The 112,109-nt window shown below is 70.9% G+C and carries 110 protein-coding genes, 1 tRNA gene and 3 pseudogenes (2 of these 114 cut by a window edge); 63 read left to right on the forward strand and 51 right to left on the reverse strand.

Going from position 1 to position 112,109, the window contains the following annotated elements:
- A protein-coding gene (locus tag M8H82_RS19585; protein WP_250075860.1) for an SDR family oxidoreductase crosses the window boundary here: on the reverse strand, positions 1–701 show its 5' portion. 52 nt of this gene lie to the left of the window's left edge; 701 of the gene's 753 nt are visible here — the first part of the coding sequence; the start codon lies at positions 699–701; the stop codon falls past the left edge of the window.
- An 84-nt stretch (positions 702–785) separates the two neighbouring features.
- Between M8H82_RS19585 and M8H82_RS19590 the strand changes: the two genes are divergently transcribed.
- The gene (locus M8H82_RS19590; protein WP_250075862.1) at positions 786–1,415 is read left to right on the forward strand and encodes a TetR/AcrR family transcriptional regulator; all 630 of its coding nucleotides are present in this window, start codon (positions 786–788) and stop codon (positions 1,413–1,415) included.
- A gap of 410 nt (positions 1,416–1,825) precedes the next feature.
- Positions 1,826–3,292 (forward strand): sensor histidine kinase, encoded by a 1,467-nt coding sequence (locus M8H82_RS19595; protein WP_250076147.1) that lies wholly within the window; start codon positions 1,826–1,828, stop codon positions 3,290–3,292.
- 263 nt (positions 3,293–3,555) lie between these two features.
- Here M8H82_RS19595 and M8H82_RS19600 read toward each other — a convergent pair whose 3' ends face one another.
- Together M8H82_RS19600 and M8H82_RS19605 are read right to left on the reverse strand one after the other, a co-directional pair.
- On the reverse strand, positions 3,556–3,813 hold the full coding sequence (locus M8H82_RS19600; RefSeq protein ID WP_003992873.1) for a WhiB family transcriptional regulator: 258 nt from the start codon (positions 3,811–3,813) through the stop codon (positions 3,556–3,558).
- 318 nt (positions 3,814–4,131) lie between these two features.
- Positions 4,132–5,100, reverse strand: a complete 969-nt coding sequence (locus tag M8H82_RS19605; RefSeq protein WP_250075863.1) for a diacylglycerol kinase family protein — start codon at positions 5,098–5,100, stop codon at positions 4,132–4,134.
- A 146-nt stretch (positions 5,101–5,246) separates the two neighbouring features.
- On the opposite strand from M8H82_RS19605, the gene M8H82_RS19610 reads away from it, so the two are divergent.
- Entirely contained in the window at positions 5,247–5,687 is a 441-nt protein-coding gene (locus M8H82_RS19610; protein WP_250075864.1) for a hypothetical protein, read from the forward strand.
- On the opposite strand, the gene M8H82_RS19615 is transcribed toward M8H82_RS19610, so the two are convergent.
- The 3 genes from M8H82_RS19615 to M8H82_RS19625 all read right to left on the reverse strand — a co-directional run bounded on the left by M8H82_RS19615 (position 5,688) and on the right by M8H82_RS19625 (position 7,723).
- Positions 5,688–6,773, reverse strand: coding sequence for an RNA polymerase sigma factor SigF (locus tag M8H82_RS19615; protein ID WP_250075865.1), 1,086 nt, complete (start codon positions 6,771–6,773; stop codon positions 5,688–5,690).
- Positions 6,774–6,790: 17 nt separating this feature from the next.
- Positions 6,791–7,204: an anti-sigma regulatory factor gene (locus M8H82_RS19620; protein WP_004925829.1), complete on the reverse strand. Its 414-nt coding sequence runs from the start codon at positions 7,202–7,204 to the stop codon at positions 6,791–6,793.
- A 258-nt stretch (positions 7,205–7,462) separates the two neighbouring features.
- The gene (locus tag M8H82_RS19625) at positions 7,463–7,723 is read right to left on the reverse strand and encodes a UBP-type zinc finger domain-containing protein (protein WP_186284718.1); all 261 of its coding nucleotides are present in this window, start codon (positions 7,721–7,723) and stop codon (positions 7,463–7,465) included.
- An 86-nt stretch (positions 7,724–7,809) separates the two neighbouring features.
- Between M8H82_RS19625 and M8H82_RS19630 the strand changes: the two genes are divergently transcribed.
- On the forward strand, positions 7,810–9,405 hold the full coding sequence (locus M8H82_RS19630; RefSeq protein WP_250075866.1) for a Na+/H+ antiporter: 1,596 nt from the start codon (positions 7,810–7,812) through the stop codon (positions 9,403–9,405).
- 6 nt (positions 9,406–9,411) lie between these two features.
- Here M8H82_RS19630 and M8H82_RS19635 read toward each other — a convergent pair whose 3' ends face one another.
- Positions 9,412–10,305 (reverse strand): 1-aminocyclopropane-1-carboxylate deaminase/D-cysteine desulfhydrase, encoded by an 894-nt coding sequence (locus M8H82_RS19635; RefSeq protein ID WP_250075867.1) that lies wholly within the window; start codon positions 10,303–10,305, stop codon positions 9,412–9,414.
- Positions 10,306–10,543: 238 nt separating this feature from the next.
- On the opposite strand from M8H82_RS19635, the gene M8H82_RS19640 reads away from it, so the two are divergent.
- From M8H82_RS19640 to M8H82_RS19650, 3 genes are all read left to right on the forward strand, one after another.
- Entirely contained in the window at positions 10,544–11,950 is a 1,407-nt protein-coding gene (locus M8H82_RS19640; RefSeq protein WP_250075868.1) for a family 2B encapsulin nanocompartment shell protein, read from the forward strand.
- Between the two features lie 105 nt (positions 11,951–12,055).
- Positions 12,056–13,213, forward strand: a complete 1,158-nt coding sequence (locus M8H82_RS19645) for a family 2 encapsulin nanocompartment cargo protein polyprenyl transferase (protein WP_250075869.1) — start codon at positions 12,056–12,058, stop codon at positions 13,211–13,213.
- A 581-nt stretch (positions 13,214–13,794) separates the two neighbouring features.
- On the forward strand, positions 13,795–14,385 hold the full coding sequence (locus tag M8H82_RS19650; protein ID WP_250075870.1) for a GNAT family N-acetyltransferase: 591 nt from the start codon (positions 13,795–13,797) through the stop codon (positions 14,383–14,385).
- A gap of 6 nt (positions 14,386–14,391) precedes the next feature.
- Here the strand turns inward: M8H82_RS19650 and M8H82_RS19655 are convergent, their stop codons facing one another.
- Complete coding sequence (locus M8H82_RS19655) at positions 14,392–14,982, reverse strand: TetR/AcrR family transcriptional regulator (protein WP_250075871.1); 591 nt, start codon at positions 14,980–14,982, stop codon at positions 14,392–14,394.
- A 112-nt stretch (positions 14,983–15,094) separates the two neighbouring features.
- On the opposite strand from M8H82_RS19655, the gene M8H82_RS19660 reads away from it, so the two are divergent.
- The 5 genes from M8H82_RS19660 (at position 15,095) to M8H82_RS19680 (ending at position 17,950) form a co-directional block, all read left to right on the forward strand.
- Positions 15,095–15,682 (forward strand): dihydrofolate reductase family protein, encoded by a 588-nt coding sequence (locus M8H82_RS19660; protein ID WP_250075872.1) that lies wholly within the window; start codon positions 15,095–15,097, stop codon positions 15,680–15,682.
- Positions 15,683–15,700: 18 nt separating this feature from the next.
- Positions 15,701–15,904 carry a hypothetical protein gene (locus M8H82_RS19665; RefSeq protein WP_250075873.1) on the forward strand — a complete coding sequence of 68 codons (204 nt, stop codon included), beginning with the start codon at positions 15,701–15,703 and terminating at the stop codon, positions 15,902–15,904.
- Between the two features lie 94 nt (positions 15,905–15,998).
- On the forward strand, positions 15,999–16,412 hold the full coding sequence (locus M8H82_RS19670) for a YciI family protein (protein ID WP_250075874.1): 414 nt from the start codon (positions 15,999–16,001) through the stop codon (positions 16,410–16,412).
- Positions 16,413–16,417: 5 nt separating this feature from the next.
- A complete protein-coding gene (locus M8H82_RS19675) occupies positions 16,418–17,617 on the forward strand; it encodes an RNA polymerase sigma factor (protein WP_250075875.1) in 1,200 nt (399 codons plus the stop codon).
- Positions 17,618–17,626: 9 nt separating this feature from the next.
- Positions 17,627–17,950 (forward strand): DUF952 domain-containing protein, encoded by a 324-nt coding sequence (locus M8H82_RS19680; protein ID WP_250075876.1) that lies wholly within the window; start codon positions 17,627–17,629, stop codon positions 17,948–17,950.
- Here M8H82_RS19680 and M8H82_RS19685 read toward each other — a convergent pair.
- The 4 genes from M8H82_RS19685 to sodN form a co-directional block, all read right to left on the reverse strand.
- The gene (locus M8H82_RS19685; protein ID WP_250075877.1) at positions 17,947–18,681 is read right to left on the reverse strand and encodes a VOC family protein; all 735 of its coding nucleotides are present in this window, start codon (positions 18,679–18,681) and stop codon (positions 17,947–17,949) included. The two genes, M8H82_RS19680 and M8H82_RS19685, sit on opposite strands and share 4 nt — an antisense overlap.
- A 15-nt stretch (positions 18,682–18,696) precedes the next feature.
- The gene (locus M8H82_RS19690) at positions 18,697–19,110 is read right to left on the reverse strand and encodes a VOC family protein (RefSeq protein ID WP_250075878.1); all 414 of its coding nucleotides are present in this window, start codon (positions 19,108–19,110) and stop codon (positions 18,697–18,699) included.
- Positions 19,111–19,127: 17 nt separating this feature from the next.
- The gene (locus M8H82_RS19695) at positions 19,128–19,520 is read right to left on the reverse strand and encodes a helix-turn-helix transcriptional regulator (protein ID WP_250075879.1); all 393 of its coding nucleotides are present in this window, start codon (positions 19,518–19,520) and stop codon (positions 19,128–19,130) included.
- Positions 19,521–19,649: 129 nt separating this feature from the next.
- Complete coding sequence (gene sodN, locus M8H82_RS19700) at positions 19,650–20,045, reverse strand: superoxide dismutase, Ni (protein WP_020123534.1); 396 nt, start codon at positions 20,043–20,045, stop codon at positions 19,650–19,652.
- A 145-nt stretch (positions 20,046–20,190) separates the two neighbouring features.
- On the opposite strand from sodN, the gene sodX reads away from it, so the two are divergent.
- The gene (gene sodX / locus M8H82_RS19705) at positions 20,191–20,625 is read left to right on the forward strand and encodes a nickel-type superoxide dismutase maturation protease (RefSeq protein ID WP_250076149.1); all 435 of its coding nucleotides are present in this window, start codon (positions 20,191–20,193) and stop codon (positions 20,623–20,625) included.
- Here the strand turns inward: sodX and M8H82_RS19710 are convergent.
- Entirely contained in the window at positions 20,529–21,158 is a 630-nt protein-coding gene (locus M8H82_RS19710) for a CGNR zinc finger domain-containing protein (protein WP_250075880.1), read from the reverse strand. The genes sodX and M8H82_RS19710 overlap by 97 nt on opposite strands.
- A gap of 99 nt (positions 21,159–21,257) precedes the next feature.
- Here M8H82_RS19710 and M8H82_RS19715 point away from each other — a divergent pair, with 99 nt between their 5' ends.
- Entirely contained in the window at positions 21,258–22,016 is a 759-nt protein-coding gene (locus M8H82_RS19715; RefSeq protein ID WP_250075881.1) for a trans-aconitate 2-methyltransferase, read from the forward strand.
- Between the two features lie 72 nt (positions 22,017–22,088).
- Here the strand turns inward: M8H82_RS19715 and M8H82_RS19720 are convergent, their stop codons facing one another.
- From M8H82_RS19720 to M8H82_RS19730, 3 genes are read right to left on the reverse strand one after another with little or no spacing between them, the layout of a single operon-like run.
- Positions 22,089–22,841 carry an amino acid ABC transporter ATP-binding protein gene (locus tag M8H82_RS19720; protein ID WP_250076151.1) on the reverse strand — a complete coding sequence of 251 codons (753 nt, stop codon included), beginning with the start codon at positions 22,839–22,841 and terminating at the stop codon, positions 22,089–22,091.
- 47 nt (positions 22,842–22,888) lie between these two features.
- A complete protein-coding gene (locus M8H82_RS19725) occupies positions 22,889–23,830 on the reverse strand; it encodes an amino acid ABC transporter permease (RefSeq protein WP_250075882.1) in 942 nt (313 codons plus the stop codon).
- Positions 23,831–23,867: 37 nt separating this feature from the next.
- Positions 23,868–24,827: an ABC transporter substrate-binding protein gene (locus tag M8H82_RS19730; protein WP_250075883.1), complete on the reverse strand. Its 960-nt coding sequence runs from the start codon at positions 24,825–24,827 to the stop codon at positions 23,868–23,870.
- A 606-nt stretch (positions 24,828–25,433) separates the two neighbouring features.
- Between M8H82_RS19730 and M8H82_RS19735 the strand changes: the two genes are divergently transcribed.
- The 4 genes from M8H82_RS19735 to M8H82_RS19750 all read left to right on the forward strand — a co-directional run bounded on the left by M8H82_RS19735 (position 25,434) and on the right by M8H82_RS19750 (position 28,720).
- On the forward strand, positions 25,434–26,657 hold the full coding sequence (locus M8H82_RS19735; protein WP_250075884.1) for an NADP-dependent malic enzyme: 1,224 nt from the start codon (positions 25,434–25,436) through the stop codon (positions 26,655–26,657).
- A 191-nt stretch (positions 26,658–26,848) separates the two neighbouring features.
- Positions 26,849–27,814: a zinc-binding dehydrogenase gene (locus tag M8H82_RS19740; protein ID WP_250075885.1), complete on the forward strand. Its 966-nt coding sequence runs from the start codon at positions 26,849–26,851 to the stop codon at positions 27,812–27,814.
- 133 nt (positions 27,815–27,947) lie between these two features.
- Complete coding sequence (locus M8H82_RS19745) at positions 27,948–28,157, forward strand: HTH domain-containing protein (protein ID WP_250075886.1); 210 nt, start codon at positions 27,948–27,950, stop codon at positions 28,155–28,157.
- The gene (locus M8H82_RS19750; protein ID WP_250075888.1) at positions 28,157–28,720 is read left to right on the forward strand and encodes a Clp protease N-terminal domain-containing protein; all 564 of its coding nucleotides are present in this window, start codon (positions 28,157–28,159) and stop codon (positions 28,718–28,720) included. The genes M8H82_RS19745 and M8H82_RS19750 overlap by 1 nt, the downstream gene beginning before the upstream one ends.
- Positions 28,721–29,219: 499 nt before the next feature.
- On the opposite strand, the gene M8H82_RS19755 is transcribed toward M8H82_RS19750, so the two are convergent.
- On the reverse strand, positions 29,220–30,236 hold the full coding sequence (locus M8H82_RS19755; RefSeq protein WP_250075890.1) for a PadR family transcriptional regulator: 1,017 nt from the start codon (positions 30,234–30,236) through the stop codon (positions 29,220–29,222).
- A gap of 1 nt (position 30,237) precedes the next feature.
- Entirely contained in the window at positions 30,238–31,203 is a 966-nt protein-coding gene (locus tag M8H82_RS19760; protein ID WP_250075892.1) for a DUF4097 family beta strand repeat-containing protein, read from the reverse strand.
- Between the two features lie 145 nt (positions 31,204–31,348).
- Here M8H82_RS19760 and M8H82_RS19765 point away from each other — a divergent pair, with 145 nt between their 5' ends.
- Positions 31,349–32,194, forward strand: coding sequence for a hypothetical protein (locus M8H82_RS19765; protein ID WP_250075894.1), 846 nt, complete (start codon positions 31,349–31,351; stop codon positions 32,192–32,194).
- A gap of 105 nt (positions 32,195–32,299) precedes the next feature.
- Here the strand turns inward: M8H82_RS19765 and M8H82_RS19770 are convergent, their stop codons facing one another.
- The 5 genes from M8H82_RS19770 to M8H82_RS19790 all read right to left on the reverse strand — a co-directional run bounded on the left by M8H82_RS19770 (position 32,300) and on the right by M8H82_RS19790 (position 39,270).
- Entirely contained in the window at positions 32,300–32,479 is a 180-nt protein-coding gene (locus tag M8H82_RS19770) for a DUF6104 family protein (RefSeq protein WP_250075896.1), read from the reverse strand.
- A gap of 68 nt (positions 32,480–32,547) precedes the next feature.
- Positions 32,548–36,336, reverse strand: coding sequence for a multifunctional oxoglutarate decarboxylase/oxoglutarate dehydrogenase thiamine pyrophosphate-binding subunit/dihydrolipoyllysine-residue succinyltransferase subunit (locus M8H82_RS19775; RefSeq protein WP_250075898.1), 3,789 nt, complete (start codon positions 36,334–36,336; stop codon positions 32,548–32,550).
- 281 nt (positions 36,337–36,617) lie between these two features.
- The gene (locus M8H82_RS19780; protein ID WP_250075900.1) at positions 36,618–37,724 is read right to left on the reverse strand and encodes a cell wall metabolism sensor histidine kinase WalK; all 1,107 of its coding nucleotides are present in this window, start codon (positions 37,722–37,724) and stop codon (positions 36,618–36,620) included.
- Positions 37,721–38,458, reverse strand: coding sequence for a response regulator transcription factor (locus M8H82_RS19785; protein WP_250075902.1), 738 nt, complete (start codon positions 38,456–38,458; stop codon positions 37,721–37,723). Before M8H82_RS19785 ends, M8H82_RS19780 begins: the two co-directional genes overlap by 4 nt.
- A gap of 134 nt (positions 38,459–38,592) precedes the next feature.
- A complete protein-coding gene (locus M8H82_RS19790; protein ID WP_250075904.1) occupies positions 38,593–39,270 on the reverse strand; it encodes a spermidine synthase in 678 nt (225 codons plus the stop codon).
- Between the two features lie 223 nt (positions 39,271–39,493).
- Between M8H82_RS19790 and lon the strand changes: the two genes are divergently transcribed.
- Positions 39,494–41,908 carry an endopeptidase La gene (gene lon / locus M8H82_RS19795; protein ID WP_250075906.1) on the forward strand — a complete coding sequence of 805 codons (2,415 nt, stop codon included), beginning with the start codon at positions 39,494–39,496 and terminating at the stop codon, positions 41,906–41,908.
- 66 nt (positions 41,909–41,974) lie between these two features.
- Here the strand turns inward: lon and M8H82_RS19800 are convergent, their stop codons facing one another.
- On the reverse strand, positions 41,975–42,805 hold the full coding sequence (locus M8H82_RS19800) for a lysozyme (protein ID WP_250075908.1): 831 nt from the start codon (positions 42,803–42,805) through the stop codon (positions 41,975–41,977).
- Positions 42,806–43,006: 201 nt separating this feature from the next.
- Between M8H82_RS19800 and M8H82_RS19805 the strand changes: the two genes are divergently transcribed.
- Positions 43,007–43,519, forward strand: coding sequence for a MarR family transcriptional regulator (locus M8H82_RS19805; RefSeq protein ID WP_250075910.1), 513 nt, complete (start codon positions 43,007–43,009; stop codon positions 43,517–43,519).
- A 49-nt stretch (positions 43,520–43,568) separates the two neighbouring features.
- On the opposite strand, the gene M8H82_RS19810 is transcribed toward M8H82_RS19805, so the two are convergent.
- Entirely contained in the window at positions 43,569–44,354 is a 786-nt protein-coding gene (locus M8H82_RS19810) for a protein phosphatase 2C domain-containing protein (RefSeq protein WP_250075912.1), read from the reverse strand.
- 370 nt (positions 44,355–44,724) lie between these two features.
- Between M8H82_RS19810 and M8H82_RS19815 the strand changes: the two genes are divergently transcribed.
- From M8H82_RS19815 to M8H82_RS19835, 5 genes are read left to right on the forward strand one after another with little or no spacing between them, the layout of a single operon-like run.
- A complete protein-coding gene (locus tag M8H82_RS19815; RefSeq protein ID WP_250075914.1) occupies positions 44,725–47,508 on the forward strand; it encodes a nitrate- and nitrite sensing domain-containing protein in 2,784 nt (927 codons plus the stop codon).
- Positions 47,505–48,002 (forward strand): roadblock/LC7 domain-containing protein, encoded by a 498-nt coding sequence (locus M8H82_RS19820; RefSeq protein WP_250075916.1) that lies wholly within the window; start codon positions 47,505–47,507, stop codon positions 48,000–48,002. The genes M8H82_RS19815 and M8H82_RS19820 overlap by 4 nt, the downstream gene beginning before the upstream one ends.
- Positions 47,999–48,421: a DUF742 domain-containing protein gene (locus M8H82_RS19825; RefSeq protein WP_250075918.1), complete on the forward strand. Its 423-nt coding sequence runs from the start codon at positions 47,999–48,001 to the stop codon at positions 48,419–48,421. The genes M8H82_RS19820 and M8H82_RS19825 overlap by 4 nt, the downstream gene beginning before the upstream one ends.
- The gene (locus M8H82_RS19830; RefSeq protein WP_250075919.1) at positions 48,402–49,013 is read left to right on the forward strand and encodes an ATP/GTP-binding protein; all 612 of its coding nucleotides are present in this window, start codon (positions 48,402–48,404) and stop codon (positions 49,011–49,013) included. Before M8H82_RS19825 ends, M8H82_RS19830 begins: the two co-directional genes overlap by 20 nt.
- Positions 49,014–49,027: 14 nt before the next feature.
- Complete coding sequence (locus tag M8H82_RS19835) at positions 49,028–50,275, forward strand: styrene monooxygenase/indole monooxygenase family protein (RefSeq protein WP_250075921.1); 1,248 nt, start codon at positions 49,028–49,030, stop codon at positions 50,273–50,275.
- A gap of 1 nt (position 50,276) precedes the next feature.
- On the opposite strand, the gene M8H82_RS19840 is transcribed toward M8H82_RS19835, so the two are convergent.
- The 4 genes from M8H82_RS19840 to M8H82_RS19855 form a co-directional block, all read right to left on the reverse strand.
- Positions 50,277–51,305, reverse strand: coding sequence for a C40 family peptidase (locus M8H82_RS19840; protein WP_250075923.1), 1,029 nt, complete (start codon positions 51,303–51,305; stop codon positions 50,277–50,279).
- A gap of 103 nt (positions 51,306–51,408) precedes the next feature.
- A complete protein-coding gene (locus M8H82_RS19845; protein WP_374211679.1) occupies positions 51,409–51,711 on the reverse strand; it encodes a hypothetical protein in 303 nt (100 codons plus the stop codon).
- Positions 51,712–51,721: 10 nt separating this feature from the next.
- Complete coding sequence (locus M8H82_RS19850; RefSeq protein ID WP_250075927.1) at positions 51,722–52,375, reverse strand: TetR/AcrR family transcriptional regulator; 654 nt, start codon at positions 52,373–52,375, stop codon at positions 51,722–51,724.
- 720 nt (positions 52,376–53,095) lie between these two features.
- Entirely contained in the window at positions 53,096–54,034 is a 939-nt protein-coding gene (locus M8H82_RS19855; protein WP_250075928.1) for a diiron oxygenase, read from the reverse strand.
- A gap of 127 nt (positions 54,035–54,161) precedes the next feature.
- Here M8H82_RS19855 and M8H82_RS19860 point away from each other — a divergent pair, with 127 nt between their 5' ends.
- Positions 54,162–55,265, forward strand: coding sequence for a ferritin-like domain-containing protein (locus M8H82_RS19860; RefSeq protein ID WP_250075931.1), 1,104 nt, complete (start codon positions 54,162–54,164; stop codon positions 55,263–55,265).
- A 73-nt stretch (positions 55,266–55,338) separates the two neighbouring features.
- On the opposite strand, the pseudogene M8H82_RS19865 reads toward M8H82_RS19860, so the two are convergent.
- From M8H82_RS19865 to M8H82_RS19895, 7 genes and pseudogenes are all read right to left on the reverse strand, one after another.
- Positions 55,339–55,635 (reverse strand): annotated as a pseudogene (locus tag M8H82_RS19865) (DUF3291 domain-containing protein); the annotation flags it as partial.
- A 54-nt stretch (positions 55,636–55,689) separates the two neighbouring features.
- Positions 55,690–57,147, reverse strand: a complete 1,458-nt coding sequence (locus M8H82_RS19870) for a penicillin-binding transpeptidase domain-containing protein (RefSeq protein ID WP_250075933.1) — start codon at positions 57,145–57,147, stop codon at positions 55,690–55,692.
- Positions 57,144–58,508 carry an FtsW/RodA/SpoVE family cell cycle protein gene (locus M8H82_RS19875; RefSeq protein WP_250075935.1) on the reverse strand — a complete coding sequence of 455 codons (1,365 nt, stop codon included), beginning with the start codon at positions 58,506–58,508 and terminating at the stop codon, positions 57,144–57,146. The genes M8H82_RS19870 and M8H82_RS19875 overlap by 4 nt, the downstream gene beginning before the upstream one ends.
- 43 nt (positions 58,509–58,551) lie before the next feature.
- The gene (locus M8H82_RS19880) at positions 58,552–58,905 is read right to left on the reverse strand and encodes an SH3 domain-containing protein (protein WP_250075937.1); all 354 of its coding nucleotides are present in this window, start codon (positions 58,903–58,905) and stop codon (positions 58,552–58,554) included.
- Positions 58,906–59,028: 123 nt separating this feature from the next.
- Positions 59,029–60,276 carry an ATP-binding protein gene (locus tag M8H82_RS19885; protein ID WP_250075938.1) on the reverse strand — a complete coding sequence of 416 codons (1,248 nt, stop codon included), beginning with the start codon at positions 60,274–60,276 and terminating at the stop codon, positions 59,029–59,031.
- Positions 60,273–60,986 (reverse strand): hypothetical protein, encoded by a 714-nt coding sequence (locus tag M8H82_RS19890; protein ID WP_250075940.1) that lies wholly within the window; start codon positions 60,984–60,986, stop codon positions 60,273–60,275. Before M8H82_RS19890 ends, M8H82_RS19885 begins: the two co-directional genes overlap by 4 nt.
- A 91-nt stretch (positions 60,987–61,077) precedes the next feature.
- Positions 61,078–61,584: a protein phosphatase gene (locus M8H82_RS19895; protein ID WP_250075943.1), complete on the reverse strand. Its 507-nt coding sequence runs from the start codon at positions 61,582–61,584 to the stop codon at positions 61,078–61,080.
- 102 nt (positions 61,585–61,686) lie between these two features.
- Between M8H82_RS19895 and M8H82_RS19900 the strand changes: the two genes are divergently transcribed.
- A complete protein-coding gene (locus M8H82_RS19900; RefSeq protein WP_250075945.1) occupies positions 61,687–62,490 on the forward strand; it encodes a nuclease-related domain-containing protein in 804 nt (267 codons plus the stop codon).
- An 18-nt stretch (positions 62,491–62,508) separates the two neighbouring features.
- Here the strand turns inward: M8H82_RS19900 and M8H82_RS19905 are convergent, their stop codons facing one another.
- A complete protein-coding gene (locus tag M8H82_RS19905; RefSeq protein WP_250075947.1) occupies positions 62,509–63,792 on the reverse strand; it encodes a vanadium-dependent haloperoxidase in 1,284 nt (427 codons plus the stop codon).
- A gap of 50 nt (positions 63,793–63,842) precedes the next feature.
- Complete coding sequence (gene ligD, locus M8H82_RS19910) at positions 63,843–64,730, reverse strand: non-homologous end-joining DNA ligase (protein WP_250075949.1); 888 nt, start codon at positions 64,728–64,730, stop codon at positions 63,843–63,845.
- A 62-nt stretch (positions 64,731–64,792) separates the two neighbouring features.
- Here ligD and M8H82_RS19915 point away from each other — a divergent pair, with 62 nt between their 5' ends.
- Positions 64,793–65,848: a Ku protein gene (locus tag M8H82_RS19915; protein ID WP_250075952.1), complete on the forward strand. Its 1,056-nt coding sequence runs from the start codon at positions 64,793–64,795 to the stop codon at positions 65,846–65,848.
- A gap of 36 nt (positions 65,849–65,884) precedes the next feature.
- On the opposite strand, the pseudogene M8H82_RS19920 reads toward M8H82_RS19915, so the two are convergent.
- A pseudogene (locus M8H82_RS19920) lies at positions 65,885–66,107 on the reverse strand (3-oxoacyl-ACP synthase); the annotation flags it as partial.
- Between the two features lie 85 nt (positions 66,108–66,192).
- Here M8H82_RS19920 and M8H82_RS19925 point away from each other — a divergent pair.
- Positions 66,193–67,074, forward strand: a complete 882-nt coding sequence (locus M8H82_RS19925) for an arginase family protein (protein WP_250075954.1) — start codon at positions 66,193–66,195, stop codon at positions 67,072–67,074.
- On the opposite strand, the pseudogene M8H82_RS19930 reads toward M8H82_RS19925, so the two are convergent.
- Positions 67,058–67,174 (reverse strand): annotated as a pseudogene (locus tag M8H82_RS19930) (DUF4440 domain-containing protein); the annotation flags it as partial. The gene M8H82_RS19925 and the pseudogene M8H82_RS19930 sit on opposite strands and share 17 nt — an antisense overlap.
- 179 nt (positions 67,175–67,353) lie before the next feature.
- Between M8H82_RS19930 and M8H82_RS19935 the strand changes: the two are divergent.
- Complete coding sequence (locus M8H82_RS19935) at positions 67,354–67,527, forward strand: winged helix-turn-helix transcriptional regulator (RefSeq protein ID WP_374211680.1); 174 nt, start codon at positions 67,354–67,356, stop codon at positions 67,525–67,527.
- Between the two features lie 42 nt (positions 67,528–67,569).
- On the opposite strand, the gene M8H82_RS19940 is transcribed toward M8H82_RS19935, so the two are convergent.
- The 4 genes from M8H82_RS19940 to M8H82_RS19955 all read right to left on the reverse strand — a co-directional run bounded on the left by M8H82_RS19940 (position 67,570) and on the right by M8H82_RS19955 (position 71,301).
- A complete protein-coding gene (locus tag M8H82_RS19940; protein ID WP_250075958.1) occupies positions 67,570–68,712 on the reverse strand; it encodes an HTTM domain-containing protein in 1,143 nt (380 codons plus the stop codon).
- Positions 68,699–69,433 (reverse strand): DUF5819 family protein, encoded by a 735-nt coding sequence (locus M8H82_RS19945; RefSeq protein WP_250075959.1) that lies wholly within the window; start codon positions 69,431–69,433, stop codon positions 68,699–68,701. Before M8H82_RS19945 ends, M8H82_RS19940 begins: the two co-directional genes overlap by 14 nt.
- Before the next feature lie 150 nt (positions 69,434–69,583).
- Positions 69,584–70,792 (reverse strand): ice-binding family protein, encoded by a 1,209-nt coding sequence (locus tag M8H82_RS19950; protein WP_250075965.1) that lies wholly within the window; start codon positions 70,790–70,792, stop codon positions 69,584–69,586.
- Between the two features lie 437 nt (positions 70,793–71,229).
- Positions 71,230–71,301, reverse strand: a tRNA-Arg gene (locus tag M8H82_RS19955).
- A 97-nt stretch (positions 71,302–71,398) separates the two neighbouring features.
- Between M8H82_RS19955 and M8H82_RS19960 the strand changes: the two genes are divergently transcribed.
- The 26 genes from M8H82_RS19960 to M8H82_RS20085 all read left to right on the forward strand — a co-directional run bounded on the left by M8H82_RS19960 (position 71,399) and on the right by M8H82_RS20085 (position 99,101).
- Positions 71,399–71,899, forward strand: coding sequence for a response regulator (locus M8H82_RS19960; protein WP_250075966.1), 501 nt, complete (start codon positions 71,399–71,401; stop codon positions 71,897–71,899).
- Between the two features lie 155 nt (positions 71,900–72,054).
- Positions 72,055–73,152, forward strand: coding sequence for an ArgS-related anticodon-binding protein NrtL (nrtL, locus tag M8H82_RS19965; protein WP_250075968.1), 1,098 nt, complete (start codon positions 72,055–72,057; stop codon positions 73,150–73,152).
- 16 nt (positions 73,153–73,168) lie between these two features.
- Positions 73,169–74,560, forward strand: coding sequence for a diaminopimelate decarboxylase (gene lysA, locus M8H82_RS19970; RefSeq protein WP_250075970.1), 1,392 nt, complete (start codon positions 73,169–73,171; stop codon positions 74,558–74,560).
- 158 nt (positions 74,561–74,718) lie between these two features.
- Entirely contained in the window at positions 74,719–76,011 is a 1,293-nt protein-coding gene (locus M8H82_RS19975) for a homoserine dehydrogenase (protein WP_250075972.1), read from the forward strand.
- Positions 76,012–76,017: 6 nt separating this feature from the next.
- Positions 76,018–77,076 carry a threonine synthase gene (gene thrC / locus M8H82_RS19980; protein ID WP_250075974.1) on the forward strand — a complete coding sequence of 353 codons (1,059 nt, stop codon included), beginning with the start codon at positions 76,018–76,020 and terminating at the stop codon, positions 77,074–77,076.
- A gap of 225 nt (positions 77,077–77,301) precedes the next feature.
- Positions 77,302–78,231 (forward strand): homoserine kinase, encoded by a 930-nt coding sequence (gene thrB / locus M8H82_RS19985; protein ID WP_250075976.1) that lies wholly within the window; start codon positions 77,302–77,304, stop codon positions 78,229–78,231.
- Between the two features lie 390 nt (positions 78,232–78,621).
- Complete coding sequence (rho, locus tag M8H82_RS19990; protein ID WP_250075980.1) at positions 78,622–80,649, forward strand: transcription termination factor Rho; 2,028 nt, start codon at positions 78,622–78,624, stop codon at positions 80,647–80,649.
- Between the two features lie 129 nt (positions 80,650–80,778).
- Positions 80,779–82,542 (forward strand): trypsin-like serine protease, encoded by a 1,764-nt coding sequence (locus M8H82_RS19995; protein WP_250076153.1) that lies wholly within the window; start codon positions 80,779–80,781, stop codon positions 82,540–82,542.
- A 206-nt stretch (positions 82,543–82,748) separates the two neighbouring features.
- Positions 82,749–83,888: an LCP family protein gene (locus M8H82_RS20000; RefSeq protein WP_250075982.1), complete on the forward strand. Its 1,140-nt coding sequence runs from the start codon at positions 82,749–82,751 to the stop codon at positions 83,886–83,888.
- 138 nt (positions 83,889–84,026) lie between these two features.
- Positions 84,027–84,248: a 50S ribosomal protein L31 gene (gene rpmE, locus M8H82_RS20005; RefSeq protein ID WP_016438250.1), complete on the forward strand. Its 222-nt coding sequence runs from the start codon at positions 84,027–84,029 to the stop codon at positions 84,246–84,248.
- A 103-nt stretch (positions 84,249–84,351) separates the two neighbouring features.
- Positions 84,352–85,428: a peptide chain release factor 1 gene (prfA, locus tag M8H82_RS20010; protein ID WP_250075984.1), complete on the forward strand. Its 1,077-nt coding sequence runs from the start codon at positions 84,352–84,354 to the stop codon at positions 85,426–85,428.
- A gap of 31 nt (positions 85,429–85,459) precedes the next feature.
- Positions 85,460–86,305 carry a peptide chain release factor N(5)-glutamine methyltransferase gene (gene prmC / locus M8H82_RS20015; protein ID WP_250075986.1) on the forward strand — a complete coding sequence of 282 codons (846 nt, stop codon included), beginning with the start codon at positions 85,460–85,462 and terminating at the stop codon, positions 86,303–86,305.
- A 49-nt stretch (positions 86,306–86,354) separates the two neighbouring features.
- Positions 86,355–87,002, forward strand: coding sequence for an L-threonylcarbamoyladenylate synthase (locus tag M8H82_RS20020; protein ID WP_250075988.1), 648 nt, complete (start codon positions 86,355–86,357; stop codon positions 87,000–87,002).
- The gene (locus M8H82_RS20025) at positions 86,999–87,667 is read left to right on the forward strand and encodes a protein-tyrosine-phosphatase (RefSeq protein ID WP_250075990.1); all 669 of its coding nucleotides are present in this window, start codon (positions 86,999–87,001) and stop codon (positions 87,665–87,667) included. The genes M8H82_RS20020 and M8H82_RS20025 overlap by 4 nt, the downstream gene beginning before the upstream one ends.
- A gap of 66 nt (positions 87,668–87,733) precedes the next feature.
- Positions 87,734–88,972 carry a serine hydroxymethyltransferase gene (gene glyA, locus M8H82_RS20030; RefSeq protein ID WP_250075992.1) on the forward strand — a complete coding sequence of 413 codons (1,239 nt, stop codon included), beginning with the start codon at positions 87,734–87,736 and terminating at the stop codon, positions 88,970–88,972.
- 129 nt (positions 88,973–89,101) lie between these two features.
- On the forward strand, positions 89,102–90,436 hold the full coding sequence (locus M8H82_RS20035) for an MraY family glycosyltransferase (protein WP_250075994.1): 1,335 nt from the start codon (positions 89,102–89,104) through the stop codon (positions 90,434–90,436).
- Between the two features lie 297 nt (positions 90,437–90,733).
- Positions 90,734–91,171 carry a hypothetical protein gene (locus tag M8H82_RS20040; RefSeq protein ID WP_250075996.1) on the forward strand — a complete coding sequence of 146 codons (438 nt, stop codon included), beginning with the start codon at positions 90,734–90,736 and terminating at the stop codon, positions 91,169–91,171.
- A gap of 273 nt (positions 91,172–91,444) precedes the next feature.
- Complete coding sequence (atpB, locus tag M8H82_RS20045; RefSeq protein ID WP_250076155.1) at positions 91,445–92,215, forward strand: F0F1 ATP synthase subunit A; 771 nt, start codon at positions 91,445–91,447, stop codon at positions 92,213–92,215.
- 76 nt (positions 92,216–92,291) lie between these two features.
- Positions 92,292–92,534 (forward strand): F0F1 ATP synthase subunit C, encoded by a 243-nt coding sequence (locus M8H82_RS20050; RefSeq protein WP_250075997.1) that lies wholly within the window; start codon positions 92,292–92,294, stop codon positions 92,532–92,534.
- A 38-nt stretch (positions 92,535–92,572) separates the two neighbouring features.
- Entirely contained in the window at positions 92,573–93,121 is a 549-nt protein-coding gene (locus M8H82_RS20055) for a F0F1 ATP synthase subunit B (RefSeq protein ID WP_250075999.1), read from the forward strand.
- A complete protein-coding gene (locus tag M8H82_RS20060) occupies positions 93,118–93,933 on the forward strand; it encodes a F0F1 ATP synthase subunit delta (RefSeq protein ID WP_250076001.1) in 816 nt (271 codons plus the stop codon). The genes M8H82_RS20055 and M8H82_RS20060 overlap by 4 nt, the downstream gene beginning before the upstream one ends.
- 124 nt (positions 93,934–94,057) lie before the next feature.
- Entirely contained in the window at positions 94,058–95,647 is a 1,590-nt protein-coding gene (atpA, locus tag M8H82_RS20065; RefSeq protein WP_250076003.1) for a F0F1 ATP synthase subunit alpha, read from the forward strand.
- A gap of 21 nt (positions 95,648–95,668) precedes the next feature.
- The gene (locus M8H82_RS20070) at positions 95,669–96,586 is read left to right on the forward strand and encodes a F0F1 ATP synthase subunit gamma (RefSeq protein WP_250076005.1); all 918 of its coding nucleotides are present in this window, start codon (positions 95,669–95,671) and stop codon (positions 96,584–96,586) included.
- Positions 96,587–98,023: a F0F1 ATP synthase subunit beta gene (gene atpD / locus M8H82_RS20075; protein ID WP_250076007.1), complete on the forward strand. Its 1,437-nt coding sequence runs from the start codon at positions 96,587–96,589 to the stop codon at positions 98,021–98,023. It abuts the gene before it with no gap.
- A 112-nt stretch (positions 98,024–98,135) separates the two neighbouring features.
- A complete protein-coding gene (locus M8H82_RS20080) occupies positions 98,136–98,510 on the forward strand; it encodes a F0F1 ATP synthase subunit epsilon (protein ID WP_250076009.1) in 375 nt (124 codons plus the stop codon).
- 144 nt (positions 98,511–98,654) lie between these two features.
- Entirely contained in the window at positions 98,655–99,101 is a 447-nt protein-coding gene (locus M8H82_RS20085) for a DUF2550 domain-containing protein (RefSeq protein ID WP_250076011.1), read from the forward strand.
- A 30-nt stretch (positions 99,102–99,131) separates the two neighbouring features.
- Here M8H82_RS20085 and M8H82_RS20090 read toward each other — a convergent pair whose 3' ends face one another.
- From M8H82_RS20090 to M8H82_RS20100, 3 genes are all read right to left on the reverse strand, one after another.
- A complete protein-coding gene (locus M8H82_RS20090; RefSeq protein ID WP_250076013.1) occupies positions 99,132–100,961 on the reverse strand; it encodes a glycoside hydrolase family 18 chitinase in 1,830 nt (609 codons plus the stop codon).
- A 125-nt stretch (positions 100,962–101,086) separates the two neighbouring features.
- Positions 101,087–101,728 (reverse strand): response regulator transcription factor, encoded by a 642-nt coding sequence (locus M8H82_RS20095; protein ID WP_250076018.1) that lies wholly within the window; start codon positions 101,726–101,728, stop codon positions 101,087–101,089.
- Positions 101,725–102,918, reverse strand: a complete 1,194-nt coding sequence (locus tag M8H82_RS20100; RefSeq protein WP_250076021.1) for a sensor histidine kinase — start codon at positions 102,916–102,918, stop codon at positions 101,725–101,727. Before M8H82_RS20100 ends, M8H82_RS20095 begins: the two co-directional genes overlap by 4 nt.
- A gap of 152 nt (positions 102,919–103,070) precedes the next feature.
- Here M8H82_RS20100 and M8H82_RS20105 point away from each other — a divergent pair, with 152 nt between their 5' ends.
- Positions 103,071–103,688, forward strand: coding sequence for a hypothetical protein (locus M8H82_RS20105; protein WP_250076022.1), 618 nt, complete (start codon positions 103,071–103,073; stop codon positions 103,686–103,688).
- Here M8H82_RS20105 and M8H82_RS20110 read toward each other — a convergent pair.
- Complete coding sequence (locus M8H82_RS20110; protein WP_250076024.1) at positions 103,605–104,177, reverse strand: cob(I)yrinic acid a,c-diamide adenosyltransferase; 573 nt, start codon at positions 104,175–104,177, stop codon at positions 103,605–103,607. The two genes, M8H82_RS20105 and M8H82_RS20110, sit on opposite strands and share 84 nt — an antisense overlap.
- Positions 104,178–104,353: 176 nt before the next feature.
- Here M8H82_RS20110 and M8H82_RS20115 point away from each other — a divergent pair, with 176 nt between their 5' ends.
- The 3 genes from M8H82_RS20115 (at position 104,354) to M8H82_RS20125 (ending at position 108,473) form a co-directional block, all read left to right on the forward strand.
- Positions 104,354–105,202 (forward strand): 3-hydroxyacyl-CoA dehydrogenase family protein, encoded by an 849-nt coding sequence (locus M8H82_RS20115; RefSeq protein ID WP_250076026.1) that lies wholly within the window; start codon positions 104,354–104,356, stop codon positions 105,200–105,202.
- A 149-nt stretch (positions 105,203–105,351) separates the two neighbouring features.
- Positions 105,352–105,675, forward strand: a complete 324-nt coding sequence (locus M8H82_RS20120; RefSeq protein WP_250076028.1) for an STAS domain-containing protein — start codon at positions 105,352–105,354, stop codon at positions 105,673–105,675.
- 254 nt (positions 105,676–105,929) lie between these two features.
- A complete protein-coding gene (locus M8H82_RS20125) occupies positions 105,930–108,473 on the forward strand; it encodes an ATP-binding protein (RefSeq protein WP_250076029.1) in 2,544 nt (847 codons plus the stop codon).
- A 69-nt stretch (positions 108,474–108,542) separates the two neighbouring features.
- Here the strand turns inward: M8H82_RS20125 and nucS are convergent, their stop codons facing one another.
- Entirely contained in the window at positions 108,543–109,214 is a 672-nt protein-coding gene (gene nucS / locus M8H82_RS20130) for an endonuclease NucS (RefSeq protein ID WP_250076032.1), read from the reverse strand.
- Positions 109,215–109,512: 298 nt separating this feature from the next.
- On the opposite strand from nucS, the gene M8H82_RS20135 reads away from it, so the two are divergent.
- Positions 109,513–109,905 carry an SCO5389 family protein gene (locus M8H82_RS20135; RefSeq protein WP_250076035.1) on the forward strand — a complete coding sequence of 131 codons (393 nt, stop codon included), beginning with the start codon at positions 109,513–109,515 and terminating at the stop codon, positions 109,903–109,905.
- An 83-nt stretch (positions 109,906–109,988) separates the two neighbouring features.
- Here the strand turns inward: M8H82_RS20135 and M8H82_RS20140 are convergent, their stop codons facing one another.
- Positions 109,989–111,017, reverse strand: a complete 1,029-nt coding sequence (locus M8H82_RS20140) for an LLM class flavin-dependent oxidoreductase (RefSeq protein ID WP_250076037.1) — start codon at positions 111,015–111,017, stop codon at positions 109,989–109,991.
- A 222-nt stretch (positions 111,018–111,239) separates the two neighbouring features.
- On the opposite strand from M8H82_RS20140, the gene M8H82_RS20145 reads away from it, so the two are divergent.
- Positions 111,240–111,581, forward strand: a complete 342-nt coding sequence (locus M8H82_RS20145) for an ATP/GTP-binding protein (protein ID WP_250076038.1) — start codon at positions 111,240–111,242, stop codon at positions 111,579–111,581.
- A 6-nt stretch (positions 111,582–111,587) separates the two neighbouring features.
- Here M8H82_RS20145 and M8H82_RS20150 read toward each other — a convergent pair whose 3' ends face one another.
- A protein-coding gene (locus tag M8H82_RS20150) for an ABC transporter permease subunit (RefSeq protein WP_250076041.1) crosses the window boundary here: on the reverse strand, positions 111,588–112,109 show its 3' portion. It continues 351 nt past the right edge of the window; 522 of the gene's 873 nt are visible here — the last part of the coding sequence; its start codon lies off the right edge, out of view; the stop codon is at positions 111,588–111,590.

Below are 112,109 nucleotides of genomic sequence, written 5' to 3' on the forward strand. Positions count from 1 at the left end.
ACCCAGCGGGAGTCGGGGGACGCCAGGAACGCCACCACGTCGGCGACCTCCGCCGCCGTGCCCACCCGCCGGAAGACCGAGACCGCCTCGGCGTGGGCCCGCAGGCCGGGGTCGGCCAGGACCGCGCTGGTGAGATCGGTGTCGATGAAGCCGGGCGCGACGGAGTTGGCGGTGATGCCGCGCGGTGCCAGCTCGACCGCGAGGGAACGGGTCAGAGCGGTGACCGCGCCCTTGGCCATGTGGGTGGCGGCGATACCGGGTATGCCGGCGTCCGTGGCCGCCGTGACATTGACGATCCGGCCGTGGTCGCGTAGTCGGCCGAGGCCCTGCCGGACGATGAAGAACGGCGCCTTGGCGTTGAGGGCGTGGGCCCGCTCGTAGAGTTCCTCGTCCGTGTCGCCGATGGTGGCGAAGAACGCCGCTCCCGCGTTGTTGACCAGGATGTCCACCCCGTCCGCGTGCCGGTCGAAGGCCGCCCAGAGGGTCCCCGCGTCCCCCGGCACGCCCAGCTCGGCGCGGATCGCGAAGGCGCTCCCGCCGGCCGCCTCGATCCCGGCGACGGTCTCCTTCGCCGCCGCCTCATTGCTGCCGTAGTGCACGGCGACCCGTGCGCCGTCGCGCGCCAGCCGCTCGGCCACCGCCCGTCCGATCCCCCTGCTCGCCCCCGTGACCAGCGCCGTCCTGCCTGTGAGCACACCCATGCCACACCCCCGGAATTGACTAGCGGTCGTTACAGAAAAGACTGTACGGCAGGCTCGGGCGATTTCTCTAGTGCTCGCTATAAAATGCACTCCATGGTGAGCACCAAGGGTTCAGAGCCGACCGCGGGCCGCCGCGGCCGCCCCCGTTCCTTCGACCGGGAGACCGCGCTGGAGAAGGCGATCATGGCCTTCTGGGAGCACGGGTACGAGGCGACGTCCGTCTCCGACCTCACCCGGGTCATGGGCATCGGCGCCCCGAGCCTGTACGCGGCCTTCGGGGACAAGCGGGCGCTGTTCGACGAGGTCGTGGTGGAGTACGGCAAGCGGTACGCGGCCTTCGGGGAGCATGCGCTGGCCGAGGAGCCCACGGCATGGGCCGCCGTGGAGCGCATCCTGCGCGAGGCCGCCGAGCGGTACACCACCCCGGGTCTCCCTCAAGGCTGCCTCTACATCCACGCGGCCACCAACTGCGCGAGCCCTGAAGTGGAGCAGACCCTCCGGGACCGCCGCAACGGCACCATCGCCGCCGTGGAGAGCCGTATCCGCGCGGACATCGCCGCAGGTGAACTCCCTGCCGGTACCGATGCCGGCACCCTCGCCCGGTACACCGGCGCGATGATCCAGGGCATGTCCCAGCAGGCGCGCGACGGCGCGAGCCGGGGGGAGTTGGCGGCGCTCGCGGAAATTGCCCTGTCCATCTGGCCCCGCACATGAACCCACAAGGGTTAGGCTGCGTGGTGAATGCTGGGATGTCCGACCACCTGGCGTTACCGCATCGAACGTCACAACAACAAACAGCCTCGCACGCATGGACACGCCGAGTGGTCTAGTCCACAATGGTCGGTACGAGTCCATGTGATATGAGGACGCGCACTTCCGTCTTCCCCGCACAGGAAGACGGACCGAGGAACCGGTGCTCTCTGCCCTGACTGCCCCGGATCCTCATCCTTCGGCCGACCGGGACCGCACACCCCACGGCCGATATTGCTCCGGGCTGCGGTGCCGAGAGGGTTGAGGGTCCCTCTCAGGCGCCGCGGCCCGCGGGTGTCTTCGGGCCCGCCCCGCGCCGGCCGCCCGTTTCGGAGCCGTACAAACCGCCAGGTACGCTCGCACCCGTGCCCTCCATGAACGAGCTGGTCCACCAGCACACCGCCCTCGACGAGTCCGACCTCGAGTGGCTCCATCTGCTGGTCTCGGAGTGGCAGCTGCTCTCCGACCTCTCCTTCGCCGACCTCGTCCTGTGGGTGCCCACCCGCGACGGCACCCGCTATGTGTCGGTCGCCCAGATGCGCCCCAACACCGGGCCCACCTCCTACCAGGACGACATGGTCGGCCACCTCGTCCCGCGCGGCCGCCGCCCCATGCTGGACGCCGCCCTCGACGAGGGCCGCATCGTGCGCGAGGGCGACCCCGAGTGGCGCGAGGAGGTCCCGGTCCGGGTCGAGTCGATCCCGGTACGGCGTGACGGGCGCGTCCTCGGTGTCATCGCCCGCAACACCAACCTGCTGACCGTGCGCACCCCGAGCCGGCTCGAACTGACGTATCTGCAAAGCGCCTCGGACCTCGCACAGATGATCGCGGCCGGTTCCTTCCCGTTCGCGAACCAGCAGGTCGACATGGACGCCTCGCCCCGCGTCGGCGACGGCCTGATCCGGCTCGACGCGGACGGCACCGTCCAGTACGCCTCCCCGAACGCGCTGTCCGCCTACCACCGCCTCGGCCTCGCCGCCGATCTGGTCGGCCACCACCTGGGCAAGACCACCGCCGAACTCGCCCCGACCCACGGCCCGGTGGACGAGGCGCTCGCCAAGGTCGCCAGCGGCTGGGCGCCCCGTGAGTTCGAGATCGAGTCCGAGGACGGGGTCATCCAGTTCCGGGCGATCCCGCTCAAGCCCAAGGGCACCCGCATCGGTTCCCTGGTCCTGCTCCGCGACGTCACGGAACTGCGCCGCCGCGAACGCGAGTTGATCACCAAGGACGCCACCATCCGGGAGATCCACCACCGGGTGAAGAACAACCTCCAGACGGTGGCGGCCCTGCTCCGCCTCCAGGCCCGGCGCATCGAGTCCGACCGCGGCCGGGAAGCGCTCGAAGAGGCGGTGCGACGGGTCGGCTCGATTGCGATCGTGCACGAGACGCTCTCCCAGAACCTGGACGAGCGGGTGGAGTTCGACGAGATCGCCGACCGGGTCCTCGCGATGGTCGCCGAGATCTCACCCGGCAAGGTCACCGGCCGGCGCACCGGCCGCTTCGGCATCCTGGACGCCGAGATCGCCACCCCGCTGTCCATGGTCCTGACCGAGGTGCTCCAGAACGCCCTGGAGCACGGCTTCCGGCAGGGCGAGACCGGAACCGTCGAGGTCTCCGCGGTCCGTGGCGGCACCACCAAGGAAGCCCGGCTGCTCGTCACCGTCCAGGACGACGGCGTGGGACTGCCCGAGGGCTTCGACCCGCACACCGCGGGCAACCTCGGCCTGCAGATCGTACGGACGCTGGTGGAGGGGGAGTTGGGCGGAACCTTCGACATGGTCCCGGCACCGGAGCGGGGGACTCAGGTGATCCTGGACATCCCGGTACGGCCGCACAAGTAGCGGCCCGCGCGCAGAGGGCCCGCCCATGGAAGGGCCCGCACAAGCAGCGGCCTGCACAAGCAGCGGCCTGCACAAGCAGCGGCCCGCACACAAAGCGGCCCGCGCGTATCGCGTCCGGACAAGCAAAGAGCCCCGGACCGGTTGGGTCCGAGGCCAGTGCTCGTGCTATGCGCATCGGGGGTACTGCGCGCTGCGGCTCGGGGGCGGGAGATGCGTACTCGCTGCACGCGCCGCCAAGCTGAGGCCGTTATGGGGCGGGAGTATCAGGCGGAGGCCTGACGGGCCCGGTTGCGGGCGGCACGGCGCTTCATCGCGCGACGCTCGTCCTCGCTGAGACCACCCCAGACGCCGGAGTCCTGACCGGACTCGAGCGCCCACTGCAGGCACTGCTCGATAACCGGGCAGCGACGGCAGACGGCCTTGGCTTCCTCGATCTGCAGCAGCGCAGGACCGGTGTTGCCGATGGGGAAGAAGAGCTCGGGGTCTTCCTCGCGGCAAACGGCGTTGTGACGCCAGTCCATGGCTGCTACCTCTCCTTGGTATTACATGCAGGTGCTTGTGAATGTGAACGCTTTCACGAATCCCTCAACAAGTGAAGGGCCGACCGTCAGGTTTCCCTGCCGTGGTCCTTTGATGTGGAGAGGGTTCTGGTGACCTGTGGAGGCCGGTCTTGCGGGCCGTCCCAATCACCACGTAGAGACTCGCAAACCTCAGCGGCGGATACAACCCCTTCTGGAAAGTTTTTTTTGATTCCTCGGTGTCGACTAGGTCACAGCCGTACTTCCATGGGGTGGACCCTGGTCTAAACGTTCGAGTGAAAGGACTTTCGCGTCTTCTGCTCACACAATCACACGCAGTGCACGGCGTACGCCTGTGAACGTCACGCTCGTCCGCAGCCCCAGGTGGTCACCGTCCATCTGAAGGGGGAGCGGGACCTTCGAATGCAAGGTGAACTGGTCCAGGTCATGCAGTGAAGCGGCGTGCTTACCCTGGGGTCCCCGCTCGGGGGACGAAGTAAGCAACTGGGTCGCATACCGGGCAACCGCGACCGTGGACATCCGGCTGAGACCGAGTACGTCCAGCCCCGTATCGAACGACGCCTTAGGCGCCGCGTACACCGGGCGATTACCCAGATACGTCCACGGAGCGGTATTGCAGACTATGGAAAGCACCAAATCGGTCACCGGGTCGGCGCCGGGCCGCTCCAGTGTGATCGTGCCGTGCCGCCGGTTGGGCTCCTGGAGGAACTGGCGCACCACCTGGCGAAGGTAAAGGGCGTGCGTGGACCGCTTGCCCCGCTCGCGCTGCTGTTCGACCCGGCCGACCACGCCCGCGTCGAAGCCGAGCCCCGCGCAGAAGGTGAACCAGCGCTCCGGCACCCCTTCGTCCTCGGTGCCCGGCGTTCCCGCGGCGATCCCCATGCCGACCGTCTGCTCACTGCCCTCGCGCAGCGCGTCCAGCAGCGCGCCCGTCGCCTCCACGGCGTCGTTGGGCAGGCCCAGCGCGCGGGCGAAGACATTGGTGGAGCCGCCCGGGACCACGGCCAGCCGCGGCAGGCGCTCGGGATCGGGGCCCGCGTGCAGCAGGCCGTTGACGACCTCGTTGACCGTGCCGTCGCCGCCGAGGGCCACCACCAGATCGACGTCCTGGCTCTCCGCCGCCTGCCGGCCCAGGTCGCGCGCATGGCCGCGGTACTCGGTGGTGACCGCTTCCAGCTTCATTTCGCTGGCCAATGCATGGATCAGCACATCGCGCGTACGTGCGCTTGTGGTGGTTGCCGCCGGATTGACCACGAGAAGTGCACGCATGGATTGCAGCGTACCTACTGGGGGGTACCGGGCCCACACCGAATAGTGATCCAGTAGGAGAATCGGTGCGTGAACCTCGCCACGGGGGCGTGTTGCGTGCGCCGGGCGCCCGAGGGGGCGGACACCGCGAGGGCTACCCTTCAGGGGTGAGCGCTGAGCAGAACCCCGCCCCGGAAACCGGACCCCGCCCGCGGCGGCTGATCTACGCCGCGGCCCTCGCCGCGCTGGAAGGGCTCGCCCTGGTGGTGGGCGGCGTGTGGATCCTCGTCATGGGGCTCACGGGCGACGCGGACGACCGTCAGCAGGCCGTGACCGGGGGAGTGACGCTGATCGTGCTCGCGCTGCTGCCGCTGCTGGCCGCCCGCGGGCTGCTCGCCCGACGCGGCTGGGCGCGCGGCCCTGCCGTGATCACCCAGATCATGGCGCTGCCGGTGGCCTACAACCTGCTCCAGGCCGACAGCATGGCCATCCCGGCCGGGATCGCCCTCGCGGTGGTGGCCGTCACCGCGCTGGTCCTGCTGGTGAACGCCGAGACCACCCGGGCCCTCGGGATCCGAGGACCCGGCAGCGTGCAGGACCAGAAGTAGTCACTCCTCCACGAGGAGCTTCTCCCGCAGCTGTGCCAGCGTGCGCGCCAGCAGGCGCGACACGTGCATCTGCGAGATGCCGACCTCCTGCGCGATCTGCGACTGGGTCATGTTGCCGAAGAACCGCAGCAACAGGATGCGCTTCTCGCGCGGCGGCAGATCCTCCAGCAGCGGCTTGAGGGACTCGCGGTACTCCACGCCTTCCAGCGCCTCGTCCTCGGCGCCCAGGGTGTCCGCCACGGCCGGCGACTCGTCGTCGGTGTCGGGGACGTCCAGGGACAGCGTGGAGTACGCGTTCGCGGACTCCAGGCCCTCCAGGACCTCCTCCTCCGAGATGCCCAACTTCTCGGCCAGCTCATGGACCGTGGGGGAGCGGCCGTGCAGCTGGGACAGTTCCGCCGTCGCCGTGGTCAGCGCCAGCCGCAGCTCCTGGAGCCGGCGCGGCACCCGCACCGCCCAGCCCTTGTCGCGGAAGTGGCGCTTGATCTCGCCGACGACCGTCGGGGTCGCGTACGTGGAGAACTCCACGCCGCGCTCCGGATCGAAGCGGTCGACCGACTTGATCAGGCCGATGGTGGCGACCTGGGTGAGGTCGTCCAGCGGTTCGCCGCGGTTGCGGAAACGGCGCGCGAGGTGCTCGACGAGCGGCAGATGCATCCGGACCAGCTGGTTGCGCAGCTCCGCGTACTCCGGGCCGCCGTCCGGCAGCTTGCGCAGCTCGATGAACATGGCGCGCGCACCGCTGCGGTCCTGCGGCTCACGCTGCTGGACCTCGTGCCGCGCGGCCGGCGCGCCCTGATCGTCGTCTCGCTCGTGCTCGCTCATCGTCCCGCCCGTCGCCCTCTGTCGAGCTCTCGTCTCAGCCCGGCCGGGGGTGCCCCCGATCCGCCTCTCTTGAGGCGAGCCCTGCACGGCGGTGTCCGGGAAGCCCGCCCGCGCGGAGGACGCGTCGTCCTCCGGGTGCGGCCTGGCCTGCTCCGGAATGCCGTCGACGCCGTCCGCCAGGTGTCGGGAACCGCCCGGAGCGACTGCGTCGTCGGCGTTCTCGGCCGGCAGCTCCCGTGTGCCGCGCTCTTCGTCCCGCACCGGCCCGTCCCCGTCCCTCACGCCGGCCCGGGTCCCGCGCCGCGCTGTTTGTAGAGGCTGATCGACACGGTCTTGTCCTCGTCCACGGCGGAGGAGACCTTGCCCGCGAGGGCGGACAGCACGGTCCACGCGAACGTGTCCCGTGACGGTGCGTGACCATCGGTGGTCGGCGCCGAGACGGTGACCTCCAGCGAGTCGTCGACGAGCCGGAAGACACAGCTGAGCACCGAGCCCGGCACGGCCTGCTGGAGCAGGATCGCGCATGCCTCGTCCACCGCGATGCGCAAATCCTCGATCTCGTCGAGGGTGAAGTCCAAACGGGCCGCGAGACCGGCGGTCGCCGTACGCAGCACCGACAGGTAGGCACCCGCAGCCGGCAGCCGGACTTCCACGAAGTCCTGGGTCGCGGGCTCGCCTGCGATCTGGGACACCCTCACCTCCAAGGTGGTACAAGCTTTACGGGGCCGAGGGTCGCCCCCCGGGGTAACGCGATGTGTGGTTCAGCGGTGACGCTATCGCGCTCCGAACTTTCTGTCCCCGGGACCCCAACCCCCCGCTGTCACTCATAGTAAACCTTTGGATACGCTCCGTGGCTAGGGGTCCGGCGGGCCCAAATGGGAAGAGCGCGCGCCGGGTTGACGTACCCAGACGTCAGACGGTCGAACCGTCCGGATCCGGAGTCGTGCCCGTCACACCAGCACGTGGTCCACGAAGCACCACCGCCAGTCCTCCCCCGGCTCGAACGTCCGCATGATCGGGTGTCCGGAATCCTTGTGGTGCCCGGTCGCGTGCCGTCCCGGCGAGGAGTCGCAGCAGCCGACGTGACCGCAGGTGAGGCACAGCCGCAGCTGTACCGGGTGGGTGCCGTCCGCCAGGCACTCGGGACACGTCTCGCTCAGCGGGCCGGGTTCCGGGTGCGGCAGCACGTCGGCATGCGTGCACTGTTTCATGATTGCCAGATTACGACGGCCGTACGGAAGGCCGCGCGGAAAACCGAGGGTGGGCGAACGGCGATGTGCGAGGGCGGGCGAGGTTCATGGACGTGATGCCGCTGCTGTTGTTGGTGGCGGGCAGCGCCGCGGTCGCGGCGGCGGCCCGGCGCACCCCGGTCCCGGCGCCGCTGCTGCTGGTCGCGGCGGGCCTCGCCGTGTCGTACGTGCCCGGGGTGCCGGACTACACGCTCGACCCGCACATCGTGCTGCCGCTCATTCTGCCGCCGCTGCTGCACACGGCCGCCACGGACAGCTCCTACCTGGACCTGCGGGCCCAACTGCGGCCCGTGGCGCTGCTGTCGGTCGGGTACGTGCTCTTCGCGACCTTCGCGGTCGGCTGGGCCGCCTACATGATCGTGCCCGGTCTGCCGCTCACGGCGGCCCTGGTGCTGGGCGCGGTGGTGGCGCCGCCCGACGCGGTCGCGGCGACCGCCGTCGCCCGCCGGGTGGGGCTGCCGTCGCGGATCACCACGATCCTCCAGGGCGAGTCCCTGGTGAACGACGCGACCGCGATCACCGCCTACCGGGTGGCGCTCGCCGCCGCGGTCGGCGAGGGCGCCACCTGGGCCGGCGGCATCGGCGAGTTCCTGCTCGCGGCGTTCGGCGGGATCGGCATCGGCCTGGTCCTCATGGTGCCGATCCACTGGCTGCGCACCCACGTGAAGGAAGCGCTGCTGCAGAACACGCTGTCGCTGCTGATCCCCTTCGTCGCCTACGCCGTGGCCGAGCAGGTGCACGCCTCCGGGGTGCTCGCGGTGGTGGTCGTCGCGCTGTGGCTGGGGCACCGCGCGTGGGAGGTCGATTTCGCCACCCGCCTCCAGGAGGAGGCCGTGTGGAAGATGGTCGCCTTCGTCCTCGAATCCGCCGTCTTCGCGCTGATCGGACTCCAACTGCCGGTCGTCCTCAAGGGACTCGGGGAGTACGAGGGAGGACGCGCCGCCTGGTACGCGATCGCTGTCTTCCTGGTGGTCGTCGCCTCGCGGTTCGTCTGGGTGTACCCGGCGACCTACCTGCCGCGCATGATGTCGGCCCGGATCCGGGAGCGGGAGGAGAACCCGACCTGGAAGGGGCCGTTCGTCATCGCCTGGGCCGGGATGCGGGGCGTGGTCTCGCTCGCCATCGCCTTCTCCATCCCGCTCACCATGCACGGCGGCGAGGACTTCCCCGAGCGCAACCTGATCCTGTTCCTGACCTTCACCACGGTCATCGGCACCCTCGTCGTCCAGGGCGTCACGCTGCCCCCGCTGATCCGCGCACTGAAACTGCCCGGCCGGGACGCGCAGGCCGAGACCCTCGCCGAGGCCAACGCCCAGGCCCAGGCCTCCCGGGCCGCCGAAAGACGCCTCGACGAGCTTCTCTCCGACGAGCGCAACGCCCTGCCGCCCCCGCTCGCGGACCGGCTCCGCACCGTCCTGGAGCGCCGCCGCAACGCCGTCTGGGAACGCCTCGGCCAGGTCAACCCGGTCACCGGCGAGACGGTCGACGACACCTACCGGCGCCTGTCCCGGGAGATGATCGGCGCCGAGCGGGCGGTCTTCGTGAAACTCCGGGACGGCCGCTACATCGACGACGAGATGCTGCGCACGCTGCTGCGCAGGCTGGACCTGGAGGAGGCGGCGGCGTTCCGCGAGGCGGCGTGAGGGCGCCTAGGGGAACGGGCGTCCGGTGATCACGGCCGCGATCGTCGTCCCGCGCGGGAAGGCGCCTTCCTCGGCGAGGGTGACCAGTCCGTACAGCAGCTTCGCCACGTACAGGCGTTCCACGGGGACCTCGTGGCGCCGCTCGAAGTCGGCGGCGAAGGCGTCCAGTTCGGGGGTGGTGCGGGCGTAACCGCCGCAGTGGAAGCGGTCGTCGAGGGTCCAGGTGCCTCGGGGGCCGCCGAAGGCGCGGTGCTGCAGGGCGCGTATGTCGCCGCCGAGGAAGCTGCCCTTCAGGACGGGGATGCCGAGGACCCGCTGGCCGGGGGCGAGTCCGGCGGCCAGCCCGGCCAGGGTGCCGCCGGTGCCGCAGGCCAGGGCGACGAGGTCGGCGTGGCCGCGCAGCTCCTGGCCGAGGGACCGGCAGCCGAGCACCGCGAGGGCGTTGCTGCCGCCCTCCGGGACGACGTACGCCTCCTCGGCGTTCGCGGCGCGGAGGATCGCCGCCGAAGTCTCCGGTTCCGCTTTCCGGCGGTACGTCGATCTGTCGACGAAGTGCAGGCGCATGCCGTCCGCCGCGCAGCGGGCCAGGGAGGGGTTCAGGGCGCGGCCGGACAGTTCCTGCCCCCTCACCACGCCGACCGTGTCGAGGCCCAGCAGACGGCCCGCGGCGGCCGTCGCCCGGAGGTGGTTGGAGTACGCCCCGCCGAAGGTGAGGACGGTCCGGCCGGCCGCCGCGGTGAGGTTGGGGGCGAGTTTCCGCCACTTGTTGCCGACGAGGTCGGGGTGGATCAGATCGTCGCGCTTGAGCAGGAGACGGAGGCCGGCGCGGGCGAAGCGGTCGTCGACGAGCTCCTGGAGCGGCGAGGGAAGCCGGGGACGGAGGGCGTCGAGACTGGTCACGGAACCATTCTCGCCCGGCGTCGGCGGCGCCCCTGCCCCACCCCGGCAACCGGCTGGTTTCGGACAGCAAACGGAAGGACGCCGCTGGACAGGAACCGCTCGCGTGCCCAGTCGGCCCGTGATCCATTCCCCCTCGTTCGTGTAATAGCACCGGCACGCTCCGTGAGGAAGGCTGGGTCCTGCGATTGGATGCCCGGCGCAGAACGGTGCCGGTGCATGACTGGGAGGGCAATTCCTTATGTCGGTAGGCGAAGAGGTCCGCACTGATGAGGGCAGGCCGCAGCAGAGTCTCGGCACCGGCGCCGCGCGGAACCTGGCCACCACCACCAAGTCCGCACCGCAGATGCAGGAGATCAGCTCCCGCTGGCTGCTGCGCATGCTGCCGTGGGTGAACGTCCAGGGCGGTACGTACCGGGTGAACCGCCGCCTGACCTATGCAGTGGGGGACGGCCGGGTCACTTTTGTGAAGACCGGCGACCGGGTCGAGGTCATCCCCGCAGAGCTGTGCGAACTGCCCGCGCTGCGTGATTACGAGGACCAGGAGGTGCTCACCGAGCTCGCCCGGCGCTGCGAGCAGCGGGAGCTCGCCGCGGGCGAGGTGCTCGTCTCCTTCGGCAGCCCCGCCGACGAGGTGTACCTGCTGGCGCACGGGCGGGTGGAGAAGGTCGGCACCGGTCCCTACGGCGACGACGAGTCCCTGGGAGTGCTGGCCGACGGCGCTTACCTCGGCGACCAGGCGCTGCTCGCCCCCGACGCCATCTGGGAGTACACGGTCCGCACGGTCACCGCGTGCACCGTGCTCGTCCTGCCCCGCGAGGATGTCGAGCAGGTCGCCGAGCGCTCCGACTCCCTGCGCGAGCATCTCGAGGAGCAGCGCTCGATCCCGGCCCAGCGCACCAACAGGCACGGAGAGAAGGAGATCGACCTCGCGTCCGGTCACAGCGGCGAGCCGGACATCCCGCACACCTTCGTGGACTACGAGGCCAGGCCCCGCGAGTACGAACTGAGCATCGCCCAGACCGTGCTGCGCATCCACTCCCGGGTGGCCGACCTCTACAACCAGCCGATGAACCAGACCGAGCAGCAGCTCCGGCTGACGGTCGAGGCGCTCAAGGAGCGTCAGGAGCACGAACTCATCAACAACCGCGAGTTCGGGCTGCTCAACAACTGCGAGTACGACCAGCGGATCCAGCCGCACGACGGCGTGCCCGGGCCCGACGACATGGACGAGCTGCTCAGCAGGCGCCGCGGCACCAAGCTGTTCCTCGCCCACCCGCGCGCGATCGCCGCGTTCGGCCGTGAGCTCAACAAGCGCGGCCTGGTGACCGAGAGTATCGACATGGCCGGCAACCGCCTGCCCACCTGGCGCGGGGTGCCGATCTTCCCGTGCAACAAGATCCCGGTCAGCGACGCCCGTACGACGTCGATCATCGCCATGCGTACCGGTGAGGCCGAGCAGGGGGTCATCGGGCTCCAGCAGGCCGGTATCCCGGACGAGATCGAGCCGAGCCTGTCGGTGCGGTTCATGGGCATCAACGAACAGGCGATCATCAAGTACCTGGTGACCGCCTACTACTCGGCCGCGGTCCTCGTGCCGGACGCGCTCGGTGTGCTGGAGAACGTCGAGATCGGGCGCTGGCGGTGAGCCTGCCGCGGTCAACCGGTGTCCCCGCCCTCCGGGGCGGGTACATCCTCGGGGTACGCGCCCGGCCGTGGGACCGGTGCCACCGTCAGCCAACTCGTCCGGGCGATGGGTGAGTTCATGAGCGAGACGCAGCAACACCCCGCCGGAGGGCGGTTACCGACCGAGACGCGGGAAAGGCGGAGGCCCATCGGGACCCAGACACACGCCGGGCCGGGTGCGCTCGACGGCCAGGAGGCGATGGCCATCCTGGAGCGCGCGCGGGGGTCCGTCGATCCCCAACTGCGCGCCGCCATCGACTCGTTGCCCAAGGCCATGCGCCGGGTCGCGCTCTACCACTTCGGCTGGGAGCACGCGGACGGCACCCCCGCCGCGGGCAACGCGGGCAAGGCGATCCGCCCCGCGCTCGTCCTCACCGCGGCGGAGGCGCTCGGTGGGCCGACGGCCCGCAAGGCCGCCGTACGGGCCGCCGCGGCGGTGGAGCTGATCCACAACTTCACGTTGCTGCACGACGACGTGATGGACCGGGACAGCACCCGACGGCACCGGCCGACCGCCTGGACCGTGTTCGGGGACGCCGACGCGATCCTGGCCGGGGACGCCCTCCAGGCCCTCGCCCTCGGACTCCTCGCCGAGGACCCGCATCCGGCGTCCACCGGGGCCGCCGCCCGGCTCGCCGCCTGCGTGGTCGAGCTGTGCGAGGGACAGCACGCGGACACGGCCCTGGAGAAGCGGGCCTGCGCCGAGATCGGCCTCGACGAGGCGCTCGCGATGGCCGAGGCGAAGACGGGAGCGCTGCTGGGCTGTGCCTGCGCTCTCGGCGCGCTGTACGCCGGGGCGCCGCGGGAGGACGTGGAGGCGATGGACGCGTTCGGCCGTGAGGCCGGGCTCGCCTTCCAGCTCATCGACGACGTCATCGGCATATGGGGGGACCCCCGGCGCACCGGCAAGCCGGCCGGCGCGGACCTGGCCGCCCGCAAGAAGTCGCTGCCGGTCGTCGCCGCGCTCACCTCCGGCACCCCGGCGGCGCGGGAGCTCGCCGAGCTGTACGAAGTGCCGTACGGCAAGAGCGGTCTGGCGGGGGAGGAGGAGACCGCCCGCACCGCGCTGGCCGTGGAACAGGCGGGCGGCCGTGACTGGGCGCAGGTCCAGGCAGCCGACCGGATGGCCCGCGCGATGCAGGAACTGGCCCGCGCGGTGCCCGATCCGGAGGCGGCGGGCGGCCTGCTGGCGCTGGCCGAGTTCGTCACCCGGCGCAGCACCTGAGACCCCGGACCGGCGGTCGTGCGGCTCCTGACCCCGCACGACCGCCGGCCCGGCCAGCGGGTCCCGCGCATCCCCACGGTGCGCGGGGCCTGTTCGTTCGCGGGGACCGCCTGGCCCGGCGGAGCTGTATCCCACCGGCCGGCGGCCCCGTACGAGCGCCGGCCCGGCCGTTCGCGGCTGTGTCCCTCGCATCCCCGCCGCACGCGCGGCCCGTCGGCTCACGGGGCCCGCCGGGGGCAGGGGAGCCCTACCCGGCGGGTCGGCGGCCCGTACGAGGGCCGTCCCGGTCGGCTGGTTCCCGCTCATCCCTACTGTGCGCGCGGCCCGTTCGCTCACCGAGTCGGCCGGGGCAGGGGAGCCGTACCCGCTAGGTCGTGCGGCCCTGCACGGCCGTCGCCGCAGCCCGCCCGGACCCCGCGCACGTGCCGTACCGTGCCGGGACCGTAGCGGTGACAGTGTCGCCCAAGACGAATCACGTCAATCTTCGGCCATCCCCGTCCCACGCGTCCCGACCGCCATACGATCAACGTCGATCACGGCCGATCACGGCGGATCGGCTGGTTCAGGCGAAGGGGCGGGACATGGGCGTGGCGATCCGGGCGGCGAGCGAGGCGGACCGGGACCTGGTGGTGCGGCTGCTGGACGAGGCGTTCCAGGACGATCCGGTCAGTGGCTGGGTCTTTCCCGGCACCGAGTACCGCCGGGCGACCCACCACCGGCTGATGGCGGCCTTCACCGACATCGTGCTCGCCGAGGGGCGGATCGATCTGACCGAGGACGGCTCGGCCTGCGCCCTGTGGCTGCCGACGCCCGCCGGGGAGCACGACCCCGACGACGACGGGCCCGTCCAGCTCCGGAACGCCGTCGACCCGGACAACGAGCGCGTCGAGCTGATCGGCCGCCTCACCGCCGACATCCACCCCGGCGACCGTGCCCACGAGTACCTGTGGATGATCGGCGTCGCCCCCGGCCGGCAGGGCGAGGGCCTCGGTTCCGCGCTGATCGGCGCCGTACTCGACCGCTGCGACAGCGACGGCGTCCCCGCCTACCTGGAGGCGAGCAGCGACCGCAGCCGCAAGCTGTACGAGCGCCTCGGCTTCGAACTCCTCGGCAGCCCCCTCACCCTGCCCGACGGCCCCCAGATGTTCCCCATGTGGCGCGAGCCGCGCTAGCCCGGCCTACGCCTCCGGCACCACCGTCTCCACGATCCGTTCGATCAGTTCCTCCGGAACACCCACCCCCGGCAGCACACCCTCCAGCACCCCCGGCAGCGTCAGATGCTCCAGGATCAGGCCGAGCATGGCGAGATAGAGCACCGTGACGGTCTCGTCGCCGCCGGGGAGTCCGGCGGCGCGGTGGAACTCCATGCCCTGCGTGAGGTCCCCGCGCACCGACTCCGTGTAGGAGGCCCGCAGTTCGGGGCGCCGGGTCGCCTCCAGGCGCATCTCCAGCAGCCCCAGATAGCCGGTGCGGTCGCGGACGGCCCGGCCCATCAGGTCGTGCATGAACGCCGTCACCAGTGACCGGTCCTTCGGCCGTTCGAGCAGCTCGGCGATCACCTTCGGGTCGGGAGCCAGCCGTACGTGCAGCCGGGCGTCGATCTGCCGCAGCAGGTCGTCGCGCCCGGTGAAGTAGTTGGAGGCCGTGCCCACCGGCACCCCCGCCTCGGCGTCCACCGCGCGGAACGTCAGCCCGCGCGCCCCTTCCCGCGCGAGCACCGCCACGCCGGCGTCCACCAGCGCAGCCCGCCGTTCCGGATTCCTGGCCAATGCGGAATCTCCTCTCCCACTTAAATCCCGGCCCCGAAAACACTTGCAACCACTACAGGCGAAGTACTACAACTGCAGTTGTTCAACGACACCCTACGGAAAGAGCCCCGGCTTGCGAAAGCTCACGTACTACATCGCCTGCTCCATCGACGGCTTCATCGGCGACCCGAAGGGCGACGCCTCGTCGATGTTCGCCTTCCTGGACGAGGAGTTCCTCGGCTACCTCGCCTCCACCTGGCCGGAGACGGTCGCGGTGCAGGGCCGCGAACAGCTCGGCCTCACAGGCGCCGAGAACCTCCACTTCGACACCGTGATCCAGGGCCGCGCCAGCTACCAGCTCGCCCTCGACCTCGGCGTCACCAGCCCCTACGGCCACCTGCGCGAGTACGTCGCCTCGCGCACCCTCGGCACCTCCCCGGACCCGAACGTCACCGTGATCGACGGCGACCTCGTCACCCGCGTCCGCGAGCTCAAGGCCGAGGACAGCGAGCTCGGCATCTGGCTGTGCGGCGGCTCCCAGATCGCGGGCGAGCTGCTCGACGAGATCGACGAACTCGTGATCAAGACATATCCGCAGGTCTACGGCTCGGGCCTGCCCATGTTCGGCGGCACCGGGTTCGCGGTCAGCGACTTCACGCTGGAAGGCGTCCGCACGTTCGGTAACGGAGTGCTGGTCCGCACCTACGCACGGAAGCGCTGACCGGCCTACCCTTGGGACATGGACAGTAGCGACAGACATGCCTGTCCCGTCTGCGGACAGTCCGTCGAAACGGTCGTCCGGCGCCACAAGACGCTGGGCGCATGGGTACCGCGCTGGGTGGCCGGCCCCTGCCGTAACCCCGAGTGCGAGGCACGCCCCGAGCCCCACGACGAGCCCGAGCACCGGGAGGAGCCCGGAAAACCCGCCGCGAGCACGTCCTGAGAATCCCGGCCCGAACCATGTCGAGAACCCGGGCCCGGCTCCGACGTCCCTGTGAGAGCCGCCCGACAGGCGGCGCGAGACAAAGGAGCGAGTCATGAAGTACCTGGTCATGGTGCAGGGAAGCCAGGCGGACTACGAGGCGATGAAGGGCGGCGCGTCCGAGAGCTCGCCGGCCTGGAGCGAGCAGGACGTGCAGGCGATGTACGCCTTCATGAGCGCCCTCAACGACGACCTGGCCGAGTCCGGCGAGCTGGTCGACGCCCAGGGTCTGGTCGAGCCCGCCCGCACCCGGCACGTGAGTCTCGGCACGGACGGCAAGCCCGTCATCACCGACGGCCCTTACGGCGAGACGAAGGAACTGCTCGCCGGCTACTGGGTCCTGGAGTGCGCGAGCCTGGAGCGGGTCACCGAGATCGCCGCCCGGGTCCTGGAGTGCCCCCAGCCGGCGGGCGCCCCGGTGTACCCGGTCCTGATCCGGCCCGTCGACGAGGGCACCGGAGACGTCTGAACCGCATGAGCGACACCGTCGAGGACCTGCTGCGCCACCACGCGCCGCAGGTCCTCGGTGCGCTGGTGCGGCGCTACGGCCATTTCGACGCCGCCGAGGACGCCGTGCAGGAGGCGCTGCTCGCCGCGGCCGGGCAGTGGCCGGGGGCCGGGGTGCCGGACAATCCGCGCGGTTGGCTGATCAAGGTGGCCTCGCGGCGGCTGGTGGACGCGCTGCGGGCGGACGACGCCCGGCGGGCGCGCGAGGAGAAGGCGGTGGCGCTCGGCGCGCGCCTCGCGGCCGGGAGCGACCGGGCTCCCCGCGAGGACGACACGCTCTCCCTGCTCTTCCTGTGCTGCCGTCCCGACCTGACGCCGCCCGCCCAGATCGCGCTCACCCTGCGCGCGGTCGGCGGTCTGACCACGGCGGAGATCGCCCGCGCCTGCCTCGTCCCCGAGGCGACCATGGCCCAGCGGATCAGCCGGGCCAAGCAGAAGGTGCGCGGGGCCGCCTTCGGGCGCCCCGACAACTGGGCGGAACGGCTGCCCGCCGTCCTGCACACCCTCTACCTGATCTTCAACGAGGGCTACACGGCGACCTCGGGCCGCAGTCTCCAGCGCCGCGATCTCGCCGGTGAGGCGATCCGGCTGACCCGGATGGCGCACCGCCTGCTCCCGGACATCGGCGAGGTGGCCGGGCTGCTGGCGCTGATGCTGCTCACCGACGCCCGCCGCGACGCCCGCACCGGCCCCGGCGGCGACCTCGTGCCGCTCGACGAACAGGACCGCGAGCGCTGGGACAAGGCCGCGATCGAGGAGGGCGTCGCGCTGGTCACCCGGGCGCTGAGCACGGGCCCGGCGGGGCCGTACCAGCTGCGCGCGGCCATCGCCGCCGTCCACGACGAGGCGCCCTCCGCGGACGCCACGGACTGGCGGGAGATCCTCGGCCTGTACGACGTGCTGGTGGGCCTGGTCCCCGGCCCCGTCGAGCGCCTGAACCGCGCGGTCGCCGTCGCCATGGTGCACGGCCCGGAGGCGGGGCTCGCGGAGGTGGACCTGCTGGAGGGCGAGCTGGGGCACCGGCGCGATGCCGTGCGGGGGCATCTGCTGGAGCGGGCCGGGGACCTCGCCGCCGCCCGGGCCGCCTACGAGTCGGCGGCGGCGCAGACCATGAGCCTGCCCGAGCAGCGCTATCTGCGGGGGCGGGCGGCGCGGTCGACCCCGTAGCGTGAACGCATGAGCGACCCCATCCTGCACCTCACCCGGCGGTCCCTGTGGGACGAGGCCCGGGCGAAGGGCACGTACGAGATCTCGACCCGCGGGAAGACCCTCCAGGAGGAGGGGTTCATCCACTGCTCCACGCGCCTGCAGCTCCCGCGCGTCGCCGAAGCCTTCTTCGCGGACCTGAGCGATCTCGTGGTCCTGGTGGTCGACCCCGACCGCCTCGGCGCGCCCGTGCGGTACGAGGCGGCCGAGCCCGGCGGGGAGGAGTTCCCGCACATCTACGGGCCGGTACCGGTGGCCGCCGTGGTCGGCGTGGAGCCCTGGGTGTGGCGTTAGGCCGGCAGGCCGCCGGTGTGCGGGTCCCGGCCCGTCAGGCAGTACGTGCCGCCCGCCGGGTCGCGCAGCACGCGCCAGTGGGTGCCGCGGTGCACGAGCGTGGCGCCGAGCCGTTCATGGGCGGCCCGGCTCGCCTCGATGTCCGCGCAGGCCAGGTCGAGATGGGCCGAGGCGGGGCGCTCCTCGCCGAGGCGTTGCAGCAGGATGCGGATCGGCAGGCCCGCCGGGGGCCTGACCACGTGGAACTCCGGAAGGGAACCCGGCGCCGACGTCCACTCGGGCAACAGGGCGCCCCAGAAGGCGACTTCGGTGTCGTGGAGCGAGGGCGGGGTGTCCAGGCAGACCTGGTCGAGGCGCGTGTCCCGGACCACCGGCGGCCGCGACGCCTCCCCGTGCCAGGGCACGGCGCAGAACAACTGCCCGGCCGGGGACCGCAGTACGGCCCAGTCGCCGTGGTCGGCGACGAGTTCCGCCCCCGTGTCCAGCGCCTCCCGCACGAAGCCGGGCACATCCTCGACGGCGAAGTCCAGGTGCGCGCCGCCGGGCCCGTCCAGGACGCCCTGCACCTTGACGCAGGCGTCCCCGGACTCCGGCAGCAGGGTCACGAACTCGCCCTGATCACCGCGGGGTTCCGACAGCCGGGTGCCGGTGACGGCGGTCCAGAAGTCGCAGGCGGCGCCGAAGCCCGCGGCGGGCCGGTCGACGAAGGCGTACGTCCAGCGGATGGTCATGGACGTGATCGTAGGTCAGCTGTTCGGCTCCATGAAGCGCAGCATGTTCCCGGCCGGGTCCCGGAACGCGCAGTCGCGCACCCCGTACGGCTGGTCCATCGGCTCCTGGATGACATCGCCGCCGGCCTCCCGCACCCGGGCGAACAGGGCGTCGCAGTCGTCGGTGGTGAAGTTGACCCCGTGCAGCACGCCCTTGGCGAGCAGGCCGGCCATCGCCTCCCGGTCGGCGGGGGAGATGTCCGGGTCGGCGCCGGGGGGCTCCAGCACGATGTCCACGTCGGGCTGCGCCGGCGATCCGACGGTGACCCAGCGCATGCCCTCGAAACCGACGTCGTTGCGCACTTCCATGCCGAGGACGTCCCGGTAGAAGGCGATCGCCTTGTCATGGTCGTCGACGGCCAGGAAACAGTTCTTGAGTCGGATCTCCATGACAGCAGGCTAGGCCGCTACGAGCGTTTCGGCCGGGTGAAGCGGCGGGCCACGCACGCCGGGATCACGGCCCCGTCCTCGTGCGAGCGGGCCCGGTAGGCGCTCGGCGTCTCGCCGACCAGCTCGGTGAAGCGCGCGCTGAAGGAGCCGAGGGAGGTGCAGCCGACCGCCATGCAGACCTCCGTGACGCTCAGGTCCCCGCGGCGCAGCAGCGCCTTGGCGCGCTCGATCCGGCGGGTCATGAGATAGCCGTACGGCGTCTCGCCGTACGCGGCGCGGAAGCTGCGCTGGAAGTGGCCCGGGGACATCAGCGCGGTCCGGGCGAGCTCCGTGACGTCGAGGGGCTCGGTGTACTCGCGGTCCATGCGGTCGCGGGCCCGCCGCAGCCGGACCAGATCCTCGGTGTTCACCCCGCCAGGATGGCACGGACGGCCGAAGGGGCCCGGCCGCGTGCTGCGGCCGGGCCCCTTCGGGGATACCCGTCGACCTGCGATGGTGCACCGACCGCCGGTCGAGGCGATGCGAAAGAAGGTCCTGGATCAGGCCTTCTTGGTCTCCCAGAAGATCTTGTCGATCTGGGCGATGTAGTCCAGCGCCTTCTGGCCGGTGGCCGGGTCGGTGGACGCCTTGGCGGCCGACAGGGCCTTCAGGGCGTCGTTGACCAGCTGGTGCAGCTCCGGGTACTTCTCGAAGTGCGGGGGCTTGAAGTAGTCGCTCCACAGGACCGACACGTGGTGCTTGGCGAGCTCGGCGCGCTGCTCCTTGATGACGGTCGCACGCGCCTGGAAGTGCGGGTCGTCGTTGGCGGCCATCTTCTCCTGGACGGCCTTGACCGACTCCGCCTCGATGCGGGCCTGGGCCGGGTCGTACACGCCGCAGGGCAGGTCGCAGTGCGCGCTGACCTTCACCTTGGGGGCAAACAGGCGGGAAAGCATGGAGCATTCCTTCCTCGTGATCGTCTTCTCAGGTGGGACATTACTCCCTGCGGGACGGCTTTTCGCGAGTGCCCCCATGGGCTGAGGACAAAAGTCCAGGGTCAGACTGAGACTGGTGGAGGATAGGACCGGGGAGGTGCCGGTGATGCCGGAACTGTCGCAGGAGACCGAGCAGGGGCGGTCGTTGCTGCCCTTCGGGCCGGCCGAGGTGACCGGGCCGTCGATGGTGCCCACGCTGCACCACGGCGACCGGCTGCTGGTGCACTACGGGGCGCGGATCCGGCCCGGTGACGTGGTCGTGCTCCGTCATCCGTTCCAGCAGGACCTGCTGGTCGTCAAGCGGGCCGCGGAGCCCCGCGAGGGCGGCTGGTGGGTGCTCGGGGACAACGCGTACGCGGGCGGGGACAGCACCGACTACGGCACGGTCCCGGCGGAGCTGGTGCTGGGCAGGGTGCGGGCCCGGTTCCGGCCGCGCGGGACGGATCAGCGCTCGCCGTTCGCGCTGGTGCGCTGGGCACTGTCCGCGGTGCGGCCCGTGCTGTCGGACCGGTCGGCCTCCAGGCGCTTGCGGGCCCGGTAGGCGGCCACGTTCGCGCGGGTGGCGCAGCGGTCGGAGCAGTAGCGCCGGGAGCGGTTGGTCGAGGTGTCGAGGTAGGCGTTGCGGCACGGCGCTGCCTCGCACAGGCCGAGCCGGTCCACGCCGTACTCGGTCAGATGGAAGGCCAGACCCATCGCCGCGATGGCCGCGTAGCCCGCGGTGGCGTTCGACGGGTGGTCGGCGAGGTGCATGTGCCACAGCGGGCGGCCGTCGTCGTCCCGGAAGTCGTGCCCGGAGATCTGCGGACTGACCGGGAACTCCAGCAGCAGAGAGTTCAGCAGGTCCACGGCGAGCGTCTCGTCGCCGCCGTCGGCGGCCTGGAAGACCGAACGCAGCCGCCCCCGGACCGAGCGGAAGCGGGTGACGTCGGCGTCCGTGGCGCGGCGGGCCGCCGACTGGTTCCCGCCGAACATATCGCGGACGGCCTCGACGGACGTCAGCGAGTCCTTGCCCCGGGCCGGGTCCTCGCTGTTGACGAGACGCACGGCGTAGTCCGAGTAATAGGCCAGTTCCACTTGTAGTCCTTACGGAGGCGTTCTATGGTCGGGGTGCGGTCGGGTAACAGACGAGCGTGCTTCCAGGGTATTACGCATCCGTCCGAGGAGGGGGCTCCCATGACGACCGGTACCGGAACCGACTGGCACGCCTGGCAGGAGAGCTGGGACCGGCAGCAGGAGTGGTACATGCCCGACCGGGAGGAGCGCTTCAGGGTCATGCTGGACATGGTCGAGGCGCTCGTGGGGCCCGAGCCCCGGGTGCTCGACCTGGCCTGCGGCACCGGCTCCATCACGGCCCGGCTGCTGGCCCGGCTCCCCGGCGCCACCAGCACCGGCGTCGACCTGGACCCGGCGCTGCTCGCCATCGCCGAGGGCACCTTCGCGGGCGACGAGCGGGCCGCCTTCGTCACCGCCGACCTCAAGGACCCCAACTGGCCGTCGCGGCTGCCGTACGACTCCTACGACGCCGTGCTGACCGCCACGGCCCTGCACTGGCTGCACAGCGAACCCCTCGCGGCCCTCTACGGCCAGGTCGCGGGCCTGGTCCGCGAGGGCGGGGTCTTCATGAACGCGGACCGCATGATCGACGACACGACGCCCCGGATCAACGCGGCCGAGCGGGCGCAGCGGCACGCGCGCATGGAACGCGCCAGGAGCGACGGCGCCCTGGACTGGACCGAGTGGTGGCAGGTCGCCGCCCAGGACCCCGTCCTCGCCGAGCCGACGGCCCGCCGCTTCGAGATCTACGGCGAGCACGCCGACGGCGACACCCCGTCCGCGCAGTGGCACGCGCGCGTACTGCGCGAGAAGGGCTTCGCCGAGGCCCGGCCGGTGTGGTGCTCCCCGTCGGACGCCCTGGTGCTGGCGCTGAAGTAGCGGCCCGCGCGCGAGGGGACGGCACGAAGGGGCGGTACGGGAATCCCGTACCGCCCCTTCGTCATGCCCGGGTCAGAGGACCTTGGACAGGAACGCCTGCGTCCGCTCCTGCTGCGGGTTGGAGAGGACCTCGCGCGGGTCGCCCGACTCGACGACCACGCCGTCGTCCATGAAGACGAGGTTGTCGCCCACCTCGCGGGCGAAGCCCATCTCGTGGGTGACGACGACCATCGTCATGCCGGACTCGGCGAGGTCGCGCATGACGTCGAGGACGTCACCGACCAGCTCCGGGTCCAGGGCCGAGGTCGGCTCGTCGAACAGCATCAGCTTCGGGTCCATCGCCAGCGCGCGGGCGATCGCCACGCGCTGCTGCTGGCCGCCGGAGAGCTGCGAGGGGTAGTTGCCGGCCTTGTCGCCGAGGCCGACCTTCTCCAGCAGCTCCCGCGCCCGCTCCCGGGCCTTGCTCCTGCTGACGCCCTTGACCTGGATCGGCGCCTCCATGACGTTCTCCGCGGCCGTCATGTGCGGGAACAGGTTGAAGCGCTGGAACACCATGCCGATGTCCCGCCGCTGCTGCGCGACCTCGCTGTCCTTGAGCTCGTACAGCTTGTCGCCCTTCTGGCGGTAGCCGACCAGATCGCCGTCGACGTACAGCCGGCCGGCGTTGATCTTCTCCAGGTGGTTGATGCACCGCAGGAAGGTCGACTTGCCGGAGCCGGAGGGGCCGATGAGGCAGAACACCTCGCCGGTCCGCACCTCGAGGTCGATGCCCTTGAGGACCTCGACATGGCCGAAGGACTTGTGGACGCCCTCCGCCTTCACCATGGCCCGGGTGGACGCCGAGTCCTGAGAGGGCTGCTTCGTCACGTCCGTCATGCCGTGACTCCCTTCGGGCGACGCGTGGGCAGAACGGCCGCCTTGATGCGCTGCATGGGCGTCGGGGGCAGAGAGCGGGACGAGCCCCGCGCGTAGTGCCGCTCGATGTAGTACTGGCCGACGCTCAGGATCGAGGTCATGATCAGGTACCAGGCGGCGGCGAGGAAGTACATCTCCACCGTGGAGCCCGCGTTCTGGCCGATGTCCTGCGCCTGCTTGAACAGGTCGGCATACTGCACCGCCGCCACCAGCGACGTGGTCTTCAGCATGTTGATGACCTCGTTGCCCGTGGGGGGCACGATGACGCGCATCGCCTGCGGAATGACGATCCGGCGCAGCGTCTTGGTGTGGCTCATGCCGAGCGCGTGCGACGCCTCGCTCTGGCCCTCGTCGACCGAGAGCAGGCCGGCGCGGCAGATCTCCGCCATGTACGCGGCCTCGTTGAGGCCGAGCCCGAGCAGCGCCGTCAGCAGCGGCGTCATGAAGGACGACCAGTAGTCCTTGTAGATCGGGCCGAGGTTGATGTACTCGAAGACCAGGCCGAGGTTGAACCAGACGAACAGCTGGACCAGGACCGGGGTGCCCCGGAAGAACCAGATGTAGAGCCACGCGATCGACGAGGTCACCGGGTTCTTCGACAGGCGCATGACGGCGAGCAGGATGCCGCCCGCGATGCCGATCACCATGGAGAGCACGGTGAGCAGGAGGGTCTTCCAGACGCCGTCCAAGATGCGGTCGTCGAAGAAGTACTCGGGGATCGCGTCCCAGTTGATGTTGCCTTGCGCGAAGGCGTAGATGATCACGCCGAAGATGGCGAGGGCGAGGGCCGCGGACACGTAGCGCCCCGGGTGCCGGACCGGGATGGCCTTGATGGCCTCCGGTCCGGCTGAGGGCGTCGGGTCGGCGGGACCGTCCGTCTTGTTGACGTCAACAGTCACGGGTGGAGCCTTTCAGAACGTGCGGTGCCGAGACGGATCAGGAGCCGCCATTGATCTTGGCCTCGGTGATCGCGCCGTCCTCGACGCCCCACTTCTTGATGATCTTCTCGTACTCACCGTTGTCGATGATGGCCTGCACGGCGGCCTGGAGCGCGTCACGCAGCTCGGTGTCCTCCTTGGCCACGGCGATGCCGTACGGACCCGCCTCGACCTGGTCGCCGACGATCTCGAAGTACTTGCCCCCGCCCGCGTTCTTCACCGAGTAGGCGGCGATCGGGAAGTCGGCGGAGACGACGTCGGCGCCCTTGGAGCGCATCCGGGTCTCGGCCTCCGGGTTGGTGGCGAAGTCCTCGACCTTGAGTTCCTTCTTGCCGTCGTCCTTGCACTTCTTCGCCTGGTCCTTGGCGAGGTCGTGCGAGAAGGTGTTGCGCTGCACGGCCATGGTCTTGCCGCACAGGTCGTCCCAGGTCTTGATGCCCTGGGAGTCGCCCTTGTTGGTGTAGAGGGAGACACCGGCGGTGAAGTAGTCGACGAAGTCGACACCCTCGCCGACCTTCTTGCCGGTGTCCGAGTCGACGCCCTCCTGGCGGTCCTTCGTGTCGGTCATCGCCGACATGGCGATGTCGTACCGGTTGGAGGCGAGACCACCGATCAGGGTGTCGAACGTGGCGTTCTGGAACTCGAACTTCACGCCGAGCTGCTTGCCCATCGCCGCGGCGATGTCGGGGTCGATCCCGACCACCTTGCCGGAGTCGTCCTTGAACTCCACCGGCGCATACGCGATGTCGGAGCCGACCTTGATGACACCCTTGCCGGCGATGGATGCCGGAAGCTTGTCGGCCAGGGGGGCCGAGCTCTTGGTCTCGGTGTCGCTGCTGTCGTCCTTGGTCTGGTCACCGCAGCCGGTGAGAATCAGGGCGCCTGCGACCGCGATCGAGCCGACCGCTGCCAGCCGGGAGCGCGTGGCGGTCGTACGACGGGTGGTGCGTGCGGTCATGGTGGGTTCCTCCGGCGGATGGGTGGAGTTGCCGATGGGTCGACGAGAGCACACGTCTTCGAGTGTCGCGACCTCGTGTGATTACGGCATCTTGCCATTCGGACTGAGCCATTCAGGGGGCCAGCTATGTCAAAATCGGATAACGGGTTTCCCCCGAACCACACCAGGTCGGTACATCCCGACCGCATCTTCTGCGGGAATCCCTCCTTCCGGCCGGAAGATCTCCCGTCCATCTCATGATGCGGATAGCCGGTCGGCCTCGCCACCGTGGCGCGTGAGCGCGAACCGGGCCCTCGTCAAGCGCGTTGGGCTACTTGTCGGTACGCCACCGCATGATCAATGTCACCGGAATGCGGTGATCGATGATCGTTCTTCGCTCCACCATGTGAGCTTGCACCTATTGGACTCGTCCTCGACGCCGTCCGTCCGGTAAGAAGGTGCTTTACACCCCTCATCCGGGGCTCAGGGCGCGTGTGCGGCGCGCCCGTCGCGTATACGCCCTTACGTGACCGTACGTATCGGTAACTGGGCTGTGCGCGGTGCCCGCCCACCCCTCACCCGGGAGTGGCCACCCTCAAACCATGAATATTTAAGGGGTCAGACAAAGTGGCAGCGGAGATCGTCAATCCTCGCAGCGACAGCGATACGGGTCAGGACGGAGGGGCGGAGCCCCTCGATTCATTCGACCCCGCGTTCGCGCTGCACCGCGGCGGCAAGATGGCTGTGCAAGCCACCGTGCCGATCCGCGACAAGGACGACCTGTCCCTCGCGTACACACCCGGCGTGGCGAAGGTGTGCAGCGCCATCGCCGAGCAGCCGGATCTCGTCCACGACTACACGTGGAAGTCGTCGGTCGTCGCCGTCGTGACGGACGGTACGGCCGTGCTCGGGCTCGGCGACATCGGTCCCGAGGCCTCCCTCCCGGTGATGGAGGGCAAGGCGATCCTGTTCAAGCAGTTCGGCGGCGTGGACGCGGTGCCGATCGCGCTGGCCTGCACCGGCGTCGACGAGATCGTCGAGACCGTGGTGCGCCTCGCGCCCTCCTTCGGTGGCGTCAACCTCGAGGACATCTCGGCGCCGCGGTGCTTCGAGATCGAGCGCAAGCTCCAGGAGCGCCTCGACATCCCGATCTTCCACGACGACCAGCACGGTACGGCGGTCGTGACGCTGGCGGCGCTGCGGAACGCGGCGCGGCTGAGCAGGCGCGAGATCGGGCAGCTGCGGGCGGTCATCTCGGGTGCCGGCGCGGCCGGGGTCGCCATCGCCAAGATGCTGGTCGAGGCCGGCATCGGCGATGTCGCGCTCGCCGACCGCAAGGGCATCATCTCGGCGGATCGTGCGGATCTGACCGATGTGAAGCGCGAGGTCGCCTCCTTCACCAACAAGGCGGGGCTGACCGGCTCGCTGGAGGACGCCCTCGCCGGTGCCGACGTCTTCATCGGCGTCTCCGGCGGTACGGTCGCGGAGTCCGCGGTCGCCTCCATGGCGCCGGGTGCCTTCGTGTTCGCGATGGCCAACCCGAACCCCGAGGTGCACCCCGACGTCGCGCACAAGTACGCGGCGGTCGTGGCGACGGGCCGTTCGGACTTCCCGAACCAGATCAACAACGTCCTGGCGTTCCCCGGCATCTTCGCGGGCGCCCTCCAGGTCCGGGCCTCCCGGATCACCGAGGGCATGAAGATCGCGGCCGCCGAGGCGCTGGCCTCGGTGGTCGGGGACGACCTGGCCGCGGACTATGTGATCCCCTCGCCGTTCGACGAGCGGGTCGCCCCGGCGGTCACGGCGGCGGTCGCCGCCGCCGCCCGTGCGGAGGGCGTGGCCCGGCGCTGAGCTGAGCCGTGGTCGTGACGACCCCGGTCGGGCCGATGCCCGGCCGGGGTCGTTTTTTTACCTTGGCGGTGGTCCGGCCGGGTGGTTCCCGGCCCGCGCCCCCGGATTCGCGGGGCCCCTGCTGGCAAGAGGGCATGTGTCACAGCCGCCCCCGGTTCCCGAGCCGGACCCGCGCGCCTATCGTCAAGGTCATGTTCGCTGTCTACGCCGCCCGAATCGACCGCGACCAGCCGCTCACCGGCCTCGAGTTGGGGGAGCGTCCCGCCCCCGAGGCCCGTCCCGGCTGGAGCGTCGTCCATGTCAAGGCCGCCTCCCTCAACCACCACGACCTCTGGTCCCTGCGCGGCGTGGGCCTCGCAGAGGACAAGCTGCCGATGATCCTCGGCTGTGACGCCGCCGGCGTCGACGAGGACGGCAACGAGGTCGTCCTGCACTCCGTCATCGGCCAGAGCGGCCATGGCGTGGGCCCCAAGGAGCCGCGCTCCATCCTCACCGAGCGCTACCAGGGCACCTTCGCCGACCAGGTCGCCGTGCCGACCTGGAACATCCTCCCCAAGCCGAAGGAGCTCTCCTTCGAGGAGGCCGCCTGTCTGCCCACGGCCTGGCTGACGGCGTACCGGATGCTCTTCACCAACGCGGGCGTCCGCCCCGGCGACTCCGTCCTCGTCCAGGGCGCGGGCGGCGGTGTCGCCACGGCCGCGATCGTCCTCGGCAAGGCGGCGGGGCTGCGCGTCTTCACCACCAGCCGGGACGAGGCCAAGCGCAAGCGGGCGCTGGAGCTCGGCGCCGTGGAGGCCGTGGAGTCGGGGGCGCGGCTGCCGGAGCGGGTCGACGCCGTCATCGAGACCGTGGGCGCCGCGACCTGGTCGCACTCGGTCAAGTCGCTGAAGCCCGGGGGCACGCTGGTCATCTCCGGGGCCACCAGCGGTGACCGGCCCTCGCACGCCGAGCTGACCCGGATCTTCTTCCTGGAGCTGAAGGTCGTCGGCTCCACGATGGGCACCAAGGACGAACTGGAGGACCTCCTGTCCTTCTGCGCCGCCACCGGTGTGCGGCCCGTCATCGACGAGGTGCTGCCGATGGACCGGGCCCGGGAGGGCTTCGAGCGGATGGCGTCGGGGGAGCTGTTCGGCAAGGTCGTGCTCACCAACTCCTGAGCTGGGGCAAGGTATTCGGCAAGGTTTCGGTCAGGCGGGTCCGGTGGTTGCCGGGCCCGCCTTTCTCATGCCTGTCTCCTCGGGTTGTCAACCGAGGTTGACAACCCGAGGAGTGTCAACCTAGATTGACGGCATGAGTGAGGCAACGGATCTCGCCGAGCGCGCGGGCGACCGCGACCCGAGGGTCGGCCTGCGGGCCGTCGCCGCGCTGCGCCGGCTGCTGGAGCAGTTGGAGGCGGTGCAGGTGCGCAATGCGCGCAATCAGGGGTGGTCGTGGCAGGAGATCGCCGCGGAGCTCGGTGTCAGCAGGCAGGCCGTGCACAAGAAGTACGGGAGGCATTGATGTTCGAGCGGTTCACGAAGGACGCCCGGGCGGTCGTGACGGGCGCGGCCGAGCATGCGGAAGGGGCGGGGGCCGGGACGGTGGATGCCGGGCATCTGCTGCTCGCCCTGCTGGACCGGCAGGGCAGCCGCGCCTCCTTCGCGCTGGCCGCGCTGGGGCTCGCGGAGGGCCGGGAGTCGGTACGGGAGGCGCTCGGCGAGGCCCGACGGCGCGCCGGGCTGTCCCAGGCGGAGACCGAGGCCCTCGCGGGACTCGGGATCGACGTCGCGGAGATCGTCGCCCGGGTCGAGGAGGTGCACGGCGTCGGCGCGATGTCCGGCAACCGCAAGGGCAAGGGGTGGTGGTCCGGGCACACTCCCTTCGGCAGGGAAGCCAAGGACACGCTCGTGTCCTCCCTGCGCATCGCGTTGGCCCACCGCGACCGGCACATCGGCGACGAGCACATCCTCCTCGCCCTGACGGCCCGCCCCGGAGTCGCCGCCGAGGTCCTGGCCGACCACGGCGTGACCAACGCGTCCCTGACCCGCGTCCTCTACGGAGAGGACGAGGCCAAGGCCGGGTGACTCCGGCGGCGGCCGGCCCTCACCCCCCGGGTGAGCGGCGCGGGTGGGGTCTAGGCCGGGGCCCTGGGGTGGGCCGGTCGGCCTGTGAGGTGGCGCGGGGCGGAGGCCAAAGCCGGTGCCTACGGGGTGGGACGGTCCGGCGCTGCGGTTGGGCAGGCGAGGGCTGAGGCGGGTGACCGGGGCGTGGGCCGGCTGATGCCCCCTGCGGTGGGGCGGGCGAAGGCGGGCTGGCACGGCGTGGGTCGGCTCACGTCCCCTGCGTGGCGCTGGCGGAGGCCGAGACTGGTGACTCCGGGGTGGGCCGGCTCCCGCCCCTGCGGTGGCGTGGGCGAGGCTGGGGTAGCCATAGCGGGTCGGCTCACGTCCGCTGCGTGGCGCGGGCGGAGGCCAACGCTGGTGGCCGCGGCGTCAGCCGGACTCCCCATGAGGTGGCGTGGGTGAGGCTGACGCCGGGTGTCCCCGGCGTCGGTTCGCTCGCTTCGTGAGGTGCCTTGGCCGCTCAGGTCTTCGGTGTTCGCAGCACCATCCCTATGTGCGCCGCCGCCGTCGACAGATGGCGGCGGGCGTCGCGGAGTTGGTCCGGGGTGACGCCGTGGTCCCGGGCCGCGTCCCGGATGTCGTCGCGGAAGCGGTCCAGGAGGCGGTCCAGATCGCGGGCCGGGTCGCCGGTCGGGTCCTCATGGGCCCAGGCCGGTTCGTACCCGGCGGGGAAGTCCTCCGGGGTGCTGGAGTACTCGGGGGCGGGCCTGGCCTCCGTACCGCCGCGACCGAAGCCGAAGTCCCGGCCGAACCCCTTGCCGTAGTCCTTCCCGAACTCGCCGAACTCCTTGGCCAGTTCGGACAGGCCCTCGCGCACCCCGGTCGGCCAGTCGCCCCGCGCGAAGTGGTCCTGCACACGGTCCTGGACGCGCTGGGCGATGCGCTGCATCTCCTCCTGGGCCTCCTTGGCCTGGCGGCGGGCGCGCTGGGCCTCTTCGCGGGCGCGCCGGCTCTCGTCCTTGGCGCGCCGGGCCTGCTCCTTCCACTCCTGCTTGGCGCGGCGCATCTCCTCCTTGGCGGCCCGCCAGGTCTCCTTGTCGGTGCCCGCGAAGTCGCCGAAGGGGGCGTCCGTCTTGGCGCCGTCGCCCTGCCGGGCCTCGGAGGCCGCCGCCCGCATCTCGCGCCGCAGATCACCGGCAGCGCCGCGCACATCGGCCCGGATCTCGGCGGCGAGCTCCGCGACCGACTCCCGGATCTCCAGCTCCAGATCGGCCAGTTCACCGCTGCGGTCGGCCAGCTCGGCCCGCCCCGCGTCCGTGATGGCGTACACCTTGCGGCCGCCCTCGGTGGTGTGGGTGACCAGGCCCTCGCTCTCCAGCTTCGCCAGGCGGGGGTAGACCGTGCCCGCCGAGGGGGCGTACAGGCCCTGGAAGCGCTCCTCCAGGAGGCGGATCACCTCGTAGCCGTGGCGCGGGGCCTCGTCCAGCAGCTTCAGCAGGTACAGGCGCAGGCGGCCATGGGCGAAGACGGGAGGCATCTCAGAGCACCTTCTTGTCGGTCGTGCCGCCGGCCGGGTCGCCCGGTTCGGCGTCGGTGGGGGCGGTGGTCTCCCGGCCGGAACCGGAATTCTCCCCCGAGGCGGCCGGGGCGCTGTCGGCCGGGGCCTCTTCCCATGCCTCCGCCTCCCAGGGCTCCTCCTCGCGGGGCGGCCTGCGCAGCAGGGCGATGGAACCGGACACCGTGGTCGCCCGCAGCTTGCCGTTGCCCGCGCCCAGCCGGCCGGTGATCTTGTGGGCGCCCCACTGACCCTGCACCCGGAGACCGTCGAAGGCGTTGGAGATGGTGCCGCTCGCGGTGTTGGCCTCGACGTCGGCGTCGGCCGGCTGCGGCAGCCGGATGGCGATCTCGCCGGAGACGCTGGTCAGCCGTACGTCCGTGGGGCCCTCCGGGTCGAGGTCGACGATCATCGAGCCGCTGACCGAGTCCGCCCGCACGGAGGGCCCCGAGCCCTCCACGACCGTCAGATCGCCCGAGACGGAGTTGAAGCGCACATCGCCGGTGACGGCCTGGGCCTCCAGATTCCCGGAGACCGTGTCCGCGCGCACCGGGCCGGAGAGCCCGACCAGGGTGGTGTCGCCGGTGACGCCCTTCACCACCGTGGGACCGCGGACCCCGGAGATCACCGCGCCCGCACCGACCACCCCCACCTCGATCCGGGTGTCGGCGGGCACCGCCAGCGAGACCACGGCACTGCGCCGCCAGCCCTTGCGGTCGAGCCACTTCAGGAAGCCCTTCCAGGGCAGGTCCTCGTAGGCCACCGTGAGAGTGCCGCCCTCCTGGGTGACCAGCAGAGCGGGGCCCTCGATCTCGGAGACCTCCAGGCGGGCGGAACCTTCGTCCGTGCCCACGACATTCACCGTGCCGTTGACGATCCGTACGTGGAGATCTCGCACGGGCTCCTCGAAGGTGAGCTTGCTCGGCTCCGCGACGGACCACTCGGACATGGTGACGACCTCCCCTGACAACGCGCCATATCGCGTCTCTGTCATTCACGATATATCGCGCCCAAGGAAAGTCAAGACACTCTTTTGGGGACGATCGCGACCCCGAAATGTGACGGATCACCAGAAATCGCCCTAGCGTGTGTCCATGTCACCGGATTCCCCTCGCACCGGCCCCGCTGCCGGGGCGCCCGCTTCCGGAGCCCTGCTGCTCTGCCGGGCCGAGCCGGACGCCGTCGCCCCCACCGCCCCGCTGCTGGGCACCCGCATGCCGCTCTGCCCCGCGGGGGAGTGGAGCGTGCTGGTGCCCGACGGGAGGCCCTGGGCGGACGGCGACGAGCCCGTGGACCGTGTGCTGACCGGCTGGGCCACCGCCCTCGCGGTCGCCGCCCCCTGGCCCGTGCTCGCGCTGTGGTGGGACGAGGACCGGGCCGGCTACACCCTCGCGTCCGGCTTCCGCCGCCCCGTCGGATACGTCTGGCTCACCGACGGCACACCGGTCGGCGAGGACGAGGCCATGCGCACCTTCGCCGCCCGCCTCGGCCTCGACCCCGTCCTCGACATGGAGTCCCTGGAACGGCTCACCCGGCCCGACCCCGAAGCCGACGCCCGCGCGCGGCTGCTCGCCCTGCTCGCGGTCCTCACCCGGGCGGGCGTCTCGCTCCCCGCCGGTCTCACCCCCTGTGACCCCGCCGACGGCCTGCACGCGGCGGCCCGCGCCCAGCCGCACATCCGCCCCGACGACCGGCGCGGCCCGCACCGCGGCGTCCGCGCGGAGCTCGACGCGTTCGACGTCGGCCGCCTGGACCCCTGGCTCCCCTGGTCCGGCACCCCCAAGGCCCGCCTGTTCGCGGCGGCCCAGCTCGCCGCGGGCCTGCCGCTCACCGCTCTCGGAGTGCGGCGCCGCAGCGGCGGCTGGACCGCGGCGGGGGCGCTCCTGCTGGCGCACGGCGCGATGGGACTGGCGTACGACGTGACCCGGCCGCGCGACTGACGACGGGGCGCCCTCGGGCACCCCGCTCCTCACCGCCGTCGGACCGCCGCAGGGCCGGAGTAAGGCCGCCGTAGGGCCGGAGTAAGGCCGTCGCAGGGCCCGTTGTTACTCGTCGTCCTCGTCGTCCAGCCGGGCCAGCCAGGTCGCGAGCCGCTCCACCGGCACCTCGAAGTCCGGGTTCAGGTCGACGAACGTGCGCAGCTGCTCGGCGAGCCACGCGAAGGAGACCTCCTCCTCGCCCCGCCGCTTCTCCAGTTCTTCGATGCCTCGGTCGGTGAAGTACATGCCCACCAGGATAAACGGCAGGGCCGCACCCCCGGTCGGGGTGCGGCCCTGCCGGACACGAGGCGGACCTACGCCTCGAACACCTCGCGGACGAGCTGCTCCTGCTCGGCCTGGTGGCGCTTGGCCGAACCCACCGCAGGCGACGAGCCGTGCGGGCGCGAGATGCGCCGCAGCCGCTCGCCGTGCGGGACGTCCGCGCCGACCGCCAGGTCCAGGTGGTCGATGAGGTTCAGGGCGATGAACGGCCACGCGCCCTGGTTCGCCGGCTCCTCCTGGGCCCACAGGTACTTCTCGGCGTTCGGGTACTTGGCGATCTCGGCCTGGAGCTCGGCACCCGGCAGCGGGTACAGGCGCTCGATGCGGATGATCGCCGTGTCCGTGACACCGCGCTTCTGCCGCTCGCCCTCCAGGTCGTAGTAGACCTTGCCGGCGCAGAAGACGACCTTCTTCACCGCGGCCGGGTCGACCGAGGCGTCCCCGATGACCGGGCGGAACTGGCCCGTGGTGAACTCCTCCGCCTTCGACGCCGCGGCCTTCAGACGCAGCATCGACTTCGGGGTGAAGACGATCAGCGGCTTGTGGTGCGGGTTGTGCACCTGCCAGCGCAGGAGGTGGAAGTAGTTCGACGGGGACGTCGGCATCGCGACCGTCATGTTGTCCTGGGCGCACATCTGGAGGAAGCGCTCCGGGCGGGCCGAGGAGTGGTCCGGGCCCTGGCCCTCGTAGCCGTGCGGCAGCAGCAGGGTGACGCCGGAGGTCTGGCCCCACTTCTGCTCGGCGGAGGAGATGAACTCGTCCACGACCGTCTGCGCGCCGTTGACGAAGTCGCCGAACTGCGCCTCCCACATCACCAGGGACTCGGGGCGGGCCAGCGAGTAGCCGTACTCGAAGCCCATCGCCGCGTACTCGGAGAGCAGGGAGTTGTAGACGTTCAGGCGCGCCTGGTCCTCGGAGAGGTACATCAGCGGCGTGAACTCGTCGCCCGTCTCACGGTCGATGATCACCGCGTGCCGCTGGCCGAAGGTGCCGCGCTGGGAGTCCTGGCCGGCGAGGCGGACCGGGACGCCCTCCAGGAGCAGCGAGCCGATCGCGAGGGTCTCGCCCATGCCCCAGTCGATCGTGCCGTCCTCGACCATCGACGCCCGGCGCTGCAGCTGCGGCAGCAGGCGCGGGTGGACGGTGATGCTGTCGGGGATGTTGACCTGGGACTCGGCGATCCGCTTGACGACCTCGGCGCTGACCGCGGTGTTCACCGCGACCGGGAACTCGGCCTGCGGGTCCGACGGCTCGGCCGCGGACGGCTGCGAGGTGGCCTCACGGACCTCCGTGAAGACCTTCTCCAGCTGGCCCTGGTAGTCCTGGAGCGCCTGCTCGGCCTCTTCCAGGGTGATGTCGCCGCGACCGATGAGGGACTCGGTGTACAGCTTGCGCACCGAGCGCTTCTTGTCGATCAGGTCGTACATCAGCGGCTGGGTGAAGGCCGGGTTGTCCGACTCGTTGTGACCGCGCCGGCGGTAGCAGATGAGGTCGATCACCACGTCCTTGTTGAACGCCTGGCGGAACTCGAAGGCCAGGCGGGCAACGCGGACGACCGCCTCGGGGTCGTCGCCGTTCACGTGGAAGATCGGCGCCTCGATCATGCGGGCCACGTCGGTGGCGTACATCGAGGAGCGCGACGACTCGGGAGCCGCGGTGAAGCCGACCTGGTTGTTGATGACGATGTGGACCGTGCCGCCGGTGCGGTAGCCGCGCAGCTGCGACATGTTCAGGGTCTCGGCCACCACGCCCTGGCCCGCGAAGGCCGCGTCGCCGTGCAGCGCCACCGGCAGGACGGTGAAGTCCGTGCCGCCCTTGTTGATGATGTCCTGCTTGGCGCGGGCGACGCCCTCCAGGACCGGGTCGACGGCTTCGAGGTGCGAGGGGTTCGCGACCAGCGACACCTTGATCTGCTCGCCGTCCAGGCCCGTGAAGGTGCCCTCGGCGCCCAGGTGGTACTTCACGTCGCCGGAGCCGTGCATCGACTTCGGGTCGAGGTTGCCCTCGAACTCGCGGAAGATCTGGGCGTACGACTTGCCGACGATGTTCGCCAGCACGTTCAGCCGGCCGCGGTGGGCCATGCCGATGACGACCTCGTCCAGCCGCGACTCCGCCGCGCTGTCGATGACCGCGTCCAGCAGCGGGATGACCGACTCGCCGCCCTCCAGGGAGAAGCGCTTCTGGCCGACGTACTTCGTCTGCAGGAAGGTCTCGAAGGCCTCAGCGGCGTTCAGCCGGCGCAGGATGCGCAGCTGCTCCTCGCGCTCCGGCTTGGTGTGCGCCCGCTCGATGCGGTCCTGGATCCACTTGCGCTGCTTGGGGTCCTGGATGTGCATGAACTCGACGCCGGTGGTGCGGCAGTACGAGTCGCGCAGCACGCCGAGGATGTCGCGCAGCTTCATCAGGGACTTGCCCGCGAAACCGCCGACCGCGAACTCGCGCTCCAGGTCCCACAGGGTGAGGCCGTGCTCGGTGATGTCCAGGTCGGGGTGCTTGCGCTGGCGGTACTCCAGCGGGTCGGTGTCGGCCATGACGTGGCCGCGGACCCGGTAGGAGTGGATCAGCTCGAAGACCCGGGCGGCCTTGGTGACGTCGTCGTCGTGGCTGGCGTCGATGTCCTTGAGCCAGCGGACCGGCTCGTAGGGGATCCGCAGCGCCTCGAAGATGTCGTCGTAGAAGCCGTTCTCACCGAGGAGGAGGTTCGCGACCTGGCGCAGGAACTCGCCGGAGGCGGCGCCCTGGATGACCCGGTGGTCGTAGGTCGACGTGAGCGTCATGACCTTCGAGATGCCGAGCTTGTTCAGGGTGTCCTGGGAGGTGCCCTGGAACTCCGCCGGGTAGTCCATGGAGCCGACGCCCATGATGACCGACTGGCCGGGCATCAGACGCGGGACCGAGTGGACGGTGCCGAGGCCGCCGGGGTTGGTCAGGGAGACCGTGACGCCGGAGAAGTCGTCCATCGTCAGCTTGCCGTCGCGGGCGCGGCGGACGATGTCCTCGTAGGCCTGCCAGAACTCGAAGAAGTTCAGCGTCTCGGCCTTCTTGATCGCCGCGACGACCAGCTGGCGGTCGCCGTTGGGCTTGACCAGGTCGATGGCGAGGCCGAGGTTGACGTGCGCCGGCTTGATCAGCGTCGGCTTGCCGTCCTTCTCACCGAACGCGTAGTTCATCGCCGGCATGGCCTTGATGGCCTGCACCATCGCGTAGCCGATCAGGTGCGTGAAGGAGATCTTCCCGCCCCGGGCCCGCTTGAGGTGGTTGTTGATGACGATGCGGTTGTCGAAGAGCAGCTTCACCGGGACCGCGCGCACGGACGTGGCCGTGGGCAGCTCCAGCGAGGCGTTCATGTTCTTCGCGACCGCGGCGGCCGGGCCGCGCAGCGGCACCAGCTCGGGGCCCTCCGGGGCCGCGGCGGCCGGAGCGGCCTTCGCGGCGGCCGGCTTGGCGGCGGCGGGCTTGGCCGGAGCCGGAGCCGGAGCCGGAGCCTGGGCCGGAGCGGCGGGCGCCGGCGCGGCAGGCGCGGCGGCGGCCGGCTGCGGGGCGGCGGGGGCCGGAGCCGCGGGGGCGGCCGGAGCGGATGCGGCGGGCGCGGCGGCCTCCGGGGCCGCGTTGCTCGCCGGAGCCGGGGCGGCAGGCGCCCCCGGCTTGTAGTCGGCGAAGAAGTCCCACCAGGCTCGGTCTACCGAATTCGGGTCCTGGAGGTACTGCTGATAGATCTCGTCGACGAGCCACTCATTGGGACCGAACGCAGCAGCGGGATTCTTGCCCGCTTGGTCGGTGTCGGTCGAGATGCTCGAGTTACTGGGGGACTGTGGCGACACGGCGGCAACCGCCCTCTTCCGCTTCACAAGGTGATGGACAGCGGGAATAAAGGCTACGCCTCCCCGGCGGGGAAGGTCAGTCCGGGCCCGTTCATCGTCGCGTAAGTCACATTGCAGAGCGTGTTTCGGGCTTGGAAATGGCGGGAAACAAGCGTGGTTCCGCTTGCTCAGGGATGCGTCGATAGCGGCCTGACGCGCCGACAGCGCGGGCCTCTGCCTGATCACACGTGTCCGGCTGCCCGAACGCCCGTGGATCTTGTGGCTCCGGTTCGAACCCTACGTCAACTCGACGCGGAAGGCAGTCCCGGAAGAGTGACAAGAATCCGGCAACCCCGCTCGGATTCAGCCACTCCGATCCGGCCGCCGTGCAGATCCACCGCCCAGCGGGCGATGGCCAGCCCCAGCCCCGTACCGCCGTCGCTGCCCGGACCGTGCGGCGAGGAGACCGCGCCGCGGTTGAACCGCTCGAACACCCGGTGCCACTCCGACTTCGGGATGCCGGGCCCCTCGTCCAGCACCTCCAGCTCCAGCGACTCGGGCCAGTGCCCGCGGCGGGCCTTCACCGTCACGCGCCCGTGCGCGGGGCTGTGCTTGACCGCGTTGTCGATGAGATTCGCCACGACCTGGTGGATGCGCTCGGGGTCCGCGTGCGCGGTCAGCTCCGGCGGGGAGACGTCAAGGTGCAGATGGACGTCCGTACGGGTGTGGCCGCCCGAGCCCGAGGCGATGCCCGCGCGCGTGGAGGCGACCATGTTGGCCTCCTTCAGCACCCCGGACAGATAGGGCCACACCTCGAACCGGCGCTTCTTCAGCGGTACGACGCCGTTGTCGAGGCGGGACAGGTCCATCAGCGTCTCGACCAGGCGGCCGAGGCGCTCCGTCTGCTTCAGCGCGGTGCGCATGGTCTCGGGGTCGGCCTCGGTGACCCCGTCGACGATGTTCTCCAGCACCGCGCGCAGGCCCGCGATGGGGGTGCGCAGCTCGTGCGAGACGTTCGCGACCAGCTCCTTGCGCTGCTGGTCCTGGGCCTCCAGCTCGTCGGCCATGACGTTGATCGTCTGGGCCAGGTCGCCCAGCTCGTCGCGGCGGTTCTCGCGCACCCGGCGGGAGTAGTCGCCGTGCGAGATCGAGCGGGCCACCGTGTTCATCTCGTCCAGCGGCGCGGTGAGCGAGTGCGCCACGAACTGGGTGATGAGCAGGGTGGCGATCATCGAGAAGACCGTGATGAAGCGCAGCTCGGTCTTGGTCTGCACCGCGATCATCGACAGACCGGTGGTGATCAGCACCGAGATGACGACCAGCGCGCCCAGCTTGGTCTTGATCGAGAACGGTCGTACGCCGCCCCAGGGCTCCCTGGGGCCTCTCCGCGCGGCCGGCCCGTCGCTCATGGCGTCGGGGTCTCCAGGGCGTAGCCGACGCCGTGCACGGTGCGGATGCGCTCGGCGCCGATCTTCCGGCGCAGCGCCTTGATGTGGCTGTCGACGGTCCGGGTACCGGAGGCGTCCGCCCAGTCCCACACCTCGGCGAGCAGCTGCTCACGGGAGAGCACCGCGCGCGGGGTGTTCGCCAGGCACACCAGCAGGTCGAACTCGGTGGGCGTCAGGTGGACGTCCTCGCTGCGCACCCGCACCCGGCGCTGCGCGTGGTCGATCTCCAGTTCGCCGAGGCGCAGTATGCCGGTGCGCGGGGTGGAGGCGGCGATCGCGGCCCGCTCCACGCGGCGCAGCAGCACATGGACGCGGGCCGCCAGCTCCCGCATCGAGAACGGCTTGGTCATGTAGTCGTCGGCGCCGACACCGAGGCCGACCAGCATGTCGGTCTCGTCGTCGCGCGCGGTGAGCATCAGCACCGGGACCGGGCGCTGCGCCTGGACGCGACGGCAGACCTCCAGGCCGTCGAAGCCCGGCAGCATGATGTCGAGGATCAGCAGGTCGGGCTGCCAGGCCTCCGCCGTGTCGACGGCCGCGGGCCCGTCGCCGGCGGTCTGCACGAGGAATCCCTCGGCGCGCAGGCGGGCCGCGATGGCGTCCACGATGGTCGCATCGTCCTCGACCACCAGCACCCGGCGCTGTGCGCCGGGTGTCGCCGTCGTGCCGTTGTGGGAGGTGTGTGTCTGCTCCATCGCCCGCCCCTGAAGTTGCTTTCCGGAATCCGTGGGGTGATCCGTTTGTCTGGCACATGCCTGCGCATGCTTGCGATTGACGCTTGAATGATCCGCGCCAGGGCAGCAGCGTACGGGGAGCCACCGCAGCTCGGCTATCCAGGTCCGACGGCGAGGTGCACGACGTCGGGAACGCCCCGGGCAACGGGGATCTCTTCGGTACGCACCTGATTGAACCCGGCATTCCGCAAGGTTTCTTCGAATTCCGGAGAGGGCTGCGCGGACCACACGGCCAGCACTCCGCCGGGGCTCAAAACCCTTGCGCAGCTTGCCAGTCCGGCCACCGAGTACAGGCCCTGGTTGCCCTCCGTGACGGTCCAGCCGGGGCCGTTGTCGATGTCGAGACACAGCGCGTCGAACGTGTCGGATGTCTCATTGACGTAGGCGAGGAGATCCGTTTCGAGGATGTCGGTGCGCGGGTCGCGGAAGGCCTGCCGGGTGAGGTCGCGGAGGGGTCCGGTGCGGTGCCAGTCGATGACGGCGGGCTCGCGTTCGACGACCGCGATCCGCCCCCAGCGCGGATCGGCGGCGGCGTGTGCGAGCGAGAACCCCACGCCGAGACCGCCGATCAGCACGCTCGGCTCCGGTCTGCCGTCGAGGGCGTCCCGTGCCGCGTCGACGAGCAGCCGCTCGGAGCGGCCGTCGGACGTGTCCATGAGGAAGCAGCCGTTGGCGATGATCTGCAGCAGATCGCCGTGCCGCCGCAGCACGACCTCGCCGTGCGGGCCTTCGCGACGGTCCAGGACTTCGGGGATGTCATACGAAGCGGGCATCCGCCCATCTTGGCAGGCCCGGCCGCGCCGTCCCCGCTGTACCCGAGGAATCAGCCGAGGACAGCGGGGTGTTGGACATCGGGAGTGCTCTCCCGCGGGCCCTCGTACCCGTCGCCTCCGGTCCTGAGCGGTGATCGCTCACAGCGAACGGCGGTCGGGGAACATTCAAGCTCTCCCGAGCATTGAGTCGGCATAGCTCAACTTGACTGCCGAAGGGGAGATCATGGGATCGACGTCCGCACCGCTCACCCTGCCCGTGCTGCCGCTCGACGACGAGGTCGTGCTGCCCGGAATGGTGGTCCCGCTGGATCTGAACGACGCCGATGTACGCGCCGCCGTGGAGGCCGCCCAAGCGGCCGCCGGGTCCCAGCCGGGCAAGCCACGGGTGCTGCTGGTTCCACGCATCGACGGCACGTACGCGAGCACCGGTGTGCTCGGCACGGTGGAGCAGGTGGGCCGGCTCGCCGACGGCGACCCGGGCGCCCTGATCCGCGGCCGCGGCCGGGTGCGGATCGGCGCCGGGACCACCGGTCCCGGCGCCGCCCTGTGGGTCGAGGGCACCCGGACCGACGAGAGCGCCCCCGACCCGCTGCCGGGACAGGTCGCCGACCTGGTGAAGGAGTACAAGGCGCTCGCCACAGCCTGGCTGCGCAAGCGCGGCGCCTGGCAGGTCGTGGACCGGGTCCAGGCCATCGACGACGTGTCCGCGCTCGCCGACAACTCCGGGTACTCGCCGTTCCTCACCACCGAACAGAAGGTGGCGCTGCTGGAGACCGCCGACCCGGTCGCCCGCCTCAGGCTCGCCACCCAGCAACTGCGCGACCACCTCGCCGAGCAGGACGTCGCCGAGACCATCGCCAAGGACGTCCAGGAAGGCGTCGACAAGCAGCAGCGCGAGTTCCTGCTGCGCCGCCAGCTGGAGGCCGTGCGCAAGGAACTGCGCGAGCTCAACGGCGAGGCGGAGGGCGAGGAGTCCGACGACTACCGCGCCCGCGTCGAGGCCGCCGACCTGCCGGAGAAGGTCCGCGAGGCGGCCCTGAAGGAGGTCGACAAGCTGGAGCGCTCCAGCGACCAGTCACCCGAGGGCTCCTGGATCCGGACCTGGCTCGACACGGTCCTCGAACTGCCCTGGAACGAACGGACCGAGGACGCCTACGACATCCAGGGCGCGAAGTCCGTCCTGGACGCCGAGCACGCGGGCCTGGAGGACGTGAAGGAACGGATCACCGAGTACCTCGCGGTGCGCAAGCGCCGCAACGACCGGGGACTCGGGGTCGTCGGCGGCCGGCGCGGCGGTGCCGTCCTGGCCCTCGTCGGCCCGCCCGGTGTCGGCAAGACCTCGCTCGGCGAGTCGGTCGCCCACGCCATGGGGCGCAAGTTCGTCCGCGTCGCCCTCGGCGGTGTCCGGGACGAGGCGGAGATCCGCGGCCACCGGCGTACGTACGTCGGCGCGCTGCCCGGCCGGATCGTGCGGGCGATCAAGGAGGCCGGGTCCATGAACCCGGTGGTCCTGCTCGACGAGATCGACAAGGTGGGCTCCGACTTCCGCGGCGACCCGGCCGCGGCGCTGCTGGAGGTCCTGGACCCCGCGCAGAACCACACCTTCCGCGACCACTACCTGGAGGTCGAACTCGACCTCAGCGACGTGGTGTTCCTCGCCACGGCCAACGTCCTGGAGGCCATCCCGGAGGCCCTGCTCGACCGTATGGAGCTGGTCCGCCTCGACGGCTACACCGAGGACGAGAAGGTCGTCATCGCCCGCGACCACCTGCTGCCGCGCCAGCTGGAGCGGGCAGGTCTCGACAAGGACGAGGTGACCCTGGACGAGAGCGCCCTGCGCAGGCTCGCCGGTGAGTACACGCGCGAGGCGGGCGTGCGCACCCTGGAGCGCTCGATCGCGAGGCTGCTCCGCAAGGTTGCGGCCCAGCACGAACTGGGCGAGCGGGAACTGCCGTTCACCGTGACCGACGGCGAGCTGCGCGGACTGATCGGCCGCCCGCACCACGTGCCCGAGTCGGCCCAGGACCCGGCGGAACGCCGTACGGCCGTCCCGGGCGTGGCGACCGGCCTCGCGGTGACCGGCGCCGGCGGTGACGTGCTGTTCGTGGAGGCGTCCCTGGCCGACCCGGAGACGGGCGCGGCGGGGCTGACCCTGACCGGTCAGCTCGGTGACGTGATGAAGGAGAGCGCGCAGATCGCCCTGTCCTTCCTCCGCTCGCACGGCGCCGAGCTCGAACTGCCGGTGGCCGACCTGAAGGACCGGGGTGTGCACATCCACTTCCCGGCGGGCGCGGTGCCGAAGGACGGGCCGAGCGCGGGCATCACGATGACGACGGCGCTCGCCTCGCTGCTGTCGGGCCGGCTGGTCCGCACGGACGTGGCGATGACGGGCGAGGTGTCCCTGACGGGGCGGGTGCTGCCGATCGGCGGAGTGAAGCAGAAGCTGTTGGCCGCGCACCGGGCGGGCGTCACGACCGTGATCATCCCGAAGCGCAACGAGCCGGACCTGGACGACGTCCCCGCCGAGGTCCTCGACAAGCTCGACGTGCACGCCGTGACGGACGTACGGCAGGTGCTCGACCTGGCCCTGTCCCCGGCCACGGCGGAAGCGCGGCCGGAGGTTCCGGCGGCGGCGTGACGGACGCTGCCGGACGAAGGCGAAGGCCCGGCTCCCGAGAGGGAGGCCCGGGCCTTCGTCGCGCGCTCAGCCGTGGGCCAGCGCCTGGACCCGGTCCAGCGCGCCGTTGAACCGGTTGTGGTCGCCGACCGTCGGGCCGGTCGAGGTGTACTGCCACATGGTGTGGTGGCTCCAGCCGGCCGGCAGCGTGCCCACCGTGGAGGCGTACCGCGCGATCCACAGCGGGTTGCTGGTGCCGAAGCCGGCGTAGTTCCCCGTGCACTGCGTCCACCAGCTCGTCGCCGTGTAGATGACCGCGTCCCGGCCGGTGCGCGCCTTGTACTGGTTCAGGAAGCCGCGGATCCAGGTGACCATGGCGCTCCGGGTCTTGCCGTAGCAGGCCGCGCCGTACGGGTTCCACTCGATGTCGAGGGCACCGGGGAGCGTCCTGCCGTCGCGGGACCAGCCGCCGCCGTGGTCCACGAAGTAGTCGGCCTGCGTTGCGCCGGACGAGGTGTCCGGGGTGGCGAAGTGGTAGGCGCCGCGGATCATGCCCACGGCGTACGAGCCCTTGTACTGCTGTGCGAAGTAGGGATTCGTGTAGTACGTGCCTTCCGTGGCCTTCGCATAGGCCCACTTCACCCCGCTGCTCCAGAGGGTCGGCCAGGCCACGTCGCCCTGATGGGAGGAGACGTCGACGCCTTCCGTCCGGGCGGCGCGGGTGTCCCGGGGCAGGCCGTGGACCCCGTCGTGGACCGGGACGCCCATGCCCATGTGGGCGGAGCCCCGGGCGGGGGTGTCGGTACCGGCCGGGGAGGCGGGCCCCGCCGAGGCGGGGGCGGCGAACGCGAGGGACAGCGCGGTGGGCAGGAGGGCCGTGAGGCAGCGGCGGAGCAGTCCGGGTCTGTGCACACGCACAGCCTGCCTCCGAAGGCTCGGCGGCGCTCGGCGGGGAGACCCGGGGTGGCATGGCGTTGGCCCGCTGTTGGTCCGCCGTCGGACGATGCACAGGGGCGGGGGTCCGCCGCTGGTCCATGCCTGGGAAATACTGACGGAGCTGCGGCGATGACGGCACGTGACGGAAACTTTCAGAACTGGGAAACCGAGGCAGGGGCTGACGTGCGCGAAGACGGAAACGGCGACGGACGTCGAGTCGGATCCGGGGTGTCCGCGGAGCTGCCCGGGCGTGGCGTGGACCAGCCCGAGTTCCTGTCGCTGGAGCGGGAGTTGACCGTCCTGCTGCGGCGGGCGCGGGCCAGTCAGGGGGAGATGGCCCGCGAGGTCCATCCGGACCTGGAGTCGGCGGCGTACGGGCTGCTGATCCGCCTGGACGAGTGCGGGCAGCAGCGGGCGACGGAGCTCGCCGCGTACATCGGCGTCGGCAAGGCCACCATGTCCCGCCAGCTGCGCGCCCTGGAGGACCTCGGCCTGGTCGCCCGCGAGCCCGACCCGGCCGACGGACGGGCCTGGCTGGTCCACCTCACGGAGGAGGGCCGCCGCCGGGTGAGCAAGGTACGCACCGCCCGCCGGGCCCGCTACGCCCGCCGCCTCTCCGGCTGGGACCCGAGGGAGGTCGCGGAACTGGCCCGCCTGCTCAACCAGCTGAACGAGGAGATGGAAGGCCAGGGCTGACGCCCCCGGACACCGGCCGGCAGCCGGACCGAGGACGCGCACCGGCGGATCAGAACTCCACGAACACCACCGTCGCGTCGTCGTGGGTCTTGCCGCGCCGGAGGAATGCCCGGTCGGCGTCGGCCAGTTCCAGCGCGCGGACCTGGTCGACGAGGGACTGGGCGCCTTCCTTGCGGACGACGTCGAAGAGGTCGGACCACTCCCCGGCGGCGAAGGTGTCCACCCAGCGGGTCGCCCCGTCGGTGAGGGCGGCCAGGGCGCGTACCTCGGCGCGGGGGAGGCTTCCGGTCACCGCCCGGGACGCCACCGAGGGATCGGCCGCGGCCGTGAAGAAGCCGCCCTCCTTGTTGCGCAGGCCCGCGTCGATCATCTCGTCCGTGGCCAGGGCGGACCGGGGCAGGAGGGAGAGGCGGTCGTCGAGGTACGGGGTGAGGGTGCCGTCCGGCGACTCCACCAGCAGGGCCGAGTCCGAGAGGATCAGGTACTCGACGGTCTCCGGTGACCAGCGGGCCATGACGACGGTTGCCTGGGGCGTGCGTGGGTGAGAAAGGTCACACGTTCCCCGGTGCGCCTCGGCGGTACGCGCGAGAGCGAGCGACAGGGCCTCGGCGAGGGGAACATCCGGGAGCGAAACGGTCAGTTCGGTCAGTGCCCCGCCGAGCCGCGCGGTGAACCAGGGAACGGAATGCAGACAGCCCGTGGCGCCCCTCGGCGGAGTCACCCCGTCGAGGACCACCACCGCGCCGCCCTGCCCGGAGGCGGGCAGTCCGACGCTTGCGAAGTCCTCGTTGGGGCGGGCGGCATCACCGGGCTCCGACACAAGTTCAGTACGCATCCGGCCAGTCTGCACGAGCCCTTCACACCGTTCGCCAAAGGCTGGCAACTATCGCGCAATTCGCGCCCGCACGCAGGTCAGGCGCCAGATTTGGGAGGGAATGATTCACTCCGCGCAGACGTGGTGGCGAATCCTGCCACCGCCCGCCGCGGACGTCCAACCGGCCCGCCGGGCAAGGCCGTCGCAAGCGCCACGGGAACTTGCCCGCCAACTCCCCTCCGGGGTTCACTCCTTCGGGTGGCGGGTCAGATGATGCGAGACCCCCGCCCACCGGCACTGGGAGGGTCGGGAAGCGTACCGGGTGTATGCGCCAGTTGACGGAGCGTCACCCGGGCCCACGGGTACCACGAGTTCAGGAATGCGAGCACCGGTGCAGAAGACGCGGCCTCGTCGCTCAGGCAAGCAGAAGGTCTCCGCAGGGGGGCCGGAGCACACGCCCGACAGCACGGCAGGGACCGGCGCCACCTCGGCAGGCAAGGGCCGGCCCACCCACGTACGCAACCGGCTCTTCGTCGCCGTCGCCGTGGTCGCCGCCGCCATCGCAGCGGCCGGCGCCCCCTCGATTGTCACCGCCTCCGCGCAGGTGCACGACACCCAGGAGCTGGTGACCCTCTCCGAGCGCACCGAGGACGCCCTCGCCCTCGCGCACTCGCTCGCCGACGAACGCGACGAGGTCACCTCCTACGTCGCCGCCGGGCGCCCCAAGTCCAAGGCGCCCTCCGAGCAGCGCAGCGCCCGCGTGGACCGCCTCGTCGAGGAGTTGCGCGCGAACCCCGACACCCCCGCCTCCCTGCGGGCGGACCTGGACGACATCGCGGCCCTGCGCAGGGCGGCGCTCACCGGCAAGAGCACCGCCCTGGACACGCACAAGGCGTACTCCGCCTCCCTCGGCGAACTCCACCGGCTCGCCGAGCAGCTGGCCGAGGACCTGCCGCCCCGCGCCGGCTCCGGCGCCCACGCCCTCGCCGAGCTCGACACCGCCGTACAGCAGGCCGCCTCCACCCGCGGACTGCTGCTCGCGGCCCTCAGCGTCCCGCGCACCACCCAGACCGTCATCGACCCCGTCACCGGCCTGCCGAGCACGGTCAGCTCCTCCTCCGACGCCGACACCGAGCAGCGCGACGCGCTCACCGCGGCCGCCCAGGAGTCCCGGCTGCGCTCCGACGCGGCCCTCGCCGACTTCCGCGAGACGGCCCCGAAGGAATCGGTGGCGTCCTACGACTCCACGGTCACCGGACCGGAGGCCGAGGCCGCCGAGAAGTACCTCGCCTCCCTGACCGACCAGCCGACCCTCTCCGACGCCGAACTGCGCACCGGCGCGAAGAAGCTGGACGCCGCGCTCTCCGCCCGCGTCGAGATGATGCGCGGCGCCGAGTCCGCCCTGCACGACCGCCGCACCAAGGACCTCGCCCTCCTGCGTGACGACGACGTCACCGAGCTGGAGATCCGCGTCGCGATCCTCGGTTTCCTGGTGCTGCTCGCGATCGGCGTCGCCACCGGAATGGCCCGGGGCCTCACCCGCCCGCTGGCGGTGGTACGCCTGGGCTCCGCCCGGCTCGCGGGCGCCGAGGACCCGACGGCGGAGGAGCCGGTCCGGTTCACCGGCCGCAAGGACGAGTTCGCGCAGGTCGTCGACTCCGTCAACACCCTGCACGCGCAGGCGGTCGCCCTCCACGAGCGCATCGCCACCCTGGAGTCCGACCGCAAGCACCTGGTGGGCCAGCGCCAGAAGATGGCCGACGCCCGCGAGGAACTCCGCGCCGAACTCGCCGAGTCCTCCGCCCAGCTGGAGCGGCTGCGCACCAGCATCGGCTCGACCTTCGTGAACCTCGCGCTGCGCACCCTGGGCCTGGTGGAGCGCCAACTGGCGGTCATCGAGGGCCTGGAGGAGCGCGAGCAGGACCCGGACCGGCTGAGCACCCTCTTCAAGCTCGACCACTTCGCCACGGTGATGCGCCGCCACAGCGAGAACCTCCTGGTCCTCGCCGGCACGGAGCACGTCCAGCACAGCGCGGGCCCGGTCCCGCTGGTGGACGTGGTCCGGGCGGCGGTCAGCGAGATCGAGCGCTACGAACGCGTCCGCATCGCCGCGCTCCCGCCCCACGCCCATCTCGCGGGCTTCGCTGCGGACGACCTCTCGCACCTGCTCGCCGAACTGATGGAGAACGCCACCGCGTTCTCCCCGCCCGACATGCCCGTCGAGGTCTCCGGCTGGCTGCTGGAGAACGGCGAGGTGATGCTCTCCGTCCAGGACGAGGGCATCGGCATGACGGACGACCGCATGACCCGCCTCAACAGCCGCCTGGCCGACTTCGACCCCGAGGCCTCCTACGACCAGGAGGGCGAGGAGGGCCTGGGCCTCGGCCTCTACGTGGTGGCCCGCCTCGCCCACCGCCACGGAGTCCGGGTCCAGCTCCGGGAACAGAAGCAGGGCGGAGTGGCGGCGGTCGTCGTCCTGCCGAACGCGCTGCTGGCCCAGGCGGCCCCCACGGCGGTCCCGGCCCCGTCCGGCGTCCCGGCCCCCGGCGGCACCCAGAGCTTCTCCCTGCCCGGCGCCGACGCGGAGGCCAACTCCAACGTCCTGCACGGCCGCGCCTCCCAGGGCGACCGCCTGGTGGAGCTGGCCGAGCAGGCCGTACGCAGGTCGGAGGAGGCCCCGGCGAAGACCCAGCCGGAGACCCAGCCGGAGATCCCGGCAAAGACCCCGCCGGAGACCCCGGCAGAGACCACGATGGAGCTCCTGGCCCCCGTACCGCCGGAGCCGGAGCCCGTAATGCCGGCGCCCGCAAAGCCGGACCCCGCACCGGATCACGCACCGGACCCCGCCCCGGACGCACCCGCCCCCGCCACCGGCGAGGACCCCCCACGGGAAGCCGAGACGGAACACGGCCGTGCCGACGAGGAGGACCGGCTCACCGCGAAGGGGCTGCCCAAGCGCACCCCGAAGATCACCGCGCCCGCGGAACCGCCCCGTCGGCTCGGCACCTCCGTCGACGCGGACGCCCTGCGCAGGAGGCTGGGCGGGTTCCGCCAGGGGGCGGCGGCCGGCTACCGCGACGTGGAAGCCGAAATCGCGGAGACGGGCCGCAGGGGAACGCCCGTCAGCGCATCCGAAGAAGCCACGGGGGGCACTGTCGAGGAGGCAAGCAGTTGACCGCGCCCAGTACCTTCGGACTGAGCAGTGAGGCCCGCAACCTGCACTGGCTGCTGACGAACCTGGTCGAGGAGGTGCCGGGCATCGAGTCGGTCGCCGTGGTCTCCTCGGACGGCCTGCTCCTGCTGTCCTCCGACCCGGACCGCAACGAGCAGGCCAAGGCGAAGCGCACCCGCACCGGCCCCCGGGGCTCCGCGGCCGACCTCGCCACCATCGTCTCCGGCATCGGCAGCCTCACCATCGGCGCCGCCCGGCTCATGGAGTTCGGCGGGGTGAAGCACACCATGGTCGCCATGGACGAGGGCAGCCTCTTCGTGATGTCGATCAGCGACGGCTCGCTGCTCGGGGTGCACGGCTCCGCGGAGTGCGACATGAGCGTGGTCGCGTACCACATGGCCCTGTTCGTCGGCCGTGCCGGCCACGTCCTGACGCCCGAACTCCGCAGCGAGCTACGAAAATCCCTGGAAGCCGAGTCGACCGGGAGTCCCCGATGAGCAGCAGCGCGCCGAAGAAGCTCCCCGTCCGCGGCGGCGACCGCAAGCCCGCCCGCGTGCGCCCCTACTCGCTCACCGGCGGCCGTACCCGCTTCGGACACGTCCTCCTCGTGGAGACGTTCGTCGCGAGCACCGCTGCGCTCGAAGCGGCGCCGGAGCGCCGGGAGCTGACGAATGGTTCCCTCAACACCCGGGTCATGCCGGAGATGCGGGCCATCGTCGAACTGTGCCGCCGTATGCGCACGGTGGCCGAGATCGCCGCGCTGCTCAAGATGCCGCTCGGCGTGGTCCGCGTGCTCCTGAGCGATCTCGCGGACCAGGGAAAGATCCGTGTGTACGGCACCGGAACCGGTCACGGCACCGGCCGTCCGGACCGCGCTCTGCTCGAAAGGGTGCTGAGTGGACTCCGTCGTCTTTGAAGACACCGATGAGGACCTGAGGTCCTGGCAGACGGACCGCACCCGCGCCCCCGTCGCCACGAAGATCGTCGTGGCGGGCGGGTTCGGCGTCGGCAAGACCACCCTGGTCACCGCGGTCTCGGAGATCACGCCGCTGCAGACCGAGGCGCTGATGACCGAGGCGAGCGAGGAGACCGACGACCTCACCGCCACGCCGGAGAAGCTGACCACCACCGTGGCCATGGACTTCGGCCGCCTCACGCTCGACGACGACCTGGTGCTCTACCTGTTCGGCACGCCGGGCCAGCAGCGGTTCTGGTTCATGTGGGACGACCTGGTGCGCGGCGCGATCGGCGCGGTCGTGATGGCCGACACCCGCCGCCTGAAGGACTGCTTCCCGGCGCTGGACTACTTCGAGAGCTGCGGGCTGCCGTACGTCGTCGCGGTCAACCACTTCGACGGCAGCGAGCGGTTCGAGCCGGAGGACGTGCGGGAGGCACTGACGATCCCCGCGCACATACCTGTCATGATCATGGATGCGCGGCGCCGGATCTCGGTGATCGAGACCCTCCTGGCCCTGGTGGGCCACGCGCTGGACGAAACCCCCGAGTAGGAGAACTGCCCCGCATGCGGAAGATACTCGTCGTCGGAGCCGGCCAGTCCGGTCTCCAGCTCGCCCTCGGACTGCAGTCGAACGGGTACGAGGTCACTCTCATGTCCAACCGGACCGCGGACGAGATCCGCACCGGCCGGGTCATGTCGACGCAGTGCATGTTCCACACGGCCCTCCAGCACGAGCGCGATCTCCAGCTGAACTTCTGGGAGTCCCAGGCCCCGAAGATCGAGGGACTCGGCGTCTCGGTGGCCGCACCGGGCTCCTGGGCCGAGGGCCCCGCGGCCCGCGCCATTGACTGGCTGGGCCGGCTCGACGGGTACGCCCAGTCCGTCGACCAGCGCGTGAAGATGGCCGGCTGGATGGAGACCTTCGCCCAGCGCGGCGGCCAGCTGGTCATCCACGGCGCGGCGGTCGGCGACCTCGACTACTTCTCCCGTACGTACGACCTGGTGCTGGTGTCGGCCGGCAAGGGCGAGCTGGTCTCCATGTTCGCCCGGGACCCGGAGCGCTCCCCGTACAGCGAGCCGCAGCGCGCCCTCGCGGTGGCCTACGTGCACGGCCTCGGCCCGCGCCCCGAGCACCCGGAGACGGACGCGGTCCGCTGCAACCTCGTGCCCGGCGTCGGCGAGCTGTTCATCATGCCGACGTTCACCACCTCCGGCCGCGCCGACATCCTGTTCTGGGAGGGCATACCCGGCGGCCCGCTGGACGTCTTCAAGGGCGTCAAGGACCCGGCGGAGCACCTCTCCCTGACCCTGGAACTCATGGAGAAGTACACGCCGTGGGAGTACGCGCGGGCGACGAAGGTCGAACTCACCGACGCGGGCGGCACGCTGGCCGGACGCTACGCGCCCACCGTCCGCAACCCGATCGGCCGGCTGCCCGGCGGCGGCCTGGTCCTCGGCGTCGCCGACGTGGTCGTCGCCAACGACCCGATCACCGGACAGGGCTCCAACTCCGCGTCCAAGTGCGCGGCCGCGTACCTGGCGTCCATCCTCGAGCACGGTGACAAGCCGTTCGACGAGGAGTGGATGCAGGCCACCTTCGACCGCTACTGGGCGACCGCGCAGCACGTCACCAAGTGGACCAACGCGATGCTGGCCCCGCCGCCGGAGCACATCCTGAACCTGATCGGCGCGGCCGGGCAGCTGCAGCCCGCGGCGGACCGTTTCGCCAACGCGTTCAACGACCCGGCCGACTTCGAGAACTTCTTCTACGAGCCGGACAAGACCGAGGCGTACCTGGCGTCCCTGGCCTGATTCAGCCGGGACGCACCGCGCCGAGGACCGGGTGGGCGGCCATCGGGGAGACCTTGATCTTCTCGCCCGTCCTCGGCGCCTCGATCACCTTGCCCTTGCCCAGGTACAGGGCGACATGCGTGGCGTCGCGGTGGTAGATCACCAGGTCGCCGGGGCGCAGCTCCTTCAGCGGCACCCTCGGCAGCCGCGCCCACTGCTCCTGGCTGGTGCGCGGGATCGGGGTGCCGGCGTGGTCCCAGGCCCGGGAGGTGAGCCCGGAGCAGTCGAACGTCCGCGGGCCCTCCGCGCCCCACTGGTACGGCTTCCCCAGCTGCCGCAACGCGTAGCGCACCGCCCGGTCGCCCGCCCGCGACGGCTTCCGCTCGCTGCTGAGCGCCCCGGACGTCACCAGGGTCCGCTGGGCCTTGTCGATGCCCTTGTTCTCCAGCGCGGCGACCTGCGAGAGCTGCGCGGGGGTGAGGGAGACCAGCAGCTCCTCGACCTCCTTCAGCCGCCCCTCGACCGCGTCCCGGGCCTTCTTCTGCCGCTCGGCGAGGGCGAGCTGCCTGTCGAGCGCGGTGCGTGCGGTGCGCGCCAGCCCGTCGGCCTTGCGCTCGGTCCCGGTCAGCCGCCCCACCGTCTCGGCCCGCTCCCGCGCCAACTGCCCGATCACATGCCCCTGGTCGAGCGCGTGCTGCGGATCACGGGCGAGCAGCAGCCGTACGTAGGAGGAGATCTCGGTGCTGTCCTGGTACTGCTGCCGTGCCAGCCGCCCCGCCGCGCCCCGGCTGTCGTGCAGGGAGAGGCGGGCCCGGGCGAGTTCCCCGTCCAGGCGCCTGACCTCGGCGCGCTGTTTCCTGAGCTTCTCCTCGGTGGCGTTGTAGGTCTCGGTGGCCCGCTCGGCGTCCCGGTACAGCCGCTGAAGGTCGGTCAGCAGCCGGGAGACGGACCGCTCGCCGGGCTCGGGGACGGCCGTGGCGGGCGCCGGTGCGAGGACGGCACCGGCCACCGTCGCCGCCGTGCACACCAGAAGCGGAAGCCTTCCTGACACGTCATCACCTCCGGTGCGGGGCAGCCCTTCTGCCCCGCACCGCGAGCATCCGGCGGACGCTCGTGGTGCGCGCGCCGGGTGTGCGCGGTTCGGCGCAACCGGGTCACCCGTGCGCGTCGTCCGGCTTGCCGCCCGGCGTGGCGTCTGGCTTCGACCAGGGCCACTTCAGCCGGCTCTCCACCCGCCCCTCGGGGTCGTACGCATACTTCCAGCGCCGGGTGAGCCCGACGGGCCGGCCCTCGACGCGCGGCACGCGACGGTAGATCAGCACGGTGGGCGGGCCGCCGCCGGCGTCCGGGACGGGGATGCGGTACGTCTTGGGCGGGTGCCCGGTGATCCCCAGCAGCACGGGGAGCACCCGCCCGTCCAGGGGACCGCCCTCGAAGGGGGTGTCTTCGCTTCTCACGGCACCAGTGTCAGCCATCCTCGGCGAGCGCCCGGACCAGCTCGGCGGTCTGGGGGTCGCGGGCGCCGGTCACGGAGAGCACGGCGACGAACTGGTCGACCAGCCAGTCGCGCATCTCGTCGAGGGGGATCTGCTTGTCCTCGTCCAGCCACAGCAGCGAGGCCGCCTCGACGGCGGTGATCCACACCTTGACGGTCATCCGGAGCCGGAGGCCGGGCGCGGTGACCTGAAGATGGCTGAGGATGTGCTGCGCGGCGGCCCGGCGCACGCCGTCGACGATCGCGGTGGTCCGTGAGGTCTCGACGACGCTGCCGCCCTGGAGCAGCGCGCTGAAACCGGCGTCGTGCTGGTCGACGAAGGCCAGATACCGGTCGAGCGCCCGTCCGAGCCGGGACAGCAGCGGGCCCTCACGGGGCTCGTCGAAGCACTGCTCGAGCTCCTCGGCGGCGGACCGCAGGGCGGCCTCGTACAGCTGCTGCTTGCCGCCGGGGAAGTACCGGTACACCAGCGGCCGCGACACCCCGGCGGCCTCCGCCACGTCGTCGAGCGAGACCTCTTCGGGCGCCCGGTGGGCGAAGAGCGACAGAGCGGCGGTGAGCAACTGACTGCGCCGCTCCTCGACACTGAGACGTCGATAGGCGGGAGTGGGTGCCGAGGGCCTCATGACGTGCAGCGTAACCGCAACCCCCACCCCCGCCCGCCGGCCAACCACAAACCACAGCCACCGCGCCCCGGCTGCCCCGGGCATCTGCCTGTACGGCCCCCTGGCCCGGCCGCCCGGGCATCTGGGGTGTACGGCCACCCCGACCCGGCCGGCCGGGCATTCGCGGTGTGGCGGCCCGCCTTCGCCCGTCCGCGTCCGGTCCGTCAGCCGTGGTGCACGGCTGGTCCGGCCCGGCAGCGCGGCGTGCGGTCATCCCCGCGGGGCCACGCGTGGGTCGGCTGCTGCTCTGCGCCGCACATGCCGGGGCGGGCATCGGTGGTGGGCGGCCGGCCCCGGCGGGGCGGGCAGCTGCGGTGTGGCGGGCTGCCCCGCCTGTCCGCGTCCGGTCCGTCAGCCCTGGTGTGCGGCCAGCCCGTCGCGGCTCCGCCTGGGCAAAGGCAGCCGCGCAGCCCGGCCGGGCGGGCAGCTGCGGCGTGCGGTCATCACCCGCGCGAAGCCGCGCGGGGTCAGCAGCCGCGAAGCTGCAGCCGCCCCGCCATGCCCCGCCCGGGACGGCACCCGCTCCGCGAAGCTGCCTTGCCCCCAGCCAGGCCCCGCCCGGGGCGGCAGCCATCCCGTGCAGCTGCCCCAACCTCCGGGGCCCTGCCCGGGACGCCAGCCGCCCGGTGCAGATGCCCCACCTCCGGCCAGGCCCCGCCCCAGGCAGCCGCCCCCGCCCCTCTACGCCAGCAGTCCCGACGACTTCCACAGGCGGCGGCCGACGCCGCGGAGTACTCCGATGTCGTCCAGGAAGTCCGTCAGCCGCTTCGAGCCGGTCTGCATGACCTCCCGCCGGTGCCCGCTGGCCCGCACCTGGGCCATGGCCTCCCGCTTGTCCAGGCCCACGTTCGTGTAGACGTCGGGGTTCACGAACGCCACCGAGAACACCCGGGCGAACTCCCCGGAGGTGACCCGGGTGAACTCCTGCGACCACCTCGGCGCCGTCAGCATCTGCCGCCGCAGCTCCTCACGGGCGTAGCGGACATGGCGGGCCTCCTCCACCACGTGGATCCGCGTAACGCCCCGCACCAGCGGCTGCACCCGCTCGTCCGGGAACGTCAGCCGCTGCATCCAGTCCAGGACCTCCTCGCCGAGCAGCGTCGCCGTGAAGGAACCCGGAGTCGTGGAGATGGTCTTGAACAGCCGGCCCAGGTTCTGGTGCACCCGGCTCACCGGGTACCAGGGCGTCTCCCCGCGCGAGATGAGCCGCGCGAACATCTTCGAGTGCCGGCACTCGTCCTCGATCTCGGTGAGCGCGTACCGCACATGCGCGCTCGTCGCGGCCTTGTCGTAGATGTGCCGCACCAGCAGCTGCATGAGGATCAGCTCGAACCAGATGCCGAGGGAGGCCAGCGCCGCCGACTCGTGCTGCGAGAGCAGGATCCGCTGCTCCTCGCTCATCCGCTTCCACATCGGGGTGTCGTACAGCGACACCAGCTCCGGCGGCCAGAACCACTTGCCCTCCTCGAAGGGCGCGTCCCAGTCCAGCTCCTTGTCGGGATCGAAGGAGTGCTTCGCGGAGGAGTCGAGCAGCCGTTCGGCCACCTGCTCCCGGTCCTTCAGCAGGCCCAGCGCGTCGCGCAGGCCCTCGAGCGCGTCGGCTTCCGTGAGGGTCGTCATCGTTCTCCCAATCAGTTACCCGGGGTCACATCCTCCGTAGTCTTATGAGACTGCCTGTCAGCAAGCCCGTCAATCCCTTGCGCGCGACTTGTTGACCCCGCGTCTACCGAGCGGGAGTCTGCGAGACATGCCGACATACGACCTGTACGCCAACAACCCGGGAGAACCCCTCTGGGAGGTGCCGGCGTCCGGCGCGGCCCGCTTCGCCTGGGAGTACGACGACGGCCGCGACCGTCTGCTCGCCCTGTATCAGAAGGGCAAGGACAAGCAGTGGGACGGGCAGCGGCGCATCGACTGGGACCTGGAGGTCGACCCCTACGACCCCCTCGGCACCCCCGACGAGGCGCTGTCCCTCTACGGCACCCGGCACTGGGCCAAGTTCACGGACGCCGACAAGGGGGAGTTGCGCAGGCACTACGCCTCCTGGCAGTTCAGCCAGTTCCTGCACGGCGAACAGGGCGCGATGGTGTGCGCCGCCCGCATCGTGGAGTCGGTGCCCGATCTGGACGCCAAGTTCTACTCGGCGACCCAGACCATGGACGAGGCCCGGCACGCGGAGATCTACGGCCGTTTCCTGCACGAGAAGGTCGGGATGCTGTACCCGATCGACGACAACCTCCAGGCGCTGCTCGGCGACACCCTGCGCGACCGCCGCTGGGACATGCCCTACCTCGGCATGCAGGTGCTCATCGAGGGCCTCGCGCTCGCCGCGTTCGGCATGATCCGCGACACCACGGACAAGCCCCTGCCGAAGCAGATCCTCGCCTACGTCATGCAGGACGAGGCCCGCCACGTGGCCTTCGGCCGGATGGCCCTGCGCGACTACTACCGGCAGCTCACCGACGCCGAACGGCGCGAGCGCGAGGAGTTCGTCATCGAGGGCTGCTACCTGATGCGCGACCGGCTGCGGGGCGTGGAGGTGCTGGAGAACTTCGGCATCCCGAAGGCCGAGGCGGAGGAGTACAGCGAACAGTCCGAATTCCTGGCCCTCTTCCGCCGGTTGCTGTTCTCCCGCATCGTCCCCTGCGTCAAGGACATCGGCCTGTGGGGCAAACGCCTCCAGCAGGCCTACGTCGACATGGGCGTCCTGGAAATGGGCGACTCCAGCCTCGACCTGCTGATGGCGCAGGACGAGGAGATCGCCGAGAAGCTGGACGCGGAGCGCTTCGCGGCGGAGGAGCGGGAGCGGGTGGCGGAGGTGGGGGAGGCGATCGAGGAGGGCCGCGGCTAGATCAGGGCCACCATGGCCTCCTCGGCCTTCTCGAACCTCCCCCACCGCCTCAAGGGCGTGGGGGGACCCCCACCCGGCGGCGGGCCGGCATCTCGTGGTGGCGGCCCTGGTACATGTACGCCGTCAGCGCGTCGGCGTCCCGCCACACCGGCATGTTGATGATCAGCCACTCGTCCCCGAGGACGGCGATCTCCGTCGCGTCACCGGATTCGCCCTGGAGGCGCCGGACGACCCCGTCCGCCGCGTCGGCGTCGGCGTTCACCGGGTCCAGAGCGTCGACGCAGTCCTTCAACTGCGGTGAGTCCAGCGGGAACTTGAGGCGGGCGACGTTGACCTCGGCGAGTTGGTGCGCGGCCGTCGACTCAGTCATGGGCGTCATGAACCGAACGTCAGGTCGGGCGCCCGAGCCACGGAACCCCCCGTCTCACCCAGCGAGCACCGCCTGCATCACCGCCCGCGCGATCGGCGCCGCGTCCCCGCCCCCGCTGATCTCCCCGCGGTCCGCGTCCGCGTCCTCCACCACCACCGCGACCGCCACCCGGGGATCCAGGTCCCGCGCCCCCTGTGCCCACGACACGAACCACGCGTACGGCGTACCGGCGTTGCCGATCCCGTGCTGCGCGGTGCCGGTCTTGCCGCCGACGGTCGCCCCCGGGATCGCCGCGTTCGCACCCGTGCCCTTGCGCACCACGTCCGTCATCAGCTTCCGCAGCTGCTGCGCGGTCGCCGGATGCATCGCCTGCCGCACCGGCCGGGACCCGGCGGTCGTCAGGGTCGCCCCGCCCGCCCTCGTCGTCCGCTCCACCAGGTACGGCTCTCGCACCTGCCCCCCGTTCGCGACCGCCGCCGCGACCATCGCCATCTGCAGGGGTGTCGCCCGCGTGTTGTACTGCCCGATCGCCGACAGCGCGAGCTGCGCCCGGTCCACCGAGGTGTCGAAGGTGCTCGGCGCCACCGAGTACGGGATCCGCAGCCCGGTGTCGTTGAAGCCGAAGGCCGCCGCGGTGGCCGCCAGGTCGGTCACCCCCACCCGCACCCCGAGCCGCGCGAACACCGTGTTGCACGACCACACGAAGGCGGCCCGCAAGGACGCGTTCCTGCACCCCTTCAACTCGTTCGTCAGGCTCGTGGTGGTGCCGGGCAGGGTGTACGGGTCGGGGGAGTCGGTCCGTTCGCCGACATCGGTGACCACCTCCGCGTCCAGCGCCGCCGCCGCGGTCACCACCTTGAAGGTCGACCCCGGCGGATACGTCTGCCGTACCGCCCGGTTGAGCATCGGCTTGTCCGGGTCCTCGTTCAGCCCGACCCAGGACCGGGCCACGGCGGGACCGTTGCCGGACAGCGCCTCCGGGTTGTAGGAGGGGGCCGACACCAGCGCCAGGATGCGGCCCGTCGACGGCTCGATCGCGGCCACCGCGCCCTTGCGCCCGGCGAGCCCGTCGTAGGCCGCCCGCTGTGCCGCCGCGCTGAGCGTGGTCACCACGTCCCCGCCCGGGTTCCGGGCCCGGGTCAGGTCGTTCAGCAGCGGGAACGGCGCCAGCATCGGGTCCGCCCCGGACAGCACCCCGTCCTCGGTGTGCTCCAGGAACGACGTGCCGTACACCTGCGAGGCGAAGCCGGTCACCGGCGCGTACAGGGGGCCGTCCCGGTAGGTGCGTTCGTAGCGGAGCTGTTCGCCGGTGTCCTTGGAGCCGGTGACCGGACGGCCGCCGACCAGGATGTCGCCGCGCGGCTTGCCGTACCGGGCGATGGTCTCCCGCCGGTTGGCGGAGTTGTCTTCGTAGACGCCGGCCCCGAACACCTGGATGCGGGCGGCGTTGACCAGCAGCGCGGCCAGCAGCAGGGCGCAGAAGACGGCCGCGAGCCGGATGTGCCGGGTCACGGCGTCCCCTCCGTGCCGTCGTAGGTCCGTCGCGCCGAGTCGCTCAGCCGGACCAGCAGTGCCACGATCGCCCAGTTGGTGACCACCGACGAGCCGCCCTGTGCCAGGAACGGCATCGCCATGCCGGTCAGCGGGATCAGCCCGCCCACTCCGCCGGCGATCACGAACACCTGGAGGGCCACGATGGAGGCCAGGCCCACCGCGAGCAGCCGGCCGAAGGGGTCGCGCAGCGCGAGCCCGGTCCGGTAACCGCGCTCCACCAGGAGGCCGTAGAGCAGAAAGATCGCGGACAGTCCGGCCAGGCCCAGCTCCTCGCCCGCGGTGGCCAGGATGAAGTCCGACTTGACGGCGAACCCGATCAGCACGGAGTGCCCGAGCCCGAGTCCGGTGCCGGTGATGCCGCCCGCCGCGAAGGCGAACAGCGACTGGGAGAGCTGGTTGGGGCCCCGGCCCGCCTCGATCGACGCGAACGGGTGCAGCCAGTCCTCGACCCTGCTGTGCACATGCGGCTCCAGCCACCCCACGGCCACCGCACCCAGCGCCGCCAGCAGCAGCCCCACGGCGATCCACCCGGTGCGCCCGGTGGCGACGTACAGCAGGACCACGAACAGGCCGAAGAACAACAGCGAGGTGCCGAGGTCCCGTTCGAGGACCAGGACGCCCACGCTCACCAGCCAGACCGCCACGATCGGCCCGAGCACCCGCCCGGTCGGCAGCTGCACCCGCCACACCCGGCGGCCCGCGTACGCCAGCGCCCCCCGGTTCGCGGCCAGGTACGCGGCGAAGAACACCGCCAGCAGCACCTTCGCGAACTCACCCGGCTGGATGGAGAATCCGGCGACCCGCACCCAGATCCGGGCGCCGTTCACGGCGGGGAACAGGATCGGCAGGATCAGCAGCCCGAGAGCGGCGGCCACGCAGACGTACGCGTAGCGCTGCAGGACCCGGTGGTCGCGCAGCAGCACCACGATCACGATGAAGAAGGCGACGCCCAGGGTGGACCACACGAGTTGGGCGGGCGCCGCCCGGTCGCCCGGGGTCTCCAGGTCGAGCCGGTAGATCAGCACCAGGCCGAGCCCGTTGAGCAGCACGCCGATCGGCAGCAGCAGCGGGTCCGCGTACGGCGCCCGGAACCGCACGGCCAGGTGGGCGACGAGCGCCAGCACACCGAGCCCGGCGCCGTAGCCGACGGCGCCGGGCGGGACGGTGCCGTGGCGGGCGAGGCCGACAGCGCAGTAGCCGTACACGGAGAGCAGGACGGCCACGACGATGAGGGAGAGTTCGATGCCACGGCGCCGGGGGAGGCGGACGGCGGGAGCGGGTGCGTCCGCTCGCGCCACGGTGGTTCCGGCCTTGCTCATGTCCGGAACTTACCCAAATAGGGCGGCTTGTGTACCTTGCGGCTCAGCACCAGCGTGGCGCGGGCCCGATGTTGTCGATGTACCGGGCGGATCCCCAGGCCCACGTGCCGTCGGGGAGGAGGTACCAGAGCGGGTTGCCCTGGATGTTCTGCCCGGCCGTCTTGCAGAAGATCTTCACGATCTGCCCGCGGTGCACGCTCCGGATGACCTGGCTCCCCCGGTTGGGCGCGGCGCGCAGCAGCAGGGTGTCGGCGGTCACGACCCCCTTGTACAGCCGGGAGTTGTGGTTCTGGTGATGCCCGCCCCAGTCGTCCCCGGCGACGGCGGGCGTGACGGTGGCCGCGGCGGCGAGCGCGCCGACGGCGGCGGTTATGGCGAGGCGGGAGCGGAGCGACATGGGGTGTACCTCCTGGAGAGGGGGCAAAACCTGACTAATCGCCACGCTAGGGGTGTGACACGCCGGTCGCCTCTCCGCATGGGCCATCCGGAGCGCCCCGCGGCTGCGCGGTGAACCGCGCGTTCACGCCCCACCGGTCGGCAGGGACAGCGTGGCCAGGGCCCCGCCCTCCTGCGCATTCGCGAAAGTGAGCCGCGCCCCGAGAACCTCGGCCTGCCCCAGCGCGATGGTCAGCCCCAGCCCGTGCCCCTTCGCGCCACCCTCCGTACGGAACCTCTGCGGCCCGTGCTCCAGCAGGTACTCCGGATAGCCGTCGCCGTGATCCCGGACCGTCACCCGGGGCCCGTCCACCGTCACGGACACCGGCCCCCGCCCATGGCGATGCGCGTTGGCCACCAGGTTCCCCAGCACCCGCTCCAGCCGCCGCCGGTCCGTCTCCACGGTGGCGTCCCGCAGCACGACCACCTCCGTGCGGCCCCCCGACGCCCGCACCACCCGCTCGGCCAGCGCCCCGAGCCGCTCGGTGTCCACATCGAGCCGCTCCCGCCCGGTGTCCAGGCGGGAGATCTCCAGCAGATCCTCGGTGAGCGTCCGCAGTGCCGCCACCCGGTCCCGCACCAACTCCGTGGGCCGCCCCGGGGGCAGCAGCTCCGCCGCCGCGTGCAGCCCCGTGAGCGGCGTCCGCAGCTCGTGTGCGACATCCGCGGTGAACCGCTGCTCGGCCTGCAGCTTCCCCTGCAGCGACCCCGCCATGGAGTCCAGCGCCGAGGCGACCGCGGCCACCTCGTCCTGCGGACGGGAGGGATCCTTCGTCCGGGGATCGTCCACGCGCGCGTCCAGATCGCCGCCGCTGATCCGCCGGGCCACCTGGGCGGTGGTGTGCAGCCGCCGCGTCACCCGGGTCACCGCGAGCGCGCCCACCAGCAGCGTCGCCCCGATCGCCAGTGCCGAGGACCACAGGATCGCCCGGTCCAGGCCGTCGATCGTGCGGGCCTGCTGGGAGTAGTCGACCTGCACGGCCAGCGCCTGCCCGCCGTCGGCCGGCCCCGCCGCCCACATGGTCGGCCGGCCCTCGTGGTCCGCGACCATCGTGCCCCGCTCCCCGCCGACCGCCAGCTCCCGCAGCGCCCCGGGCAGTCCCGGGGGATCGACGCCCGCGCCCGGCATCAGCCGGTCCCCGGCCTCGAACGCCGTCGTCGCGTCGGTCAGCCGGGACAGTGCCTCGGTGCGGGCCCGGCCGACGGTCTGGTTGGTCACCGAGACATGCACGAGCACCCCGAGCAGCGCGGTCAGCGCGCAGCACATCACGGTGATGAACACGGCGGCCTTGGTGGCGAGCGTCCCGGCCCAGCGGGGCAGCGAGAGCCTCATCGGCCGCTCGCGGACGGCGAGACGGAGGGCTTCGGCGAGGGCTTGCGCCCGCCCGTGCGCAGCATCTCGTCGTGGGTCAGCAGCATCGCGTTGGCCTGCGCGTCCCAGGTCCACTGGAGCCGGTACTCGTACCCCGCCACCTCCGAGGGCGCGCGGACGATCACGGAGCGCCCGGCCAGCTCGACCGCGCTCACGGCGTCGTCGTAGGACATGACCCGGACCAGCCGGTGCCGCTGGACGGTGTAGACGCGGACGGCGGTCAGCCGGTCCGGCAGCAGTTGGAAGCCGAGCGTGAGGTCCTCGCGCCCGTCGCCGCTGAGGTCGCGGTAGTACGGGGTGAGGACGGGGCAGCGGGCGCCCGCGCCGCCCGTGCCGCAGTCGGCCATCCGGCGGGCCGTCTCGCGGTACGGCGCCTCGGCGCCCGCGTAGTCGTCGGGGTGGGCGACGATCTCGGCGCGGACCACCGCGACCGGGTCCACCCGGCGGATGTCGTCGCCGGGCACCTCGACACCCTTCATGACCTCGGTGGTCACCTCGCCGATCTCGTAGGCGGGGCTGGCGGCGGGCGTCAGCTCCGGCCAGAGCCGGGCCGGGCTGACCGCGGTCGGGGTGGCGCCCGCGCCCTGGAGTCCGCCGGCGTCCCCGCAGCCCGCGGCGGTCGCCAGCAGCACGGCGACGGCGGCGGTCGTACGGACACGGCTGCGGGGCACGGTGCTCCTGTGGTTCGGAGGTGAGCGGTGGCCCCGTACACCTTATGTGGAGTGAAGTCCCTTTTGCCCGCCCGGAGGAGGGCCGGAACGATCACTCCGTGAGCTCCTCCAGCAGCCGGGCGGTGGAGAGACCGGCGCGCAGGTACTCGACGAAGAGGTCATTGTGCAGGGCCCAGGGCGAGCGCCGGGACCGTATCAGCCGGATCGCCTCCTCGGTGGAGTGCCCCCGCCTGATCAGCGTCTGCGCGACGACCAGACCCGAGCGGTTGTACCCGTGGTAGCAGCGCACCAGGACCGACCGGCCCGCGTCGAGGGCCTCACCGGCGGCCTGCGCCAGCCGGATCACGCCCGCGAGCTGCGTCCCGTCCAGCGGCCCGTCCGGGATGGGCCACACCTGGTGCTCCACACCGTCGTCGGGCCCGTGTCCCGGCAGGCGCAGCAGCGTCTGTACGAGGTCGAACTCGTCCCGCACGACGACGAACCGCAACTGTCCCGGCTCCGCCCGGACCTCGTGACCGCCCATCCACAGCCCGGGCACGATCTCGTCCCACGGGGTGTCCGGAGCGGGAACGTCGGGTTGATTCCCGCGGGTACGCAATGGGCGCCTCCCCCAACTTTCCCGGCCAACTCCTCTCAAAGGTAACCGGGTTCTTGCCTCCGGGCACCCCGCCTGTTCCCATGGTCAAAGGGGTGATGGTGCATGAGCGCACTGCGGGTCGTGCCGTCCTGGCGCCACGGTCAGGAACGGCTCTACGTCTGCCGCACGGACGGCAGGAACATCGCGTGGTACGACCGTGAGACCGCCAGGGTCAACCTGCTCAGCGACGAGCGCCGGGAGGACGTCCTGGAAGTCCTCGGCCCGTTCCTCACCGGCCCGGTGACGGTGGGACCGCCGCCGGTCCCGACCCCGGCCGAGCTGGCCCGTCTCACCCTCCACCCGGACGACGACCTGGCGCCCAACCGCCCCGGCGAGGCGCTGCTGATCGCCCTGGACCGAGACCCCGGCCCGTCCCGCCGCCTCCGCACCGACCCCAGGCGCCGCGCGCTCACCGCCGAACAGACGGTGGGGGAGGCCCTGGACCGCCTGGACGGCGCCGGCTGGCACACCCTGCACTCGATCCCGCTGCCCGGCGGAGCACGGATCCATCACCTGGCGATCGGCCCGGCGGGACTGTTCGCGGTCCACACCCTGTACGCCCGCAAGCAGCGGATCAGGGTCGCCGACCCCCATCTCACCGTCGGCCGCCGCGAGCCGGAACCCCTGCTGCGCCGCGTCCGGGACGGCGCCGGCCGCGCCTCGTACGCGCTGACCGCCGAGGTCCACCCCGTTCTGGCCCTGGCAGGCCCGGCGGACGTCTCGGTCACCGGCCCGCTGCGCGAGGTCCGCATCCTCCAGGACACCAACCTCGGCGAGCTGACCCGCCGGGGCGGAGTCCTCAAACCGGCGGACGTGGAGGCCCTGCACGCGATGGCACGGGACCGGAACACCTGGGCCCAGGTCTGAGCCCCCGGGGACCGGGAGCTAGCGGACCGGCTTGAAGTAGTGCGCGAGCGTGAACCGGCCGATCTGCCGTCCGATCCGGTTGCCGACCTCGTCCGCCGTGCGGAAGTGAATGCCCTCCCACACCCGTGCGTCGATCACGTCCCGGTTGAAGTCGGCCGAGTCCCGGTACGCACGCGTCGTGCCCGTCACCGACGAGTGCACCCGCAGATCGATGTCCCCACCGGTCAGCCGGTCCAGTACGGCCATCACGGCCCCGCTGCTGGCGCAGTGCCCCCCGATGTAGTCGGGGTACGGCGGTGTGTGGGCCAGCGGCAGCCACGCCGGATCGGCCTCGGTGGCCGGGTTCCCGTCCGTGTCCGCGAGCCGGATCGCGCTGACCGGCCGCCACAGCGCGTAGGTCAGCTTGGCGTTCCAGGTGGTGATCGTGGCGTCCGTGGTGGCGGTGTTCACCGCCGCGAACAGCCGGGCCGCCTCGACGATGTCCATGCCGCGCCGTGTGACGCGCTCCCGGTACGCGGACTGCAACTGCTGCGGCAGCGAGTCCGTGAAGAACAGCGCCGTCTCCGTCTGCTCGGCCGTCCGCTCGCTGCTCTTCGCCGCGCCCATCGCCTTCACCTCGGCGAAGTCCCGGGCGTACCGCTCCGAGGTCAGCTCGGGCGGCGGGCCGGGCATGAACCGGTCCGGCGAGTCCAGCAGCATCGGCCGCAGCCGCGCCATCCACGGGTTGGCGAAGGGCCGGTTCCCGGGCGGCGCGGGCCGCCAGATGCCGGGCGCCGGGGCCCGGTCGTACGTCACCGTCGCGTCCCGCCCGTCGCCCTCGCGCAGCTCGACGAGGTGCTCGGCGGCCCGCTCCCCGAAGGCGACGCCCTCGTCCGCGGCCCTGCCGTCGGGGATCTTCGCCAGCGAGGCGGAGTAGGCAGCGTCGATCCGCGCCCGGGAGCCCGGGAAGTACGTCAGCAGCACCCGGCGGGCGGCAGCGGCGGCGGCCGCCTCGGACGAGGCGTGACGGGGGCCGCGTACGTCCCACTTGTACGGGGTGTAGCGGCCCTCGATGCCGACGACCGCGTTGTACATGGCCGCCGAGACGAAGCCGTACCAGATGAACGGCTCGGCCGTGGGCTTGCGGGCGTCCACGCTGACCACCTCCACGGCGGTCCGGTTCCAGTCGGTGATCACCTCGGCGTCCGGGGTGGTCCCGGAGGCGGGGGAGAGGGGGGAGACGGGTGGCACGGGGGAGACGGGGAGAGCGGCGCCGAGGGTGAGGGCGGAGAGGCCGACGATGAGGGCGCGTCGGAGGTACATGCGGCTCCTTTGGTGGGGTGGGGAAGGAGTGCTGCGGTGCGGATTGGGGGTCAGTTCTGCGGCAGGGTGCCTGCCCGGTCCTGGGAGAGGAGTGGGGCCAGCAGGTCGCCGTAGTCCTGGATGCGGGGGGCGAGATCCGGTGCCGTGAAGGCGAGTTGCGTGGGGGTGCGGCACTCCTCGACCTCCGCCCAGGTGACCGGCGCGGACACCCAGGGTTCGGGGCGGGCACGCAGGGTGTAGGGGCTGGCCGTGGTCTTGCGGGCGGCGTTCTGGCTCCAGTCGACGAAGACCTTCCCGGGGCGCAGGCTGCGGGTCATCCGGTGCAGGACCAGCCGGGGCATGGTCTTCTCGGCCTCCACCGCGAGCGCCTTGGCGTACTCCGACACCTGGTCGGAGGAGGAACCCCGGACCGCGGCCAGCAGATGCAGCCCCTTCGACCCGGAGGTCTTCGCGTACGCCTCGATCCCGTCCTGCGCCAGCCGCTCGCGCAGCCACAGGGCGACCTCGCAGCACTCCACGATCGTCGCGGGGGTGCCGGGATCCAGGTCGAAGACCAGCCGGTCGGCGGCGCCGGGCGCCCCGGCGACCCACTGATGGGTGTGGAACTCGGCGACCAGGTTCGCCGCCCACATCAGACTCGGCAGGTCCTGGACGAGCACCATCCGGGCCGGCCCCTCCGACCGGGGGACCTCGGCGGTGGTGACCCACTCGGGTGTACCCGGCGGCACGTTCTTGGTGAAGAAGACCTGTCCGTCCGGCCCGTCCGGGTAACGCAGGAAGGAGACCGGCCGGTCACGCAGATGGGGCAGCAGTACGTCGGCGATGGTGGCGTAGTAGTGCAGCACCTCGCCCTTGGTGAAGCCGGTCGCCGGGTACAGCACCTTCTCCAGGTTGCTGAGCGCGAGCCGTCGCCCCTCCACCTCTGTGATCGGCGTCATACGATGAGACTCCCACGGAAATGGGATGAATGGATTTGTAACACCACATACCCGACGAAAGGGTGCTGCACGTGAGATCCATATGGAACGGCGCCATCTCGTTCGGTCTGGTCAGCATCCCGATCAAGGTGGTCAACGCGACCGAGAGCCATGCGATCTCCTTCCGCCAGATCCATACGGAGGACGGCGGGCGCATCCGGTACCGGAAGTTCTGCGAACTGGAGGACCGCGAGGTCACCCAGTCGGAGATCGGCAAGGGGTACGAGGACGCGGACGGCTCGATCGTGCCGATCACCGACGAGGACCTGGCGCAGTTGCCGATCCCGACGGCGAAGACGATCGAGATCGTGGCCTTCGTCCCTGAGGACCGCATCGACCCGCTCCAGATGGACGCGGCGTACTACCTGGCGGCCAGCGGCGCCCCGGCGGCGAAGCCGTACACCCTGCTCCGCGAGGCGCTCAAGCGCAGCAACAAGGTTGCCATCGCCAAGTTCGCCCTCCGCGGCCGGGAACGCCTGGGCATGCTCCGGGTGGTGGGCGAGGCCATCGCGATGCACGGCCTGCTGTGGCCGGACGAGGTACGCGCCCCCGAAGGCGTGGCGCCGGACGTCGACGTGACGGTCCGCGACAAGGAACTGGACCTGGCGGACGCCCTGATGGACACCCTGGGGGAGGTGGACCTGGAGGACCTCCACGACGAGTACCGCGAGGCGGTGGAGGAGGTCATCGCGGCCAAGGCGGCCGGTGAGGCCCCCCGCGAGGCTCCGGAACCGGCGACGGGCGGCAAGGTCCTGGACCTGATGGCGGCCCTGGAGAACAGCGTCCGCGCGGCGAAGGAGTCGCGGGGCGAGGAGCCGGCGGAGGTCACGCACCTCCCGCAGCGCAAGACGTCCCGCTCCACGCCGAAGCAGGCGACGGGCAAGAAGTCGACGTCCGAGGCGAAGAAGACGGCGGCGAAGAAGACCGCCTCGTCCTCGGCGAAGAAGTCGACGTCCACGACGAAGAAGAGCGCGTCCTCGGCGAAGAGCACGGCGGCGAAGAAGACGGCCTCGGCGGGCAAGAGCACGGCCAAGAAGACGGCGGCGAAGAAGACGACGGCACGCAAGCGCTCGGCGTGACCGGATGACGGCCCTACCCGACCCGGCCCACTGTCCTCACCTCATCCTCCGCAACGCCAACGCCGCGTTGTGCCGCCGAACCCGAACGAGTTGCTGAGTACCAGATTCCCCCGCGAGGGCAGCACCCGCGGCGCCCCCCGGACCACATCCAGCCCGATCGCCTCGTCGGCCTCCCCGCTGCCGACGTCGGCGGCACCACCCCGTGATGCAGCGTCAGCACGGCGGCGACGGCCTCCACCCCGCCCGCGGCGGCCCCCAGCCGAGCAGTTGGTCCTGGTCCACCCCGCCGCACGACGTCTTCCATACGTGCTTCCCAGCGACCCACACCACCGAGGGGTCCGGCCGTGCACAGCCTGGCGATCATCGAGGCGCCGTCGGTACTCGGGCTGCGCCCGGGCGGTGTGGCACACCTGTCGACGGCGCTCCTACGGGCGGGACTGGTGGAGGACTTCGACGTGGCCCGTTCGGTCCGACTGGACCCACCGCCCTTCGACCCGAGCCGGGACCCGGAGACGGGCGTCCGCAACGCCCCGGCCATCGCGCGCTATTCGGCCGAACTGGCCGACGCCGTCGAAGCCGCCCTCGACCAGAATCTCTTCCCGCTCGTCCTCGGCGGGGACTGCACGATCCTCCTGGGCAACCTGCTGGCCCTGCGCCGCCGCGGCCGGCACGGCCTGCTGTTCCTGGACGGCCACACCGACTTCTACCAGCCGTCCGCGGAACCGAACGGCGAGGCGGCCTCCATGGAACTGGCCCTGGCGACCGGCCGTGGCCCCGCGGTCCTCACGGATCTCGAAGGCCGCGGCCCCCTGCTCCGGGACGAGGACGTGGTCGCCTTCGCCTACCGGGACGAACCCGAATCGACGGAGGCGGGGATGCAACCGCTGCCTCCCGCCCTGCACGCGATGGACCTGAACCAAGTCCGCGCCATGGGCATCGAAGCGGCCACGAGCCAGGCGCTGGCGCACCTGTCCACCCCGTTCTGGACCCACCTGGACGCCGACGTCCTGCACGACACCGTCATGCCGGCCGTCGACTACCGCACCCCCGACGGCCTGACCTGGCCGGAACTGGACCACGTCCTGACCGCAGCCCTCACCGACCCCCGCTGCCGCGGCCTGGACATCACCATCTTCAACCCCCACCTGGACCCGACAGGCACCATCACCACCCGCTTCGCGAGCAGCCTCCACGGCGCCCTGTCCGCAATCACAGCCCACCGCTGACGACGGTGTCGCCGGTGCCGAAGGGGTTGTCGATGACATACCGCCAACGGCCGTCCGGACCCCGCCGGGCGATGTCGGTCGCCGTGCCCTCGACGTGCACAGCACGCTCGGCGAACACCGCGGGCACCTCTTCGGGCCGATCGGCCAAGGCTCGCATGATCGACAGACGTCCTTCCGGGCCGGGAGAATCGACGTGCCCCACACGTCAGGAGGCGACCTCGTGACTCACCGAACGGTTGGCCACCCGGCAGGACTCCCCGACGACCCGCACGCGAACGCGTGCTGTCCGACCGCTTGGCACAGCTCGACGAGGCCGGAGTCGTCCACCGCGACCGCCGACCGGGCCGGCCCCCACGAGTCCGCTACACACTCATCCCGAAGGGCCACCGCCTCGGCCCCGTCCTCCAGGCACTGTGGGACTGGGGAGCGGAGACGGCGGCCCGAGACGACTAGGCGGGGAGCGGCCGCGAGACGAGCCCTGCTCACTGACCGGCTTCAGCCGACCGGCCCCGGCTGCGTCGGCAGGAGGCCGGCTTCCGGCCTGGGCGATGCTCCCCGGCCGCTGACTTCGGTGCGCTGGACCGCACGTCGCCAGAGCAGTCCCAGGGAGCGGTAGAAGCGGTCCGGCAGGAAGACCGCGTCGGCGACGATCATCGCGGCGGAGAAGAGCGGCAGGCCCAGGAGCACCGCGATACCAACGTGCATGGTCAGCATCATGACAAGGACGGGATACTTGAGCCTGCCGAAGAGGACGAAGGGGAAGGCGACCTGCAGCAGGACCGTCAGGTAGCACGCGGCGGTGAGCAGGACCTGGTGCTCGTCGACCATGTCGGACAGCGCGGGCCAGGGCTGGAACAGGTGGAGGTTCAGGGCGTAGTGGAGGGCGGTCCCATTGCCCCACGTACCGCCTTGCACCTTGTACAGGCCCGCCGAGCCGTAGAGGAAGCAGACCTGCGCGGCGATGACGAACATCCCGCAGTTGTGCAGGACCGTGACCACGCTCAATCGGGCGTCTCGGAGATGGCGCCGGGACGCGCCCCCGGTCGTCAGGGGAAGGCGTGCCTCAGGCCCTGTGGCTGAACGCAGTCGGGCCCTGCGGGCGTCGAGGGACCAGCGTCGGCCGCAGGCGGTGAACCCGAGATAGACGGCCATGAGGAGAATGAGATTGTCCCCGCCGTCCGTCATGAAGATCGCCCTGGCGTGGAATGACGCCACCACGACGGCGAACAGCACGGACACCACTCTGGTCCGCCAGCCCAGCATGAACAACGCGGACGTGACGACGGCCACCGCGTAGCAGAGCTCGAAGTACGCGCGGCTGTCGGACAGGGTGAGAAGGCTCGCCCATCCCGTCTGGTCGAACAGTTGTCGCGCCAGCGCGGGAGTCCACGGGGAACCAGGGCCCCAGATCTGGTCACGGTGCGGGAACTCTCGCAGCAGAAAGACGAGGTAGAGCAGGCCATAGCCGATGCGCAGTACTGCCGCCGCGTACAGGGAGACCGGCCGCTCGAGCAGGAGGGTGAAGAACGCGGCGACGCGGTCGAGCGTTCGCTGCGTCGCGTTGCGTGTTCCTGCTTGCTCGGTGGTGCACCTCGACGGCGTGGGCGCCGTGGTCCGGGTCGGCTCAGTCGGTGCCATGTGGGGCCACCTTCCACCAGGGCAGGTAACGGGTGTCTACGGGGGTCGGCGTGGTCTTGGCCGGACGGTTGCCCTCTGCCGGGCCGGAAGGGCCGACGGGCAGCGTGACGACCCGCAGTTGGATGGAGTCGAAGGAGCCGCCGCCCTGGTCGGCGACGCGCTCCGCCGCGATGTTGCGGAGATACTGACGGATCATCACGGCCCGCTCCGAACGGGGCTGGTCGTCGCCGCCGAGCGTTTCGAGGTAGGAGCTCCAGGCCCGGCGCAGCATGTTCTGCGTCGTATGGCTCGGGAAGGGGTTGTGTCTGGTCGCGGCGTTGTCCACACCGCTCAGATCGAACCAGTCGCTCACCTGCACGGTGCCGTTCGTATCGGTCCTCATGGTCCGCACCGAGATCTGCCGGTTGACCGACTCCGGATCCGGGGCGAAGAGCCGCCAATTCTGCTCGAACACGGGAAAGACCCATGCCTTGATCTGTTTGCTGTACAGCTGCGAGATGGCGTTCGCAGGCGCCACATGGAGAAAGACCAGGACTACGTGAATGAGCGTGGCCGCGAGGCAGAGGACTACGGCGGATGCCGTGGCCGCCCGCAGCGAGCGACACGGTCCTCCCGACCCGCCATGAGAATCATCGAGAATACCGCTGCGGCCATTTTCGGCTTGGCCGGCGTCGGAGTGCTCCGACTTTTGCGCTTCCGCTTGATCGACACCGCTCAGCACGGCCCACCCGGCCTTCCCGTCCCGCTGTTCATTTCCGTTTCTTCCGCTTTCGCGCGTGGCGTGCGGTGAGGTCGAACGACCCTCACCGCACGCCACGCGTCTCACTCGCGCACGCAGGCGACCGGCTCTGCACTCAGCCCGCCGCAAGGACTACCGGCTCATGTGACCGCCGGGCTTGTCGGGCTGCCCCTGCTCGGGGTCGCCGTAGCCACCGGGCTTGCCGTCGTGGCCGTGGCCGGGCTTACCGTCATGGCCGGGCTTGCCGTGCTCGTGGCCGGGCTTGCCGTGGCCGTGGCCGTGGTCATGGCCGTGCTCGGGCTTCCCCGGCTTCCCCGGCTTGCCGGGCGGCTTGGGGCCGCCTCCGCCCGTGGTGCCGCCGATCGTTCCACCCGTGGTGCCGCCCGTGGTGCCGCCCGTGGTGCCCGCGATGAGGCCACCCGTCGTCACGCCACCGAGCACTCCACCGACAACTCCACCGGTGCCGCCCGTCGTCACGCCACCGAGCACACCGCCGACAACTCCACCGGTGCCGCCCGTCGTCACGCCACCGAGCACACCGCCGACGCCGCCCGTGGTGCCGGCGGTCGCGCCACCCGTGGTGGTCCCGCCTGTGGTCCCGTCGGCGCACTGCGGTCGGGTGATCGTGTTGGTGTCCAGTGTCACGGAGCCATTGCGGGCCAGGGCCCGGCCCACGATGTCCGCGTCGGTGGTGGCGCTGATCGACGTCATGGCCATGAGGGTGCCGACGAAGTCGGAGTCGGTACCGAGGGTGGCCGAGCTGCCGATCTGCCAGAACACATTGCACGGCGAGGCGCCGTTGATGAGGCTCACGTTGCTGGCGGACGCCGTCGTCAGGCCCGAACCGACCTGGAACACCCAGATCGCGTCAGGGTTGTTCTGGGCGTCCAGGGTGAGCGTGCCCGTGAGACCGAGGGTGGACGAAGCCGTGTACACACCCGGAACGAGCGTCAGGCCGCCCGCGTCCGGCGGAAGAGCACCGTCCGAGGCTTGTCCGGCCGCGTTGTTGTAGGCCGCGACCAGGTCGCTCTTCGCTTCGGAGGCAACCGCGTCGGCCGAGTGGAAGGTTCCGTTCACCAGTCCCGGCGGGAATCCGGAAATGGCCGTCCCGGGATGCACCCCGACATCGCCGGTGATGACCGAAGGTCCGGTGTTGGTGACCGACTCACCGGCCAGGACCGCGAAACTGTCGGCGGTGCCCAGTGGTACGGGCTGGGCAAGCGCGATTGCCCGCGTCGGCGTCACCGCAACGACGACAGCGGCGCTCACCGTGGCGAGCACCGCCGCCATCCAGACCGACGTTCTGCGCCAGTGAGGCGCGGCAGGGATATTCAGCGTCATCGAGAAGCCAGCTCCTGAAGGGACGTGGCGCGGCCGGCAATACCGGATGCCCGGAATTGCCGGTCTCTGTCGGCTGGAATATTACGCAGACATCTGCGCACAGTTGCGGGCTAATCAGGGTGATTTCGGCGGCGCCCACCATATGCATCGTGGAATATATGAAGAAATGGGGCCGAGTGAGGGGTGTCCCGCAAGCCCCGCAAGGCAGACATACGTATGGGCGGGGATATCGGTCGCGCAGCGCCACTTCAGGCGCCTCTTCAGCAATAAGGACTGACTGCAGGCCGGGGACGTTTCCGATGGCTCGTGGGAGCAGCCGGAGGCCAAGTGAGCCGAGAGGCAATGAGAAAGGGCGGGAGTCAGTGAGACTGACTCCCGCCCTCTTCTTTCGGCATCCGCGCAGGTCACGTACGAAATTTCGTAGGTGATGCGGCGAGTGCCCCCGGCAGGATTCGAACCTGCGCACACGGCTCCGGAGGCCGTTGCTCTATCCCCTGAGCTACGGGGGCGTGTCGGGCGCCTTGCTTGGCGGCGACGGGTAGAACCCTACCAGCTCACCGGGGGTGTTCATGAACCGGTTTCCGGGGGTCGGGTGGCCCGCACGGGGTGGAAGTGGGCAAAACCCGGACGCGGTGGCCGGTCCGGACCTACTCTCAAGTTGTGTCAGGCGCGTCGGGCCGGGTGCTTGTTGTGGACGACAACAAGGTCATCCGGCAACTGATCAGGGTCAATCTCGAGCTGGAGGGCTTCGAGGTCGTGACCGCGGCCGATGGTGCCGAGTGTCTGGATGTGATTCATCAGGTACGTCCGGACGTCGTCACCCTCGATGTCGTCATGCCCCGGCTGGACGGGTTGCGCACCGCGGAGCGGCTCCGCGCCGACCCCCGTACCAGAGATCTGCCCCTCGCCATCATCAGCGCCTGCACCCAGTACGAGGTCGACAGCGGCCTCGACGCCGGCGTCGACGCGTTCCTCGCCAAGCCCTTCGAACCCGCCGAACTCGTCGCCCTCGTACGCCGGCTGAGCGAGCGGAAGCAGAGTGGTGGGGGTGTCCTGGGGGCCGGGGCGCGTGCCAGTGCCGGGGACTCCGGGCGGAGCGGCGGCTGAGGTCGCCGTCGGACCAGCGGGGCCGTCCGTCCGGCGGGGCCGGTCGAGCGTGAGCGGGACCGGCTCCCGGCCGCGTCCCATCCGGCCGTCCACATCCCGGACCATCGCCCAAACCCGCTCGCTTACCCACCCCCCTTCTCCCCTACGCTTGTCCCGTGACCCCCGTCGAGCTCTCCCGTACCGTGCTGCGCGCGGTGCGTCGTGCTGTGGATGAGGGGGAGCTGCGCGTGGCCGTGCCGGAGCGGGCCGTGGTGACCGTGCCCGGGCCCGGGGGATGCGGGGACTACGCCACCAACATCGCGCTTCAGCTCGCCCGCCCGGCCGGGCATACGCCGCAGCGCGTCGCCGAGATCCTGCGGCCGCATCTCCTCGGGGCGGACGGCGTCGACGACGTCGTCGTCACCGGCCCCGGGTTCATCAATTTCTGTCTGACCGGCTCGACGCCCACGGCTCTCGTCGAGGACATCCTGCGGTGCGGGCCGCGGTACGGCTTCGCCGACGGGCCCAGCGGACAGGTCGTACAGCTGCACTGTCCCCGCGAGGTGCGTGCCGTCGTCGTCATGGACGCCGTCGCGCGGATCCTGCGGTCGCAGGGCGCCCTCGTCCGTACCCGTTGCGAGGCCCGTCCCGAGCCGCTGTGGCAGGACGTGCTCGGTGTCGGCATCGACGCGTACGGCCGACCCGCCGCCCACGGCCCCGCGCCACTCGATGTCGACGTCCGCCCCGTCCCCGCGCCGCTGGACGTCGACATCCGCCCCGTACCCGCCCCCGGCGACCCCGTCCCGCTCGGCGCCGACGCCGCCCGCTGGGCCCTGCTCCACCCCGCCGCGCACGACCGGCCCCGCGTCACCGACGAGCACCTCGTCCAGCGCGAGTCCAACCCCCTCTTCCGCGTCCGCTACGCCCACGCCCGCATCCGCGCGACCACCCGCAACGCCGCGGACCTCGGCTTCACGTCGGAACCAGGACCCGCCCCCGCCTCGCACGCCGCCGATCTTGGCGTCCTCACCCCCCTCGCCGACCACCCCCGCATCCTCGCCGCCGCCGCCACCCACCGCGCCCCCGATCGTCTTGCCCGGCACCTCGTCACCGTCGCCGATGCCGTTCTCGTCCTGCTGCCTGCCGTGCTGCCGCGCGGTGCGGAGAAACCCTCGGTCGCCCACCGTGCCCGGCTCGCTCTTGCCGAAGCCGCCGGGGCGGTGCTGGCCGGCGGCCTGTCCCTGCTCGGCATCGACGCACCCGAACACATCTGAGGAAGCCACCAGAGCCATGAGCCGTTCCGCACACCCCGCCGGGCCCCGCCACGCTGATGTCCTGCCCGAGGGCCACTACTCCGCCCCGCCGGCCGATCTGAACGCCCTCGACCCCAAGGTGTGGGCCCAGACCGTCACCCGCGACCAGGACGGCGTCGTCACCGTCGGCGGTATCGATGTGCAGACCCTCGCCGAGGAGCACGGCACTCCCGCCTACGTCGTCGACGAGACCGACTTCCGGGCCCGCGCCCGCGCCTGGCGCACCGCGTTCGGCACGGACGCCGACGTCTTCTACGCCGGCAAGGCGTTCCTCTCCCGCGCCGTCGTCCGGTGGCTGCACGAGGAGGGGCTCAACCTGGACGTGTGCTCCGGGGGCGAACTCGCCACCGCCCTCTCCGCCGGGATGCCCGCCGACCGCATCGCCTTCCACGGCAACAACAAGTCGGTCGCGGAGATCACCCGGGCCATCGAGAGCGGTGTGGGACGGATCGTCCTCGACTCCTTCCAGGAGATCGTCCGCGTCGCCCACATCGCGCAGGGCCTCGGCAAGCGGCAGCGCGTGCAGATCCGTATCACCGTCGGCGTCGAGGCGCACACGCACGAGTTCATCGCCACCGCCCACGAGGACCAGAAGTTCGGCATCCCGCTGGCCGGGGGACAGGCCGCCGAGGCAGTGCGGCGCGCCCTGCAGCTCGAAGGGCTCGAACTGATCGGGATCCACTCCCACATCGGCTCGCAGATCTTCGACATGTCCGGGTTCGAGGTCGCCGCGCACCGGGTCGTGGGGCTGCTCAAGGACATCCGCGACGAGCACGGCGTCGAGCTTCCCGAGATCGACCTCGGGGGCGGCCTCGGTATCGCGTACACCAGCGCCGACGACCCCCGCGAGCCGCACGAGATCGCCAAGGCGCTCACCGAGATCGTCACCCGTGAATGCGAGTCCGCCAAGCTGCGCACTCCGCGCATCTCCGTCGAGCCGGGGCGGGCCATCGTCGGGCCCACCGCCTTCACCCTGTACGAGGTGGGCACCATCAAGCCGCTCGACGGGCTGCGCACCTACGTCTCCGTCGACGGCGGCATGTCCGACAACATCCGCACCGCGCTCTACGACGCCGAGTACAGCGTCTCCCTCGTCTCCCGTACCTCCGACGCGGAGCCGATGCTCGCCCGGGTCGTCGGCAAGCACTGCGAGAGTGGGGACATCATCGTGCGGGACGCGTTCCTGCCCGCCGATCTGGCACCGGGTGACCTGATCGCCGTACCGGCGACCGGCGCCTACTGCCGGTCGATGGCCAGCAACTACAACCACGTGCTGCGGCCGCCCGTCGTGGCCGTGCGGGACGGCGAGTCCCGGGTGATCGTCCGCCGGGAGACGGAGGAGGATCTCCTGCGTCTCGACGTCGGCTGATCGTCCGTGGCAGAAGGACGGCCGCGGGGCGGAAGATCTTCCGGTCTCCGCCCGCCAGGAAACTGAAATAGTCGTCTCACGATCCGGACCGGGGACAGAAACTCCGGTCCGGTGAGTGAGACTGGATGAACCGCAGAAGGTAAAGGAAACGAGGTCGGATGATGCGTACGCGTCCGCTGAAGGTGGCGCTGCTGGGCTGTGGAGTGGTCGGCTCAGAGGTGGCGCGCATCATGACGACGCACGCCGACGACCTCGCCGCGCGCATCGGCGCCCCCGTGGAACTCGCCGGAGTCGCCGTGCGTCGCCCCGACAAGGTGCGTGAGGGCATCTCCCGCGAGCTCGTCACCACCGACGCCACCGCGCTCGTCAAACGCGGCGACATCGACGTCGTGGTGGAGGTCATCGGCGGCATCGAGCCCGCCCGCTCCCTCATCACCACCGCTTTCGAGCACGGCGCCTCCGTCGTCTCCGCCAACAAGGCCCTCCTCGCCCAGGACGGCGCCGACCTGCACGCCGCGGCCGAGTCCCACGGCAAGGACCTCTACTACGAGGCCGCCGTCGCCGGCGCCATCCCGCTGATCCGCCCGCTGCGCGAGTCGCTGGCCGGCGACAAGGTCAACCGCGTGCTCGGCATCGTCAACGGCACGACGAACTTCATCCTCGACAAGATGGACTCGACCGGCGCCGGCTACCAGGAGGCCCTCGACGAGGCCACCGCCCTCGGGTACGCGGAAGCCGACCCCACCGCCGACGTGGAAGGCTTCGACGCCGCCGCCAAGGCCGCCATCCTCGCCGGAATCGCCTTCCACACGCGCGTGCGCCTCGACGACGTCTACCGCGAGGGCATGACCGAGGTGACCGCGGCCGACTTCGCCTCCGCCCGGGAGATGGGCTGCACCATCAAGCTGCTCGCCATCTGCGAGCGGGCCGGGGACGGCCGGTCGGTCACCGCGCGCGTGCATCCCGCGATGATTCCGCTCACCCATCCGCTCGCCTCGGTGCGCGGCGCGTACAACGCCGTCTTCGTCGAGTCCGACGCCTCCGGCCAGCTGATGTTCTACGGCCCCGGCGCGGGCGGCGCCCCGACCGCCTCCGCCGTGCTCGGCGACCTGGTGGCCGTCTGCCGCAACCGGCTCAGCGGCACCACCGGACCCGGCGAGTCCGCCTACGCCGACCTGACCGTCTCCGGCATGGGCGATGTCGTCACGCGGTACCACATCAGCCTGGACGTCGCCGACAAGCCGGGCGTTCTCGCCCAGGTGGCGACCGTCTTCGCCGAGCACGGTGTCTCCATCGACACGGTTCGGCAGCAGGGTAAGGACGGTGAGGCGTCGCTCGTCGTCGTGACCCACCGTGCGTCCGACGCGGACCTCGGCGGCACCGTCGAGGCGCTGCGCAAGCTCGACACCGTGCGTGGTGTCGCCAGCATCATGCGGGTTGAAGGAGAGTAACCAGCAATGACCCACCAGTGGCGCGGAATCATCGAGGAGTACCGGGACCGGCTGCCCGTCTCCGACACGACGTCGGTCGTGACGCTCCGTGAGGGCGGCACGCCGCTCGTGCCCGCGCAGGTGCTCTCCGAGCGCACGGGCTGCGAGGTCCACCTGAAGGTGGAGGGCGCGAACCCGACGGGGTCCTTCAAGGACCGCGGCATGACCATGGCCATCACGCGGGCCAAGGAGGAGGGCGCCAAGGCGGTCATCTGCGCCTCCACCGGCAACACGTCGGCCTCCGCGGCCGCTTACGCGGTGCGCGCGGGTATGGTTTCGGCCGTTCTCGTGCCGCAGGGCAAGATCGCGCTCGGCAAGATGGGGCAGGCGCTGGTGCACGGCGCGAAGATCCTCCAGGTCGACGGGAACTTCGACGACTGCCTCACGCTGGCCCGCGCGCTCAGCGACAACTACCCCGTGGCGCTGGTCAATTCGGTCAACCCGGTACGTATCGAGGGCCAGAAGACGGCCGCCTTCGAGATCGTCGACATGCTCGGCGACGCCCCCGACATCCACGTCCTGCCGGTCGGCAACGCGGGCAACATCACCGCGTACTGGAAGGGTTACACCGAGTACGCGGCCGACGGTGTCTCGAAGCGGACCCCCCGCATGTGGGGTTTCCAGGCGTCCGGCTCCGCGCCCATCGTGCGCGGCGAGGTCGTCAAGGACCCGTCGACGATCGCCACCGCGATCCGCATCGGCAACCCCGCCTCCTGGCAGTTCGCGCTCGCGGCCCGGGACGAGTCCGGCGGCCTCATCGACGAGGTGACGGACCGTGAGATCCTGCGCGCCTACCGGCTGTTGGCCGCCCAGGAGGGCGTCTTCGTGGAGCCGGCGTCCGCCGCGTCCGTCGCCGGTCTGCTCAAGGCCGCCGAGCAGGGCAAGGTCGACCCGGGCCAGCGGATCGTGTGCACCGTCACCGGCAACGGCCTGAAGGACCCCGACTGGGCCGTCGCGGGCGCCCCGCAGCCCGTCACCGTCCCCGTCGACGCGGCCACGGCGGCCGAGCGGCTGGGTCTGTCCTGATCAGCGCGCCGCAGGGGGTGCACAGGGGGCTTACGACACGCATCGTGCGCCTCCTGTGCGCCCTATGTCGCCACTGAACCTTCCTTCGATAGGCTGTACCGAACCCGCCCGCCGCATATGCCCGAGCATCCGGCGGGGCGCCGCGCCGTCTCCACGGCCCGAGGGTCATCCCGTACGTATCGAATGTCTTCGACAATCACGCAGCTCAAGGAGAGTCATCGAGCGATGGCCGGTCCCGCCTTCCGCGCCGCCGCCGTCCGGGTGCGCGTCCCCGCCACCAGCGCCAACCTCGGTCCGGGCTTCGACGCCCTCGGCCTGTCGCTGGGGCTGTACGACGACGTGGTCGTCCGGGTGGCCGACTCCGGGCTGCACATCGACATCGCGGGTGAGGGCGGCGAAACGCTCCCGCGCGACGAGAAGCACCTGCTCGTACGGTCCCTGCGCACCGCCTTCGACCTGCTCGGCGGACAGCCCCGCGGCCTGGAGATCGTGTGCGCCAACCGCATCCCGCACGGCCGCGGCCTCGGCTCCTCCTCCGCCGCCATCTGCGCCGGCATCGTCGCCGCGCGTGCCGTGACCATAGGCGGTGAGTCCCGGCTCGACGACGCGGCCCTGCTGGAGCTCGCCACCGAGATCGAGGGCCACCCCGACAATGTCGCGGCCTGTCTGCTCGGCGGATTCACGCTCTCCTGGATGGAGTCCGGCGCCGCCCGGGCGATCAGGATGGATCCCGCCGCTTCCATCGTTCCGGTGGTTTTCGTGCCCGGGAAGCCGGTCCTCACCGAGACCGCGCGCGGCCTGCTCCCGCGCACCGTGCCGCATGTCGACGCCGCCACCAACGCGGGCCGTGCCGCCCTGCTCGTCGAGGCCCTCACCCGGCGCCCCGAACTGCTGCTGCCCGCCACCGAGGACCGGCTGCACCAGGAGTACCGCGCCCCGGCCATGCCGGAGAGCGCCGCACTGGTGGAGCGGCTGCGGGCCGACGGAGTCCCGGCGGTCATCTCGGGAGCGGGGCCCACCGTGCTCGCGCTGGCCGACGGCGACAGCGCCGACAAGGTGGCTCATCTGGCAGGCGAGGGGTGGGCCGCCAACCGGCTCGACCTCGACGCCCGGGGAGCCAGCGTGCTGCCGCTCGCACCCTCCGGTGACTTTTAAAAGCGTACGGTTGCCGGATTTCGAGAGGGGGAATGTTTGTTGGATCCGGTAGTGTTAACCTCAAGTCTGCACCCGACCCCACCATGGCGAGGTGCTTTGTGTCCCCGTCAGGGACAGACATTCTTCCGGGAGCCTCCCAAGCCGCACTGTGTTCCGTACGACGTACGCGGGCGCTGAGCGACTCGCCGGGCACGCTCCGGAACCGGTGCGACCAAGCCACGTGACACGGACACTCAGTGCCACGGCTATGGGAAGCGCCATCACCGATATTTCTTCCGCCGCTTTGGGCGGACCACCGCCCCGGCCGGTCCACGAAAAGGACCAAAGCCGGACAGCACAACCGGTCGCCGAGCCAGACAGGCCGACGTCCGCTCCAGGGAAGGACCCTTCGTGAGCGACACCACCGATCTGATGGGCGCACGTGTCGAGGAGACCGCTGCCGCGCCCGCCACGGACGCCTCCGCGCCTGCCACCGGTGCCGGCTCCCGGCGGCGCCGCGGTACCGGCCTCGAGGGCATGGTGCTGGCCGAGCTGCAGCAGGTCGCATCCGGCCTCGGCATCAGGGGCACCGCGCGCATGCGCAAGAGCCAGCTGATCGAGGTCATCAAGGAAGCGCAGGCGGGAGGCGGCGCCGCGGCCCCCAAGGCCGACGCCACCGAGACCAAGCCCAAGCGCCGGGCCACCTCCAAGGCCCGTACCGGCGACGACGCGTCCGCCAAGAAGGCGGCGAAGGCCGAGGCGCCCGCCGAGAAGGCCGTGGCGCAGCAGCAGATCGAGATTCCCGGCCAGCCGGCCTCCGACGACGCCCCCGCCGAGCGCCGTCGTCGCCGTGCCACCGCCGAGGCCGGCGCCCCCGCGGCCACCGCGCCCGAGACGGTCGCCGTCGAGGCCAAGAGCGAGCCGAAGGCCGAGACCCCGGCGCAGCCGCAGGGCGACGCCGGTGACGGCGCCGAGGGCCGCCGCCGGGACCGCCGTGAGCGCGGCCGTGACCGCGACCGCGGTGACCGCGGCGGCGAGCGCGGTGGTGACCGTGGCGGCGAGCGCGGTGGTGACCGTGGTGACCGTCGCAAGGGTGACGACCAGCAGGGCGGCCAGCGCGGCCAGCAGCAGGGTCAGCAGCAGGGCGGCGGTCGTCAGGACCGTGACCGTGACCGCCAGCAGCAGGACGACGACGACTTCGAGGGCGGCCGGCGTGGCCGTCGCGGGCGCTACCGCGACCGCCGTGGCCGTCGTGGCCGCGACGAGATCGTCGGCCAGGAGCCGCAGATCAACGAGGACGACGTCCTGATCCCGGTCGCGGGCATCCTCGACATCCTCGACAACTACGCCTTCATCCGCACGTCGGGCTACCTCCCGGGCCCCAACGACGTGTACGTCTCCCTCGCCCAGGTCCGCAAGAACGGCCTGCGCAAGGGCGACCACGTCACCGGTGCCGTGCGCCAGCCGAAGGAAGGCGAGCGCCGCGAGAAGTTCAACGCGCTGGTCCGCCTCGACTCCGTGAACGGCATGGCGCCCGAACACGGCCGCGGCCGCCCGGAGTTCAACAAGCTCACCCCGCTGTACCCGCAGGACCGGCTCCGGCTGGAGACCGACCCGGGCGTGCTGACGACCCGCATCATCGACCTCGTCGCGCCGATCGGCAAGGGCCAGCGCGGTCTGATCGTGGCCCCGCCGAAGACCGGCAAGACCATGATCATGCAGGCGATCGCCAACGCGATCACGCACAACAACCCCGAGTGCCACCTGATGGTCGTCCTGGTCGACGAGCGTCCGGAAGAGGTCACCGACATGCAGCGGTCGGTCAAGGGCGAGGTCATCTCCTCGACCTTCGACCGCCCGGCCGAGGACCACACCACGGTCGCCGAGCTCGCCATCGAGCGCGCCAAGCGTCTGGTGGAGCTGGGCCACGACGTCGTCGTCCTGCTCGACTCGATCACGCGTCTGGGCCGTGCGTACAACCTCGCCGCGCCCGCCTCCGGCCGCATCCTGTCCGGTGGTGTCGACTCGACCGCCCTGTACCCGCCGAAGCGCTTCTTCGGTGCGGCCCGCAACATCGAGGACGGCGGCTCGCTGACCATCCTCGCCACCGCCCTGGTGGACACCGGGTCCCGCATGGACGAGGTCATCTTCGAGGAGTTCAAGGGCACCGGCAACGCCGAGCTCAAGCTCGACCGCAAGCTCGCCGACAAGCGCATCTTCCCGGCGGTGGACGTGGACGCGTCCGGTACCCGTAAGGAAGAGATCCTGCTCGCTCCCGACGAGCTCGGGATCGTCTGGAAGCTGCGCCGGGTGCTGCACGCGCTCGATCAGCAGCAGGCGGTGGAGCTGCTGCTCGACAAGATGAAGCAGACGAAGTCGAACGCCGAGTTCCTGATGCAGATCCAGAAGACGACGCCGACGCCCGGCAACGGTGACTAGTCGCCGCTGAGTCGCACGGAAGAGGGCCGCCCTTGCTGCAAGGGCGGCCCTCTTCGCTGTCCTCCGGCCGGGGTACGATCGCGCTCTTCGAACTTGTGATCCCTAGGGGGGACATTCGTGGGTACATCCATGTCCGGGGGCGGGCGGCACAGACGCAGGCTGCGGATCGGCCTGCCCGTCGCGGCTGCCGGTGTCGCCGCGGCCGTCGCCGGCGCGCTGCTGACCTCGTCCGCCGGCGCCGCCTCCGCGCAGCCGAACCCGCCGGCCGTGCCGAGCACCGGCTCCGCCTCGCCCGCCGAGCTGGAGCAGCGCGTCCTGGGGGCCGCGGCGCACGAGGACACCGCCGGTGTGTCGTCGCCCAAGTCGTCGTACAGCAGCTCCCCGACGGTGGACGCGAAGATCATCGGTGGCACCACGACCACCATCACCAGCGCGCCGTGGATGGCCCAGCTCTGGTACCAGGACGAGGCGAACGGCGTCTACTTCTTCTGCGGCGGCACGGTCGTCTCGCCGACGAAGATCCTCACCGCCGCGCACTGCGTCCAGGGCTACAACTGGAAGGCGTACGGAGCCGTCGTCACCGGCGCCACGCAGCTGCCCGACGCCGACCTGAACGGCGGCACCGCCACCGCCGTCCACCGCCAGTGGAACCACCCCTCCTACAGCTCGCGCACGATCGACAACGACATCGCGGTGCTCACCCTGGCCCAGCCGGTCAAGGCCACCCCGATACGGATGGCGACGTCCACCGAGACCGCCGCCTACACGGCGGGCACCACCGCCAAGGTCTACGGCTGGGGCCGCACCAGCTCCACCGACCAGAACATCTCCCAGACGCTGAAGACGGCCAGCCTGCCGATCCAGTCCGACGCCACCTGCGGCGCCTACTACGGCGCGGACTTCGTCAAGGGCCACATGGTCTGCGCGGGCAAGCCCGCCAGCGGCAGCGACAGCGGCACCACCACCGCCTGCAACGGCGACTCCGGCGGCCCGCTGATCGTCAACAACCGCATCGTGGGCGTGGTCTCCTGGGGCGTGCAGGACTGCGTCGCCAAGGGTGCCTACAGCGTCTTCGCCAAGGTCAGGACGTACGTCGGCGCGACCTACCCGCGGGTGGACGACACCAACCTGAGCGGGGACCACCGGGCCGACCTGTGGGTGCGCAACGCCTCCACCAAGACCAGCTACGAGAAGGACTCGCTGGGCACCTCCTTCGGCGGCCGTGAGTCCTGGGGCAACTGGGGCGCCTACAACGTCGTCCTGCAGAACGACCTGAACCGGGACGGCTACCAGGACCTCCTGGTCCGCCGCAGCTCCGACGGTGACGTCTTCTGGAAGCACTGGGTGCCCGTGAGCGGTTCCTGGGCCACCACGAAGGTCGCCGACAACTGGAAGACCCGCACCCGCATCGTCATCCCCGGCGATGTCACCGGTGACTACCTGCCCGACATGCTGTCCGTGGACTCCGCCGGGAAGCTGTGGCTCTACCCCGGCAAGGGCAACGGCACCTTCGCGAGCCGCGTCCAGGTCGGCAGCGGCACCGGCTGGAGCCAGTACGACGTCCTGGTCGGCCACGGTGACTTCTCGGGCGACGGCCGGGCCGACCTGATCGTGCGGACCCGCAGCAACGGCGCCGTGTACGTGTACAAGGGCACCGGATCGGCCTCGGCGCCGTTCTCGTCCCGGGTGAAGGTGCGCACCTGGAGCACCTCGACGTACAACAAGGTCGCCACCGTCGGTGACGTCACCGGCGACGGCCGCGCCGATCTGCTGGCCCGCACCCCCGGCGGCACGCTCTACCTCTACAAGGGCACCGGCAAGGCCACCAGCGAGATCTTCGCCACAAGGATCTCCGTGGGCACCGATTTCAAGCAGTACGACATCTTCGCCTGACATCGCAGGTGACAGGCGTCCGCCCGCACCGCTCCGGTACGCGCTGTGGCCACCATTTCACTGGGTGGCCACAGCGCGTTGTGCAACCCTTTCCCGAGTTTCGCCGTCTGACCTGGCGGAGCGAGGATGGAGCGGTACGGGTCTTCCCAGACCACGCCTGACCCTGAAAGCAGGGGGTTACCGACCGGACGAGAACCGAGGAGCACATGTCCGCCGAGAGCACGCCGGAGCCCGGCATACCGGGTGAGACCGCCGCAGCCGGTCCGAGCCCCCGCGCCAAGGGCCACCGCCGCAAGCCCCGCGAGAAGCGTCCCAAGGGCCTGATGATCATGGCCTGGACCGCCGCGGGCATCGTCGTGCTGGGCGGCACCGGAGCCGGCTTCCTGTACTTCAAGCTCAACGGCAACATCAACAGCGTCGACATCGACCAGGTCCTCGGCACCGACCGCCCGGAGAAGGTCGACAACGGCTCCGAGAACATCCTGGTCCTCGGTTCCGACACCCGCTCCGGCAGCAACCAGGACCTGGGCGGCGGCGCCGACGACGGCAGTGCCCGCTCGGACACCGCGATGATCGTGCACGTCTACAAGGGCCACAAGAAGGCCAGCGTGATCTCCATCCCGCGGGACACCCTCATCGACCGCCCCGCGTGCACCGACGCCGACGGCGGCACCCACGACGCCGCGAACGGCGTGATGTTCAACTCGGCGTACTCCACCGGCGGCGCGGCCTGCGCGGTGAAGACCGTCGAGTCGATCACCGATCTGCGCATGGACCACTACCTGGAGGTCGACTTCAGCGGCTTCCAGAAGCTGGTCGACGACCTCGGCGGCGTGGACATCACCACGACCGAGGACATCCGCGACCCCGACAGCCACCTGGAGCTGAAGGCCGGCACCCACACGCTCACCGGCGAGCAGGCGCTCGGCCTGGTCCGCACCCGGCACGGCGTCGGCGACGGCTCGGACCTGGGCCGGATCCAGCTCCAGCAGGCCTTCATCAAGGCGCTGATCAACCAGGTCAAGGAGGTCGGCGTCTTCACCAACCCGAAGAAGCTGTACGACCTGGCCGACACCGCGACCAGCACCGTGACCACCGACTCGGACCTGGACTCGGTCAACAAGCTCATGTCCTTCGCAGGCGGCCTCAAGGGCATCAGCTCCTCGAACATGACGATGGTCACGATGCCCGTCCAGTACGACGCCGCCGACCGCAACCGCGTCCTGGTGGACGAGAAGAAGGCGAAGCTCGTCTGGAAGGCCCTGAAGAAGGACCAGGCGATCCCGAAGGCGGCCACGGAAGGCACGGCCACGGGCCAGGCGAAGGACGTCGTGAGCGCCGGCTGACGGGGGCGGGGAATACCTCACGAGCACCCCGCGTTTTGGGGGATGGCTCCAGTCCTGGCAGACTGGTACGTCGGCTCCGGTTCACGCCTCCGCATCCCGCGGCTGCGACCCGGCGCCCTCCCGAAACTAGGAGACACCTTGAAGCGCGACATCCACCCCGAGTACGTCGAGACGCAGGTCAGCTGCACCTGTGGCGCGTCGTTCACCACCCGTAGCACGATCTCCAGCGGCACCGTCCGTGCCGAGGTCTGCTCCGAGTGCCACCCGTTCTACACGGGCAAGCAGAAGATCCTCGACACCGGTGGCCGTGTGGCCCGCTTCGAGGCCCGCTTCGGCAAGGCTGCCGGCTCCAAGAAGTAGCGAGCCCCATTTCGCCGGTCCGCGGTCGCGCCCTCCACAGGCGTGCCGGGACCGGCGTTTTTGGTCGTCCGCCCTTCACCCACGTACGTACAGGAGCCCAGAGATGTTCGAGGCCGTCGAGGAACTCATCGGAGAGCACGCCGACCTGGAGAAGAAGCTCGCCGATCCGTCGGTCCACTCCGACCAGGCCAACGCGCGCAAGCTGAACAAGCGCTACGCCGAGCTCACCCCGATCGTCGCCACGTACCGCTCCTGGAAGCAGACCGGCGACGACATGGAGACCGCGCGCGAACTGGCCGCCGACGACCCGGAGTTCGCCGCCGAGGTCAAGGAGCTGGACAAGCAGCGCGATGAGCTGACCGAGAAGCTGCGGCTGCTGCTGGTCCCGCGCGACCCGAGTGACGACAAGGACGTCATTCTGGAGATCAAGGCGGGCGCCGGCGGAGACGAGTCCGCGCTCTTCGCGGGCGACCTGCTGCGCATGTACCTGCGCTACGCCGAGCGCGTCGGCTGGAAGACCGAGATCATCGACGCCACCGAGTCCGAGCTCGGCGGCTACAAGGACGTCCAGGTCGCCGTGAAGACCAAGGGCGGCCAGGGAGCCACCGAGCCCGGGCAGGGCGTGTGGGCGCGGCTGAAGTACGAGGGCGGGGTGCACCGGGTGCAGCGCGTCCCGGCGACCGAGTCCCAGGGCCGTATCCACACCTCCGCGGCCGGTGTGCTGGTCACGCCCGAGGCGGAGGAGGTCGACGTCGAGATCAACCCGAACGACCTGCGGATCGACGTCTACCGCTCCTCCGGCCCCGGCGGGCAGTCCGTCAACACCACGGACTCCGCCGTGCGCATCACGCACATCCCCACCGGAGTGGTCGCATCCTGCCAGAACGAGAAGAGCCAGCTGCAGAACAAGGAGCAGGCACTGCGTATCCTGCGCTCCAGGCTGCTCGCCGCGGCACAGGAGGAGGCGGAGAAGGAAGCCGCCGACGCCCGCCGCAGCCAGGTCCGCACCGTCGACCGCTCCGAGAAGATCCGTACGTACAACTTCCCGGAGAATCGCCTCTCGGACCACCGCGTCGGCTTCAAGGCGTACAACCTGGACCAGGTGCTGGACGGCGACCTCGACGCGGTGATCCAGGCCTGCGTCGACGCGGACTCGGCCGCCAAGCTCGCGGCCGCGTAAGGCACGGAGACTTGAGTACCGGAGGACGAGCGTGAACCTGCTGCTCGCGGAGGTGGCACAGGCCACCCAGCGGCTGGCCGACGCCGGCGTGCCCTCGCCGCGCAACGACGCGGAGGAACTCGCCGCGTTCGTGCACGGCGTGAAGCGGGGCGAGCTGCACTCGGTGCGGGACGCCGACTTCGACGCCCGGTACTGGGAGGTCATCGCCCGCCGAGAGCAGCGTGAGCCGCTCCAGCACATCACCGGCCGCGCCTTCTTCCGGTACCTGGAACTCCAGGTCGGCCCCGGCGTCTTCGTGCCCCGCCCGGAGACCGAGTCGGTCGTCGGCTGGGCCATAGACGCCGTACGCGCCATGGACGTCGTGGAGCCGCTCATCGTCGACCTGTGCACGGGCTCGGGCGCCATCGCGCTCGCCCTCGCCCAGGAGGTCCCGCGTTCCCGGGTGCATGCCGTGGAGCTGTCCGAGGACGCCCTGCGGTGGACCCGCAAGAACATGGAGGGGTCCCGGGTCGAGCTGCGTCAGGGCAACGCCCTGGACGCCTTCCCCGACCTGGACGGCCAGGTCGACCTGGTCATCTCCAATCCGCCGTACATCCCCCTCACGGAGTGGGAGTACGTGGCGCCCGAGGCACGCGACTACGATCCCGAACTCGCCCTGTTCTCCGGGGAGGACGGGCTCGAGCTCATCCGCGGCCTGGAGCGCACCGCGCACCGGCTGCTGCGCCCCGGGGGCGTCGTCGTCATCGAGCACGCCGACACCCAGGGCGGCCAGGTGCCGTGGATCTTCACCGAGGAGCGGGGCTGGGCCGACGCGGCCGATCACCCCGACCTCAACAACCGGCCGCGCTTCGCCACCGCCCGCAAGGCGCTGCCGTGAGCACCCCCGCAACCCTTCAGCAGTACGTGTACGAGGAGGCCCGCTAGATATGGCACGGCGATACGACACCAACGACGCGACCGACCGCACGACCGGTCTGCGTGAGGCCGCGTCCGCCGTCCGCCGTGGCGAGCTCGTGGTCCTCCCGACCGACACGGTGTACGGCATCGGCGCCGACGCGTTCTCCAAGGAGGCCGTGGGCGACCTGCTGGACGCCAAGGGCCGGGGCCGCAACATGCCCACCCCCGTCCTCATCGGCTCCCCGAACACCCTGCACGGCCTGGTCACCGACTTCTCCGAGCTGGCCTGGGAGCTGGTCGACGCGTTCTGGCCGGGCGCGCTCACCCTGGTCGCCAGGCACCAGCCGTCCCTGCAGTGGGACCTGGGCGACACCCGGGGCACCGTCGCCGTGCGCATGCCGCTGCACCCGGTGGCGATCGAGCTGCTGACCGACGTCGGCCCGATGGCCGTCTCCTCCGCCAACCTGACCGGGCACCCGGCGCCGGAGGACTGCGACGCGGCCCAGGGCATGCTCGGTGACTCCGTCTCCGTGTACCTCGACGGCGGGCCCACGCCCGGCAACGTCCCGTCGTCGATCGTCGACGTCACCCGTGAGGTGCCGCTGCTGCTGCGCGAGGGCGCCATCTCGCCGGAAGAGCTGCGCAAGGTCGTACCCGACCTCGAGGTGGCGAATTGACAGCCCCTGACGCGGGGCGTGGCATAGGCAACGGGGAAGAGACCACCACCTTCGGGCTCCCGAGGGACAGCTTCCGCATCCTCCACGTCAGCACCGGCAACGTGTGCCGCTCGCCGATCACCGAGCGGCTGACCCGTCATGCCCTCGCGGACCGGCTCGGCGACCCGTCGTGGGGCGGGCTGATCGTGGAGAGCGCGGGCACCTGGGGCCATGAGGGCGCGCCCATGGAGGCCAACGCGGAGACCGTCCTGGCCGACTTCGGCGCCGACCCCTCCGGCTTCGTCGGGCGGGAGCTCCTCGACGACCACGTGATCCGCGCGGACCTGGTGCTGACCGCGACCCGTGACCACCGGGCCCAGGTCATCTCGATGGGCCACTCGGCGGGCCTGCGCACGTTCACCCTGAAGGAGTTCACCCGCCTGGTGCGGGCCATCGACCCGGCGACCCTGCCCCCGCTGGAGGACGGCGTGGTCGCCCGCGCCCGCGCCCTGGTCCGCGCCGCGGCCGCGCTGCGCGGGTGGCTGCTGGCGCCGACGGCCGAGGCGGACGAGGTCTTCGACCCCTACGGCGCCCCCCTGCCGTTCTTCCGCTCGATCGGGGACGAGATACACGAGGCCCTGGACCCGGTGGTCACGGCGCTGACCGGAGTGCCCGCCCGGACATGAGCGAGCGGGCGGTGAACACCGGGCCTACATTGGTGCTACGTCACCGTCGACGCCCCGGAGCCCACCATGTCGGTCACCCCTGTCCTCGCGGCCGATGTCCTGCGTCGGCAGGATCCCGAGCTGGCGGAGATCCTGCTCGGTGAACGGGAGCGGCAGGCGACCACCCTGCAGCTGATCGCCGCCGAGAACTTCACCTCGCCGGCCGTGCTGGCCGCGCTCGGCTCCGCCCTCGCCAATAAGTACGCCGAGGGCTACCCCGGCGCCCGGCACCACGGCGGCTGCGAGATCGTCGACGTCGCCGAGCGGATCGCCGTGGACCGGGCCAGGGCGCTGTTCGGCGCCGAGCACGCCAACGTGCAGTCCCACTCCGGCTCCTCGGCCGTCCTCGCCGCGTACGCCGCCCTGCTGCGCCCCGGCGACACCGTCCTCGCCCTCGGCCTGCCCTACGGCGGCCATCTCACCCATGGCTCGCCCGCCAACTTCTCCGGCCGCTGGTTCGACTTCGTCCCCTACGGCGTCGACGCCGAGACCGGGCTCCTCGACCACGACCAGGTGCGCGCGCTCGCGCGCAGCCACCGGCCCAAGGCGATCGTGTGCGGGTCCATCGCCTATCCCCGGCACATCGACTACGCCTTCTTCCGCGAGGTGGCCGACGAGGTCGGCGCCTATCTCATCGCCGACGCCGCCCACCCCATCGGGCTCGTCGCCGGGGGAGCGGCACCCAGCCCGGTGCCCTACGCCGACATCGTGTGCGCCGTCACCCACAAGGTGCTGCGCGGGCCGCGCGGCGGGATGATCCTGTGCGGCGCGGAGCTGGCCGAGCGGGTCGACCGGGCGGTGTTCCCCTTCACCCAGGGCGGCGCGCAGATGCACACCATCGCCGCCAAGGCCGTCGCGTTCGGCGAGGCGGCGACACCGGCCTTCGCCGCCTACGCCCATCAGGTGGTCGCCAACGCGCGGGCGCTCGCGGCGGGTCTCGCCGCCGAGGGCCTCGTCGTCACCACCGGCGGCACCGACACCCATCTGATCACTGCCGACCCCGCCCCCCTCGGTGCCGACGGCCGCACCGCCCGCGGTCTGCTCGCCGCCGCCGGGATCGTCCTCGACTGCTGCGCCCTGCCGCACGGCGACGCCCGCGGCCTGCGCCTGGGCGCGGCCGCGGTGACCGCCCAGGGCATGGGGGAGAAGGAGATGGCCCGGATCGCCGCCCTGCTGGCGGGGGTGGTGCGCGGGGAGTCCGACGCGGTGCGCACCCGTGCGGAGGTGCGGGAGCTGGCCGGGGCATTTCCGCCGTATCCGGGCTGAGCCGGGGTAGGTGCACTCGCGTGCACAGTCACCCGTGCAACCATCGTCGCTACCCGGAAGTCCCCAACCGTATGCGCGCCTCGCTAGGGTGTGGGGCTGAGATGGCCAGCGAGACCTGTGGGGAAGCCCGTGCGTGAATACCTGCTGACGCTCTGCATCACGGCCGCGGTGACGTACCTGCTCACAGGGCCGGTGCGGAAGTTCGCGATCGTGGCCGGGGCGATGCCGGAGATCCGGGCACGTGACGTGCACCGGGAACCCACTCCGCGGCTCGGCGGTATCGCCATGTTCTTCGGGCTGTGCGCGGGCCTGCTGGTCGCCGACCACCTGGCGAACCTGAGCACGGTCTTCGAGAACTCCAACGAGCCGCGCGCGCTGCTCTCGGGCGCCGCGCTGATCTGGCTGATCGGGGTGCTGGACGACAAGTTCGAGATCGACGCCCTGATCAAGCTGGGCGGCCAGATGATCGCCGCCGGCGTCATGGTCATGCAGGGTCTGACCATCCTGTGGCTGCCCATCCCGGGCGTCGGCTCGGTCGCGCTGACCCAGTGGCAGGGCACGCTGCTCACGGTCGCGCTGGTCGTCATCACCATCAACGCCGTGAACTTCGTCGACGGACTCGACGGTCTCGCCGCCGGCATGGTGTGCATCGCGTCGGCGGCCTTCTTCCTCTACGCCTACCGGGTCTGGGTGTCGTACGGCATCGAGGCCGCCGCCCCGGCCACCCTGTTCTCGGCGATCCTGATGGGCATGTGCCTGGGCTTCCTGCCGCACAACATGCACCCGGCGCGGATCTTCATGGGTGACTCCGGGTCGATGCTGATCGGCCTGGTGCTCGCCGCGGGCGCCATCTCCATCACCGGGCAGGTCGACCCGGACGCGCTGAAGCTGTTCGCCGGCTCCGAGAAGGCGGCCGTGCACCAGACGGTGCCGGTCTACATCCCGCTGCTGCTGCCGCTGACCATCATCGCGATCCCGGCCGCCGACCTGGTGCTGGCGATCGTGCGGCGCACCTGGCGGGGCCAGTCCCCGTTCGCGGCGGACCGGGGGCATCTGCACCACCGGCTGCTGGAGATCGGCCACTCCCACAGCCGGGCCGTCCTGATCATGTACTTCTGGTCGGCGCTGATCGCGTTCGGCGCCCTGGCCTACTCGGTGAACTCGGCGTCCATGTGGATCGTCCTCGGCATCGTGTTCCTCAGCGCCATCGGCCTCGCCCTGCTCCTGCTGCCGCGCTTCACGCCGCGCACCCCGAGGTGGGCCCAGGCCTTCGTGCCGCCGCGCTACCGGCGCCCGGCAGCCGTGTCGGAACCGGCGGCGGCCACCCCGCAGGCGCCGGGCGGCGAGGACGAGGCGGAGCCCCGCACTCCGGTGGCGGCCGGGGCGGCGCGAGTCAACGGCGCGACCGCTCTCGGCGCCCGTTCGCGCTTCCTGGACCGGCGGAACGCCGGATCGTCGCGCTGACGGCAAGGTAAGAATCTGACTAGAGCATTGCCAAATCGTGGGGGAACGAAGCGCCCCAATATCAGACAAAGAGGCGCTGTGCCTGCACATACGCGCGCTGTCACTCTCATGTGTGACACCGAGCACACCCGGCAGGTAAAGACCTCATCAAATAGTTTGTGATACGGTTCACGAGAACCCCGGATAGAGCCGAAGGACCGCAGTGCGACGGTCCATCGGAGTGAGGTTCTCTCTCAGCCCGGGACTACGCTCGTCCATGACGACACCCCTGCCCCCTGCGAAAGCGGAGTTGCCGCCATGCCGTCCAATGACGCCCGGAATCTGCTGCAGATCGCTGTGCCCACAGCGGCTGCCGGCGCGATTGTCGTCGCCGTCAGCGCTGCGGTCGCCGGCGGCAAGGGTGCACTGGGCGCGGGTATCGGCACACTGCTGGCCATCCTCTTCATGGGAATCGGCCTGTACGTTCTGCAGTGGACGGCAAAAACGCTCCCGCAGCTGTTCCAGGCCATGGGGCTGATGCTCTACGTCGCCCAGCTCCTGCTGCTCCTGATCTTCGTCGCCCTCTTCCAGGACACCTCTCTCTTCAATGCGAAGGCGTTCGCAATCTCGCTCGTCGTCGCAACCGTCGTGTGGATGGCCGCGCAGGCACGTGCGCACATGAAGGCCAAGATCTTCTACATCGACCCGGACTCCGCGAAGAGTGAGAAGACCGAGAAGACCGGGCCGTCGTCGTGAGGGGTAGGGGCGCGATAAAGGCCCGGGGGAACTCCTGCTATCGTCCGGTGCCAACTGCGGCATCGCGGGCGCGGGCATCTGAGCTGACGCCTGCTCGATCGCGAGGCTTGATGCCCCTGAGCCGCCCTCACATCCGTAACACCAGTCCGGTGCCGACCCGCGGCTGCGCGCCGCGCCGACACAACGAGGTTGCCGTACCCATGCGTCACGCCGAAGGAGCCCGCGGTGAGTGCTGACCAGACCCAGCTCGCCTTTGACTGGAGCTGTCGGATCATGTCCGACAACGGGTGTGGTTTTCCGGCTCCGGGCCTGCACTCGTTCCTCTTCAAGCCGATCGCCACGGTAGGAGGGTTCGAGTTCAACAAGGTGATGCTGCTTGCGCTCATCACCACCCTCCTTGTCGTCAGCTTCTTCTGGGCTGCGTTCGGCAAGGCCAAGGTCGTCCCGGGCAAGCTGCAGATGGTCGGCGAAGCCGGTTACGACTTCGTGCGCCGCGGCATCGTCTACGAGACCCTCGGCAAGAAGGAGGGCGAGAAGTACGTCCCCCTGATGGTCTCGCTGTTCTTCTTCATCTGGATCATGAACATCTGGTCCGTGATCCCGCTGGCCCAGTTCCCGGTGTCGTCGATCATCGCGTACCCGATCGTGCTGGCGCTCATCGTCTACATCGTGTGGATGTCGCTGACCTTCAAGAGGCACGGCTTCGTCGGCGGTCTGAAGAACCTCACCGGTTACGACAAGGAGCTCGGCGCGGTCCTGCCGCTCGTCGTCGTCATCGAGTTCTTCTCGAACGTCCTGGTCCGCCCGTTCACGCACGCGGTCCGACTGTTCGCGAACATGTTCGCCGGTCACCTGATGCTGGTCATGTTCACCGTCGCCTCCTGGTACCTGCTGAACAGCTGGATGATCCCGGCGGCCGGCGTCTCCTTCGTGATGACCATCATCATGATCCTCTTCGAGCTTTTCGTGCAGGCGGTCCAGGCGTACGTCTTCGTGCTCCTTGCCTGCTCGTACATTCAGGGCGCTCTCGCCGAGCACCACTGAGCACCACCTGCCCGCACCACCCGAGTCGTCCGGTGGCCAACCCCCACCGGTCCGTAACAGAGAAGGAAGAACCGGCATGTCCGCTCTCCAGACCCTCGCCGCCGAAGGCGTCACCGGCTCCCTCGGCTCCATCGGCTACGGCCTGGCCGCGATCGGCCCCGGCGTCGGCGTCGGCATCATCTTCGGTAACGGCACGCAGGCCCTCGCCCGTCAGCCCGAGGCTGCCGGTCTGATCCGCGCCAACCAGATCCTGGGCTTCGCCTTCTGTGAGGCTCTCGCCCTCATCGGCATCGTTATGCCGTTCGTGTTCGGTAAGTGATCAACCCTTACTGACACGAATCGACGAAAGGCACTGATGTGATCGCCAACCTGGTACAGCTGGCGGCCGAGGAAGAGCAGAACCCGCTCATCCCGCCCGGCCCCGAGCTGCTCGTCGGCACCATCGCCTTCGCCATCGTGTTCTTCTTCTTCTGGAAGAAGCTGCTTCCGAACATCAACAAGGTTCTGGAGGAGCGCCGCGCGGCGATCGAAGGCGGTATCGAAGAGGCCGAGGCCATGAAGGTCGAGGCCCAGAGCGTCCTTGAGCAGTACAAGGCACAGCTCGCCGAGGCCCGGCACGAGGCCGCGCGTCTGCGCCAGGAGGCGCAGGAGCAGGGTGCCGCGCTCATCGCCGAGATGCGTGCGGAAGGCCAGCGGCAGCGCGAGGAGATCGTCGCCGCGGGTCACTCCCAGCTCGACGCCGACCGCAAGGCCGCCGCTTCCGCGCTGCGCCAGGACGTCGGCAAGCTCGCCACCGACCTGGCCGGCAAGCTCGTCGGCGAGTCCCTCGAGGACCACGCCCGCCAGAGCCGTGTCATCGACCGCTTCCTCGACGAGCTCGAGGAGAAGGCCGAGGCCACGCGATGAACGGAGCGAGCCGCGAGGCCCTGGCAGCCGCACGTGAGCGTCTCGACGCGCTGACGGACAACACGTCCGTGGATGCGGCGCAGCTCGCCGGCGAGCTGGCGGCCGTCACCGCGCTGCTCGACCGCGAGGTGTCGCTGCGTCGGGTCCTCACCGACCCGGCGCAGGCCGGTGAGGCCAAGGCCGAGCTGGCCCGGCGGCTGCTCGGCGGCCAGGTCAGCGGCGAGGCCGCCGACCTGCTGGCCGGTCTGGTGCGCTCCCGCTGGTCGCAGTCCCGCGACCTGGTGGACGCGCTGGAGCAGCTGGCGAACACCGCCGACCTCACCGCCGCACAGCGGACGGGCACCCTCGACAACGTCGAGGACGAGCTCTTCCGGTTCGGCCGGATCGTCTCCTCCAGCACCGAGCTGCGTGCCGCGCTGACCAACCGTGCGGCCACCGGTTCGGCCAAGAGCGAGCTGCTGCGCAGCCTGCTCGGCGGACGGGCCGATGCGACCACCGAGCGTCTGGTGACGCGCCTTGTGACCGCGCCGCGTGGACGTAGCCTGGAGACGGGCCTCGAGTCCCTGTCCAAGCTCGCCGCCGACCGCCGGGACCGCATGGTCGCCGTCGTCACCTCGGCGGTACCGCTGAGCGACGGCCAGAAGCAGCGCCTCGGCGCCGCGCTGGCGAAGCTCTACGGCCGCCGGATGCACCTCAACCTCGACGTGGACCCCGCGGTCCTCGGCGGGATCCGGGTGCAGGTCGGTGACGAGGTCATCAACGGCTCCCTCGCGGACCGCATCGAGGACGCCGGCCGCCGACTGGCGAGCTAGCAGCAACTTCATAGCAGTACGTACTTACGACGGCCCTGGTTGGGCCGTACAGAAGAATCCTGGGGGTCGCCCCCAGACCCCCAAAGTGAAACTTCGGGCCCAACAAGGAGAGCAGGGAACCCAGATGGCGGAGCTCACGATCCGGCCGGAGGAGATCCGGGACGCACTGGAGACCTTCGTCCAGTCGTACAAGCCGGACGCGGCCTCGCGCGAGGAGGTCGGTACGGTCACCCTTGCCGGCGACGGCATCGCGAAGGTCGAGGGTCTTCCCTCGGCCATGGCCAACGAACTGCTGAAGTTCGAGGACGGCACCCTCGGCCTCGCGCTCAACCTGGAAGAGCGCGAGATCGGCGCCATCGTCCTCGGTGAGTTCAGCGGCATCGAGGAGGGGCAGCCGGTCTCCCGTACCGGTGAGGTCCTCTCCGTGGCCGTCGGCGAGGGCTACCTCGGCCGTGTCGTCGACCCCCTCGGCAACCCGATCGACGGCCTCGGCGAGATCGAGACCAGCGGCCGACGCGCCCTCGAGCTGCAGGCCCCGGGCGTCATGGCCCGTAAGTCGGTGCACGAGCCGATGGAGACCGGCTACAAGGCCGTCGACGCGATGACCCCGATCGGCCGCGGTCAGCGTCAGCTGATCATCGGCGACCGCCAGACCGGCAAGACCGCCCTGGCCGTCGACACGATCATCAACCAGCGCGACAACTGGCGCTCGGGCGACCCGAAGAAGCAGGTCCGCTGCATCTACGTCGCCATCGGCCAGAAGGGCTCGACGATCGCGTCGGTCCGCCGCGCGCTGGAGGAGAACGGCGCGCTGGAGTACACGACCATCGTCGCCGCCCCGGCGTCCGACCCGGCCGGCTTCAAGTACCTGGCGCCGTACACCGGCTCGGCCATCGGTCAGCAGTGGATGTACGAGGGCAAGCACGTCCTCATCATCTTCGACGACCTGTCGAAGCAGGCGGATGCCTACCGTGCCGTGTCGCTGCTGCTGCGCCGTCCGCCGGGCCGTGAGGCCTACCCGGGTGACGTCTTCTACCTGCACTCCCGTCTGCTGGAGCGCTGCGCGAAGCTCTCCGACGAGATGGGCGCCGGTTCGATGACCGGTCTGCCGATCGTCGAGACCAAGGCCAACGACGTCTCGGCGTTCATCCCGACCAACGTCATCTCCATCACCGACGGCCAGTGCTTCCTGGAGTCGGACCTGTTCAACGCCGGTCAGCGCCCCGCGCTGAACGTCGGTATCTCCGTCTCCCGAGTCGGTGGTTCCGCGCAGCACAAGGCGATGAAGCAGGTGTCCGGCCGTCTGCGCGTGGACCTCGCCCAGTTCCGTGAGCTGGAGGCGTTCGCCGCCTTCGGTTCCGACCTGGACGCCGCGTCGAAGGCGCAGCTGGAGCGCGGTCAGCGCATGGTCGAGCTGCTGAAGCAGGCTCAGTACCAGCCCATGTCCACCGAGGACCAGGTCGTCTCCGTGTGGGCGGGCACCACCGGCAAGATGGACGAGGTGCCGGTCGCCGACATCCGCCGCTTCGAGAAGGAGCTGCTGGAGTACCTGCACCGCAAGGAGCAGGGCCTCATGACCTCCATCAGGGAGGGCGGCAAGCTCTCGGACGACACCCTCACCGCTGTTGCCGACGCGATCGCCGACTTCAAGAAGCAGTTCGAGACCTCGGACGGCAGGCTTCTCGGCGAGGACGCTCCGGCCGCGGCCAAGTGACGTAGGGAAGGGACCTGACTCATGGGAGCCCAGCTCCGGGTCTACAAGCGTCGCATCCGATCCGTCACCGCGACCAAGAAGATCACGAAGGCGATGGAGATGATCGCCGCCTCGCGCGTCGTCAAGGCGCAGCGCAAGGTGGCGGCCTCCACGCCGTACGCGAAGGAACTGACCCGCGCGGTCACGGCGGTCGGTACCGGCTCGAACACCAAGCACCCGCTGACCACCCAGGCCGAGACGGTCACGCGGTCGGCGGTGCTGCTCCTGACGAGCGACCGTGGTCTCGCCGGTGCCTTCAACTCCAACGCCATCAAGGCGGCGGAGCTGCTGACCGAGCGCCTGGAGCGCGAGGGCAAGCAGGTCGACACGTACATCGTCGGCCGGCGTGGTCTGGCGCACTACAACTTCCGTGAGCGCAAGGTCTCGGAGTCGTGGACCGGGTTCACGGACGAGCCGACGTACGCGGACGCCAAGAAGGTCGCGGCGCCGCTCATCGAGGCCATCCAGCAGGACACGGCCGAGGGCGGGGTGGACGAGCTCCACATCGTCTTCACCGAGTTCGTCTCGATGATGACGCAGACGGCGCTCGACGACCGTCTGCTGCCGCTCAGCCTCGAAGAAGTCGCGCAGGAGGCCGCGCCGAAGGGCGAGATCCTCCCGCTGTACGACTTCGAGCCGTCGGCGGAGGACGTCCTCGACGCCCTGCTGCCGCGCTACGTGGAGAGCCGCGTCTACAACGCGCTTCTCCAGTCGGCCGCCTCCAAGCACGCCGCCACGCGGCGTGCGATGAAGTCGGCCACCGACAACGCCGGAGAGCTCATCGAGACGCTCTCCCGGCTTGCGAACGCGGCCCGCCAGGCCGAAATCACCCAGGAAATCAGCGAGATCGTCGGTGGCTCCGCAGCCCTGGCCGACGCGAGCGCGGGGAGTGACAGGTAAATGACGACGACAGTTGAGACGGCCGCTGCCACGGGCCGCGTCGCCCGGGTCATCGGCCCGGTCGTCGACGTGGAGTTCCCCGTCGACGCGATGCCCGAGATTTACAACGCCCTTCACGTCGAGGTGGCCGACCCGGCCAACGCCGGCGAGTTGAAGACGCTGACCCTGGAGGTCGCCCAGCACCTGGGTGACGGCCTGGTGCGCACCATCTCCATGCAGCCCACCGACGGTCTGGTCCGCCAGGCCGCCGTCACCGACACCGGAACGGGCATCAGCGTCCCGGTCGGCGACTTCACCAAGGGCAAGGTGTTCAACACCCTCGGTGAGGTGCTGAACGTCGACGAGACCTACGACGGTGAGCGCTGGACCATCCACCGCAAGGCGCCGAACTTCGACGAGCTCGAGTCGAAGACCGAGATGTTCGAGACCGGCGTCAAGGTCATCGACCTTCTCACCCCGTACGTCAAGGGTGGAAAGATCGGCCTGTTCGGTGGTGCCGGCGTCGGCAAGACGGTGCTCATCCAGGAGATGATCTACCGCGTCGCCAACAACCACGACGGTGTGTCGGTGTTCGCCGGTGTCGGTGAGCGCACCCGTGAGGGCAACGACCTGATCGAGGAGATGTCGGAGTCCGGCGTCATCGACAAGACCGCGCTGGTCTTCGGTCAGATGGACGAGCCCCCGGGCACCCGTCTGCGCGTGGCCCTGGCCGGTCTGACCATGGCGGAGTACTTCCGCGATGTGCAGAAGCAGGACGTGCTGTTCTTCATCGACAACATCTTCCGCTTCACCCAGGCCGGTTCCGAGGTGTCGACCCTGCTCGGCCGGATGCCCTCCGCGGTGGGTTACCAGCCGAACCTGGCCGACGAGATGGGTCTCCTCCAGGAGCGCATCACCTCGACCCGTGGTCACTCGATCACCTCGATGCAGGCGATCTACGTCCCCGCGGACGACCTGACCGACCCGGCCCCGGCCACCACGTTCGCCCACCTCGACGCGACGACGGTTCTCTCCCGTCCGATCTCCGAGAAGGGCATCTACCCGGCCGTGGACCCGCTGGACTCCACGTCCCGCATCCTGGACCCGCGCTACATCGCGCAGGAGCACTACGACGCCGCCATGCGCGTCAAGACGATCCTGCAGAAGTACAAGGACCTCCAGGACATCATCGCGATCCTCGGTATCGACGAGCTCGGCGAGGAGGACAAGCTCGTCGTCCACCGTGCCCGTCGCGTGGAGCGCTTCCTGTCCCAGAACACCCACGTCGCCAAGCAGTTCACCGGCGTCGACGGGTCGGACGTCCCGCTGGACGAGTCGATCACGGCCTTCAACGCGATCTGCGACGGCGAGTACGACCACTTCCCGGAGCAGGCGTTCTTCATGTGCGGTGGTCTTGAGGACCTGAAGAAGAACGCGAAGGAGCTGGGCGTCTCCTGAGCCTCGCGCTCTTGCGGAGGGGGCGGGGCACGTCCCGCCCCCTCCGTCACGCCCACTAGACTTGTAACCAACACCCGGCACAACCGCCGGGTGGTGACCCGAGGAGCCACCCTTGGCTGCTGAGCTGCACGTCGCGCTGGTCGCCGCCGACCGTGAGGTCTGGTCGGGCCAGGCCACCCTGGTCGTCGCGCGCACCACGTCCGGCGACATCGGCGTCATGCCCGGTCACCAGCCGCTGCTCGGTGTGCTGGAGTCGGGCCCGGTGACCATCCGTACGAGTGAAGGTGGAACGGTCGTCGCCGCGGTGCACGGCGGTTTCATCTCGTTCGCGGACGACAAGCTGTCGCTGCTGGCCGAGATCGCCGAGCTGTCGGACGAGATCGATGTCCAGCGCGCGGAGCAGGAGCTGGAGCGCGCGAAGGCGGAGGGCGATGCCCTCGCCGAGCGGCGCGCCGATGTCCGCCTGCGCACCGCGGCGGCGCGCTGACCCCAGCGCGCCCCTGGTGACGTCACTCAGCCGCGGCTGGGACCGGAGCGATCCGGTGCCTGCCGCGGCTGAGGCAGATATGGATGTTTTTTCCGTTCCGTTACCTGATTTGAAGGTACCTAGGAGACGAGGAGGTCGGTGTCGATGGTCCTCGCTCTGACTGTGTGCGGAATCGTCGTGGCCCTCGTGGCGCTGGGACTGTTCGTCTTCGGGCTGCGCCGCAGGCTCATCCAGCGGTCCGGCGGCACCTTCGACTGCTCGCTGCGCTGGGACACCCCGGAGAAGACCGACACCAGCGGCAAGGGCTGGTCCTACGGCGTCGCCCGCTACAACGGCGACCGCATCGAGTGGTACCGGGTCTTCTCCTACGCCTACCGCCCGCGCCGCATCCTGGAGCGCGCCGCGATCGAGGTCGCCGGCCGCCGGCTGCCCGAGGGCGAGGAGGAGCTGGCGCTGCTCTCCGACGCCGTCATCCTGACCTGTATGCACCGGGGCACGCGGCTGGAGCTCGCGATGAGCGAAGACGCGCTGACCGGTTTCCTCGCGTGGCTGGAAGCAGCCCCGCCCGGTCAGCGCGTCAATGTCGCCTAGGTGATCTCTCGGGTGATCTTCGGGTGATCGTTACTTCAGCCCGTTGTTGATCGCGCTCACCAGCTCACCGTTGCCGGTGTCGCCGGAGAACTCCCAGAAGAAGGCACCGCCCAGGCCCTGACTCTTGGCCCAGGCCATCTTGGTTCCGATGGTGGCCGGGGTGTCGTAGGACCACCAGTTGGTGCCGCAGTGGGCGTACGCGGTGCCGCCGACCGTGCCCGTGGCCGGGCAGGAGTTCTTGAGCACCTTGTAGTCCTCGATACCCGCCTCGTAGGTGCCGGGTGCCGCGCCCGTCGCCGTGCCGCCGGGGGCGGACTGGGTGACGCCGGTCCAGCCGCGGCCGTAGAAGCCGATGCCGAGCAGCAGCTTGGCTGCGGGGACGCCCTTGGCCTTGAGCTTGGCTATCGCGTCGGCGGAGGTGAAGCCCGCCTTCGGGATGCCGCTGTACGAGGTGAGCGGGGAGTGCGGGGCGGTGGGGCCGGTCTTGTCCCAGGCGCCGAAGTAGTCGTACGTCATCACGTTGTACCAGTCGAGGTACTGCGCGGCGCCGCCGTAGTCGGCCGCGTCGATCTTGCCGCCGCTGGAGGCGTCGGCGGTGATCGCCGCGGTGATCAGGTAGTTGGAGCCGAACTCGGCACGAAGAGCCTGGGAGAGGTTCTTGAAGGCCGCCGGGCCCGAGGTGTCACAGGTCAGACCGCAGGCGTTCGGGTACTCCCAGTCGATGTCGATGCCGTCGAAGACATCGGCCCAGCGCGGGTCCTCCACGACGGCCTTGCAGGACTTGGCGAACGCGGCGGCGTTCTGCGCGGCCTGGCCGAAGCCGCCGGAGTAGGTCCAGCCGCCGAAGGAGTACAGCACCTTGATGTGCGGGTACTTGGCCTTCAGCTGGCGCAGCTGGTTGAAGTTGCCGCGCAGCGGCTGGTCCCAGGTGTCGGCGACGCCGCTGACGGACTGGTCGGCGGTGTACGCCTTGTCGGTGGCGGCGTAGGCGTCGTCCAGGACGCACTTGCCTTCCTTGACGTTGCCGAAGGCGTAGTTGATGTGCGTGATCTTGGCGGCGGAGCCCGACGTCACCAGGTTCTTGACGTGGTAGTTGCGGCCGTAGACGCCCCACTCGGTGAAGTAGCCGAGGTTGATCTTGGAGCCGGGCTGCGGGTCGGGGTCGGTGGTGCCGCCCGTGGTGCGCACCGCGCGGGCGCCGCTGACCGGGCCGGTCTGGTCGGCGGTGTCCCGGGCCTGCACGCTGTAGGAGTAGTCGGTGCCGGCGGTCAGGCCGGTGTCCGTGTACGTGGTGCCGGTGACCGTGGCGACCTTGGTGCCGCCGCGCAGGACGTCGTAGTTCTTGATGCCCTTGTCGTCGGTGGCCGCGCTCCAGGCGAGCTTCACCGAGGTGTTGGTGATGTCGGAGGCGGTCGGGGTGCCCGGGGCGGAGGGTGCCGCGTCGCCGGGGACCGTCGGGCCTCCGTCACAACTGCCGCCGTTGAGCTTGCAGTTGGTCGGCGAGCCGGAGCCGGTGCCGTTGAAGCCGAAGGAGACGGAGGCGCCGGGGGCGAGGGTGCCGTTCCAGGACTTGTTCTTGGCGGTCCAGTGGTTGCCGGAGGAGGTGACGTCGGCGTCCCAGGCGGAGCCGGCCGTGGTGCCGGAGGGGAAGTCCCACTCGACGGTCCAGGAGGTGATGGTCGTGGTGCCGGTGTTCTTCACCGTCCACTTGCCCTCGAAGCCGGTGCCCCAGTCCTGGGGCTTGGAGTAGGTGGCGGTGGCCTCGGTGGCCGCCTGCGCCGGGCTGGCGAGTCCGACCAGGCCGGCGAAGGGGAGCAACAGCGTCGCGAACCCTGCCGCAACTCTGTGTCTGAAGCGCATGCTGCGCCTCCCTGTCTGGGTAAGAGGGTGATGGGCGCGCTGAGCCTTCACGCCCACGGTGCCGCGAGAATAGAAAGGTCTGGACCACAGGTCAATAGGTCCAGACCAGTTCGGGACAGACGCCCTTACAACCCCAACTCCTGCGCCAGCACCGCCGCTTGCACCCGGCTGCGCAGCTCCAGCTTCCCCAGCAACCGGCTGACGTGCGTCTTCACCGTCGCCTCGGCCATGTCCAGCCGGTGCGCGATGTCCGCGTTGGACAGCCCTTCGCCGAGGCACGACAACACCTCGCGCTCACGCCGGGTCAGCGCGTCGAGCACCGCCGGATCGACCTTCGGCTCCCGTACCGGCTTGGCGGCGAACTCCGCGATCAGCCGCCGGGTGACGGCCGGGGCGACGATCCCCTCGCCCCGCGCGACCGTCCGCACCGCCTCCAGCAGATCCCTGGCGTCGGTGTTCTTCAGCAGGAACCCGGACGCCCCGGCCCGCAGCGCCCCGAACACGTACTCGTCGAGGTCGAAGGTGGTCAGCACGAGCACGTCCGCGAGCCCCTCCCCGACGACCTCCCGGGTGGCCGACACCCCGTCCAGACGCGGCATCTGTACGTCCATCAGCACCAGGTCGGGACGGAGCTCCCGGGCCAGCGCCACCGCCTGCTCGCCGTCCGCCGCCTCACCGACCACCTCGATGTCGGGCGCGCTGCGCAGAATCAGGACGAGCCCGGCACGGACGGCGGACTGGTCCTCGGCGACGAGGACGCGGATCATTCGGGGTCTCCTTGCGGGTGGTCGGTCACGGGAAGCGTGGCGTGCACGGCCCAGATCCGGCCGTCGGGCGCGTCCTCGGGGGCTGCCTCGAAGCTCCCGCCGAGCAGCGCGGCCCGCTCCCGCATCCCGACCAGACCGGCGCCGGAACCGGGAGCGCGCGGGCCGCCACGGTCGCCGTGGGGACTGGTCACGCGGATGCCGAGGACGCCGTCGCGCTGGGCGAGCGTCACCGAGACCCGGCCGGGGGAGGCGTGCTTGAGGGCGTTGGTGAGGGACTCCTGGACGATGCGGTAGGCGGCGAGTTCGACGGGGGCGGGCAGCCGGCCGTGCGCGGCGCCGAGGGTGACGTCGAGGCCGTTGGTGCGGGCGCCCTCCACGAGCGCGGTCAGTCCGTCCAGCGTCGGGGCAGCCGCCGGTTCCAGGTCGCCGCTGCTGTCGCGCAGGATGCCGATGAGCCGGCGCATCTCGGCGAGCCCCTCGACGCTGTTCTCCCGGATGACCGCCAGGGCGTCCTGGGAGGTCTTCGGGTCGTCCAGGGAGAGCGCGGCGGTGGAGTGGATGGCGATGGCGGACAGGTGGTTGGCGACCATGTCGTGCAGTTCCCGGGCCATCCGGGCGCGTTCGGCGGTGACCGCCTGGGCGCGGTCCATCTCGGCGAGCAGCGCGGTCTGTTCGGCGTGCAGCCGGGCGGCCTCGGCGGCGTCGCGGTGGTTGCGCACGATCCAGCCGGTGGCGGCGGGCGTGAACGCCACCAGGCCGATGACCACCCCGATCAGCAGCGCCTCCGGCTCCTGCCACACGGCCAGGGGCACCACCGTGCCGGCCACCGTCAGCAGACCGGTGATCCAGGGCACCCGGCGGGCGGTGCCGGGCGGGCCGTACAGGACGGCCGCGTAGATGAGGTCCGTGAACATCACGACCGTGACCAGGTTGCCCTGGGTGACGACGTCCGCGGTCAGCGCGGCCGTGCCGACGATCACACCCGTACGGGGGCGGGTGCGGCGCAGCAGCTCGCAGGCGGCCATGACGGCGAGCGGCACCAGGACGGGCCAGCGCCCCTCCCACAGCACGATCGGGTCGTCCGCCGTGCGGGTGCCGAGCCCGACGCCCCAGATGAGCAGTCCGCCGAGCAGCCCGGCGACGGCGATGCGCACGTCGTCCGGGTGCGGGCGGGGGAGCGGTACGGCCATGCACCCATCCAACACGGCCCGCGGTCACGCCGCCTGATGCCCCGGGAGGGTCCCGCGCTGCATCTTTCGATGTACGGGCGGTTCGTCACCGCCGACGACGAAAGCGGCGCCCCGGGCCGGGAGCCTGGAAGGGTGACCGAGAGGAGCGTTCCGTGATCGTCGGATTGATCATCGCCTGTGAGGTCGGCTTCTGGGTGCTGCTGGCGCTGGGCCTGGCCGTCCGCTATCTGCTGAAGTGGCGCCGGACCAGCGTGGTGCTGCTGCTGTGCGAGCCGGTGCTGGAGCTGGTCCTGTTCGTCGCCACGGCGATCGACCTGAAGAACGGCGCCGAGCCGAGCTGGGAGCACGGACTGGCGGCGCTCTACATCGGCTACACCGTCGCCTTCGGCCACTACACGATCCGCTGGCTCGACGGCCACGCCGCCCACCGCCTGGCCGGCGCCCCCCGGCCGCCGAAGCCCCCGCGCTACGGCCGCGCCCGCGCCGCCCACGAGGCGAAGCTGTGGCTGCGCGCGGTGTTCGGGGGAGCGGTCGCCCTCGCTCTGCTCCAGCTCGCCGTCTGGTACGTCGGCGAGGACGGCGACGTCAGCTCCCTGCGGTCCTTCCAGTGGGTGGCGATCCGCACGGTCGGCATCTACGGCCTGATCGCCCTCTCCTACACGGTCTTCCCCCGCAAGGAACCCGCGTCAGCGCTCCCCGCCAGGGACCCAGAGCACGTCACCGACGCCGATGTTCGCCGTGCGCGCCAGAATGAAGAGCAGGTCCGATAGCCGGTTGAGGTAGGTCGCGGTGAGCGGATTCATGACCTGTGCGTGGACCTCCATCGCGGCCCACGTGGACCGCTCGGCCCGGCGTACCACCGTGCAGGCCTGGTGGAGCAGGGCCGCGCCCGGGGTGCCGCCGGGGAGGATGAAGGACCGCAGCTTCTCCAGCCGCTCGTTGAAGCGGTCGCAGTCGGCCTCCAGCTTGTCGATGTAGAACTGCTCCACCCGCAGCGGCGGGAACTCCGGGTTCTCCACCACCGGCGTCGACAGGTCCGCGCCCACGTCGAACAGGTCGTTCTGCACCCGGGTGAGGACCTTGACGACCTCCTCGTCGAGGCCGCCCAGCGCGATCGCCGTCCCGATGACCGCGTTCGCCTCATTGGCGTCGGCGTACGCCGAGATCCGCAGATCCGTCTTGGCGACCCGGCTCATGTCGCCGAGAGCGGTGCTGCCCTGGTCGCCGGTCCTGGTGTAGATACGCGTCAGATTGACCATGCGGCCAGCGTAGTCGCGGGGGCCAACTACGCCGTACGGGGCCCGCAATGAGCCGGGCCGGTGTGATGTCCGTCAGATGAGACGTGACTCGCGTTACTAACCGGTCACACACCGCCTCACTCCCGCTAGGGTCCGGCCGAGAGGCACTTAAACAGCGTGTAATGGGGAGTCGCACAGTGGCACGGAAGCTTGCCGTCATCGGCGCCGGCTTGATGGGTTCCGGAATCGCCCAGGTCTCCGCGCAGGCCGGCTGGGACGTCGTTCTGCGCGACGTCACCGACGAGGCCCTGAAGCGCGGCACCGACGGCATCAAGGCCTCGTACGACAAGTTCGTGAGCAAGGGCCGGATGGAGGCGCACGACGCCGACGCCGCCCTCGGCCGGATCACCACCACGACCGATCTGGACGCCGCCGCGGACGCCGACATCGTCGTCGAGGCCGTCTTCGAGAAGCTCGAGGTCAAGCACGAGATCTTCCGGACGCTCGACAAGATCGTGCGCGAGGACGCCGTGCTCGCCTCCAACACCTCCGCCATCCCGATCACCAAGATCGCGGCCGTGACGGAGCGCCCCGAGCGCGTGGTCGGGACCCACTTCTTCTCACCGGTCCCGATGATGCAGCTGTGCGAGCTGGTGCGCGGCTACAAGACCAGCGATGAAACCCTCGCCACCGCGCGGGAGTTCGCCGAGTCCGTCGGCAAGACCTGCATCGTCGTGAACCGGGACGTGGCGGGCTTCGTGACCACCCGGCTCATCTCGGCGCTCGTCGTCGAGGCGGCCAAGCTCTACGAGTCGGGCGTGGCGACCGCCGAGGACATCGACCTCGCCTGCAAGCTGGGCTTCGGCCACGCCATGGGCCCGCTCGCCACGGCGGACCTCACCGGCGTCGACATCCTGCTGCACGCCACCAGCAACATCTACACCGAGTCCCAGGACGAGAAGTTCGCTCCGCCGGAGCTGATGCGCCGGATGGTTGACGCCGGTGACATCGGGCGCAAGAGCGGGCAGGGCTTCTACAAGCACTGAATCCGCACACGCCCCAGGAGCATCACTCCCCGGGGTGAATTCGGTATCGGTTCGCTTACAGACGGCAACCTCTGACCGCTTCCCGCCGTCAGAGGTTGCATCACCGGACACACATCGCGGAGCACGAGACGCACGCCTAGGGGAGCGCTATGCACATCAGGGGCGACCACGCCGAGCTGGTCGTCGGGGGCCGCCTCGACGTCCGCAGCGCGGCGGACGCCCGTACGGTCCTGCACGAGGCCGTCGACGACGGAGTCGGCGATCTGGTGCTGGACCTGTCCGAGCTGGACTCCTGGGACGCCACCGGCCTGGGAGTGATCATGGGAGCGCACCGGCGCGCCGGCCGCTGCGGCAGACGCCTGGTGCTGCGCGGTGTGCCGCCGCAGATGCAACGCCTGCTGGTGGCCACCCGGCTGCACCGGATCCTGGCCATCGAGGGCGGCATCGGGGTGGAGTCACTGCCGCGCGTGTGACGACCGGCACGGGTGGGGAGCAGCGGCCGGACGTTCCGGTCGCGAAGCGCATCACGGGCGCAATCCTCATGAACCTGTGACGTCTCGGGCGGCGCGGTACCCCGGCCTGTCGTAGATACTGTGCGAAGGTTTAGGGTTCGGTCGCCCGCTGCGTGACAACCCTTCGAGCGGGCCCGGACCAGAAGCGACAGCGCGGTGTGCAGCAAGGCCGGGAGGGGCTTCGGCACACGACGCTTTTGGGGGGCTTGAAACCTATGGACCCGAACAGCCGGGGACCTGAGGAGTACGGCCACGACGACGACGCCAACGCGCCGCGTCAGCGCCCGCCCAGGGACCCCCTCACACCCGACTTCGGCCAGCACGCGCCCGCGCTGGCCCGTACCGTCCGGCTCGTCTCGGGCGACTTCCTGGTCACCGTCAATCCGGTCGACGGCAGCGAGATCGAGGCCTGCCCGCCCGGCGAGCGGCCCACCAGGCCCGCCAAGCTCACGGCGGCCGCCCGCGCCGAGGCCGACCGCGCGGCCAGGCCGCCGGTGCCGCCCGGACCGTCCCGGCCGGAGCTTCCCCTGCTGGCCCGCCAGGAGGAGCGCGAACGGCTCGTCCGACTGCTCGCGCGCGGCCGTTCCGTCCGTCTGACCGGCCCCGCCGGATCGGGCCGCACCAGCCTGCTCGACATCGTCGCCGAGGACTGCGCGGACCTGGCCCCCGACGGCGTGGTGCGCCTGAGCGGCTTCCACCGCACGGCGAGCGATCTGCTGTACGACCTGCTCTACGCCGTCTACGACGCACCCCTGCACCGCCCGGATCGGGACGAACTGCTCGCCTGCGTCGGTGAGATCGGAGCGGTCGTCGTCCTCGACGACATCGAGATCGGCGGCGCCGCCCTCGACGAACTGCTCGACGCCACACCCGAGTGCGCGTTCCTGATCGCGGCCACGCCCGAGGTCCCGGCCCCGTCCGCCGACTCCGCGCTCGAAGAGGTCTTCCTCGGCGGGCTGGAGCGCGACACGGGTCTGGAACTGCTGGAGTGCGCCGTCGGCCGTGCGCTGACCGAGGACGAGGCGAACTGGGCGGGCGACCTCTGGTTCGAGTCCGAGGGCCTGCCCCTGCGGTTCGTCCAGGCCGGCGCCCTGCTGCGGCAGCGCGACCAGCAGCGGGCCGGGGCCGGCGCCGTCGACGAGTACGGCGTCTTCGAGGACGCGCTGCCCGCCGACGCGCCCTTCGACCCGTCCCTCGGCGCCGACGACGGCGTCGAGATACCCCTGCCGGCGCTCGGTGAGGCGGCCGCGCCCGCCCCGCTGCTCGCCTCCCGGCTCAGCGCCTCCGCCCGCGCCACGCTGCGCATCGCCGTCGCGCTCGGCGGGGAGGTGCCGGATCAGGCCCATCTGCCCGCCCTGGTCGACGACACCCACGCGGACGCCGCCCTCGGCGAGCTGGCCGCGTGCGGTCTGGTCTCGCCGGTCGGCGCCCGCTACCGCCTCGCGGCGGGCGTACGCACCCAGCTGGCCGCCGCCGGATACGCCGACGACGCCGAGGCCGGTGCCCTGGCCGCCGCCCGGCACTACGCCTGGTGGGCCGGGCATCCCTCGGTCACCCCGGAGCGGGTGTGCGCGGAGGCGGACGCCCTGCTCGCCGCGCTGAGCGTGCTGGTGCCGGCCACCACCGCGCCCCTGGAGGAGGGGGAGGAGAGCCCGGCCGTCCTGCTCGCCCGTACGGCCGCTCCCGCGTTCGCCGCGGGACTGCACTGGAGCGCCTGGGAGCGGACGCTCAGGTCCGGCGCGGAGGCGGCGCGGCTCGCCGGGGACGTGGGTGAACAAGCCTATTTCCACCATGAGCTGGGCATCCTCGCGCTCTGCGGCGGACAGTACGACCGGGCCCGTGCGGAGCTGGAGGCCTCCCTCGGGCTGCGGGGCGCCCTCGCCGACAAGCGGGGCACCGTCGCGGGCCGCCGGGCCCTGGCGCTGGTCGCCGACCGCACCGGCGACACCCCGGGCGTCGGCATCGTGGCGGCCGCGGCCGGCGCGACGGCGGGCGAGGAGGTGTCGGGCGCGCGCTACGAGGAGTCGCAGTCGCCGCCCGGCGGCACCCCGGCGGCCTTCCCGGCGCTGCAGCCGCCCTCCGGCGATCCGTCCCTCGTCATCCACCGCACCCCGGGTCCGGCGCCCTCGCGCAAGGCCGGAGGCGGTCTGAAGGGCCTCGCCAAGCGGAACCTCGTGGCGGCGGGCGCGGGCGCGCTGCTGGTCGCCGTCCTGGGCACCGTGGTGACCCTCGGCGCCACCTCCGACGGTGACGGCGCCACCCCCTCCGACCAGGTGGGCGTCAACCCCTCGGCCAGCCAGGGCGCCGGTGACGGCAGCCTCGGCGCGGACGAGGCGGACGACGGCGAGGGCTCCGGCGACACGGGCACGGCGACGAGCCGCCCGACGGACCCGGGCCCCGACGGCACGTACGGCACCTCCGACGACCCGACGCCCACGCGGACGGCGGAGCCGTCGGACGACCCGAGCGGCACCGAGGATCCGGGCGGGGACCCGACCAAGACCCCGAGCAAGCCGCCGAGTTCGTCGACGAAGCCGCCGTCGACCACGAAGCCGCCGACGTCGCCCACGCCGACCCCGACTCCGACACCGACCCCGACGTCTCCGACGCCTACTCCCACCCCGACCGAGACCGAGCCGTCCACGACACCCTCCACCTCCGACTCGGCCAGCGGTCCCGCCACCTCCAGCGCCCCGGCGGAGGCGAGCAGCTCGGCCGGTGCGCCCGAGAGCCCCAGCACCTCGGCCGACGTCATCTGAGGCCGCGCACGGCACAGGAAGGCCGGGTCCGCTGCACGGACCCGGCCTTCGGCGTCGTAGGCCCGCGGCTCAGAACAGCCGCAGTTTGTCGTCCTCGATGCCGCGCAGCGCGTCGTAGTCGAGGACCGCGCAGCCGATGCCCCGGTCCGTCGCGAGGACCCGGGCCTGGGGCTTGATCTCCTGGGCCGCGAAGATGCCCTTCACCGGGGCCAGGTGGGGGTCGCGGTTCAGCAGTTCCAGGTAGCGCGTGAGCTGTTCCACGCCGTCGATCTCGCCCCGGCGCTTGATCTCCACCGCGACGGTCTGCCCGTCCGCGTCCCGGCACAGGATGTCCACCGGACCGATGGCCGTCATGTACTCGCGCCGGATCAGCGTGTAGCCCTCGCCGAGGGTTTCGATGCGGTCGGCGAGGAGTTCCTGAAGGTGTGCTTCCACGCCGTCCTTGATCAGGCCGGGATCGACGCCGAGTTCGTGCGAGGAGTCGTGGAGGATCTCCTCCATCGTGATGATGAGCTTCTCGCCCGCCTTGTTGGTGACGGTCCACACGCCGTCCTCGTCACCCGCGCCCTCCTTCAACGAGCACGGCGGGGACATCCAGTTCAGGGGCTTGTAGGCCCGGTCGTCCGCGTGGATGGACACACTGCCGTCCGCCTTCACGAGGATCAGACGGGGTGCGGACGGGAGGTGGGCGGTGAGCCGGCCCGCGTAGTCGACGGAGCATCGGGCAATGACGAGACGCATGGTCGGCAACGCTACTCGACGGTCGTAGGTGCACGCGATTCGCCCACCCGTCTCCCGCCACCACCCTTGACCGGGTCCCTGCGGGCCGCCCCTTTTCTTCTGGAAGACCCCTGTTCGGTTGTGGCCGATTGTGTGCCCACCGGGAGTTGTCCATGTACGCATTCTTCTGGTGCCGTCACGGTCTGTTGCCTACGGTAGTAAACGGGAGGTCGCGGACCGTGCACGCAGCGTGTTCGAGACGTGAACTCCCGTCCCTGTCCGGCAACCCCTGTTGCTCGGGGGTGCGAGAGGAGAACTCATGTCGCTCGACGTCTCACCGGCCCTACTGGAACAGGCCGAGCGAGGCGAGGTCGACGAAGCCGCCTTCGTCGACTGCGTCCGGACCTCCCTGCCCTACGCGTGGGAGATGATCAGCTCCCTGGTGGCTCAGCTGAAGGTCGACGGTGGAGAGTTCGCCGACAACCAGACGCCCCCGCCGGACGAGCAGGCGCGTGGCCAGCTGCTGCGTGCGCTTGCGAGTGACGCGATACGCGGCGCGCTGCAGCGGCACTTCGGTGTGCGGCTGGCCTTCCAGAACTGCCACCGGGTGGCGGTGTTCCCGGTCGACTCCTCGGTCGACGAGACGCTGGCCCGCTTCACGTCGGTGCGCAACCAGCTGTTGAACCAGTCCCCGGAGTTCCGGGACTGCTGAGCCCGAGAGCCGTCAGCTTGCCGCTCCGTACGCGGGAGGTGCATTCAGTACGGGGCGGCAAGCCTCCGGCCGGACAGGCCCGTTCAGCCGAGGTGCGGGAGCACCTCGGCACCCAGTCGCCGTACGTTCTCCTCCGTGGCGGCGAGGTCGCCGGAGCCCTCGACGAGCAGGGCGAAGCGGGAGATGCCGGTCCGCTCGCTGGTCGCGGCCAGCCGGTCGGCGCACAGCCGGGGAGTGCCCACCGGGTGCAGCCCGCAGAGCAGTTCGGTGTACGCCAGCGGGTCCCGCATCGCCCGATGGCGGCCGTCCACCGTGACATGGGCCTCCAGCCCCTGCTTCAGCCAGCCCGGCATCGCCTTCAGCAGGGTCTCCGCCGCGTCCGTGCGCCGGTCGGCGATCTGGCAGACGCCGGCCGAGACATGGGACGCGGCCCGGATCTCCTCCGGCGTCCGCCCGGCCGCGCGTGCGTGCTTCCGCCACAGGGCGACCATCTCCGCCTTCTCCTCGTCGCCCACGTGCATCCCGAGCAGCATCGGCAGCCCGCGCTCGGCCGCGAGCCGCACGCTGCGGGGTGACGTACAGGCGAGCACGACCTCGGGGCCGGGCTCGCCCGACAGGGACTCCGAGGGACGCGGGACGACCGGGACCTCGCGGAAGGAGTAGCGGTCCCCGGCCGCCGCGACCGACGGGTCGCGCAGCCAGCGCACCAGCAGATCGAGTGATTCCGGGAACCCCGACTCGTAGGCCTCCAGACCCGAGCCGAAGACCTCCAGGTCGACCCAGGGCCCGCCGCGCCCGACGCCCAGGGAGAAGCGCCCGCCGCTCGTCAGGTGCAGCAGCGCGGCCTGTTCGCCCAGGGCCACCGGGTGGGTCGTGGGCAGCACGCTCACCGCGGTGCCGACGCGGATCCGGCGGGTACGGCCGAGCAGCAGCGCGGCCAGGGTGATCGCGGACGGACAGGTGCCGTAGGGCACGAAGTGGTGCTCGGCCAGCCAGACCGAGTCGAGCCCCGCCTCCTCCGCGGCCTCGGCCGAGCGGACCGCGCGGTGCAGCGCCTCCCCCTGGCCCTGACCCGGGAACTGGGCCGCCAACACGAAAGTTCCAACGCGCATTGCTCTTCCTGCTTCCTTGGCTCCGACGCGGAGCTCCCCCACTCGGCATAACCGTCTGACACGTGCCGAGGACACGGCTCGACGGAGGGATTTGCGGATTGTCTGCAGAATGACGCGCCGCGGCAGGGGACTTGTGGGGATTGGCGGCCTACGCGTACCCCCGTGCGCGCCGCGTAGGCTGGATACGGCCCCTGGTCCCTGTATAGCCCCGTGAGGTGTCCCGTGTCCCCGCGTCGCAACCGTCCGAAGGCCGGCGGTGCCTCCGCCCCGTCCGGCCGGAGCGCCGACGACGACCGTCCGGGGCGCTACGGCGGCTGGCAGGCCGCGGAGGAGTGGCAGGGCGAGGAGTGGAACGTACGGCATGTGGCGGGGGCCAGCGCGCAGGGCAAGGCGTACCGCTGTCCCGGCTGCGACCAGCTGATCCCGGACGGCGTCCCGCACCTCGTGGCGTGGCCCGCGCACGTCGGCATCGACGACCGCAGGCACTGGCACAAGTCCTGCTGGAACGCCAGAGACCGCCGCACCACGCGGGTGCAGCGGTCCCGTAACGCGCCGAGGTTCTAGCGGAGCCTAGACGTCCCGCCTCTCCAGCAGGGCGTAGGCGCCGGCGAAGGCGGCCGCCGTCACGCCGAGCATGATCCACAGGGGGTCCCAGCCGGAGGGGCCGGTCTCGGTGAGGGACTGCGAGTAGAAGACGCTGAGCTGGTTCGGGATCGAGTACTCGAACAGGGCCTCGCGCAGGTCCTCCAGGGACTGCGAGAACATGAACAGCGCGATCACCAGCGGCGCCAGCACGAGGCCGATCATGATGGTGATGGCGCCCGCGGAGTGCCGGATGACCGAGCCGACGACCAGCGACAGCAGGCCGATCAGCGCGATGTAGAACGAGATGCCGACCGTGCCCTTCAGCCATTCCGAGCCGGTCGGCTCGCGGGCGTCGGTCAGCAGGGCCACGTCCGCCATCGCGACGATCACCACCGAGACCAGGGTGACCGTGAACGCCAGCAGGAAGAACACGGTCGCCTTCGCCGCCAGCACCCGCCCGCGGGACGGGCACGCGGTCATCGTGGTGCGGATCATGCCGGTGCCGTA

It is taken from the genome of Streptomyces sp. YS415 (assembly GCF_023544665.1).
Classification (GTDB): Bacteria; Actinomycetota; Actinomycetes; order Streptomycetales; family Streptomycetaceae; genus Streptomyces.

Coding starts and splice junctions, on each gene's coding strand:
- M8H82_RS19590 (WP_250075862.1), top strand. CDS start 786: ATGCACTCCATGGTGAGCACCAAGGGTTCAGAGCCGACCGCGGGCCGC.
- M8H82_RS19595 (WP_250076147.1), top strand. CDS start 1,826: ATGAACGAGCTGGTCCACCAGCACACCGCCCTCGACGAGTCCGACCTC.
- M8H82_RS19600 (WP_003992873.1), bottom strand. CDS start 3,813: ATGGACTGGCGTCACAACGCCGTTTGCCGCGAGGAAGACCCCGAGCTC.
- M8H82_RS19605 (WP_250075863.1), bottom strand. CDS start 5,100: ATGCGTGCACTTCTCGTGGTCAATCCGGCGGCAACCACCACAAGCGCA.
- M8H82_RS19625 (WP_186284718.1), bottom strand. CDS start 7,723: ATGAAACAGTGCACGCATGCCGACGTGCTGCCGCACCCGGAACCCGGC.
- M8H82_RS19630 (WP_250075866.1), top strand. CDS start 7,810: ATGGACGTGATGCCGCTGCTGTTGTTGGTGGCGGGCAGCGCCGCGGTC.
- M8H82_RS19640 (WP_250075868.1), top strand. CDS start 10,544: ATGTCGGTAGGCGAAGAGGTCCGCACTGATGAGGGCAGGCCGCAGCAG.
- M8H82_RS19645 (WP_250075869.1), top strand. CDS start 12,056: ATGGGTGAGTTCATGAGCGAGACGCAGCAACACCCCGCCGGAGGGCGG.
- M8H82_RS19650 (WP_250075870.1), top strand. CDS start 13,795: ATGGGCGTGGCGATCCGGGCGGCGAGCGAGGCGGACCGGGACCTGGTG.
- M8H82_RS19665 (WP_250075873.1), top strand. CDS start 15,701: ATGGACAGTAGCGACAGACATGCCTGTCCCGTCTGCGGACAGTCCGTC.
- M8H82_RS19670 (WP_250075874.1), top strand. CDS start 15,999: ATGAAGTACCTGGTCATGGTGCAGGGAAGCCAGGCGGACTACGAGGCG.
- M8H82_RS19675 (WP_250075875.1), top strand. CDS start 16,418: ATGAGCGACACCGTCGAGGACCTGCTGCGCCACCACGCGCCGCAGGTC.
- M8H82_RS19680 (WP_250075876.1), top strand. CDS start 17,627: ATGAGCGACCCCATCCTGCACCTCACCCGGCGGTCCCTGTGGGACGAG.
- M8H82_RS19685 (WP_250075877.1), bottom strand. CDS start 18,681: ATGACCATCCGCTGGACGTACGCCTTCGTCGACCGGCCCGCCGCGGGC.
- M8H82_RS19690 (WP_250075878.1), bottom strand. CDS start 19,110: ATGGAGATCCGACTCAAGAACTGTTTCCTGGCCGTCGACGACCATGAC.
- sodN (WP_020123534.1), bottom strand. CDS start 20,045: ATGCTTTCCCGCCTGTTTGCCCCCAAGGTGAAGGTCAGCGCGCACTGC.
- sodX (WP_250076149.1), top strand. CDS start 20,191: ATGCCGGAACTGTCGCAGGAGACCGAGCAGGGGCGGTCGTTGCTGCCC.
- M8H82_RS19715 (WP_250075881.1), top strand. CDS start 21,258: ATGACGACCGGTACCGGAACCGACTGGCACGCCTGGCAGGAGAGCTGG.
- M8H82_RS19720 (WP_250076151.1), bottom strand. CDS start 22,841: ATGGTGAAGGCGGAGGGCGTCCACAAGTCCTTCGGCCATGTCGAGGTC.
- M8H82_RS19730 (WP_250075883.1), bottom strand. CDS start 24,827: ATGACCGCACGCACCACCCGTCGTACGACCGCCACGCGCTCCCGGCTG.
- M8H82_RS19740 (WP_250075885.1), top strand. CDS start 26,849: ATGTTCGCTGTCTACGCCGCCCGAATCGACCGCGACCAGCCGCTCACC.
- M8H82_RS19745 (WP_250075886.1), top strand. CDS start 27,948: ATGAGTGAGGCAACGGATCTCGCCGAGCGCGCGGGCGACCGCGACCCG.
- M8H82_RS19750 (WP_250075888.1), top strand. CDS start 28,157: ATGTTCGAGCGGTTCACGAAGGACGCCCGGGCGGTCGTGACGGGCGCG.
- M8H82_RS19755 (WP_250075890.1), bottom strand. CDS start 30,236: ATGCCTCCCGTCTTCGCCCATGGCCGCCTGCGCCTGTACCTGCTGAAG.
- M8H82_RS19760 (WP_250075892.1), bottom strand. CDS start 31,203: ATGTCCGAGTGGTCCGTCGCGGAGCCGAGCAAGCTCACCTTCGAGGAG.
- M8H82_RS19765 (WP_250075894.1), top strand. CDS start 31,349: ATGTCACCGGATTCCCCTCGCACCGGCCCCGCTGCCGGGGCGCCCGCT.
- M8H82_RS19770 (WP_250075896.1), bottom strand. CDS start 32,479: ATGTACTTCACCGACCGAGGCATCGAAGAACTGGAGAAGCGGCGGGGC.
- M8H82_RS19780 (WP_250075900.1), bottom strand. CDS start 37,724: ATGAGCGACGGGCCGGCCGCGCGGAGAGGCCCCAGGGAGCCCTGGGGC.
- M8H82_RS19785 (WP_250075902.1), bottom strand. CDS start 38,458: ATGGAGCAGACACACACCTCCCACAACGGCACGACGGCGACACCCGGC.
- M8H82_RS19790 (WP_250075904.1), bottom strand. CDS start 39,270: ATGCCCGCTTCGTATGACATCCCCGAAGTCCTGGACCGTCGCGAAGGC.
- lon (WP_250075906.1), top strand. CDS start 39,494: ATGGGATCGACGTCCGCACCGCTCACCCTGCCCGTGCTGCCGCTCGAC.
- M8H82_RS19810 (WP_250075912.1), bottom strand. CDS start 44,354: ATGCGTACTGAACTTGTGTCGGAGCCCGGTGATGCCGCCCGCCCCAAC.
- M8H82_RS19825 (WP_250075918.1), top strand. CDS start 47,999: ATGAGCAGCAGCGCGCCGAAGAAGCTCCCCGTCCGCGGCGGCGACCGC.
- M8H82_RS19835 (WP_250075921.1), top strand. CDS start 49,028: ATGCGGAAGATACTCGTCGTCGGAGCCGGCCAGTCCGGTCTCCAGCTC.
- M8H82_RS19850 (WP_250075927.1), bottom strand. CDS start 52,375: ATGAGGCCCTCGGCACCCACTCCCGCCTATCGACGTCTCAGTGTCGAG.
- M8H82_RS19855 (WP_250075928.1), bottom strand. CDS start 54,034: ATGACGACCCTCACGGAAGCCGACGCGCTCGAGGGCCTGCGCGACGCG.
- M8H82_RS19860 (WP_250075931.1), top strand. CDS start 54,162: ATGCCGACATACGACCTGTACGCCAACAACCCGGGAGAACCCCTCTGG.
- M8H82_RS19875 (WP_250075935.1), bottom strand. CDS start 58,508: ATGAGCAAGGCCGGAACCACCGTGGCGCGAGCGGACGCACCCGCTCCC.
- M8H82_RS19880 (WP_250075937.1), bottom strand. CDS start 58,905: ATGTCGCTCCGCTCCCGCCTCGCCATAACCGCCGCCGTCGGCGCGCTC.
- M8H82_RS19885 (WP_250075938.1), bottom strand. CDS start 60,276: ATGAGGCTCTCGCTGCCCCGCTGGGCCGGGACGCTCGCCACCAAGGCC.
- M8H82_RS19900 (WP_250075945.1), top strand. CDS start 61,687: ATGAGCGCACTGCGGGTCGTGCCGTCCTGGCGCCACGGTCAGGAACGG.
- M8H82_RS19905 (WP_250075947.1), bottom strand. CDS start 63,792: ATGTACCTCCGACGCGCCCTCATCGTCGGCCTCTCCGCCCTCACCCTC.
- ligD (WP_250075949.1), bottom strand. CDS start 64,730: ATGACGCCGATCACAGAGGTGGAGGGGCGACGGCTCGCGCTCAGCAAC.
- M8H82_RS19940 (WP_250075958.1), bottom strand. CDS start 68,712: ATGGCACCGACTGAGCCGACCCGGACCACGGCGCCCACGCCGTCGAGG.
- M8H82_RS19950 (WP_250075965.1), bottom strand. CDS start 70,792: ATGACGCTGAATATCCCTGCCGCGCCTCACTGGCGCAGAACGTCGGTC.
- lysA (WP_250075970.1), top strand. CDS start 73,169: ATGAGCCGTTCCGCACACCCCGCCGGGCCCCGCCACGCTGATGTCCTG.
- M8H82_RS19975 (WP_250075972.1), top strand. CDS start 74,719: ATGATGCGTACGCGTCCGCTGAAGGTGGCGCTGCTGGGCTGTGGAGTG.
- thrC (WP_250075974.1), top strand. CDS start 76,018: ATGACCCACCAGTGGCGCGGAATCATCGAGGAGTACCGGGACCGGCTG.
- thrB (WP_250075976.1), top strand. CDS start 77,302: ATGGCCGGTCCCGCCTTCCGCGCCGCCGCCGTCCGGGTGCGCGTCCCC.
- M8H82_RS19995 (WP_250076153.1), top strand. CDS start 80,779: ATGTCCGGGGGCGGGCGGCACAGACGCAGGCTGCGGATCGGCCTGCCC.
- M8H82_RS20000 (WP_250075982.1), top strand. CDS start 82,749: ATGTCCGCCGAGAGCACGCCGGAGCCCGGCATACCGGGTGAGACCGCC.
- prfA (WP_250075984.1), top strand. CDS start 84,352: ATGTTCGAGGCCGTCGAGGAACTCATCGGAGAGCACGCCGACCTGGAG.
- M8H82_RS20020 (WP_250075988.1), top strand. CDS start 86,355: ATGGCACGGCGATACGACACCAACGACGCGACCGACCGCACGACCGGT.
- glyA (WP_250075992.1), top strand. CDS start 87,734: ATGTCGGTCACCCCTGTCCTCGCGGCCGATGTCCTGCGTCGGCAGGAT.
- M8H82_RS20040 (WP_250075996.1), top strand. CDS start 90,734: ATGCCGTCCAATGACGCCCGGAATCTGCTGCAGATCGCTGTGCCCACA.
- atpB (WP_250076155.1), top strand. CDS start 91,445: ATGTCCGACAACGGGTGTGGTTTTCCGGCTCCGGGCCTGCACTCGTTC.
- M8H82_RS20050 (WP_250075997.1), top strand. CDS start 92,292: ATGTCCGCTCTCCAGACCCTCGCCGCCGAAGGCGTCACCGGCTCCCTC.
- M8H82_RS20060 (WP_250076001.1), top strand. CDS start 93,118: ATGAACGGAGCGAGCCGCGAGGCCCTGGCAGCCGCACGTGAGCGTCTC.
- atpA (WP_250076003.1), top strand. CDS start 94,058: ATGGCGGAGCTCACGATCCGGCCGGAGGAGATCCGGGACGCACTGGAG.
- M8H82_RS20070 (WP_250076005.1), top strand. CDS start 95,669: ATGGGAGCCCAGCTCCGGGTCTACAAGCGTCGCATCCGATCCGTCACC.
- atpD (WP_250076007.1), top strand. CDS start 96,587: ATGACGACGACAGTTGAGACGGCCGCTGCCACGGGCCGCGTCGCCCGG.
- M8H82_RS20085 (WP_250076011.1), top strand. CDS start 98,655: ATGGTCCTCGCTCTGACTGTGTGCGGAATCGTCGTGGCCCTCGTGGCG.
- M8H82_RS20090 (WP_250076013.1), bottom strand. CDS start 100,961: ATGCGCTTCAGACACAGAGTTGCGGCAGGGTTCGCGACGCTGTTGCTC.
- M8H82_RS20095 (WP_250076018.1), bottom strand. CDS start 101,728: ATGATCCGCGTCCTCGTCGCCGAGGACCAGTCCGCCGTCCGTGCCGGG.
- M8H82_RS20100 (WP_250076021.1), bottom strand. CDS start 102,918: ATGGCCGTACCGCTCCCCCGCCCGCACCCGGACGACGTGCGCATCGCC.
- M8H82_RS20110 (WP_250076024.1), bottom strand. CDS start 104,177: ATGGTCAATCTGACGCGTATCTACACCAGGACCGGCGACCAGGGCAGC.
- M8H82_RS20120 (WP_250076028.1), top strand. CDS start 105,352: ATGCACATCAGGGGCGACCACGCCGAGCTGGTCGTCGGGGGCCGCCTC.
- M8H82_RS20125 (WP_250076029.1), top strand. CDS start 105,930: ATGGACCCGAACAGCCGGGGACCTGAGGAGTACGGCCACGACGACGAC.
- nucS (WP_250076032.1), bottom strand. CDS start 109,214: ATGCGTCTCGTCATTGCCCGATGCTCCGTCGACTACGCGGGCCGGCTC.
- M8H82_RS20135 (WP_250076035.1), top strand. CDS start 109,513: ATGTCGCTCGACGTCTCACCGGCCCTACTGGAACAGGCCGAGCGAGGC.
- M8H82_RS20140 (WP_250076037.1), bottom strand. CDS start 111,017: ATGCGCGTTGGAACTTTCGTGTTGGCGGCCCAGTTCCCGGGTCAGGGC.